This is a genomic window from Serinicoccus chungangensis, assembly GCF_001483745.1.
GTDB classification, from domain to species: domain Bacteria; phylum Actinomycetota; class Actinomycetes; order Actinomycetales; family Dermatophilaceae; genus Ornithinicoccus; species Ornithinicoccus chungangensis_A.
In genome coordinates this window covers 1-111,432 of sequence record NZ_LQBL01000003.1, presented here as the reverse complement: position 1 = coordinate 111,432, position 111,432 = coordinate 1, and the positions used below count along the sequence as shown (strand labels likewise).

The following is a 111,432-nucleotide window of genomic DNA, read 5'->3' as shown; positions in this document are numbered from 1 at the left end:
CTCGGTCCTCTTCGCCCGGCGCAACTTCAACATCGACCACCTGGTCGTCGGCCCGACCGAGGACAACAAGGTCAGCCGGATGACGATCGTCGTCAACGTCAGCGCCGAGCAGCTGCACAAGGTCACCAGCCAGCTGGACAAGCTGGTCGAGGTGATCCACATCGAGGAGCTCGAGGACGCCGACGCCATCCGCAGCAAGCTGTGGCAGATCAACGACAACGGCCCGCGCCCCGTCGGCGCCATGGCCGCCGCCGCCTTCTGACCCGCACCGGACGCGTGCTCCGGACGCACCGGACGCGTGCTCCGGACGCACCGGACGCGTGCTCCGGCCGCACCAGGCCACCGGACGACCGGTCCGACGGCATACCCACACCGAACCCACAGGAGACACCCACCCCATGGCCACGATGTACTACGACGACGACGCCGACCTCTCGCTGATCCAGTCCCGCAAGGTGGCCGTGCTCGGCTACGGCAGCCAGGGGCACGCGCACGCGCTGTCGCTGCGCGACTCGGGGGTCGACGTCCGCGTCGGGCTCGCCGAGGGCAGCTCCAGCCGGGCCAAGGCGGAGGCGGAGGGCCTGCGGGTCCTCACCCCGGCGCAGGCCTGCGCCGAGGCCGACCTCGTCATGGTGCTCGTGCCCGACCACGTGCAGCGCCTCGTCTACCGCGACGCGATCGAGCCGAACCTCAAGGACGGCGACGCCCTCTTCTTCAGCCACGGCTTCAACATCCGGTTCGGCTACATCGAGCCCCCGGCCGGCGTGGACGTGTGCATGGTCGCCCCGAAGGGCCCGGGCCACCTCGTCCGCCGCGAGTACGTCGACGGCCGTGGGGTTCCGGTGCTCGTCGCCGTCGAGCAGGACGCCTCGGGCCAGGCCAAGGCCCTCGCGCTGTCCTACGCCTCGGCCATCGGTGGCCTGCGCGCCGGCGGCATCGAGACGACCTTCACCGAGGAGACCGAGACCGACCTCTTCGGCGAGCAGGCGGTGCTCTGCGGCGGGATGAGCCAGCTGGTGCAGTACGGCTTCGAGACCCTCACCGAGGCCGGCTACCAGCCCGAGGTCGCCTACTTCGAGTGCCTCCACGAGCTCAAGCTCATCGTCGACCTCATGTACGAGGGCGGCATCGCCAAGCAGCGCTGGTCGGTCTCCGACACCGCGGAGTACGGCGACTACGTCTCCGGCCCCCGCGTCATCGACCCCCGCGTCAAGGAGAACATGCAGGCGGTCCTCGAGGACGTGCGCAACGGCGCCTTCGCCCAGCGCTTCATCGACGACCAGGACCACGGACGCCCGGAGTTCGAGCAGCTGCGCGCGAAGGGCGCCGAGCACCCGATCGAGGGCGTGGGCCGCGAGCTGCGCGGGATGATGGCCTGGGTCAAGGGCCACGAGGCGGACAGCGACTACGTCGAGGGCTCGGCCGCCCGTGGCTGAGGTCGACGTCAAGCCCCGCTCACGGGACGTCACCGACGGCCTGGAGAAGACCGCCGCGCGCGGCATGCTCCGCGCCGTCGGGATGGGCGACGAGGACTGGGTGAAGCCGCAGATCGGCGTCGCCAGCAGCTGGAACGAGATCACCCCGTGCAACCTCTCGCTCGAGCGGCTCGCCCAGGCGGTCAAGGACGGCGTCCACGCCGCCTCCGGCTACCCGCTGGAGTTCGGCACCATCTCGGTGTCGGACGGCATCTCCATGGGGCACGAGGGCATGCACTACTCCCTCGTCTCCCGCGAGGTCATCGCGGACTCGGTCGAGACGGTGATGTCGGCCGAGCGGCTGGACGGCTCGGTGCTGCTCGCGGGCTGCGACAAGTCGCTGCCCGGGATGCTCATGGCCGCCGCGCGCCTCGACCTGGCCTCCGTCTTCGTCTACGCCGGGTCGATCCTGCCCGGTCGGGCCCGCCTCTCCGACGGCTCGGAGAAGGAGGTCACGATCATCGACGCCTTCGAGGCGGTCGGGGCGTGCTCGCGCGGGCTCATGTCGCGCGAGGACGTCGACGCCATCGAGCGGGCGATCTGCCCGGGTGAGGGCGCCTGCGGCGGGATGTACACCGCCAACACCATGGCGGCCGCGGCCGAGGCGCTGGGTATGTCGTTGCCCGGGTCCGCGGCCCCGCCGGCGACCGACCGGCGCCGGGACGGCTTCGCCCGCCGCAGCGGCGAGGCCGTCGTCGGGATGCTCCGCCAGGGCATCACCGCCCGGCAGATCCTCACCCGGGAGGCCTTCGAGAACGCCATCGCGGTGACGATGGCCTTCGGGGGCTCCACGAACGCGGTGCTGCACCTGCTGGCCATCGCCAACGAGGCGGAGGTCGAGCTGAGCCTGGACGACTTCCGGCGCATCGGCGCGAAGGTCCCCCACCTGGCCGACGTCAAGCCCTTCGGGCAGCACGTCATGGTCGACGTCGACCGGATCGGTGGCATCCCCGTCGTCATGCAGGCGCTGCTCGACGCCGGGCTGCTGCACGGCGACGTGCTGACGGTGACCGGGCGGACCATGGCGGAGAACCTCGCGGACCTCGGTGCACCTCCGCTGGACGGCACGGTGCTGCGGGCCATGGACAACCCCATCCACGCCACCGGCGGGCTGACCATCCTCGACGGGACGCTGGCGCCCGGCGGCGCGGTGGTGAAGTCGGCCGGCTTCGACTCCGACGTCTTCGCGGGCACGGCGCGCGTCTTCGACGGCGAGCGGGCGGCCATGGACGCCCTCGAGGACGGCACGATCGGGGCCGGGGACGTCGTGGTCATCCGCTACGAGGGGCCGCGGGGTGGCCCGGGGATGCGCGAGATGCTCGCGATCACCGGGGCCATCAAGGGCGCCGGGCTCGGCAAGGACGTGCTGCTCGTCACCGACGGGCGCTTCTCCGGCGGCACCACCGGGCTGTGCGTCGGGCACATCGCGCCCGAGGCGACCGAGGGCGGCCCGATCGCGCTGGTGCAGGACGGCGACCCCATCACCCTCGACGTGGCGAACGGCCACCTCGACCTGGGGGTCGAGGAGGACGAGCTGGAGCGCCGGCGCGCGCAGTGGTCGGCGCCGCAGCCGCCGGAGCGCGCCCGCCGAGGCGTGCTCGCGAAGTACGTCGCGCTCGTCCGGTCGGCCTCCGAGGGGGCCGTGACGCACTGACCGGGCACCTGAGGCACCGACGGCCGGTCCCCGACGCACCGGGGCCAGCCGTAGGTGCGTCGGCCGTCGGTGCGTGGCTGCGCTCAGCCGCGCTCGGGGTCGTGCAGCTCCCCGATGACCCGGCGCAGCTCCTCCTCGACCTCCGGGTCGGCCTCGCGCTCGGCCAGGTCCTTCTCCTTCTCCAGGAGCGCGTCGACCAGCTCGGACACCCGGGCCTCGATCTCGCCGAAGGCGACGTCGAGGTCCGAGCGCCCCTCGAGCGAGGTGAGGTCGTCCCAGTCGACCTGGTGCAGCCCGTGGGTCGGCATCTGCACCTTCTCCTCGTCGCTGAGGCCCATCGTGACGACGACGTCGGAGGTGAGCACGAGCTTGCCGGTCATGGGGGTCACGGTGAACTCGTCCGGGTCGAACCCCCGGTCCCGGAGCAGCTCCTGGATCTCGGGCCGGATCTGCTCGCCGGGGACGACACCCCCGGACCGTGCCCGGATCAGGCCCTCGCCGCGGCCGTTGGCGATGACGGCGGCGACGTGGCTGCGGCCGGTGTTGGCGTCGTCGACGAAGAGCACCTGGGTGACGTGGGCGAGGTCGATGCCGCGCTCGCGGGCCTGCTCGGCGAGCAGCTCCTCGGCCCGGCGCTGGACGAAGACGGTGAGGAACTCGTCGATGCGGGCCTCCTGCTCCAGCTCCGCCCGCGCCCGGTCGATCGCGTCGCCGACGTCCTGCGAGGACAGGGTGCCGTCCTACTTGCCCACGAGGGCACGGTGGAGCATGTCGATCTCCTGCGGGTCTGCGTGCGCCATGGGGCCAGCCAAGCACTGCTGCCGGGACCGGGGCATGACGTGCGGGTGACGGGCGGGCGGACGCTGGCCGTCGAACGGGTGACGCGGCTCAGCGCAGCCCGCGGTAGTGCGCCATCTGCGTGAGCCGGTCCCGGGCGTCCTTGCGCAGCAGGGCGGTGAGGAAGTGCGGGGTGCGCGAGTGCGACTGCAGGTCCTGCCAGCTGTCCTCGACCACGAAGGCGACCTCCGCCCTGGTGAAGACCCCCTCGAAGACCGTCACGAGCTCGTCGACGACGGCCGTCACGGCGGCGGGTGCGGTCACGGACATACCGCGAGCCTGGCACCCGGAGGTGTCGCCCAGGTGTCGGCCCGGTGACGCGCCGACGGATGCTCCGGGACGACCCGAGGTCAGGGGGTGTCCGCCTGCATGGCGCGCACCCAGTCCGCCTTGACCGAGCGCCACTCCTCGTCCGTGGAGCCTCGGCGCCAGTAGGGCGAGCAGGAGAGCAGCGCCGGGTCGACGAGCGCGCGCTCGAGCAGGTGACGTCGGACCGCCCGGATCGACTCGGCCTCGCCGTGGACGAAGGCGCTGAGCCGCCCCGGGGGGAGGGGGGCCGCGGCGAGGGCGTCGGCGAGCAGGCGGCTGGGGTCCGGGTGCCCGTCGCGGTGGACGTAGACGACGCGCAGGTCGCCCGGCGAGTCCAGGGCCAGCTCCTCGTCGGGCCCGTCGACCTCGACGAGGGCCAGGGCCGGACGGCCGGCGGGGACGGACTCGAGGCAGGCCGCGACCGCCGGCAGCGCGCTCTCGTCACCGACCAAGAGGTATGCCTCGGCCGAGGGCGGCGGCGAGAAGTCCCCCGCCGGTCCGCGCAGCTGGACCCGGTCGCCCGGAGCGGTGTGCCGGGCCCAGCGGCCGGCATACCCCACCTCGCCGTGCACCGCGATGTCCACGGTGAGCTCGCGCCGGCGCGGGTCCCAGGAGCGGACGCTGATGCGGCGCGGGTAGGGGCGCCGCTCCCGCGGCAGGTCGCGGACCGCCTCGGTGTCGAACGGCGGCTGGTAGCCCGCCCCGGGGGGCAGGAAGAACATGTTGACGTAGGAGTCCGCGAAGGTGGGCTCGGCGAAGTCGTCGAGTCCCTCGCCGCCGAGGACGACGCGGACCAGGTGGGGGGTGAGCTGCTCGGTGCGCACGACCGTGCCGTACATGGGTCTCCTTCAGACGCGTATTAGGCAAGGTTACCCTCACCAAATTGCCGTGACGGCCGACGGGTGGTCGTCGGCGCCTCGACCGCGTCGGCGCCTGGACCACGTCGCCGGACGCGGTGCGCCCTGCGGTGCATGACAGACTTCGGCCCATGCCCTCACGCCTGCTGGACGAGATCCTCGCCGACCCCTCCGGGCAGGCGTGGGCGATCCTGTGGCGCGAGGGTCAGGACGAGGCCGAGATCCTGGTCGGCGAGGTGACCGACCTCGAGCTGCTGGCCCAGATCCCGCGGCCCCGGGGCGGGGCGCCGGTCCTCGCGCTGGTGCCGTTCCGGCAGATCGCCGAGCGGGGTTTCGACGCCCGTCAGGACGACACGCCGCTGCGTGTCCTGCGACCGACCCGCACCGCGCGCGTCGGGCTGCAGGAGCTGGTGGCGGCCCTGCCCGAGCGGCCGGTGCAGCTGACCGGGGAGCGCTTCAGCGTCGAGGACGCCGACTACGCCCAGACCGTCGGACGGGTCGTCGAGGAGGAGATCGGTGAGGGTGAGGGGGCCAACTTCGTCATCCGCCGCGACGTCCTGGCGCACTGCGAGGGCGACCACGCCGTGGCCGCGCTCACCTGGCTGCGGTCCCTGCTCGTCGACGAGCGCGGTGCCTACTGGACCTTCGCCGTCCACACCCCCGGGCACACCCTCGTGGGGGCGACGCCGGAGCGGCACGTCAGCGTCCGGGACGGACGGGTCTGGATGAACCCCATCTCCGGCACCTTCCGCCACCCCGTCGACGAGGCGGAGGTGGAGCCCGAGTTCCGGGCCTTCGTCAAGGACACCAAGGAGACCGAGGAGCTCTTCATGGTGGTCGACGAGGAGATGAAGATGATGGCCCAGATCTGCTCGGACGGCGGGCGGATCACCGGGCCGTACCTCAAGCAGATGGCCCACCTCACGCACACCGAGTACCTCCTCGACGGGCGCAGCGACCGTGACGTCAGGGACGTGCTCCGCACGACGATGTTCGCGCCCACCGTCACTGGCTCCCCGATGGAGAACGCCTGCACCGTCATCGCCCGGCACGAGCCGAGCGGCCGCGGCTACTACTCCGGGGTGCTCGCCCTGCTCGAGGAGGACGACGAGGGCGGGGAGACGCTGGACGCACCCATCCTCATCCGCACGGCGCACGTCCGCGGCGACGGCACCGTGTCGGTCAGCGCGGGCGCGACGCTGGTGCGGCACAGCGACCCGGTGTCCGAGTGCGCCGAGACCTCCGCCAAGGCGCGCGGGGTCCTGGCCGCGCTGGGGCTGCGGCCGCGCCGCCACCTCGGGTATGCCGTGGACCTCGGCTCGCTGCCCGGGGTCGCCGAGGACCTCACCGCCCGCAACGACACCCTCGCACCCTTCTGGCTCAGCCCCCAGGGGGCGCGCCCCGACCCCGACCTGCTGGGGCGCCGCGTCCTCGTGGTGGACGCCGAGGACACCTGGACCCAGATGCTCGCCCACATGGTGCGCCACCTGGGCATGGTGCCCGAGGTGCGGCGCTGGGAGGACGTCACCCAGGCGGACGTCACCGCCCGGCGGGATGCCGTGGATGGGGGCGAGGGCGTCGACCTGGTGCTCTACGGTCCCGGGCCGGGTGACCCGACCGACACCGCGGACCTGCGGATCGTGCGGCTGCGCCAGCTCATCGCGGCCCGGGTCGAGGCGGAGCTGCCGGTGCTGGCGGTCTGTCTGTCGCACCAGGTGCTCGCCGCGATGGCGGGTCTGGGGATCACCAAGCTGCCCTCCCCGAACCAGGGGGTCCAGCTGCCGGTCGACCTGTGGGGGGAGGTGCACCGGATCGGCTTCTACAACACCTTCGTCGCCCGGCCCGGTCCGGCGAGCCTGCTGGGGCGCCCGCTCGAGGTGGCGGTGCACGAGCCGGACGACGCGGTCGTCGGGCTGCGCGGGGACCGGGTGGCCACGATCCAGGGCCACGCCGAGTCGGTCCTGTCCCGGGACGGGCTGCGGGCGCTGCACGCCCTCGTCCGGCACGCCCTGGGCCACCCCGCCGCCCCGGACGCACGGTAGACGCCCCACCCGGACGCGCGGTCAGGTCCGGCGGACGTAGAGCTGCTTGCGCACCCGGGCCAGCACCGTGCCGTCGTCGGTCACGACGTCGGTGGAGAACCAGCGCCGGACCGGCGCCCCGTCGGCCGCAGCCGCCCGCAGCTCGTCCAGCACCTGCTCCTCGAGCGTGAAGCTCACGCTCGCGGCACCGCGGCCGGGGGCCACGAAGGTGATCTCCGCGGCCTGGTCCCACACGACATACCCCGGGCCCAGTCCCGCAGCACCATGAGCATCCAGAACGGGTCGGTCATCGCGAAGAGCGAGCCGCCGAAGAGCGTCCCCACGTAGTTGGTGGTGAGCGGGGTGTGCCGGAGGCGCACCCGGACGTGCCGGAGGTCCGCGTCCATCCGCACGACCCGGATGCCGGAGCCGAGGAACGGGGGCCAGAGGTTCATGCCGAGCCGAAGCGCGCGCGGGGAGGTGGCCAGCGCCTTGAGCCGCCCGACCCGTTGCGGGGAACGGCTGACCGGTGGGGTGCTGCTCACCGCGCGGGGCGGGGGGCGGGTGAGGGGCCGGGCAGGCCCCCGGGGACGGCACGGCACGCCCCCTGGACGCGCAGACCCACGCGCGCGCCCACGGCCGGCGGGTGGGCGCCGCTGCGCGAGCGCACGAGGGTGCCGTCGTCGAGGGCGAGGGTGACCAGGGCGTCGTGCCCGTGGAAGTCGACGGTCCGGACCTGGGCAGGTATGCCGTGCCCGTCCAGGACGACCTGCTCGGGGCGGACGAGGACGTGCGTGGCGTCGTCGGCGCCGCCGGTGACCTCGACCCGGCCCAGCGGGGTGTCGACGAGACCCTCGGCGTCCGTCCCGGGCACGGGGAAGAGGTCGGCCTCCCCGACGAAGGAGGCGACCCAGGCGTCGACCGGGGCGGCGTAGACCTCCTCGGGAGGGGCGACCTGGTGGACCCTCCCGTCACGCATCACCGCGACCTGGTCGGCCATCGACAACGCCTCGCCCTGGTCGTGGGTCACGAGGATCGCCGTCGCGCCGTCCGCGTGCAGCGCGTCGCGCACGTCGCGGCGCAGCTCCACCCGCAGCGAGGCGTCGAGGGCGCTGAACGGCTCGTCCAGCAGCACCAGCGGCGGACGCGGTGCGAGCGCCCGGGCGAGGGCGACCCGCTGCTGCTGGCCGCCGGAGAGCTCGTGCGGCATGCGCCGCCCGAGCCCGGCCAGCCCGACGAGCTCGAGGCACTCCTCCACGCGCCGGGACCGCTGCGCCCGGGGGGAGCGCCGGGGCAGGCCGAAGCCGACGTTGTCGGCGACCGAGAGGTGCGGGAAGAGCGCGCCCTCCTGCGGCACGACGGCGACCTGGCGGCGGTGCGGGGGCAGGTGGATGCCGGGCAGCGCCACCGCGCGGCCGTGCACGGCGAGACGGCCCTCGTCGATGCGCTCGAAGCCGGCCAGGCAGCGCAGCAGGGTGGTCTTGCCGCACCCCGACGGCCCGAGGACGGCGAGGAACCCCCCGTCGTCGAGGTGCAGGTCCACGTGGTCCAGCGCCCGGACCGGGCCGAAGGACTTGCCGACGCCGATCACCTCGACGGCGTGCGTGCCGACCGAGGTGCGGGTGGCCCGCGGGGCGTCCGTGGTCACGGGCATCGACGGTCCTTCCTGGTCGGCGGCGGGCACGCGAGGGGGGTCGAGATCATGGTGACACGACCGGCTCCACGGCAGCCGGGTCGGCCGGGCGGTGGGCCGCCCGCTTGGGGCGCCGACGGGTGGCGCCGGCGGGCACGATGCCGGTCCGGCGGACCACCACCCAGGTGGGGACGGCGGCCAGTGCGACGAGAAGCAAGGCGTAGGGGGCGGCCTCGGCATACCGGCCGATCCCGGTCGCGCTCCACAGGCGGGTCGCGAGCGTCTCCATCCCGGTGGGGCGCAGCAGCAGCGTGGCAGGCAGCTCCTTCATCGCGGTGAGGAAGACGAGCGCGGCGCCTGCCCCGATCCCGGGCAGGGTGAGCGGCAGGGTGACCCTGCTGAAGACGCGGGCGGGAGAGGTGCCCAGGGACTGCGCCGCCTCCTCCAGCGACACCGGCGCCTGCGCGGCGGCCGAGGCCACGGAGGCGACCGCGAGCGGCAGGAAGAGGGAGGCGTAGGCCAGCGCGAGCAGCCACGTGGTCTGGTAGAGCGGCAGCGCCACGGTCACGCCGAAGAAGACGAGGGAGAGCCCGACGACGACCCCGGGCAGGGCGTGGGCGAGGTATGCCGCCCGCTCCAGCAGGGCGCTCAGGCGCCCCGGGTGGCGGGCGGCCAGGAGTCCCACCGGCAGCGCGAGGGCGACGGTGAGCAGCGCCCCGAGCAGCGAGGCGCTGAGCGAGCCCCACGCGGCGCCGCCGATCCGGTCCCAGGCCTGGCCGGCGGAGGAGCCGGCGGCGATCCAGCGGGCCAGCGAGAGGGCCGGGACGCCGAGGGCGGTGAGGACGACCAGGGCGAGGGCTCCGGTGCCGACGAGGCGCCAGGGGCCGAGGTCCAGGGCCGGCGCGGGGCGGCTCACCGCGGCCGTGGAGAAGCGGGCGCCGGCCCGCCGGGTGCGGCCCTCGGCCCCGAGGATGGCCAGGGTCAGCAGCACCAGGACGGTGGCCAGGGTCAGCGCCAGGGAGCGGTTGAAGCCCGAGCTGAGCGCGGTGAAGATGGCGCGGGTGAAGGTGTCGAGGCGCAGGATCGAGACGGCCCCGAAGTCGGCGAGGACGTAGAGCGCGGCGAGCAGGCCGCCGCCGGCGATCGCGGGGCGGACCTGGGGGAGGGTGACGGTGGTCAGGGTGCGCCAGGGGCCGTAGCCCAACGACCGTGCCACCTCCTCCTGGCTGGGGTCGACCCGGGCCAGCGCGGCGGCGACCGGGAGGTAGACGTAGGGGTAGGTGTAGAGGGTGAGCACCAGGGCCGCGGCGCCGAAGCCCTCGAACCGGGCGCCGGGGTCGGCGGACCACAGGTCGGACACCGACACCCAGGTGAAGGCGGCCACATAGCTGGGGACGGCCAGCGGCAGCGCCAGCAGCACCGCGAGCGGGGCGCGGCCGGGGGCGTTCGACCGGGTCACGAGCCAGGCGCTGCCGACCCCGATGACCAGACAGGCCAGCGTGACGACCACGGCGAGCAGGAGCGAGGTGGTGGCGAGCCGGGCCACCCGCTCGGTGGCGACCGTCGCCCACCAGGCGGGGAGGCCCCCCTCCGCGGTGCGCAGCAGCAGGTAGCCGAGCGGGAGCAGCGCGACCGCCGTGGCCGCGAGGGCCACGGCGGTGAGCGCGGGGTGAGCCCGGCTGCCGGTCAGAGCAGGCCCGCCTCGGTGATCATCCCGATCGTCGTCTGGAGGTCCTCGAGGTCGTTGAGATCGATGTCGGGGGTCTCGAGCTCCTCGAGCGCAGGAAGACCGGCCGGACCGTCGAGGCCCTCGATCATGGGGTACTCCGAGGTCTGCTCGACGAAGTAGGTCTGCCCGGCGTCGGAGAGCAGGTAGTCGACGAGCGCCTGCGCGTCGCCGTCCGGCTGCTCCCCCACGAGGCCGAGGCCGGAGATGTTGACCAGGGCACCGGTGTCGCCGTCCGGGAAGAAGTGCAGGGCGACGTCCAGCTCCTCGGGAGGAACGCCCTGCTCGGCGGCCAGCTCGTAGACGTAGTAGTGGTTGACCAGGCCCACGTCGATCGCGCCGGAGTCGACGTCGGCGACGATCTCGCCGTTGCGCTCCCGGATCTGCGGGTCGTTGGCGGCGAGGTCCTCGAGCCAGGTGGCCGCGGTGTCCTCCCCCTCGAGCACGCGCATCGCGGTGACGAAGGACTGGAAGCTGGCGTTCGTCGGGGCCACGCCGACGCGGCCGGTCCAGTCCGGGCCGGTGAGGTCCTGGACCGACGCGGGCAGCTCGTCCTCGGGCACGGCCTCGGTGTTGTAGGCCAGGACCCGGGAGCGCCCGGTGAGCCCGACCCACGTGCCGTCCGCCGAGCGGTAGGTGTCCGCGACCAGGTCGAGGGTCTCCTGCGGCAGCTCCTCGAGCAGTCCCTCCTCGGAGACGGCACCGAGGGCGCCGGCGTCCTGGGCGAGGAAGGCGTCGGCGGGGGAGTTCTCGCCCTCCTCCAGGAGCTGGGCCGCCATCGCGGCGGTGTCAGCATACCGGACCTCCACCTCGATGCCGGTCTCGCTGGTGAAGGCGTCCAGCACCGGCTGGACGAGCTCCTCGTTGCGGCCGGAGTAGAGCGTGAGGGTGCCGTCGCTCGAGGCGGCGGGCTCCTCGCCGGTGCTGTCGGCAGCGGCGTCAGTGGTGGTGTCGTCGGAGGCGGGAGCCTGCTCGTCCGTCGGGCCACAGGCGGCGAGCGTCAACGGGAGCAGGGCGCCGACGAGGGCGAGACGGGTCACGCGGATCATGGGGGTGGTCTCCTCGAGGAGCGGTCCGACTTAGGTTGACCTAACTTCACCACAGGCATGATCGGCTGCGCAAATTCGTCGACCCCCGGGAACGCGAAAGCCGCGGGTGTCATCAGGGCAGACCCGCGGCTTGTCGCGTGGCCAGGGGCGGGGTCGAACCGCCGACCTTTCGATTTTCAGTCGAACGCTCGTACCAACTGAGCTACCTGGCCGGAAGTAGCGAGCCGGCGTGGTCCCCGGATCTCTCCGGTGACCACGCCGCTCCTACTCTGCGACCCCGACGGGACTCGAACCCGCGACCTCCGCCGTGACAGGGCGGCGCGCTAACCAACTGCGCCACGGGGCCTCGATTTCAGGTCGAGACCTGGTGCATCCCCAACGGGATTCGAACCCGTGTTACCGCCGTGAAAGGGCGGGGTCCTAGGCCACTAGACGATGGGGACCTATCCGTTGAGGACGACGATGAGCATACGTGATGGCGCAGGGATGGACCAAAACGGTCGGCGCCGTCCGCGTGGCTGGGCCTCAGAGCGCCGACGCGGGGTCCCGGGCCCACTCCAGCAGGCGCTCCAGCGGCCAGGTGTTGACCACCCGGTCGGCGGGCACGCCGTGGCGCACCGCCCGCTCGCAGCCGTAGTCGAGGAAGTCCAGCTGACCGGGGGCGTGCGCGTCGGTCGACACGGCGAAGAGGCAGCCGGTCTCCACGGCGAGATCCAGCAGCGCACCGGGCGGGTCCTGGCGCTCGGGCCGGGAGTTGACCTCCACCGCGGTGCCCGTCCGCGCGCACGCCTCGAAGACGGCGGCCGCGTCGAAGTCGCTGGGCGGGCGGGCCCGGGAGCCGCCGCGTGCGCCCCGGTCCCCGCGACGTGGCATGACCCGGCGACCGGTGCAATGGCCCAGCACGCTGGTGAGCGGGTTCTCGACCGCGGCGACCATGCGCCGGGTCATCGCCGTCCGGGCCATGGTGAGCTTGGAGTGGACCGAGGCCACCCGCACGTCGAGCTCACCGAGCAGGTCCTCGTCCTGGTCGAGGCCGCCGTCGTCGAGGATGTCCACCTCGATGGCCTTGAGGAGGGTGAACCCCGGAGCGGTCTGCCCGTTGACGGCGTCGACGACCTGCAGCTGGCGGCGCAACCGGTCGGCCGTGAGGCCGCGGGCCACGGTGAGCCGGGGGGAGTGGTCGGTGAGCGCGAGGTAGTCGTGGCCCAGCTCCATCGCGCTGGCCACCATCTCCTCGATGGGGCTGCCGCCGTCGGACCAGTCCGAGTGGCTGTGCAGGTCACCGCGGAGCAGCTCGCGCAGCGGCTCCCCGCCGGTGGCCAGCGGGGTGCCGGCCCGCGACTCGAGGTCGGTGAGCTTCTCGGGTGTCTCGCCGCGCACGACGGCCTCGACGACGGACGAGGTCGAGGGGCCGATGCCGGCCAGGTCCCGCAGCGTGCCGGCCTCGACCCGGCGGCGCACCTCGTCCTCGCCCAGCGGCAGGATGACCGCCGCGGCGTTGCGGTAGGCCTCCACCCGGCGGGTCTCGGCGCGCTCGCGCTCGAGGAGGAAGGCGATGCGCCGCAGCACGTCCACCGGCTCGGCACCGCCCGGTGCGTGGCTCATGCCCCCACTCTAGGCGCCCCCAGCCGCTGCCGGCCGGGCGCTGGACGCCCCGGCCGCAGCCCGGGCGGCCGGTGCGGTCGGCATACCCTGCTGGCATGGGCACCCTCCACGCCGCCAAGTTCGCCGACCTCGACGTCAGGACGCTGCACGACCTGCTGCGGCTGCGGGTGGACGTCTTCGTCGTCGAGCAGCAGTGCCCCTACCCGGAGATCGACGGGCGCGACGTCGAGCCCACGGCGGAGCACCTGTGGATGGACGTCGACGGGCAGGTCGCGGCGACCGTCCGCACCCTCGTCGACCCCAACGGCACGCGTCGGCTGGGCAGGGTGGCCACGCACCGCGACCACCGGGGGCGCGGGTATGCCGCACAGCTGGTCCGCGAGGGGCTGCGGCGGCTCGGCGACGGACCGGTCCAGATCGGCGCCCAGGCCCACCTGGCGGACTGGTACGCCCGGCTCGGGTTCGTCCGCAGCGGCCCCGACTACCTGGAGGACGGCATACCGCACCTGCCGATGACGCGGGGCTGAGTCAGCGCTTGGGCTGCTTGCGGAAGTCCTCGCCGAGGTACTCCAGGGCCAGCCGGGCGTACACCTGCTGCTCGGTGACCGTGCGCTCGGAGCGGTCACGGCCCACGAAGCTCACCGCCCAGTGCATCAGCGTCGCCAGCTGGCTCTTGAACCCGATGATGTAGAAGAGGTGCACCGCCAGCCAGGCGACCCAGGCGGGGTAGCCGGTGAGCTCGATCCGGCCGCGCTTCATCACCGCGCGGAAGCGGGAGATCGTGGCCATCGAGCCCTTGTCGAAGTACTGGAACTCCTGGCCGGTCTCCTCCCCGCGCACCCGCCGCAGGATCTGGTCCGCCGCGTGCCGCCCGCCCTGGATGGCTCCCTGGGCGACGCCGGGAACACCGTCCACGGCGGCGAGGTCACCCACGACGAAGACCTCGGGGTGCCCGGGCAGGGTGAGGTCGGGGAGGACCTTGACCCGGCCGGAACGGTCGAGCTCGGCGCCCGCCTGCTCGGCGACCTTGCGACCCAGCGGGTTGCCCTGGACGCCGGCGGCCCACACCTTGGTCTGCGCCTCGATGCGCTCCTGGCTGCCGTTCTCGGTGGACTCCAGGACGACCCCGCCCTCGTCGACGTCGACCACCTTGCGGCCGAGCTTCACCTCGATGCCGATCTCGGTGAGGCTGCGCTCGGTCTTCGCCGCCAGGCTGTCGCCGAAGGGGGCGAGCACCTGGTCCACGGCGTCCACGAGGATGATCCGCGCCTGCGTCGGGTCGATGTGGCGGAACTCCTTGCGCAGCGTGCGCTTGCTCAGCTCGGCCAGCTGGCCGGCCATCTCCACGCCCGTCGGCCCGGCCCCGACGACGACGAAGGTCAGCAGCCGACGCACGTCGTCCTCCCGCCCGGCGGCGGCCGCCAGCTCGGCGAGCTCGAAGGCGCCGTAGATGCGCCCGCGCAGCTCCAGGGCGTCGTCGATCGACTTCATGCCGGGGGCGTACTCGGCGAAGTGCGGGCTGCCGAACCACGACTGGTTGGCGCCGGCCGCGAGGATGAGGCTGTCGTAGTCGTAGACCATGTCCTCGCCGGCCGTGACCGCGGTCACCGAACGCTCGTCGATGTCGATGCTCTTGACGTCGCCCAGCATCACCGTCACGTTGTCCTGGCTGGCGAGCACGTCCCGCGTCGGCGGGGCGATGACGCCCTCGGAGAGGATGCCGGTCGCGACCTGGTAGAGGAGCGGCTGGAAGAGGTGGTGGCCGGTGCGGGCCACCATGAGCACCTGCACGGCCGGGTCGGAGAGCGCCTTGGTGGCGAAGAGGCCGCCGAAGCCGGAGCCGATGACGAGGACGCGGTGGGGACGGGGGGCGGACGGCTGCTGCGCCGGGGCGGACGGCTGAGGAGTGCTCATATGTCTAGTCAACAACACATCCGCGCCACGGGATTCCGCTGCAGCCCCCTGGTGCCCGCGGAGAGGACGAGACGTTGCTCACGGTGGGAGGATGGGGCGATGAGCTCGTTGGAGACGCGCCCGGACGAGGTGACGTGCGGGGACGGCCCAGCACCGGAGGGGGCGGTGACCGTCCTGACCCCCCGCGAGGTGCCGCTCGGCGGACCCCGGGCTATGCGGGTGCGCCGCACCCTCCCCTCCCGCGGACGGACCATGATCGGGGCCTGGTGCTTCGTGGACCACTACGGTCCGGACGAGGTGGGTCGGTCCGGCGGGATGGTCGTGCCCCCGCACCCGCACACCGCCCTGCAGACGGTCTCCTGGCTGTTCAGCGGGGAGATCGAGCACCGCGACTCCACGGGGGTGCACGCGGTCGTCCGTCCTGGCGAGCTCAACCTCATGACGGCCGGGCGGGGGGTCTGTCACTCCGAGGTGTCCGTCACTGGCGACGAGCCCCACCTGCAGGTGCTCCACGGCGCTCAGCTGTGGGTGGCGCTGCCGGCCGCCGACGCCGGGGTGGACCCGGCCTTCCAGCACCACGCGCCGCAGCCGCGGGACGTGCACGGCGGGCGGGTCAGCGTCTTCCTGGGCGCCCTCGGCGTCGACGGGGAGCAGACGCGCTCGCCGGTCGCGACGTATACCCCGCTGCTGGGGGCGGAGGTCGTCCTCGACCCCGGCGCGCGGGTCCGTCTCACGGTCGACCCCGAGCACGAGCACGGGGTGCTCGTCGACCACGGACGGGTGCGGATGGGGGAGACCGCCCTCGAGCGCGCCGAGCTCGGCTACCTCGCGCCGGGTCGCTCCGAGCTCGAGCTCGCCGCAGGGGAGGACGGTGCCCGGGTGCTGCTGCTCGGGGGCCCGCCCTTCGGCGAGCAGATCGTCATGTGGTGGAACTTCATCGGCCGCTCCCACGAGGAGGTCGTGCAGGCGCGCACGCAGTGGCAGGACGAGCTCGGGCACGACCCCGACGGCCGGTTCGGCGCGTTCGACTACCCCGGCGACTCCCTCCCCGCGCCCGAGCTGCCGCAGGTGCGGCTGCGCCCCCGGGGCTGAGGCGTGGCGGGCGAGGTCCTGCTGATCGACCACCTCGACAGCTTCATCTACAACCTGGCCGACCTGCTGCACCGCGTCCTGGGCCGCGCCCCCGTGCTGTGGCGGCACGACCACCCGGCCACCGCGCAGGACCTCCGGCGGTTCGCCGCGGTGGTCATCGGGCCCGGGCCGGGCCGGCCCCAGGTCGACAGCGACCTGGGTCTGTCGGCGCTGGCGCTGGGCCAGCGCGAGGTCCCGGTGCTGGGGGTGTGTCTGGGGCACCAGGGTCTCGCCCACGTGGCCGGGGAGACGGTGGCGGAGATGGACGTGCCCCGGCACGGCATCGTCAGCCCGGTGGAGCACGACGGGCGGGGGCTCTTCGCGGGCCTGCCCTCGCCGCTGCGGGTCGTGCGCTACCACTCCCTCGAGGTGGTCGAGCCGCTGCGTTCCGACCTGCAGGTCACCGCCCGGGCCGTCGACGACGGCTGCGTCATGGCGCTCGCGGACCCCGGCCGGCCGTTCTGGGGCGTGCAGTTCCACCCCGAGTCCGTCCTGTCCGAGCACGGGGAGCGGCTCGTGGCGAACTTCCTGGCGCTGGCCGACGTCCCGGTGGCGGCCGACGCGGGCGGGGCGGTGGTGGCCGTCGGCGACACGCTGCGGCCCCAGGAGCACCGTCGTGGGGGGCGGCCGGTGCGGTTGCGCGCCCGGCTGCTGCGCGAGGACGCGGCCCGAGTGCGGGTGCCCGAGCTGCACGAGCACCTCGTCGGCCGCGCGCCGAGCTCGGTCTGGCTGGACTCCTCGGACGGCAGCGGATGGTCGCTCCTCGCCGACGGGCGGGGGCCGCTCTCCCGAGAGCTGACCCACCGGGTGGGCGAGGGCGCCCCGCTGCTGGACCGGGTGGACGCCGAGCTGGACGCCTGGGCGCTGGAGGTCGCGGACGAGCGGCCCGGGGAGGTGCCGTGGCGGCCCGGGCTCGTCGGCTGGATCGGCTACGAGGTCAAGGCCGAGACCGGCGCCGACCCGGCCGGCACGCACCGCTCGCCGTGGCCGGACGCCTGGTTGCTCCTCGTCGACCGTGGGGTGGTGATCGACCACCGCACCGACCGGGTGTGGGCCGTGTGGGTCGAGGACGCGTCGACCGCCGGGGAGCAGGGGCGGTGGGCCGACGAGGTGGCCTCGGTCCTCGAGGCGGCCGGACAGCCACAGGCGGGGCCGTCCCGGTCGTCGGCGGCGCCACCCGGGCCGTCGGGGTCACCGGCGCTCGACCGGGTGGACGGGTGCCCCGCCGCCGCCCCGGACTGGACGCCGCAGGACGACGAGGCGGGGTATCTCGCCAAGGTGCGCCTCGCCCAGGCCCAGATCGCGCGGGGTGAGTCCTACGAGATCTGTCTCACCACGGCATACCGGACGAGCGCGCCGGAGCTCGACGAGGGGGTGCTCTACCGGGCGCTGCGGGAGGTGTCGCCGGTGCCGCACGGGGCCTGGCTGCGCGCGCCCGGCCTCAGCGTCCTCAGCGGTTCGCCCGAGCGCTTCGTGTCGGTGGACGCCGGCAGCGGCACCGTCGAGGCGCGGCCGATCAAGGGCACCCGCCCGCGCGGGAGCAGCGCCGAGCAGGACGCCGCGCTCGCCGCGGACCTCGCGACCGCGGTCAAGGACCGGGCCGAGAACCTCATGATCGTGGACCTGCTGCGCAACGACCTGCACCGCGTGTGCCGCTCGGGCAGCGTGCACGTGCCCCAGCTGTGCGGGGTGGAGACCTACGCGACCGTGCACCAGCTCGTCTCCACGGTGCGCGGTGCGCTGGCCCCGCGGATGGGGCCGACGGACGTGCTGCGGGCCTGCTTCCCGGGCGGGTCGATGACGGGGGCGCCCAAGGTGCGCACGATGGAGATCCTCGACGACCTCGAGGGGCGGGCACGCGGGGTCTACAGCGGCACGATCGGGTGGATCGGGCTGGACGGGTCGATGGACACCTCCATCGTCATCCGGACGCTCACCCGGGGGCCGGACGGGGACCTCGCCTTCGGCGTCGGCGGCGCGGTCACCGCGCTGTCAGACCCGCGGGAGGAGTATGCCGAGACCCGCGCCAAGGCGCAGGCGATGCTCAGGGCGGTCGACCGGGCAGCTGCTGCGGCGCGGACGGGGGAGCGGCAGGAGCTGGGCGGGGTCAGTCCGGCTGGTCGGGCCCGATGAGCCAGATGCGGACCGGCTCCCTCCCGGGCACCCCCGCCAGGGTGAGGAGGAGGCCGTCCTCACGCTGCTCCCAGCCGGCGACGGTCACGGCGTGGCGGTCGTGTAGGGCGCGCAGGACACGACCGAGGTTGCCCGGGGCCGCGCCGCCGACGAGGAAGGTGGTGGAGTCGGCCAGCCGCAGCCGACCGACGCCCTGGATGGGGCCCGGCGTGATCCCGCGGACGGGCACCCGGCGCGCGACCAGCCCCGGCAGCTGCAGCTGCAGGTGCCGGCTCAGGCGCAGCTGGGCCGCCGCCTCGTCCCGGCGGTCCCACCGCTCCCGCTCGGGGTCACCGGGCAGGTCGTCCCATGCCATGCCCCCCAGTGTGCCCGACGTTTCGTGGGATGCATGACGAGTCAGCCAACGATCACCCTCAGCCCCGATGTCACCATCCCCCAGCTCGGCTTCGGCACCTTCCAGGTGGACGAGAAGGAGACCCAGCGGGTCGTGGAGGCTGCGCTGGAGGCCGGCTACCGGCACATCGACACCGCCGCGGGCTACTACAACGAGGCGGGGGTCGGCGCGGCTCTCCGGGCCAGCGGCCTGGCCCGGGACGAGGTCTTCCTCACGACGAAGCTGCGCAACGGGGACCAGGGGCGCGAGCGGGCGAGGGCGGCCTTCGAGAACTCCCGCGAGGCGCTCGGCGTGGACGCCGTGGACCTCTACCTCATCCACTGGCCGGTGCCCGGCAAGGGCCTCGCGGGGCAGACCTGGGAGGTCTTCGAGGAGCTGCAGGGCGAGGGTGCCGTCCGGGCCATCGGTGTGTCCAACTTCCTCCCCGACCACCTCGCCGAGCTGCTGAGGAGCGCGTCGGTGACGCCTGCGGTCAACCAGATCGAGGTCCACCCCTCCTTCCAGCAGCCGCAGACCCAGCGGGCCTCCCGCGAGGCCGGGGTGGCGGTCGAGGCCTACGCGCCCATCGGCCAGGGCGCCGACCTCGAGCTCGCGCCGGTGACCGAGGCGGCGCAGGCGCACGGCGTCAGCCCGGCACAGGTCGTCATCCGGTGGCACCTGCAGGAGGGCCGCATCGTCATCCCCAAGTCCGCGACCCCGGAGCGCATCGTCTCCAACGCCGACGTCTTCGGCTTCGAGCTGGACGAGGCGCAGATGAGCGCGATCAGCGGTCTCGACACGGACGAGCGGATGTTCCCGGACCCGCAGACCGCGGAGTTCACGCAGTTCCGCAGCTGAGCGCGCGGCACACGCGGGCGGGCGCCGCCTGCGTCGTGCGCAGGGCGTCCGGTGAGTCGTCCCCGGACATGACGACGGCCCCGCCGGGTCACAGGTCCAGCGGGGCCGCGCTCACCCCGGACCGGTTGCAGGCACGGTCCGGGGGAGTGTGTGGCGAGATCAGACGGACTTGATGGCCGAGATCTCGAACTCCAGGGTAACCTTCTCCGCGACCAGGACACCACCGGTCTCCAGCGCGGCGTTCCAGGTGAGGCCGAAGTCCTTGCGGTTGACGACGGTGGAGCCCTCGAAGCCGATGCGCTGGTTGCCGAACGGGTCGGTCGCGGCTCCAGCGTACTCGAAGTCGACGGTGACGGGGCGGGTGACGTCCTTGATCGTCAGGTCGCCCGTGACGCGCAGCGTGTCGTCGTCCACCGCGGTGACCTCGGTCGAGGTGAAGGTCATCGTGGGGTAGTTCTCGACGTCGAAGAAGTCCGGCGAGCGCAGGTGCCCGTCCCGGTCCGCGGAGCGCGTGTCGACCGAGGCGACCTGCATGGTCAGCTGCACGGAGGCGTCCTGGAGGCCGGGGCCGGTGGTGGCGCTGCCCTCGATCTCGTTGAAGGCGCCGCGGACCTTGGTGACCATCGCGTGCCGGGTCGAGAAGCCGACACGGCTGTGCGAGGCGTCGATGGCGTAGGTGCCGTCCAGGTCGTGCAGGGAGGTGGAGGTGGGGGTGACGTCGGTCATGAGGGTCCTTCCCGAGTAGTTGATCGGTCAACTGTCACTGTAGATGTTGTTGACGTGTCACGCAAGTGTTAGTCTGGACCCATGCCCACCGCACCCGCCGCTCCCTGGCTCGACGAGGACGAGATGCGTCTGTGGCGCGCCTGGCTGCGCGTGCAGACCGAGCTGCCGGCAGCCATGGGGAGAGCGCTCCACGAGGACAGCGACCTGTCGTTGCAGGACTTCGAGACCCTGGTGCGGCTCTCGGAATCGGGGGAGGGGCGGCTGCGCGTGTCGGCGCTGGCCGACGAGATGCACTGGGAGCGGTCGAGGCTCTCGCACCACCTGCGCCGCATGGGCGCCCGGGGGCTGGTGGAGAAGGTGGAGTGCGCGGAGGACGGCCGCGGGTCGTTCGTGGTGCTGACCCCGGCCGGTCGGGAGGCCCTGGAGGGCGCCGCTCCCGACCACGTGCGCACGGTCCGTCAGGTCTTCCTCGACGGGATGAGCGCGCAGGAGCGCGACGCTCTCCTGCGGGTGCTCACCCGCGTGCTGGACCGGGTGGACCCGGCCTGACGCGAGCTGACGCGGCGGGCCGGGTGCCCGCTAGTCAGTGCTCGTCGTAGTGGTCGCCGTGGGGGGCGTGACGGTGCTCGCCGTGGAGGTAGTCGACGTGGTTGCCGTGCTCGACCGTCTCGTGGCCGCACCCCTCGCCGTGGGTGTGGTCGTGGTCGTGGTCCTGCGCCGCGACGTGGGCGTCGGACTCGTGCTCGTCGTAGTGGTCCTCGTGCGGATGGTGGGCGTGCCCGTCGTGCAGGTAGTCGGTGTGCCCGTCGTGCTCCACGGCGACGTGCCCGCAGCTCTCGCCGTGCTGGTGGGTGTGCGTGCCGTGGGTGTCATGGGTGACGGTCATGATGCTCCTTCGGGTCCTGTCGGCCTGCGCACCCCAGCATAGGTCCGGGTGGTCAGTCAGAGGTCGGATCGGGCGCCGGGGCCGGCTCGATCGTCAGGCGCCGGATGACGCCGTAGTCGGTGAGGAAGCGCTGGCGCAGGGTGGCGGTCCCGCCCGGGAAGGCTCCGTCGATGCGGACGAGGACGTCCACGGTCCGGTCGTCGACGACCGTGTGGCCGAGCAGGGTGGTGGTGTGCTCCACGGCGGTGGCCGACTCGATGACCCACTCGGAGACCGCGTCGATGCCCGTGTGCGTCCTGCCGTCGTCCTCCACCACCGCGTCCGGGGCGAAGAGGGCGGCGGCGTCGGCATACCGGCCGGTGTCGCGCGCGGTCAGGTAGGCGCGCACCAGTCCGGGGAGGTAGCGGGTCTGCTCGGGGTCGAGGGTGGGTGTCACGGGTCTCCTCCGTCGCTCGGGTCCCTCCCAGTATGGGTGCCCGGTCCGACAGGTGCTCGGACCCTTGCGCCCCTCGGTGCCTAGTCATACTATGTACCGGTAGTCAGCAACACTGAGTAGACGGGAGCGGCGGTGGGCAGGCAGTCGACGGAGATGCTCAAGGGCGTCCTCGAGGGCGTCGTCCTGGCCTTGCTGTCCACGCGTCCCGCCTACGGCTACGAGATCACCGCGCGGCTGCGCGACCAGGGGTTCACCGACCTCGCCGAGGGGACGGTGTACGCGTTGCTCATCCGCATCGAGCAACGCGGCCTGGTCGACGTCGAGAGGGTGCCCTCGGAGAAGGGTCCGCCGCGCAAGGTCTTCACCCTCAACGCCCGCGGTCGCGAGGACCTCACCGAGTTCTGGAGGACCTGGAGCTTCCTCACCGAACGACTGGACCAGCTCCGAGAGGATGGTGCGTGAGCATGGCGGCACGCTGGATCGAGAGGGTGACCGGCCCGTGGGAGCAGAAGCGGCGCTACTGGCGCTACAAGGTTCGGCGCCGGGCCCTCCCTGCCCACCACCGCACCGCGGTCGAAGGCCTGGACCGGTATGTCGTGGTGACGGGCGGCATCGCCCGCGGTGACGTGCTGGTGCAGATGCTGGAGGACCTCGTCGAGCTCTTCGAGCAGAGCGCGGCCGACGGTCTGTCCGTCACCGACGTCGTGGGCGCGGACCCGGTCGAGTTCGCCGAGACCTTCCTCGCCACCTACGACGACGCACGGTGGGTGACCCACCAGCGGCGGCGGCTCGACGAGACCATCGCCCGCGCCTCCTCCCTCGAGCAGCACGGAGCGCGGGGATGACGACCACCACCGCCGGGCCCACGATCGAGGTGCACGGCCTGAGGAAGTCCTTCGGCGGCGTCGACGTCCTCCGCGGCATCGACCTCGAGGTCGACCGGGGCAGCATTCACGCCCTCCTGGGCGCGAACGGCGCCGGCAAGACCACCCTGGTGCGCATCCTGTCGACGCTCCTGCCCCCGGATGCCGGCACCGCGACGGTCTGCGACCTCGACGTGGTGACCCGGGCCGCCGAGGTCCGTGGCTCGATCAGCCTCACCGGCCAGTTCGCCGCCGTCGACGAGGTCCTCACCGGCCGGGAGAACCTGGTGCTCATGGGTCAGCTCTGGCACCTGCCGGGCCCGCGCGGGCGCGCGCGGGAGCTGCTCGAGCAGTTCTCCCTCGTCGAGGCGGGCGGTCGGCGCGTGGCGACCTACTCGGGAGGTATGCGGCGGCGCCTCGACATCGCCATGAGCCTGACGGGGCGCCCACCGGTGGTCTTCCTCGACGAGCCGACCACCGGCCTCGACCCGCAGGGGCGCCTCGAGGTGTGGGACGCCGTCCACCCTGGCCGCCGCCGGCACCACCGTGCTGCTGACGACGCAGTACCTCGAGGAGGCGGAGAACCTCGCCGACCGCATCGCGATCCTGCATCGCGGCAAGGTCCTCGTCGAGGGCACCCTCACCGAGCTGCGCGCCCTGCTGCCCCCCACCACGGTGGAGTACGTCGAGAAGCAGCCGACCCTGGAGGAGATCTTCCTGGCGCTCGTCGGGGACGACCCGGCCGACGCCGGCGAGCACGTGGAGGACGGACGATGAGCACGCACGCCCTGCACGAGACGGCCGCGCTGACCCGCCGATCGCTGCGCCACGTCCTGCGCAGCCCCGACACGATCGTCACGACGGCGGTCATGCCCATCGCCTTCCTGCTGCTCTTCGTCTACGTCTTCGGTGGCGCGATCGAGGCCGGCGTGGAGGGCCCGGCGGCCGGGTCGTCGGGCGGGGAGGCCTACGTCGACTACCTGCTGCCGGGCATCCTGCTCATCACCATCGCGACCGGTGTCGCCTACACGGCATACCGCGTGTTCCTGGACCTGCGAGGGGGCCCGGTCCCTGGACGGCGCGACCGCCTTCTCCTACCCCCTGATCTTCCTGCCCTTCCTCAGCTCGGCCTTCGTGCCCACCGCCACCATGCCCGCACCGGTCCGGTGGTTCGCCGAGCACCAACCGGTGACCTCCGTCGTGGACAGCCTGCGGGCCCTGCTGGCCGGAGACCCGGTCGGTGGGGAGATCTGGGTGGCGCTCGCCTGGTGCGTCGGCGCCCTCGTGCTGGCCTACACGGTCGCCGTGGTGCTGTTCCGGCGTCGCGTGGGGTAGCCCCTCCTGCCCGCCCACGGGAAGGAGGGATGCTGTACGGGCTGCCTGCCTAGGCGCTCGCGGACAGGTCGAAGACGAGGCGCGCGGGGACGCGACCCGAGAGCACCTCCTCGAAGCAGTCGTTGACGTCCTCGAGGCGCCGTGGCTCGGCGACGACGCGGGTGCGTCCCTGGGCGTGCAGGGCGAAGCAGTCGGCGAGGTCGTTGCGGGTGCCCACGAGCGAGCCGATCACCGAGATCCCCCTGAGGACGGTCTCGAACACCGGCAGCTCCAGCCGGTTGTCCGCGGGCAGCCCGACCAGCACGAGCCGTCCGCCCGGGTTGAGCGAGGCGTGCGCCGCGTGCATGGCCGCGGGGGAGGGCACGGTGACCAGCGCCACGTCCACCCCACCCAGTGCGGCCAGCTCCTCCTCCTGCCGGCCCGACCGGGCGTCGACCGTGTGGTCGGCCCCCAGCTCGCCGGCGAGCTGCAGCTTCTCGTCCTCGACGTCCACCGCCACCGTCCTGGCCCCGAACACCGAGGCGTACTGGAGGCCGAGGTGACCCAGCCCACCGATCCCGACCACCATGACGGTCTCGTTCGGCTGCGGGTGGGCGACCTTGAGCGCCTTGAACGTCGTGACGCCCGCACAGGTGAGCGGGGCGGCGTCGAAGGAGGTGACCCCCTGGGGCACGGGGACGACGTGCGAGGCGTGCGCGAGCACGTACTCGGCATACCCGCCGTCCACGGTGTAACCGGTGTACTGGGGGCTCAGGCAGTAGGTCTCCCAGCCTGCGACGCAGTAGCGGCAGTGGCCGCAGGCGTGACCCAGCCACGGGACCGCCACCCGGTCACCCTCCTCCACGGGGAGGTCGCCGTCCCCGCGGGCGACCACCGTGCCGACGCCCTCGTGGCCCGGGATGAGCGGCATCTTCGGGCGGACCGGCCACTCTCCGCGGGCGGCATGGATGTCGGTGTGGCACAGCCCGGAGGCCTCGACCTTGACGAGGACCTGACCCGGGCCCGGTTCGGGGACGGGGACGTCACGGATCTCCAGAGGGGCTCCGAGCGAGGGGACGACGGCGGCTTTCATCTCGATCCTTCCGTTCGATGGGGACCTGCAGCGCCGCAGGAGGGCGCGGGGCCAGAATACTACGTATCGTAGTATCTCGGTGCGGGTGAGCGCTCAGGTGCGAGGGAAGAAGGCCCGTGGACGTCGGCCGCGTCAGACGGGTGAGGCCGGACCCGGCCTGGACGTGGGCCCCGTGGGGCTCGAACCCACAACCTACGGATTAAAAGTCCGCAGCTCTGCCAATTGAGCTAGAGGCCCGCAGCCGGTGCACGAGGACCGACCGCGACGTCCCAGGCTAGCTCCCGCCGCCTGCCCCTGGCACCGGCCGCCCCGTCCGGTGGCTCAGAACAGCTTGTGCCACCACTTCGGCTCCTTCTCGCCCGGGTCGAGCGAGACGATCTCCACGCTGCTGAAGGCGCCGTTGTGGGCGATGGTCAGCCGCCAGCGACCGGGGTCCGAGACGCCCTCGTAGTCACCGCTGAGGCTGCTGAAGAGCGCGCTCCCACCCTGCACGTCGACCCCCACCCCCCGGGGAACGATGACCTTGCAGCTGGAGAAGATGTCGTTGAGGCGCAGCTCCACCACGCGCGAGGTGACGACCGCCTCGCGCAGGTCCAGGACCGTCTCGGAGAAGCCGCCGGACACGGTGAGGACCTCGGGGACCTGCCAGCGCCCGATGCGGTGGGTCGAGCTGAAGAAGCTCGTGATGCGAGCCGGGGCGGGGGCCGGCGGATCAGCGGGACGCCGTGCCGGCTCGGTCTGCTCGGGAGGGACGCCCGGTCGCCAGTCGGGGGAGTCCTCGGCGGCCGGGCCGCCGACGATCGTCACGGGGCGGTCGACGTCGTCGCCGGGGCCCGTGACCGGCGGACCCGGCAGGGGCGGCACGCGATCGCTTGTGGTCTGGTGCGGGTCCCCGGACCCTCGCCCGTCTGCTCCGTCCGTCATGCCCCCACCGTAACCGGCCCGCTCAGCGGCGGTGCGGCAACCGGACGTCGGTCCAGACCAGCCTGTGGTCGCTGGTGGGGAACGGGAAGGTACCCACGAGGTCGAAGAGCGGGTCGTCGCTGGTCGGCCAGAAGACGCCGGCGTCCCGCACCGGCAGCGACCTGCTGGGCAGGACGTAGTCGACCCGCAGGTTGCCCGGCTCCGGATCGTCGTTGAAGTCGGCGGTGTCGTGGGCCGGGTCGCCGACGTGGGAGTCGTTGGCCCCGCCCTGCACCTCGGCCGCCTCGACCGCTCCGTCGCTGTCCGGCACCAGCTGCGTGCTCACCCGGGGGTGGTCGAGCAGCTGGTTGATCGCCCCGTCACGGGAGTCCCCGTCGACGGGGTCGGCGTTGTAGTCGCCCGCGATGACGAAGCGCTCGCCTGGACGCAGCCCGCCCGTGCGACCTCGGTCGTCGTAGATGTAGCGCGAGTGCTGCGGGCCGGCCACGTAGTCCGCCCAGAAGCGGATCTCGTCGTGGTTGCGGCGTCCGTTGCGGTCCTCCGGACCGTCGAAGGTCGGGGGAGTGGGGTGCGCCGCCAGCAGGTGGACGGTCCTGGTCCCGACCCGGATCGGCACGTCCCAGTGGGACTTGCTCGACAGCCGCAGGGCCCGTCGCTCCTGCGGGTCGTAGAACCCGCTCGGGATGAGGTTGCCCGGCATGTCGGTCCAGCGGAAGCGCTGGAAGGTGCGGACGGCGTCCGTGTCGATCGGGAAGCGGGAGTAGACGATCATGCCGTACTGCCCGGGGAACTCCCCGAAGCCGTAGGCGTCGTCCGGCCCGCCGACCTCTCCGTCGTTGTTGAGGTCGAAGCCGCTGGGCACCCCGGTGTTGGAGGGGGCGATGTAGGCGTAGGGGTAGTCGATCGGCTCGGCACCGCCCTGGCCGACGGCGAGGTAGTGGTCGCGGAAGAGGTCGACGTTGTCCCGGGAGTAGTCGAACTCGTTGACGAGCACCACGTCCGGGGCGGCGCGCTGGATCGTCTCGGCCACGTTGCGGGCCTGCTGGTCCTCGCCGGTGGACAGGTCGGCGGTGAGCTCCCCCTCGCCGGCTCGGTTGAGCGAGGCGTTGAAGGTCGCGAAGCGCACGTCGAGCTGGACCGGCCGGTCCGGCCCGCGGGACGGCGCGGCCACGGCGGGCGTCGTCAGTGCGGCGCCGACCAGGGCGGCCGCCACCAGGGCGGCGAGGGGGGCCGGGCGCATCGTCATACCCCTCACGGTAGGGGGTGGCACCGACACACCGCCAGCCCAGCGCTGTGGGACAGTAGGCCCATGAGCCAGACCTCCCCGGCAGCAGCGCCGCGGCTCAGCGAGACCGAGCGGCGCCTGGTCGAGACCAACGGCATCGAGATCATCGCGGAGGCGGAGCGGACGGCCAGCCCGCACGACCTCTTCTGGCCCTGGTTCGCCGCCAACATCTCGGTCTTCGGGATCAGCTACGCGAGCTACGTCTTCGGCTTCGGCATCAGCTTCGCCCAGGCGGTGCTGGTGACCGTCCTGGGGGTCGTGGCCTCCTTCCTGGCCTGCGGCATCATCGCCATCGCCGGCAAGCGTGGGTCGGCACCCACCATGGTCCTCTCGCGGGCCGCCTTCGGCGTCAACGGGCAGAAGGTGCCCGGCGTCTTCTCCTGGCTCATCTCGATGGGCTGGGAGACGTTCCTGGCCATCATGGCCGTGCTGGCGACCGCCACCGTGTTCACCCAGCTGGGGTGGGGCGGGGGCACTCTCACCTCGGTGCTCGCGTGCGCGGTGATCGCGGCGCTCATCGTCGGCGCCTCCGTCGCGGGATACCACACGATCATGCGGATGCAGTCGGTCCTGACCTGGCTCACCGGTGCCGCCACGACCGCCTACATCCTCATGACCTGGGACCGCATCGACCTCGCGGCCGTCACCTCCCGCGAGGCCGGTCCGACCGAGGCGGTCATCGGAGCCCTGGTGCTGCTCATGACGGGGTTCGGGCTGGGCTGGATCAACATCGCCGCGGACTGGTCGCGCTACCAGCGTCGGGACGCCAGCGGTGGCGCCATCGTGCTGTGGAACACCCTCGGTGGTGCCCTGGCGCCGACCCTGCTCGTCCTCTACGGCCTGCTGCTCATCGGGTCGCAGCCCGAGCTCGAGGAGGGGATCGTCAACGACCCGATCGGCACCCTCGCGACGATCCTGCCGATCTGGTTCCTCGTGCCGTTCCTGCTGGCCGCCGTCCTCGCCCTCGTCAGCGGCGCGGTCCTGGGGATCTACTCCTCCGGGCTCACCCTGCTCTCCCTCGGGATCGACATCCCCCGGCCCGCCGCCGCGCTCATCGACGGCACCATCCTCACCCTGGGGACCATCTGGGTCGTCTTCTTCGCCCAGAGCTTCCTCGCGCCGTTCCAGAGCTTCCTCATCACCCTGGGCGTGCCGATCGCCGCCTGGGCCGGGATCCTCATGGCCGACGTCGCGCTGCGCCGCCGCGACTACGACGAGCAGGCGCTCTTCGACCCGCGCGGTCGCTACGGCGACTGGAACTGGACCGCCGTCGGGATCATGGGCGTCGCGGCCGTCGTCGGCTGGGGCCTGGTCATCAACACCTTCGCCGAGGCCGCCGCGTGGAACAACTGGCAGGGCTACCTGCTCGGTCCGCTCGGGTTGGGCGGCAAGGAGGGCACCTGGGCGTGGGCCAACCTCGGCGTGCTGGTGGCGCTCGCCATCGGCTTCGTCGGCTGGCTGGTCCTCGGCCGTCGCATCGTCCGGCGCCAGGAGCTGGAGGAGCAGGTATGACGTCGCAGCCCTGGTTGGTCGTCGTCGACGCCCAGCGGATCTTCGCCGACCCGGCCTCGGAGTGGTGCGCCCCCCGGTTCGCCGAGACGCTCGGGCCCATCCGGGCGTTGGTGGACGAGCACGCGGGCCGGGTGGTCCAGACCCGCTGGGTGCCGCCGCACGTGCGGCACGGCTCCTGGGTGGCCTATCTCGAGCGCTTCCCGTTCGCCGACCGCGAGCAGCACGACCCCGTCTTCGACCTGGTCGACGAGATCGCCGAGCTGCGGCTGCCGCACACCGTCACCGAGCCAACCTTCGGCAAGTGGGGCGAGCGGCTGCACGACGTCGTCGGCGCCGACGCGCACCTCGTGCTGGCGGGCGTCGCCACCGACTGCTGCGTGCTCTCGACCGCCCTGGCCGCCGCCGACGCCGGCTGCACCGTCGAGGTCGCGGCGGCCGCCTGCGCGGGGTCCAGCGACGAGGCGCACGAGCGGGCGCTCGCGGCGATGGAGCTGTACGCCCCGCAGGTCACCATCCGCCGCTGACCGGACTTGCCGACGGCAGCTGCCGGTGCAGGGCCAGAGCCCTCAGGGCCGAGGCCACCCCGACCAGCACCACCACCACCAGCGTCGGCGTCCGCACGTCGGCGACCTCCTGGAGCGGCACCGCGCGGGAGAGTCGCACCACCTGCCACGCGGTGACCAGACCGGCGAGGGTGAGCAGCGCCCGCGCGGCTGTCGCCAGGGTGAGCCAGGCCCAGCGCAGCGGACCCAGGAGCCATCCCCGGCGCAGGTGCACCGCCACCTGTCGGCGGACGACGGCGACCGCCCACGCCAGCAGCCAGAGCGGGGTGAGCACGCCCAGGCCCAGGAGGAGGGCCGCCCACCAGCGCTCACCGGCGGCGTCCACCCAGTCCGGCGGGACGACCCCCAGGAGGCCCCCGGACCAGCTGGGGTAGGCGGCCAGCACGTCGTCGAGCGCAACCACCGACGCCACGGCGAGCAGTGCGGGCAGCAGCCAGAGCAGACCGCACCCCGAGCGTGCGGACCGCTCCCTGGCCGCCGCGTCCTCCGCGGCCTCCCGCTGCTGCCGCAGGTACTCGTAGTGCGCCCGGTCGGTGTGGAAGAACTCGGTCTCGTCCGGCGGCATGCCTCAGGCTAGTAGCCGCTGGACGACCACGTCCACGGTCTCAGTGGCGGGTGCGGAGCACCGCCAGGGTCGCGAGCCCGTAGGCCTCCTCGGCGTCCTGGTGCGCGAAGGTCGTGGGCGAGCCCTCGACCAGTGCGACCACGGCGTACTCGATCCCGCCGTGGTCCTCGTTGCTCTCGTCGTCGCTGCGGCGCAGCCCGAGACCGACGAAGTCGTGACCCAGCACCGCGCGCAGCTGGTCCTCCCGCGGCAGCCAGGTGGTGTCGTCCAGCGCGACCGAGTCCAGGGCCCACTCGGCGACCCCGTTGAAGCCGATGACCGACCCGCCGACGAACTCGTGCACCTCCACCGTCATGTCGGCCAGGTAGAACACGTCGTGCGTCATCCCGGAGCGATCCACGACGAAGCGGTCCCCGGCGAGGGGAGACCAGATGAGACCGGCCTCGTGCAGCCGGCGGGCGAGATCGACGCTGAGCATCTGCCCATCGTGCCCGACGTGACCGGGGCGACGCGCGGCGAGGCGGGCAGCCGGGCGCCCATCACCGACAATGGAGGAGATGGCCACCGACCAGACCCTGACCGACCGGCTCCCGTCCACGGGAGAGGGTGGCGGCACCCCCGACGCCGACACCGTCTTCGACACCTTCGCCGCCTGGGCGGCCGACCGCGGCACCACGCTCTACCCCCACCAGGAGGAGGCGCTGCTGCACCTGCTCGAGGGCAGCAACGTCGTCCTCGCCACACCCACCGGGAGCGGCAAGTCCCTCGTGGCGACGGCGGCCTGCTTCCTCGCGCTGGCCCGCGACGAGGTGGCCTTCCTGACCGCGCCGATCAAGGCGCTGGTCAGCGAGAAGTTCTTCGACGCCTGCCGGACCTTCGGGGCGGAGAACGTCGGCATGCTCACCGGCGACGCGGCCGTCAACGCCGACGCCCCGATCGTCGTCTGCACCGCGGAGGTGCTCGCCAACATCGCTCTGCGCGAGGGGGAGGGCGCCGACATCGGCGTCGTCGTCATGGACGAGTTCCACTACTACGGGGACGGCCAGCGCGGCTGGGCCTGGCAGGTGCCGCTGCTGACGCTGCCGCAGGCGCAGTTCGTCCTCATGTCGGCCACGCTGGGGGACACGAGCCGGTTCAGCGAGGACCTCACCCGGCGCACGGGACGGCACACCGCCCTCGTCGCGGGCGCGGAGCGGCCGGTCCCCCTGCACTTCGCGGAGTCCCTCGCCATGACCCCGCTGCCCGACACCATCACCGAGCTGCTGGAGGAGCGGCAGGCGCCGATCTACGTCGTCCACTTCACCCAGCGGGAGGCGTTGGAGCGCGCGCAGTCGCTGCTGTCGGTGCCCAAGCTCGTCGACGCCGCCGAGAAGGAGGCGATCCGGACCCGGATCGGTGCGTTCCGCTTCACCGCGGGCTTCGGCCGGACCCTGTCCCAGCTCGTCCGGCACGGCATCGGGGTGCACCACGCCGGGATGCTGCCGCGCTACCGCCGGCTCGTCGAGCAGCTGGCCCAGGACGGGCTGCTCAAGGTCATCTGCGGCACCGACACCCTCGGGGTCGGCATCAACGTGCCCATCCGCACCGTGCTGTTCACCGGGCTCGCGAAGTTCGACGGCTCCCGTCAGCGGGTCCTGCGCGCGCGCGAGTTCCACCAGATCGCCGGGCGCGCGGGGCGCGCGGGCTTCGACACCGCGGGGTATGTCGTGGTGCAGGCCCCCGAGCACACGATCGAGAACGCGCGGGCGCTGGCCAAGGCCGGGGACGACCCGAAGAAGCAGAGACGCGTGCAGCGCAAGAAGCCGCCCGAGGGCTTCGTCTCCTGGAGCGAGCAGACCTACGCCAAGCTCGTCGGCGCCGAGCCGGAGTCCCTGCAGTCCAAGATGAAGGTCGACCACGCGGTCATCCTCAACACGGTCGCCCGGCGCGGCGACCCGGTCGCGCACCTGACGCGCCTGCTGCGCGACAACCACGAGACCCCGGCGGCGCAGAACCGTCTGGCCCGGCAGGCGGTGAGCCTGGGACGGTCCCTGCTGGACACCGAGGTGCTGGTGCGCCTGGACCCTCCGGGGGACGGGGGCCGCAGCGTCGACCTGGGGCCGGGCGTGGCCGAGAACTTCGCCCTCAACCAGCCGCTGGCGCCGTTCGCGCTGGCCGCGCTGGACCTCTTCGACCCCGAGGCCCCCACCTATCCGCTCGACGTGGTCTCCGTCGTCGAGGCGGTGCTCGACGACCCCATGCCCATCCTGCTCGCCCAGCGCTACCGCGCCCGCGGCGAGGCGGTCGCGCAGATGAAGGCCGACGGCGTGGAGTACGACGAGCGCATGGCCCAGCTGGAGGAGGTCAGCTGGCCGCAGCCGCTGGCCGAGCTGCTGCAGGCCACGCTGTCGACCTACCGCCAGTCCAACCCCTGGGTGCGCGAGGACGCCCTGTCCCCCAAGGCGGTGGTCCGGGACATGTGGGAGCGGGCGATGAGCTTCACCGAGTTCGTCGGCTACTACCAGCTCGCCCGCTCCGAGGGCGTGGTGCTGCGCTACCTGACCGACGCCTACCGCACGCTGCGGCAGACGGTCCCGGAGACGGCCTACACCGAGCAGCTGCACGACCTCGTCCACTGGCTCGGGGAGACGATCCGCCAGACGGACTCCTCGCTGCTGGAGGAGTGGGAGGCGCTCACCGACCCGGACCGGGTCGAGGAGGCGGCTCGTCAGGCCGCCGCCGGGGCGCCGCCACCCCCGGCGCGGCCCATCACCGGCAACGAGCGCGCCTTCCGGGTCATGGTGCGCAACGCGATGTGGCGTCGGGTCGAGCTGGTCGCCGACGATGCCTGGGAGGCGTTGGGCGACCTCGAGGCCCAGGTGGCGGCGCTGCCCGAGCCGGCGATCGAACCCCTCATGTCGCGGCAGGACTGGGACGACGCGGTGGGCGCGTTCTACGACGACCACGACCAGGTGGTCCTCGACGCGGACGCCCGGGGCCCGCAGCACCTGCGGGTCGAGCCGGTGCCCCCGGCCCAGGCGCGGATCGGCGACGGCACCGCCCAGCGGGTCTGGCGGGTGAGCCAGACCGTCACCGACCCCGACGGCGACCTGGACTGGGTCGTCGAGGCCGAGTGCGACCTCGACGCCAGCGACGCCGTCGGCGAACCGGTCCTGCTGGCGACGAGCTTCCGCCGGCTCTGAGGAGCGCGGCGGCGGGGCGACGCGCCGCAGCGGCGGGGAGTCGGCGGCGCGACGGGTGGTTCAGCCCGCTGACCGGCCGACCGTCGCCGCGAGGGCGTGGAGCGCCCCGATCCAGCCGTCGCGCATGGAGGTGTCCGCGTCGGCCTGCGCGATCTCGTGGGTCAGCACGACCAGGGTGCCGTGCGAGTGGCCGGTGAGCGCGACGGTCACCAGGTCGTCCTCCTCCTGACCCTCCCCGCTCTCCCACCGCCACGCCAGCTGCACCAGCGACGGCGGCTCGAGCCGGGTGAAGTGGCCCGCGGCCCCGAGCGAGGCGACCTGCGAGCTCACCTCGAAGCGACCTCCCACGGTGGCGTCCACGGTGTGCCGGGTGTCCGGCAGGCCGGGCCACCACCAGGTGGCGAGGACCTGCGGGTCCGTCCACGCGGCATACACGGCCTGCGGGTCGGCGTCGACGTCCTGCGCGACGACGATCCGGGGGCCGGGGTAGCTGCGTGGCTGCGTCATCGTTCGTCTCCTCGGTCACCGGTCGGGTCGGTGCCGGGCTCCGGCTCCAGGCCCAGGACGGCCCGGATCGTCGGCACGCACTCCACGGTAGCTGCCCGTCGCTGCCCGGCACCCGGCAGCGGGTCCCAGTAGCGCAGGTGGTCGTGTAGCGGCAGCAGGCGGTGCCACCCGGGGCGGTGCCGCCCCGAGTGGTGCACCGCCACGTCGCGGATGCCGGTGCCCAGGACCCCGCGCAGCGGCCCGCCCACCGGGTCGCCGAACGCGAGCCATCGCGCCGGGAAGTAGAGGTTGGTCCACCGGGTCGGCCCGAAGGGGGCGCCGTGGTTGCCGACGAGCACCGTCCGCTCGAGGTCGCCCCTCCTCAGCACGGCGGGGTAGAAGGACCCCGAGCGCTCGTCGGCGTCCGCGGACGGTGCGAGCGAGGGCATCGGTGGGCACATCGGCAGCTCGAGGTCGTCCTGACGACGCTGCAGCGAGGAGGCCCGGGTGTCGAGCAGCAGGCGACCGTGCGCCAGCGGCGACCCCAGGGTGAGGAAGTCGGTGACGAGCCACGGCACGCCGCGCTCGCGGCACTCCCGCCAGAGCCGACGCTGCACGTGCTGGAAGACCTCGACCTCGCCGGCCTCCAGGCCCAGCGCGTCGCTGTAGTCGAGCACCAGACGCTCGGCCTCCGGCTGCGGACCGGCCTTCTCGAAGGTGGGATGGCGGGCCTCGTCCCAGAACAGCCGCAGGATGTCGTACCCGATGACCGAGCCGAGGGAGTGGCCCACCACGGCGATCTCGTCGTAGACGCCGGAGGTGTGCAGCCGCCGCATGAGCTCCAGTCCCTCGGTGCGGATGTCGGTCCGGGCGGCGACGCCGGACGGGTCGGGCGTGAGGTAGCGCTCGGCGTCGGCCAGGCGACGGGTGAGCAGCGGACGGACGGCCGTCTGCGCCCCGGCCAGGCCGGCCGCCACCCAGAAGGGCGGCTGGGTGAGCCAGGCCCGCACCCCCTCGCGGGAGACCATGACGACGGCGATGAGCGCCGCCGCGGCGACCGTGAGCAGCAGTCCGAGGGTCAGCACGTTGAGGGCGGGGGCGGCGGGACCGCCGGCCCACCCCGACCGTCGGCGCAGCAGCCGACCCAGCCAGGCCAGGACCTGCGGCGCGCTCGACGTCGGGGCGTGGTGCGCCCAGTAGAGCTCGTAGAGGTCGGTCGGGGCCCGGCGGGAGGAGCGGCCGTAGAGGGACATGCGGCGCAGCTCGAGGTTGTCGCTGACCCGGTCGGGCTTGCTCCAGGCCGCGCGGCCCACGCCCAGGCCGTCGAGGAAGCCCCGCAGGGTGCCCGTGGGCTCCTGCTCGCCGATGCCGTGGATGAGGACGACGGCGCGACGGACCCTCCCGTCGCCCTGCCCGGCGACCGGCCGGGAGGGCTCCCCGAGCCGGGCGTCGGCGGCGAGCGGGTCACCGGAGCGCGTCCCCCACCTCGTCGTCATCCGAGCACTCTCGCAGGAGGGTGCGACAGACCCGGCCGCGGCAGGTCAGGCCTCGTCGAGGACACCGCCGAGGTAGTCCAGCAGGGGGGCGCGCACCGGCATGAGGTAGGCGTGGTGGCCGCGGTCGCGGGCGAAGTCGACGACCCGCCGGGCGAAGTCGCGCTGCCAGCCGATCGAGGTGTCGAAGCCACGGGGGAAGACGACCCGGTTGCGGCGGCGCCAGTAGCCCATCGCGCCGTCCGTCGTCACCGAGGTGGCACCCCACCACACGGGCAGCTCGGGCGGGAGGACCGAGGCCCAGGCGGACATGAGGTGCAGGTCGAAGAAGGGCTGGGTGAAGATGCCGCTGGCCCCGGCCGCGAGCTTGCGGTCGAGGTAGCGCATCTCGGTGGTCATCGCCTGGCGGTACGGGTCCAGGCCGGCGTAGATGGTCACCCCCGGCAGCTCGCTGCGCAACCGCCGGATGACGTCGACGGCGTCCACCGGGTAGGTCGCGGAGTGGAAGTAGTCGGCGTCGTCGCCGGACACCACGAGCAGCTCGCCGGTGCGTCGGGCCTCCCGCGCCATGGGCAGCTCGGCGTCCGGGTCCACGTCCGCGGCCCGGATGTGCGGGATCGTCCGGTATGCCGCGCCGTCACCGCGGGTGGTCGCCTCACGGGCGACCTCGGTCGCCTGCCAGCTGCGCAGGTCGAACTTCAGCAGGTCGGGGATGTTGATGGTGTCGACCACGGGTAGCCGTGCGGCGACCTGCGCCATCTCCGAGCGCACCGACTCCGGGCTGCGGGGGACGAGCTCGACGGAGATGCGGGACGTGGTGGACATGGTGGTCCAGTCTTCCAAGCGGTCACGCGGGTCGGGAAATCGCCTGGCACGCCGACGGCCCTGCGGCGTGCTGCCGCAGGGCCGTCGGATCGTGCGGTGGGGCTCAGCCCTCCTCGGTGACGATCGTCTCGAAGGCGTCGGGGTACTCCTCCAGGAAGGCGTCGATCGCCTCGGCCTCCTGGCCCTCGCCGTACTCGTTGACGACCATGTCCTCCAGCGCGCCGTACTCCTCGTCGTCCAGCTCGATGCCAGCGATGAGCTCAGCGGCCTCCGGGAACTCCTCGGCGAAGCCCTGGGTGCCCAGGAAATGCAGCGCCTCGGCCTCGCCGAGCGCACCCTCCGGGTCCTCGAGGGTCTTGACGTCGAAGGCGCTGTTGGCCCAGAAGGGCTGCCACAGCGTGACGACGATGTCCTCCTCGTCGTTGATGGCGCTCTCCAGCTCGGTGAGCATGGCGGAGGTCGAGGAGGTCACCAGCTCGTAGTCGCCCTCGAGGTCGTAGGTCGGCATGACCGAGTCCTGGGTGGCGGCGGTCAGGCCCGCGCCCGGCTCGATCCCGATGATCTGCCCGTTGAACATGTCGGCGTTGCCGGTCAGGTCGGCGATGGACTCGATCTCGGTGTAGGACGGCACCGCGAAGGTGAGCTTCGCGTTGTCGTAGTAGGCGCCGAGGTCCTCGATCCGGTCGCCGTACTCCTCCATGTACTGGGCGTGGGTCACCTCGGGCCAGGCCGAGGGGTACATGTCGACGTCACCCTCGGCGAGCCCGGTGTAGAGGAGGGCGGCCTCGGTGAGCTCCTCCATCTCGACCTCGTAGCCGAGCTTGGTGAGCTGGTCCTCGAGGAGGTAGGCGGTGGACAGGCCGTCCGTCCAGGACGGGATGAAGCCCATGGTGATGGTGCCCTCGGCGCCGCCGGCCTCCGAGCTGCCGCCGTCACCGCCGGCCTCGGAGTCGCCGCCGGAGTCCCCGCCGCCGCAGGCGGCGAGGGTGAGGCTGGTGGCCAGAGCGGCCCCGGCCAAGGTCATCGTGCGGTTGCGTCGCAGTGTCATTACTGGTTGCTTCCCTTCTTCTGGTGCGACCGCCACGGGACGGTCCGTTCTGTGTGGTCTGGTATGTGGGTGGCTGACGATCTCGTTACATGCGGGTCTGGGGACCGACGGACGACCGCTCGTCGCCCTCGGACTTGGCGGAGTCAGAGGCGGCAGAGCCGGAGTCGGAATCTTCACCAGCCTTTCGCCGCAGCATGCTCAGGCCCGAGTGCGGGTAGTCGCCGGGTCGACCCAGCGCGGCGGTGACCCGGTCGAGGTAGATGGCGATGATGACCACGGACAGGCCGGCCTCGATGCCCTGCGGGCCGTTGAGGGTCGAGATGGAGGCCACGACCTCCTTGCCGAGGCCGTCCGCGCCGGCGATGCCGGCGATGACCGCCATGGACAGCGAGAGCATGATGACCTGGTTGACGCCGGCCATGATGGTCGGCGTCGCCAGCGGCAGCTGGATCCCGCGCAGGATCTGGCCCGGGGTCGCGCCGAAGGCCTGGCCGGCCTCGACGGTCTCCGAGTCCACCCCGCGGATGCCGAGCTCGGTGAGCCGGACCCCCGGGGGCAGGGCGAAGATGACCGTCGCGAAGATGCCGGGCACCACGCCGATGCCGAAGAACACCACGGCGGGGATGAGGTAGACGAAGGCCGGCATCGTCTGCATGAAGTCCAGCACCGGTCTGACCACGGCGCTGACCTGGTCGTTGCGGGCGGCCAGGATGCCGATCGGGACGGCGATGAGGATGGCCACCAGGGTGGCGATGAGGACCAGGGCGAGGGTCTGCATCGCTGTCACCCACTGGTCCATCGCGATGACGAGCAGGAAGGTGACGACCGTGCCGACGGCCAGCTCCCAGGAGCGGACGAGCATCCCGATGAGTGCGAAGACCACGACGAGCACCAGGGCCGGGACGGTCACCAGGGCGTCGGTGAGGGTGGTGACCAGGAAGTCCAGCACGGTCGCCAGGAAGTCCAGCAACCACTCGAAGTTGTCGTTGATCCAGTCGAGGGCGGAGTCCCCCCACTCGCCGACAGGGATGCGGGGGACGATCGAGTCGTTCTCGTTCATGCGGCACCTCCGGTCGGCTGCAGCTGGGGATCGGGTGCCTCGGACGGCTCGTCGCCGCCCCCGTCAGGCTGGGCCGGGCTGGTGCGCAGCGCGGCCAGCAGGGTGACGCGAGGGATGACGCCCGCGACCTTGTCCTGCGCGTCCAGCACGATGAGGAGGGCGTGCTCGGTGGCGTGGGAGAAGAGGTCGACCAGGTGGTCGTCGGCCCGCACCACGCCGACCTGCTCGGCGGGCACGACGCGCATCTCCCCGTTGTCCCGGACGGCGCTCGCCACGTCGCGCTCGTGGACGAGACCGGCCAGCGTGCGGTCGCGGCGGACCACCGGCAGGATCGTGGTCTGGTGCTCGCGCATGAGCTTGTGGGCGGTCTGCGGCCCCTGCTCGGTCCCGAGGACGGCGACCGGCGGCTCCATGACGTTGGCGGCGGTGAGCACCCGGGTGCGGTCGACGTCCTGGACGAACTCCGCGACGTAGTTGTTGACCGGGTTGTTGAGGATCTCCTCGGCGCTGCCGATCTGCTCGATCCGTCCGTCGCGCATCATGGCGATCCGGTCGCCGAGGCGCATGGCCTCGTTGAGGTCGTGCGTGATGAAGAGGATGGTCTTGCCCAGCTGGTGCTGGAGCTCGATGAGCTGGTCCTGCATGTCCCGACGGATGAGCGGGTCCAGGGCGCTGAACGCCTCGTCCATGAGCATGATGTCGGTGCCGGAGGCCAGCGCGCGGGCCAGGCCGACGCGCTGACGCATGCCGCCCGAGAGCTCACCGGGCATGGACCCGCCCCAGCCGCCGAGGCCGACCATCTCCAGCGCCCGGTCGGCCTGCTTCTCGCGGTCGGACCGGCCGACCCCGCTGATCTCCAGCGCGTAGGCGGCGTTCTCGCCCACGGTGCGGTGGGGGAGCAGCGCGAAGTGCTGGAACACCATGCTGACCTTGTCGCGGCGCACCCGGCGCAGCTTCTCCCCGGTGAGCCGGGTGACGTCGTCGCCGTCGATGGACACGGTTCCGCTGGTCGGCTCGAGCAGCCCGTTGACCATGCGGATGAGGGTGGACTTGCCGGACCCGGACAGGCCCATGACGACGAAGATCTCCCCCTCCTTGACGTCGAAGGAGGCGTCGATGACGGCAGGGGTCAGGCCCTGCTGGCGCAGGTCGGCGCGGGTGGCGCCGTTCTCGAGGGCGTCGACGCCGCGTTGCGGACGGCGGCCGAAGACCTTGTAGAGCTTCTCGGCAGAGATGGAGGCCACGGGACTCCTGTGATCGGGGGCACACGAATTGCCACGAACGTAGCAACGTCGCCTCCCGCAGCGCAGGTTCTGGACGGGCCCTGGGCCGCTTCGTGACAGGAACGTTACGTAGACAACGGTCAGGTCACGATGCGGTGGGAGCGGGAATGAGGTATGCCGTGCGCCGGCTCACCGCCGCTCCCGGGGGTCGTCGTCCCGGTCGGTGGGGCGGCGGTCCCCCGGTCAGTGGAGCAACGGTCCCAGCCAGCGCTCGGCGGTGACGACGTCCCAGCCCTTGCGCCGGGCGTAGTCCTCGACCTGGTCGCCGCCGATCCGCCCGACCGAGAAGTAGCGCGACTCCGGGTGCCCCAGGATCAGGCCGGAGACCGCGCTGTTCGGGCTCATCGCCCCGTGCTCGGTGAGCGTCATGCCCGCCTGCTCCTGCGCGTCCAGCAGCGACCACAGGGTGAACTTCTCGGTGTGGTCCGGCTGGGCCGGGTAGCCCGGGGCCGGGCGGATGCCGTCGTAGCGCTCCCTGATGAGGTCGTGCGGCGCGAGGTCCTCCTCCGGCGCGTAGCCCCATAGGTCGGTGCGCACCTCCCGGTGCACCCACTCGGCGAACGCCTCGGCCAGCCGGTCGGCCAGGACCTGCACCATGATCGCGCCGTAGTCGTCGTGCTCCTCGTCGCGCAGCCGCGCCGCGAGGGTGTCCGCCCCGTGGATCGACACCGCGAACGCCCCCACGTGGTCGCCCTCGGGCGCCACGAAGTCGGCGAGCGCGGCATACCCGCCCTGGCGTCGTTCCTTCTGCTGCCGGAGGGTGTGCAGGGTCACCGTCGAGCTCTCCGGCGCGTCCGGTGCCGTGTCCAGCACGATGTCGTCGCCGTCGGCGGACCGCCGCGCGGGCCACAGACCCACCACGCCACGGGGGGTGAAGAGCCCCTCGTCGACGACCCGCCCCAGCCAGCGCTGCCCGTCCTCCCACGTGGCCCGCGCCTGCGTGCCGACCTTGGGGTCCTCGAGGATGCGGGGGTAGGACCCGCGCAGCTCCCAGGCGGTGAAGAAGGGTGTCCAGTCGACGATCTCGACGAGCTCGGCGAGGGTCGGCTCGACCACCCGGGTGCCGAGCAGCCGCGGGGTCGCCGGCACCGGCTCGGCCACCGCCCGGGTGCTGGCCCGCGCCTCCTCCAGCGGCACGAGCCGCACGTCCTTGGCCCCGTGCCGCTCGCGCAGCTCGGCGTAGGACCCGGCCACCCGGTCGCGCAGCTTCTCCTCGTGGTGGATGGCGTCCGCGACGACCCCGACCGCCCGGGAGGCGTCGACGACGTGCACGACGGTGCCCTCGTAGGCGGGGTCGATCTTCACCGCGGTGTGGGCGGGGGAGGTCGTGGCCCCGCCGATGAGCAGCGGGGTGGTGAGGCCGCGGCGCTGCATCTCGGTGGCCAGGGAGACCATCTCGTCCAGGCTGGGCGTGATGAGCCCGGAGACCCCGATGACCTCGGCGCCGAGCTCGTCGGCGGTGGCCAGGATCTTCTCCGCGGGGACCATGACCCCGAGGTCGGTGACCTCGTAGCCGTTGCACCCGAGCACCACGCCCACGATGTTCTTGCCGATGTCGTGCACGTCGCCCTTGACCGTGGCCATGACGACCCGGCCCTTGCTGTGCCCACCGCTCTCGGCGGCCGCCGCCTCGAGGTAGGGCGTGAGGTGGGCCACCGCCTTCTTCATGACCCGGGCCGACTTCACCACCTGGGGGAGGAACATCTTGCCGGCGCCGAAGAGGTCCCCGACGACGTCCATGCCGGCCATGAGCGGACCCTCGATGACCGCGAGCGGGCTGCCCAGCTCCTGGTAGGCCTCCTCGGCGTCCTCCACGGCATACGTGTCGATGCCCTGGACGAGGGCGTGCCGCAGCCGTTCGGCGACCGGGGCATCGCGCCACGCCAGCTTGGCCGCGGCGGCGGCCGAGCGCTCACCCGGCGCGGCCCCCTCGCTCTCGGCCTTGATCCGCTCGGCCAGCTCGATGAGCCGCTCGGTGGCGTCCTCGCGTCGGGCGAGGACGACGTCCTCCACCGCGTCCCGCAGCTCGGGGTCGAGGTCGGCGTAGACCCCCAGCATCCCGGCGTTGACGATGCCCATGTCGAGCCCGGCCCCGATGGCGTGGAAGAGGAAGACCGAGTGCATCGCCTCACGGACGACGTTGTTGCCGCGGAAGGAGAAGGAGACGTTGGAGACGCCGCCGGAGACCAGGGCGCCGGGCAGGTTCTCCTTGATCCACCGGGTGGCCTCGATGAAGTCGAGGGCGTAGCGGTCGTGCTCGCTCATGCCGGTGGCGACGGTGAGGATGTTGGGGTCGAAGATGATGTCGTGCGCCGGGAAGGGGTCGGGCAGCCCCGCGCTCGGCGTCGTCAGCAGGTCGTAGGCGCGGCGGCAGACCTCGATGCGGCGCTGGTAGGTGTCGGCCTGGCCGGTCTCGTCGAAGGCCATGACGACGACGGCCGCGCCGTAGCGGCGCACCGCGGCAGCCCGCCGGAGGAACTCGGCCTCCCCGTCCTTGAGCGAGAGGCTGTTGACGACGCCCTTGCCCTGGATGCAGCGCAGCCCGGCCTCCAGCACCTCCCAGCGGGAGGAGTCGATCATCACCGGCACCCGGGCGACGTCCGGCTCGCCGGCCAGGAGGTTGAGGAAGTGCGTCATCGTCTCCGGGCCGTCGAGCATGCCCTCGTCGACGTTGACGTCCACGATCTGGGCGCCGGCGTCGACCTGCTGGCGGGCGATGGCCACCGCGGCGTCCCAGTCGCCCTCCCGGACGGCCCTCGCGAACTTCGGGCTGCCGGTGAGGTTGGTGCGCTCGCCGACGTTGACGAAGTTGACGTCCGGGGTGAGGGTGAACGCCTCGAGCCCGGAGGTCCGCAGGTATGCCGTGGGCCCGGGCGCGCGACGCGGCGCGACCCCGTCGACGGCCTCGGCGATGGCCCGGATGTGCTCCGGGGTGGTGCCGCAGCAGCCGCCGACGATGTTGACCAGGCCCTCCCGGGCCATGTCGCCCAGGACCTCGGCCATGTCCTCGGGGGTGTCGTCGTAGCCGCCGAAGGCGTTGGGCAGCCCGGCGTTGGGGTGCACCGAGGTGAGGGCGGTGCTGGCGCCGCCGAGCTCGCGCAGGTGCGGGCGCATCTCCTCGGCGCCGAGGGCGCAGTTGAGGCCGACGGAGGCCAGGTCGACGTGCTCGGTGGAGACCGCGAAGGCCTCCGGGGTCTGACCGGACAGGGTGCGCCCGGAGGCGTCGGTGATGGTGCCGGAGAGCATGACCGGGACCCGGGCGTGGCCCTGCGCCTCCCGGGCGTCCAGCACGTCGCCGACGGCGTGCAGGGCGGCCTTGGCGTTGAGGGTGTCGAAGACGGTCTCCACCATGAGCACGTCCGCGCCGCCCTCGAGCAGCCCGTCGACCTGCTCGGCGTAGGCCTCGCGCAGCTGGTCGTAGGTGATCGCGCGGAACTCGGGGCGCTCCACGTCGGGCGACAGGGACGCGGTCCGGTTGGTCGGCCCGAGCGTCCCGACCACCCAGCGCGGCCGGCCGGTCTCGGCCTCCACGGCGTCCGCGACCTCCCGGGCGACCCGCGCGGACGCCACGTTCATCGCGTGCGCCAGGTGGCCGGCCTCGTAGTCGGCCTGGGCGATGGTCGTCGAGGTGAAGGTGTTGGTCGTGAGCAGGTCGGCCCCGGCCTCGAGGTAGGCCCGGTGCACCTGCGCGAGGACCTCGGGGCGGGTCAGCGCGAGCAGGTCGAAGTTGCCCTTGAGGGTGACCTCGCGCAGCGGCTCCCACGCGGGGTCCTGCGCCGGCCGGTGGAAGTCCTCCTCCTCCAGCCCCTGCTGCTGCAGCAGGGTGCCGTACCCGCCGTCCAGGACGAGGATGCGCTCCTGCGCCAGGGCGCGCAGGTCAGGTCGGGAGAGGGCAGACACCCTGAAGATTCTACGGCCGGCCCCGGCGCCTCACCCATTCCCGCCGCGGGCGCCAGCACCCGCCGGAGCGGGGCGGCGGGGGCCGCAGGACGTGCGACCCGGGCCGCGGCGCACCGCATACCGTGCGGGGTGCCGACCAGGGCCCGCCCCGGGCGCGCGGGTGAGAGACTGGGCGGGTCATGACAGCATCCACGCCGCGTCCCCTGACCGCCACCTACCGCCTGCAGCTGCACGCCGGGTTCACCTGCGCCGACGCGCAGGAGGTCCTGCCCTACCTGCGGGCGCTCGGGGTCAGCCACGTGTACCTCTCGCCCGTGCTCACCGCCGTCCCGGGCTCGGAGCACGGGTACGACGTGCTCGACCACACGCAGGTCAACCCCGAGATCGGCGGGCGCGCCGGGCTCGTGGCGCTCGCCGACGCCGCGCACGACCTCGGCCTGGGGGTGGTCGTGGACGTCGTCCCCAACCACATGGCGCTCGTCGCCCCGCTGTGGCGCAACCTGCCGGTCTGGGAGGTGCTGCGCGACGGGCCGACCGCCGCGCGGGCCGCCTGGTTCGACGTCGACTGGGACCACCTCGGCGGCCGGTTCGGCCTGCCCGTCCTGGGGGAGGACCTCGACGCGGTGCTCGCGCGCGGCGAGATCACCCTGGACACCGGTCGCGACGACGAGGGCCCGGCCGCCGGCCAGCCCGTCGCCCGCTACTTCGAGCACGTGCTGCCGCTCGCCCCGGGCACCGAGCGGCTGGCCCACGAGCACCCCGAGGGTCCGGGCTCGCCGGCCGCGGTGCGCGCCGTGCTGGACGCCCAGCGCTGGCTGCTCGCGTCCTGGCTCGACGCCGCCGACGTGCTCAACTACCGCCGCTTCTTCGAGGTCGACGGGCTCATCGGCGTCCGGGTCGAGCAGCCCGACGTCTTCGCCGACACCCACGAGCTGCTCCTCGACCTGCACCGCCGCGGCGTCGTCGACGGCTTCCGCATCGACCACCCCGACGGGCTGGCCGACCCCACGGCATACCTGCAGATGCTCAGCGACGCCGTGCAGGAGGGCACCCCCGTCTGGGTGGAGAAGATCCTCGAGGGGGACGAGCGGCTGCCGGAGGTGTGGGCGTGCGCGGGCACGACCGGCTACGACGCCAACGCGGCCCTGTCCGCCGCTCTCGTCGACCCCACGACCACCGACGTCGTCAGCGCCACGTGGGCGCGGACCGGGGGCGAGCCCGACCTGCACGTGGAGGTCGAGCGCTGCAAGCGGCTCGCGGCCACCGAGCTCCTGCGCCCCGAGGTGGCCCGGCTCATGCGGCGGGCGGTGCAGGCGCTGCCCCGGCACGACGAGGACCGGCTGCGCGAGGCCCTGGTCGAGCTGCTGGTCTCGGTGCACGTCTACCGCGCCTACGTCCGGCCCGGGGCCGCCCCGACCGAGGCCGACGAGGCCATGGTCCGGCCCCTGCTGGACGGGCAGGAGCGCGCCCGCGCGGCCCGGCCCGAGCTGCGCGCGGAGATCGACGCGCTCGCCGACGTCCTCGCCGACCCGCAGGGGTGCGCCACCGACCCGGCGGCCGCGACCGACCTGTGCGTGCGCTTCCAGCAGACCACCGGCCCGGTCATGGCCAAGGGCATCGAGGACACCGCGTTCTACCGCTGGCACCGACTCGTGGCGCTCAACGAGGTGGGCGCCGACCCCGCCGTGGGGCTCGACCCCGCCCACGGGGTGGCCACGCTGCACGCCTGGGCCCGCCACCAGGCCGAGCACTGGCCCGTCGGCATGACGACCCTGTCCACCCACGACACCAAGCGCAGCGAGGACGTCCGCGCCCGCATCCTGGCCGTCTCCGGTGACGGCGAGGCGTGGGAGGCGATCTCCCGGCGGACGCTCGAGGCCGCGGGACGCCACGGGGTCGACGGCGAGACCGCGCACCTCGTGTGGCAGACCCTCGTCGGGGCCGGCCGGGTCGACACCGAGCGGCTGGACGCCTACCTCACCAAGGCGGTGCGCGAGGCCAAGGTGCGCTCGACGTGGACCGAGCCGGACGAGGACTACGAGGAGCGGGTGCTCGCGCTCGCCCGCGAGATGCTCGGCGGGGGAGACGTCTCCGAGGCCATCGCGTCCGCCGTCCGCGACAACGCCCCGACGATCCGCACCCTCACCCTGGCGCAGAAGATCCTGCAGCTCACCCTGCCCGGGGTCCCGGACACCTACCAGGGCTCCGGCGTGGTGGACCTGTCCCTCGTCGACCCGGACAACCGGCGGCCGGTCGACTACGACGAGCGCATCCAGCGGCTGGAGCGCCTGGACGCCACCGGCTGGACGGGCGACCTGTCCGACGAGGTGCTCTGGGTGACCTCGCGGGTGCTGCGCCTGCGCTCCTGGCTCCCGCACGCCTACGGCCCCGGTGCCGACTACGTCCCCGTCGACGCCGGCGAGCACGTGCTCGGCTTCCTGCGGGGCGGGGTGGCGGCGACCCTCACCATCCGGGCGCCCCGCGCGCTGGGTGCGGCCGGTGGTCTCGGGGGACAGCGCATACCACTTCCGCCGGACCTGTGGGTCGACGCGCTCACCGGTGCCGAGCACCCGGTCCGGGAGGACGCGGACGGCCCGCTCGCCGCCGACGTCTTCGACCACGGCCCGGTCGCGCTGCTGGTGCGGGCCGCCGACCTGCGGGAGGGTGGCCGATGAGCGCGCAGCAGGTGCGCCTGTGGGCGCCCGACGCCGAGCAGGTCGAGCTGGTGCTCGGTGCGACCGGGGGCGAGCGGGTGGCGATGGCGCCGTCCGGCTCCTCCGGTGGTGGTGCCGGCACCGCGTCGGGGGACGGCTGGTGGTCGGTCACCGCCGACGTCGCCGCGCACGGCGGCCGCTACGCCTTCGCCGTCGACGGCGGTGACCCGGTGCCCGACCCGCGCTCCCGGCACCAGCCGGACGGCGTCCACGCCGCCAGCGCGCTGGTCGACACCGGCGCCTTCCCCTGGACCGACCAGGGCTGGCGCGGGGTACCGCTGGAGCGGGCGGCCGTCTACGAGCTGCACGTCGGGACCTTCACCGAGGCGGGCACCTTCGACGCCGCCGCCGAGCGGCTCGGCCACCTCGTCGAGCTGGGGGTGAGCGTCGTCGAGCTCATGCCCGTGGCCGCCTTCCCCGGTCGGCACGGGTGGGGCTACGACGGCGTCGCCCTGTATGCCGTGCACGACGCCTACGGCGGGCCGCAGGGACTGGCCCGCTTCGTCGACGCCGCCCACGCCGCCGGCCTCGCGGTGTGGCTCGACGTCGTCTACAACCACCTGGGTCCGAGCGGCAACTACCTGCGGCAGACCGGGCCCTACTTCACCGACCGGCACCACACCCCCTGGGGCGAGGCGGTCAACCTCGACGGGCCGGGCAGCGACGAGGTGCGGGCCTACCTGCTCGACAACGCCCGGATGTGGCTGGAGGACTACCACCTCGACGGGCTCCGGCTGGACGCCGTGCACGCGCTGCACGACGAGCGGGCCGTGCACGTCCTGGAGGAGCTGGCCGCGCTCGCCGACGACATCACCGGGCGCACCGGCGTGCCGCGCTCGCTGGTCGCCGAGTCCGACCGCAACGACCCCGCGACCGTCGCGCGGCGCGGGCCGGGCGGTGCGGGCGGTCTCGGGCTGCACGGCCAGTGGGCCGACGACGTGCACCACGCGCTGCACGTGCTGCTCTCGGGGGAGTCCCAGGGCTACTACGGCGACTTCGCCGACCCGGGGGCCGTCCCCAAGGTGCTGGGCCGCACGCCGTTCTTCCACGACGGCACCCTGTCGACCTTCCGGGGGCGGGTGCACGGGCGCCCCGTCCACCTCGAGGTCACCGAGCCGTGGCGCTTCGTCGCCTCGCTGCAGACCCACGACCAGGTCGGCAACCGGGCGGTCGGGGACCGGCTGCACCACGGCATACCGGCCGGGCGGCACGCGGTCGGGGCGGCGCTGCTGCTCACCGCGCCCTGGACGCCGATGCTCTTCATGGGTGAGGAGTGGGGCGCCTCGACGCCGTGGCAGTACTTCACCGACCACGAGGAGGAGTGGCTGGCGCAGTCGATCCGCGAGGGGCGCCAGGCGGAGTTCGCCGAGCACGGCTGGGCCGGGGAGGTGCCCGACCCGCAGGACACCGGGACGGTGACGGCCTCTACCCTGCGTTGGGCGGAGGTGGACGAGGGTGAGCACGCCGAGATGCTGGCGTTCTACCGCGCCCTGCTGCACTGGCGCCGCGACACCCCGGCTCAGATGCGCGGGACCGTCGGAGAGGTGACCCGGAAGCCGGACGGCACCGGTGGGGAGGTCCTCACCGTCACGCGCCCCGGGGTGGCGCTGGTGGCGCGGCTGGGCGGCGAGGGCGAGGTCGCCGTGCCGCCGCCGGGCGGAGACCACGCGGCGCGGCCGGCGGGGGTGGACCTCGTCGCGGCCTTCCCGGCGACGGCGGGGGAGCCGGCAGCCGGGCAGCTGCGGCTCGGCCCGGACAGCGTGGTGGTGGTGCGGCGATGAGCGGGGAGGAGCCGCGCCGCCGCTTCCACCGGCCCACGCTGCGGCCCCCGGACCGCCTCGAGGACGCCTCCGAGCAGGTCGACCCGCTCGAGGTCGCCGAGGCGGCCCACCGCAGCGCCGAGCTGGTCGTGGGCCGGGGCCGCGCCGAGTCGGCCCAGGACAGCGAGCTGGCCTCCCGCCTGGTCGGCCTGGTCGGCGAGGTGGGGCTGGCCACGGTGGCCCAGCTGTGGTCGGACCGGCCGGCCCGCAGCCTGCCCGGGGCGCTCTGGCGCATCTACCTCCTGCACGAGTGGGTGCTGCGCCAGCCCGAGGAGGTCGGTCGCCGGTTCGTCGCCGGGTCCGGGCACACGGAGGTCTACCACGCCATCGCGGGGGTCGCCGAGCCCCCCGACCCGGACGCCCTGCGCCGCCTCACCGAGCAGGTCCTCGGGGGCGTCTTCACCGGCGACCTCGCGATCGCCCTCGAGCGCGCCAGCGCCTTCTGCCACGTCATGGCGGTCGGGCTCGCCGACCCGGGGGACGACGACATACCCTCCGAGCAGGTGACGCGGGCCGCGCGCCTGCGCGACACCGCCGACGACCTCGCGGCCTGCGCCGGCCTGTGGCGCCTCGGCGACCTGCACTGACCCACCCTGACCGGACTGACCCACCCTGACCCGCCCTGACCCGCCCCCTCTGCACCGGACGTGTGTTCAGCACGCACCGGACGCGTACTCGGAGTGCACCGGACGTGTCTTCGGAGTGCACAGGACGCGTCCTCCGAGCGCACCGGACGCGTCGTAGACGTCCGGTGAAGGCGGCCGGACCGGGGGAGCGGGTCGGCGAGCGCGCGAGGCACGGTGCCTACCTCGTCGTCCTCCCTTCGGGTCCGCAACGTGCGTCCGGTGCGTTCCGACGACGAGTTCGGTGCGTATGGAGCGCGCGTCCGGTGCAGGTTTGGGGAACCCCGGGCGGAGGCGTACCGTGGGAAGGTGCGTGCCGGGCCGCGGCAGCCCCGGGCTCCAACACACGCCGCTTCGAGCGGCCACGCGCCGAGAGGCGCTCCCGGCCCGGCACGCACACACCCCCCTCGTCGGCTGGTTGCTCGTCCACTTTGTGCTGGCGGCTCGGGCGCCCGGACCGTGACCAACGCGGGTCGCCGGCGGCTCAGCGGGGCCGGTACCTCGTCGCCGAGAGCACCCGGGCGCCCGCTCCGGAGCCCGTCATGGTGCAGGCCAGGACCTCGCCCTTGTCCATCGTCACCTGCGTGAGGCGCCGCAGCACCCGCACCTCCGACCGCTCCATGCCCGGCGCGGTCCGCTCGAGCAGCACGCCTACCAGGTCCGGCAGCAGCGGCCCGTGGGTGCACAGTGCGGTCGAGACCCCCTTCTCCAGCACCCGCCCGAGGTGTTTGCGCAGCGTGCCGGGGTCGCTCTCGAAGCCCTCCTCCGACAGCCCCTTCTTCGTCGTGACGTCCAGCTTGGCCGATCGCGCGAACGGGGCGAGGGTGTCGGTGCAGCGCACCGAGGGGCTGCTGAGCAGCCGCTCCGGCCGGTATGCCGTCAGCAGGTCCGCGAGCCGGTGCGCCGATCGGCGGCGCCCGGGTCCGGTGAGCGGACGCAGCGGGTCCGGGCCGGACCAGTCGCCCCGGGGGACGGCCAGGGCGTGGCGCACCACGAGGAAGGTCCACGTCGGGAGCCTCCCGGCCTCGTGCAGGTCCACGACGGCCGCCAGCTGCTCTCGGTCCCGGTCGTAGCTCAGGCGACGGCCGGCCAGGGTCGGCGAGAGCCAGCGCACCTCGTCGACCTCGTGCTCCAGCGACCCCCGGCCGCCGACGACCTCGCCCACCCAGTAGTGCACGACCTTGTCCGACCCACCGGCCAACCGGTAGCGCGAGACCGGCAGCGGCGCGCCCAGCCGCACCTGCAGCCCGGTCTCCTCCCAGGTCTCGCGCACGGCCGCGACCGGGTAGTCCTCCCCGCGCTCCAGCTTGCCCTTGGGCCAGGACCAGTCGTCGTAGCGCGGGCGGTGCACGAGGGCGACCTGCAGCCCTCCCTTGCGGACGCGCACCGGCAGCACCCCGCCGGCGCGCACCACCGGCGGACCGGCGCTGCTCATGCCTCCGCGTCCCCCGCGGCATACATGACGTCGACCGCGGAGCGCTCGAAGCCGAGGCGCTGGTAGGTCGCGATCGCCGGCGCGTTGTCCCCGTCGACGTAGAGCGTGGCCTCCTGCACCCCGCACGCGCGCAGGTGCTGCAGACCGAGCAGCGTCACCGCGGTGCCGAGCCCCCGGCCCTGGTAGTCGGGGTCCACCCCGACGACGTAGACCTCGCCCGTCTCCGGGTGGTCGGTCTCGACCTTGGTCCAGTGGAAGGCCGCCATCCGGGCGCGTCCGTCCGGGTCGACCTCGGTGGTGTCCTCCACGACGAGGAAGCCCGAGGGGTCGAACCACGGCTCGTGCTGGCGGTCCTGGAGGTCGGCCAGGCTCGTGCGCCCCTGCTCGGCGTGGTCGGCGAAGGCCCGCGCGTTGACCGCGAGCCAGGCCTCGTCGTCGGCGCCGACCCGGTAGGCACGCACGGCGAAGCCCTCGGGCAGCTCCACGTGGTCGGGCAGGTCGGCCCACTCGCCGGCCAGCGGCCGGGCCATCTGCCAGAGCTCGCGGACGACCCGCAGCCCGCGGGAGGCGTAGAGCGTGCGCGCGTCCTGCAGGTCCCCGTGGCTCCAGAGCCGGACCTGCGGCCACCGCCGCAGCACGTGGTCGAGGAGGGCCCCGCCCACCCCGCGGCGGCGCTGCTCGGGGTCGACGACGAGCTCGGCGGACGGGGCCTGCGGGTCGCTGGTGCCGACGTGGCCGTAGCCGATGACCGGCCCCTGCGCCCCGTCCCGCACCACGAGGTGGACCCCCGTCTCGTGGCTGGCGCTGCTCTCCGGCAGCCGGCGCGCCTGCAGCACGGTCTGCTCGGACAGCGGTCTGACGCCGTCGTGGCCCGCGGCCCGCACGGCCAGGGCCAGCACGTCGCCGGACACCCGGCCGGGCAGTGCAGGGAGCTCGTCGATGTCGGGCTGGGGGCGATCTCCAGGCATGGGGGTCAGTCTGGCACGCAGATCAGCGCTCGGTGGTGCGTGCCCCGGTGAAGCGGTAGCCGACGCCGCGGATCGTCCCGATGAGCGACTCCCGCTCCGGCCCGAGCTTGGCGCGCAGCCGGCGGATGTGGACGTCCACGGTCCGCGTGCCGCCGTAGTAGTCACCGCCCCAGACCTGCTGGAGCAGGATGTCCCGGGTGACGACCCGGCCCGGGTGCTGGACGAGGTAGCGCAGCAGCTCGAACTCCTTGAACGTCAGGTCCAGCGCCCGGCCGCCGGCCCGCACCGTCCAGCTGGCCTCGTCCACGACGACGTCGGCGACCCGGATGGCCTCCGGCTCCTCCGGACCCCCGGCCCCGTGGGCGGGGTCCGGCGCCGGTCCCGCCTCCCGCGGGCCGCGCCCCAGGGCCAGCCGCAGCCTGGCGGACAGCTCGGCCGGGCTGGCGGTGGCGGTGACCAGGTCGTCCATCGGCCACTGGTCGTCGAGGACCGCGAGCGCGCCCTCGCCGACGACGGCCACCACCGGCACCCCCAGACCGAGCGCGGACAGGGAGCGCAGCACGCCGCGGGCCTGCACCAGGTCGGCGGTCGCGTCCACGAGGACGAGGTCCGGGTCGCCGCGGCTGACGAGGGTGCCGACGTCCATGCCGAGGACCGAGACCCGGTGCGGCAGCAGGGCCAGGCCGGGCAGCACGAGGCCCGCCGAGGTGTCCTCGGCGGGGCGGGGGGTGAGCAGGACCAGGTCGGCCACGGACCCAGGATAAGGAGTCGGCCCGCCTGCGGCCTCCACCAGGACGGGTGCGGCAAGATGGAGGTATGCCGCACCCCACCTCCAGCGCGCGGGTCGCCGATGCCCCCACGCCAGGACTGGTGGGGGCGCTGGCGGTGGTGGCGTGCGCCGTGGCCGGGCTGCTGGCGGTGTCGGCGGTGGCCGCGCCCTGGCTGCTGGCGGTGACCCTGGGGGTGTGCGCCGTGGTGGTCGCCTGGGGCTGGTCGGGCACCCTGGGGCTGCCCTCGCCGCGCGGCACCGCCGCGGTGCTCCTCATCGGGGGGCTCGCGCTCGTGGTCTCGGTGGGCGTCCGTCAGGAGGAGCCGTGGCTGGAGTGGGTCCCTGCGGCGCTGGCGCTGGCGATGATCACCGCCTTCCTGCACCAGATCCTGCGCCGCGACGGCCGGCCCCGGGTGGTGCAGTCGGTCAGCGCGGTGGTGCTCGGGCTGGCCCTGGTGGGCTGCGGGATCCTCATGGTGCCCGCGAGCCACACCGCCGGGGGCATCGGCCTGCTCCTGGGCGCCCTCGCCGCGTCCGCCGCGTCCTCGGTGACGGACCTGGCGGTCCGCTGGCGGGCGGTGGGCGGGTGGCTGCTGGCGCTGGCCATGGCCGGCGGGGCCGCGGCCTCGCTGGGCGTCGCGCTCTCGCTCGGGGCGCCGTGGGAGACCTGGGTGCTGCTCGGCGTGGCGGCCGGGGCGGTGAGCCACGCGCTGCGGGCCGTGCTGGTGGGGCTGCCCACGCTGGCGCACTCACGCCCGCGCCTGGTGACGGGCATCCTGTCGGTGCTCGTCGTGGGGGTCACGCCCTACCTCGTGGGCCTGGCCTTCCTGCCCTCGTCCTTCCCCGGCTGAGCCGCCTCAGACCCGCCGGAGCTCGGCCGACATGTAGGACTGCATCTCGTGCCCGTGCGCGGCCATGTCCATGACCCACATGAGGTTGCCGTTGACGTAGCCGTAGAGCCGCTGCGCCGCGGCATACTCCGGAGAGCTGGGGCTGCGCACGATGCTGTCGGTGGCGACCTCGACCTTGGCCTGGCCGCTCTTGCCGTAGTACATCTCGACGACGCCGGTCGGGTGGGCGAGGAGCAGCTCGACGTCGCCGTCCGGTTGCGGACGCCAGTAGCCGCTCTCGACGGCGAAGACCTCCTGCTTCTCGCCCTGCTCGTCGAGGAGCCAGGTGCGTGAGGTCCAGTGCAGGAACGGACGGCCGTCGTGGGTCACCTCGACCTCCTGGCCGAAGTTGCGGGACGTCATCGTCGGGTAGCCGACGACGCCCGCACCGGCCCAGGTGCCGAGCAGCCAGGCGAGGGGGGCGTTGTCCGGGTGCATGGTCGGGTCGAGTTCGATGGGCACCCGACCATGGTAGGGACTCAGCCGCCGAAACCGGACCTCGGGGACACCGGGTCGGAGTAGTCCTCCATGGTGTCGTTCTTGAGGTGCTCGGACAGCACCTGCATCTGCTCGTCGGCCATGATGACGATGGAGCCGGCCACCGGGTGGTCGGCGATGCCGCTCCACGGCGCGGTCTCGAAGTGGATGTCGTCGCCGCGCACGCCGCGCATGGCGAAGCCCAGGTCGCGCATGTCGCCCACCTGCAGGTCCGCGTCCACCGTGAGGTTCGTCGTCGCCGCGTCGACGAACCGCGAGAGCCGTGCCGGGTTCGTCAGCGTCTCCCGGGAGAGCGCCTCGGTCATGATCCCCTGGATGAAGGCCTGCTGGCGCTGCCCGCGGGAGATGTCGCCCTGCGACAGGGCATACCGCTCCCGGACGAACTCCAGCCCGGTCGCGCCGTCCATGTGCATGACGCCCTCGGGGAAGCCGGGCGAGGCCTCGGCGACCTCGACGTCGACCCCGCCGATGGCGTCGGTCATCGCGCGGAAGCTCTCGAAGTTGACGATGACGACGTGGTCGATCGGCACGTCGATGAGCGGCTGCAGGGTCTGGACGAGCAGCGGTGCGCCGCCGTAGGAGTAGGCGGCGTTGATCTTGGACGAGCCTCCGGTCCCCGCGATCGGCACGAAGAGGTCGCGCGGGAAGTGCACGAGGTCGACCCGGTCCCGCTCGTCGTTGATGTGCATGAGCACGATGACGTCCGAGCGGCCGCGCTCCACGGACAGGTCGCGGCTGTCCGAGCCGATGATGAGGAAGTTCATCGCGTCCCCGGCCTCCGCCGGCCGCTCGGGGCTGGTGGCCACGAACTCGCTCTGGAGCACCTCGATCTGCTCACCGTCCTCACCCACGATGGGGGCGGCCGCCTCGTCCTCGAGCTGCTCCTCGCCGGGCCCGCCGTCGGTCTCGACCGCCCCGTCGAGGTCGACCGACCCGCCGTCCTCGGCGCCGGCCTCGTCGTCACCGGGCTGCGTGGAGCCGAAGCGGTCCGGGGAGATGGTCACGACCGAGTTGTCGTCGGCGTTGAGGTCCTCCCGCTCGATGTTGCCCTCGACGGTCCGCTGGAGGAAGAACGCGTAGCCGCCCAGGGCGAGCACCCCCACGAGCGCCAGCAGGCCCACCCCGACGACGAGGGCGCGCACCGGGTGGCGCGGTCCACGGTCGCGGGTGGGGGCGTCCTCGCGGTGGCGGGAGGTGTCGTGAGCCGGCATGGGCCGGATTGTATGCCCGCAGCCTGCATGTTCTCCGTGACGACAGGCGCGTACCGTGGTGCCGGTGACCGGCCCGGATCCACGACGCGAGGAGAGACGATGAGCGTGCTGCTGCAGCGGCCCGGCGCCGTGGACGGCACCGGGGTCGACGCCGGGGTGGCGGCGCACTACGGCAACCCGCACCGCGAGCAACGGCTGCTGGCGGAGGGGCTGGCGGTCGTCGACCTCTCCCACCGCGGCGTGGTCACGGTCACCGGTGCGGACCGGCTGAGCTGGCTGCACTCGCTGACCACCCAGCAGCTGGTCGACCTGCCCGCCCGGCAGTCCGCCGAGACGCTCGTCCTCTCGCCCAAGGGGCACGTCGAGCACGCCCTGCACGTCGTCGACGACGGCACGACCACGTGGATCACCACCGAGCCGGGTGCGGCTGCGGCGGTGGCCGGCTGGCTGGACTCGATGCGGTTCATGCTCCGGGTGGAGGTCGCCGACGTCAGCGAGGCGTATGCCGTGCTCGGCGAGCCGGTCGCCCGCGAGTCGGCGCCGGGCGAGCCGGTCGCCTGGGTGGACCCCTGGCCGGGGCCGGTCGGCGACACCTTCTGCTACGGCCCCGAGGGGGAGGAGCACCCGGGCCACGGTCGCGCCTGGCGCGAGCTCGTCGTTCCCTGCGCCGAGCTCGCGGCCGCGGTGGGGGACCGGCCGCTCGCCGGCACCTGGGCGGCGGAGGCGCTGCGGGTGGCCGCCTGGCGTCCCCGGGCCGGCGTGGACACCGACCACCGCACGATCCCGCACGAGCTGGACTGGCTGCGCACCGCCGTCCACCTGCACAAGGGCTGCTACCGGGGCCAGGAGACGGTCGCCCGGGTCAAGAACCTCGGACGCCCGCCCCGGCGGGTCGTGTTCCTGCACCTCGACGGCTCGGGGCACGTCATCCCCGAGCCGGGGACCGACCTGACCCCGCTGGAGGGGGGTCGCGCGGTCGGCCGGCTCACCACGGTGGCCCGGCACGCCGAGGACGGACCGATCGCCCTGGCGCTGGTCAAGCGCAACCTCGACCCCGGTATGACGTTGCTCGCCGACGGCGCGTCCGCCGCCCAGACGGTGGTCGTCGGCGGCTGAGCGAGGGCACCCCCGCGCGTCCCGGGGTGCGGGGGCCGCGGGCGCGGCTGGCAGGATCTGGCCCATGGAACCCCAGCTCCCGCAGGCGTCCGACTCACCGCTGGCGTCCGCGCCGGTCGTCGCCGAGGTGGTGCGCAACGGCTTCGTCGAGTCGGTGCACCACGGCGTCGTCGCGCTGACCGGCCCGGGCGGCTCGCCGGAGCTCGCGCTCGGGCCGGTCGGGGCTCCCGTCCTGCCGCGCTCCTCGCTCAAGCCCCTCCAGGCGGTCGCCATGCTGCGTGCCGGCGCCGCGCTGGACGGGGAGCTCCTGGCGCTCGCCTGCGCCAGCCACTCGGGGGAGGAGCGCCACCTCGACGGGGCCCGGCGGATCCTCGCCTCGGTGGGGCTGGACGAGTCGGCGCTGCGCAACACCCCCGACCTGCCGTTCGACGAGGACGAGCGGCGGCGCTGGGTGCGGGAGGGGAGCCCCGCGACCTCGCTGGCCCAGAATTGCTCGGGCAAGCACAGCGGCATGCTCGCGGCCTGCGTGGCGGCGGGGTGGGACACCGCCACCTACCTCGACCCCGAGCACCCCCTGCAGCGGCTCGTGGTCGAGGTGGTCGAGGAGCTGACCGGCGAGCCCGTCGAGGTCTCGACCGTGGACGGGTGCGGCGCGCCCGCGCTGGGGGTGTCCTCGCTCGGGCTGGCCCGGGCGTTCGGGCGCATCGCCGCGGCCGACGCGTCGACCGAGGAGGGGCGGGTCGCCGACGCGATCCGCAGCCACCCGGAGTTCCTCGGGGGGACGGGCCGGGACGTCACCGAACTCATCGGGGCGGTGCCCGGCCTCATCGCCAAGGACGGCGCGGAGTCGGTCTACGCGGTGGGCCTCGCGGACGGCCGCGGCCTGTCGGTCAAGATCACCGACGGCGGGGAGCGGGCGCGGGTGGTCGTCGCGACCGCCGCCCTGCGCCGGGCCGGGGCGCACGAGCTCGGGCCGGGCGCGTCGGACACGATGGACGCCCTGGACGCGCGCGCGGTGGTGCGCGGGCACGGCGAGCGGGTCGGCGCGGTGCGCGCCGTGCTGCCCGGGGCGGGCTGATGCTGTCGCGGGTGCTGCGGCCCGGTGCCGGCCGGCCGGGGGCGGGCTAGTGCGGGCGGTGCTGCAGCGGGCCACCCGGGCGGCGGTCCGCGTCGACGGCGAGGTGGTCGGTGAGATCACCCGGCCGGGTCTGGTCGCGCTGGTCGCCGCCACCCACGAGGACGGCCCGGACGACGCGGGGACGATGGCCCGCAAGATCGCCGAGCTGCGCATCCTGAGGGAGGAGCGCTCAGTGCTGGAGAGGGGCGCGCCGGTGCTGGTGGTCAGCCAGTTCACCCTCTACGGCAGCACCCGCAAGGGACGGCGCCCCTCCTGGGGCGATGCGGCCCCGGGCCCGGTGGCCGAGCCCCTGGTCGAGGCGGTCGTGGCCGCGCTGCGGGACCGGGGCGTCGAGGTCGCGACCGGTCGCTTCGGCGCGATGATGGAGGTGGAGCTCGTCAACGACGGCCCGTTCACGCTGATCGTCGACACCTGACCGTCTGCGATTCGCCACCTGACCGCTCGACCCAGGGCCCGTCACCGCCCCCACCGCACCGGACGCGTGCTCAGTCCGCACCGGACGCGTGCTCAGTCCGCACCGGACGTGTGCTCAGGCGACTCCGGACGCGTGCTCAGGCGACTCCGGGCATACCCCCGACACCGGGGGGGTCACCAGGGGCCGTAGGGACCCATGTGGCTGGACGACCCGCCGTGCCCCTGGACCGACTTGACGGCCGGGCGGACGTCCGCCAGGTAAACCGCGGCGGCGACCACGGCGATGACGTTGAAGATCGAGAACGGGCTGAACATGAAGATGAAGCCGATGAGCGCCGCGCCGCCGGTGAGGAGCAGCCAGAACTGCTTGGTGCGCTTGCCCGCGGCGGCGAACGCGTCGGCCCGGGTGCGGGCGCAGTCGATGAGCGCCCACAGCATCATCCCGAAGACCGCGACGCCCACGACGACCTGCAGCAGGTTCTGTGCCTCGTAGATGGCTGGCATGGACCCACCCTACGCCGCCTGGCTGGGCGCAGCCTGTCGGCGGCGGGCGACGTCCGGTGTCTGCCGAGCACGCGTCCGGTGTCTGCCGAGCACGCGTCCTGTGTATGCCTAGCGCGCGTCCGGTGTCTGCCGAGCACGCGTCCGGTGTATGCCGAGCGCGCGTCCGGTGTATGCCTGGCACGCGTCCTGTGTATGCCTAGCGCGCGTCCGGTGCGGGGGCGGAGGTCGTGGAGGTCGTGGAGGTCGTCGAGGTGGGGGCGACGGCGGGCCAGGCGACGGTGAGCTCGCCCAGGCGCCAGCGGGCGACCCCGCCGCTCACCGGCCAACCCTCCTCGCGCAGGGTGCGGGCGGTGGCCACGAACCGCTGGCGGGCGCCGTAGCTGCCCATCGGCGCCGACCGGTCCCAGGCCGCGTCCAGCGCCCCGAGGAAGGCGTGGACCGGCTCGCCGGGGACGTTGCGGTGGATGAGCACCTTGGGCAGCCGCTCGGCGACCACCGAGGGCGACCCGAGGCCGGCCAGCCGCAGCGACAGGGTCAGGGACACCGGCGTCGGACCCCCGTCCGGACCACGACGCACCTCGACCCAGCTCGCCAGCCGGCCCAGCTCGTCGCAGGTGCCCTCCACGAGCGTGCCCCCCGGGGCCAGCCGCTGCGTCACCCGGGCCCACGCCGGCGCGACCTCGTCCTCGGCATACTGGCGCAGCACGTTGAACGCCCGCACCACCGTCGGTCGCGCGTCCGCCCCCAGCGCCCGGGGCAGCGGCACCTCGAAGCCACCGAGCGCGAAGTCCACCCCCGGAGGGTCGGCCAGCGGGCGACCCCGCTCGACCCGCTCCGGGTCGATCTCCACCCCGACCAGCCGCACGTCGGAGCGGACCTGGCGCAGCCGCGCCGCCAGCTCCAGCACCGTGACGGGCGAGGCGCCGAAGCCCAGGTCGACGACGACGGGCGGCTCCGGCGCGGCGCGCAGGAGGCCGCCCAGGGCGTACCCCATCCACCGGTCGACCTTGCGCAGCCGGTTGGGGTTGGTCGTCCCACGGGTCACGGTGCCGACGGGTCGGCGGGCGGGACGGGCGGGCACCGACCCAGACTAGGTCGCCGCGGGGCGCCGCGTGCCACACTGCTGGCGTGACGACGACCGCCGCCGACCCGCCGGTCCGCCGGGTCGCGATGGTCTCGCTGCACACCTCACCGCTGCAGCGGCCGGGCACCGGGGACGCGGGCGGTCTCAACGTCTACGTCGTCGAGACCGCGACCCGGCTGGCCCGCCGCGGCGTCGAGGTCGACATCTTCACCCGCGCCGGCCCCGGCGGGGCCGGGAGCGTCGAGCTGGAGCCGGGGCTCGACGTCACGGTGCACCACGTCCCGGCCGGACCGCGCGAGGGGGTCCCCAAGGACGAGCTCCCGGGCCACCTGTGCGCCTTCGCCGACGACCTGTCCCGGCACGTCGCCGGCCTGGCCGAGGGCCACTACGACGTCATCCACGCCCACTACTGGCTCTCCGGCCAGGCCGGCGGCCTCACCGCCCGGCGCTTCGACGTGCCGCTGGTGCAGACGATGCACACCATGGCCCGGGTCAAGAACGCCGCGCTCGCGGACGGCGACACCCCCGAGCCGCCGGCGCGGGTCGCGGGCGAGCAGGAGCTCGTGGACCGGGCGGACGCCCTGGTCGCCAACACCCCGGCAGAGGCCCGCGACCTCGTGCAGCTCTACTCCGCGGACCCCGCGCGCGTGCACGTCGTCCCGCCCGGGGTCGCCCTGGAGACCTTCCGGCCCGGAGACCGCGACGCCGACCGCCGGGCCCTGGGGCTGGCGCCGCAGGACCGGGTCCTGCTCTTCGTCGGCCGGATCCAGCCGCTCAAGGCCCCCGACGTGCTGGTGCGCGCCGCGGGGGAGCTGGTCCGGCGCGACCCGGCGCTGCGCGACCGCCTCGTCGTCTCGGTGCTGGGCGGGCTCTCGGGCTCCGGCACCGCCACCCCCGGTGCCCTGCAGCAGCTGGCCGCCGCCGAGGGCGTCGAGGGGCTGGTGCACGTCGCCCCGCCGGTGACCCGCGAAGAGCTGGCCGGCCGCATGCGGGCCGCCGACCTCGTCGTCGTGCCCTCCCACAACGAGTCCTTCGGGCTGGTCGCCATCGAGGCCCTGGCCTGCGGCACGCCGGTCCTGGCGGCGCGCGTCGGCGGCCTCCCGCTCGCGGTGGGCGAGGCCGGCGTCCTGGTCGACGGCCACGACCCGACGACGTGGGCGGACGCCCTGCAGCAGGCGCTGGGGCGTCTCGAGGACCCGCAGGAGCGGGCGGCGTGGTCGGCGCAGGGGGTGGCGCACGCGCAGGGCTACTCCTGGGAGCGCACGGTCGACGCCCTCCTCGCGGCCTATGCTGCCGCGAAGGACACGCACGCACGTCGGCGAGGAGGACCGCATGGATGAGTCCGCGCAGACCCGGCTCCGCGAGCAGCTCGACGCCCTCGGCGTCGCCTGGGAGGTCGGCACCCGCCCGGGGGAGACCGCGGTCGCCCTGCCAGGGGAGCGCAAGCTGCGGACGGTCCTCTCCCTCGTCGTCGGGGAGCGCGCGCTGGAGCTGCGCGCCTTCGTCATCCGCAACCCGGACGAGAACCACGAGGCGTTCTACCGCTACCTCCTGCGGCGGGCGCTGCGGTTGCCCGGCGTGGGGTATGCCGTGGACGCCAGCGGCGACGTCTACCTCACCGGGCGCGTCCCGCTGGCCGGGCTCAAGGACGAGTCCGTGCTCGACGAGCTGCTCGGCGCCGTGCTGGCGGCCTGCGACGAACCCTTCAACGAGCTGCTGCGCCTGGGGTTTTGGACCTCGATCCGGCGCGAGTGGGCCTGGCGGGTGGACCGCGGCGAGTCCACCGCCAACCTCGAGGCCTTCCGGGCCGAGCTCGAGTCCTCGACCGAGGGCCAGGTCGGTCGGTCCTGATCGGTAGGGTGGGTGGCATGAGCGAGGCCGCATACACCCTGATCCTGCTGCGCCACGGCGAGAGCCGGTGGAACGAGAAGAACCTCTTCACCGGGTGGGTCGACGTCGACCTGACGCCGACCGGCCACGAGGAGGCGCGCCGGGCCGGCGAGCTGCTGCTCGAGGAGGACCTGCTGCCGGACGTCCTGCACACCTCCCTGCTGCGCCGTGCGATCACCACCGCCAACACCGCGCTGGACGTCGCCGACCGCCACTGGATCCCCGTGCACCGGCACTGGCGGCTCAACGAGCGCCACTACGGGGCGCTGCAGGGCCTGGACAAGGCGCAGACGCGGGAGAAGTACGGCGAGGAGCAGTTCATGGCCTGGCGCCGTGGTTTCGACACCCCGCCCCCGCCCATCGAGGACGACGCCGAGTACTCCCAGGCCGGCGACCCCCGCTACGCCGACCTCGGCGAGGACCTTCCCCGCACCGAGTGCCTCAAGGACGTCGTCGCCCGGATGCTGCCCTACTGGGACGACGCGATCGTTCCCGACCTGCGCAGCGGCCGGACGGTGCTGGTGGCCGCCCACGGCAACAGCCTGCGGGCCCTGGTCAAGCACCTCGACGGCATCAGCGACGAGGACATCGCCGGGCTCAACATCCCCACCGGCATCCCGCTGCTCTACGAGCTGGACGCCGACCTGGCGCCGACCACCCCGGGCGGGCGCTACCTCGACCCGGCGGCCGCGGCCGACGCGATCCAAGCGGTCGCCGACCAGGGCAAGAAGTGAGGCGTCGCCCGGGTCAGCTGGTCTCGAACTTGTAGCCCAGCCCCCGGACGGTGACGATGTGCTGCGGGTGCGACGGGTCGGGCTCGATCTTGGCCCGCAGCCGCTTGACGTGCACGTCCAGGGTCTTGGTGTCGCCGACGTAGTCGCTGCCCCAGACCCGGTCGATGAGCTGGCCCCGGGTGAGCACCCGCCCGGCGTTGCGCAGCAGCATCTCGAGCAGCTCGAACTCCTTGAGCGGCAGGGACACGGACGCGCCGTCCACGGACACCGTGTGCCGCTCCACGTCCATGCGGACCGGGCCGGACTCGACCGTGGAGGGCATGAGCTCCTCGGGCTCGCTCTGCCGGCGCAGCACCGCCTTGATCCGGGCCAGCAGCTCGCGGCCGGAGTAGGGCTTGGTGACGTAGTCGTCGGCGCCCAGCTCCAGGCCGACCACCTTGTCGACCTCGGAGTCCTTCGCGGTGAGCATGATGACCGGCACGCTCGAGCGCTGGCGCAGGGCCCGGATGACGTCGACGCCGGACATGCCCGGCAGCATGAGGTCCAGGAGGACGAGGTCGGCGCCGTTGCGCTCGAACTCGGACAGCCCGTCCGTCCCCGTCTCGGTGACGGTGACGTCATACCCCTCCTTCTCGAGCAGGTAGGCCAGCGGGTCGGAGAAGGACTCCTCGTCCTCCACCACCAGGATCTGGGTCATCGGGTCACCTTTCCTCGGTCGGGTCGGTCCGCCTTCGGGGCGGGTGGCGGGGCGTCGCCGTGGGCCGGGTCGAAGACCTGGACGGGGCGACCCTGCTGGTACGGCGCGGGGGTGCCGACGGCGCGCGTCTCACCGACGGCGGCGGGGAAGCGCAGGGTGAAGGTCGAGCCCTGGCCCTCCTCGCTCCAGACCGAGACGCTGCCGCCGTGGCCGGCGATGATGTGCTTGACGATCGACAGACCCAGCCCGGTGCCGCCGGTGCGGCGCGAGCGCGCCGGGTCGACGCGGTAGAAGCGCTCGAAGATGCGCTCCTGGTCCTGCGCGGAGATGCCGCGGCCCTGGTCGGACACCGAGACCTCGACCAGGTCGTCGACCCGACGGGTGACCACCCCGACGCGGGTCTTGTCGTCGGAGTAGGCGATGGCGTTGGTGACGAGGTTGCGGATGGCGGTCGTCACGAGGTCGTGGTCGCCGTAGATGCGCAGGTTCTCCGGCCGGCCCGCGGGGGCGGCCACCACCGTGCGCGCCCCGGCGACGACCCGGGCCTGGTCCACCGCCTCCTCGGCGCAGGCCCCCACGTCCACGACGACCATGTCGGCCAGCAGGTCACCGGCCTGCAGCCGGGACAGGTCGACGATCTCGGCCACCAGCCGGGTGAGCCGCTCGGTCTCGACCTTCATCCGGCCGGCGAAGCGGCTCACGGCGTCCGGGTCGTCCGCGGCCCCCGCGATCGCCTCGGCGAGCAGCGCCAGCCCCCCGACCGGCGTCTTGAGCTCGTGGCTGACGTTGACCACGAAGTCGCGGCGCACCTCCTCCACCCGTCGGGCCTGCGTGCGGTCGTCGACGAGGATGAGCGCCAGGCCGTCGCCGAAGGGGGCCACCCGGACGGCGAGCAGCACCCTGCCGGAGGAGAGCGGGCCGCGGACGTACTCGAGCTCGTCCTCGGTCACCTGACCGTGCGCGAGCACCTCGGCGACGAGCTCGCGCAGCCGGGTGTTGACGAGGTCGTTCCCCCGGACCAGCCCGAAGGCCAGCGCGGCTCCCGTGGCGACGTGCACCTGCGCCGAGCGGTCGGCGACGATGGCGCCCGAGCGCAGCACCGACAGCACCTGCGTGGCGCCCTCGGGCACGACACCGACCGGCGTGGCGCCCTCGGGGTCGTCGGCGGGGCGCCGGGCGGGTCGCACGAGCGACCACACCAGCGCGGCCAGCAGCAGCCCCACGAGGAGCCCCAGGAGCCCAGCGGTCAGGGGATTCACGATGACCAGCCTAGGGTCTGCGGGTGACCACCCCGTGCACGTCGGGTGCCCGGGGGGTGCCCTGTCCGACCAGAGTTCATCCGGGGGTCGTGCGGCGTTCACGTGGGTCTGCCACGGTTCCACGCTGGTGGCACCTGCCCAGGTGCCCGACAATGGGGCGACGGCCCCGTCCCCCGTCCCGGCCCCGAGGAGGCAGGCATGCGCAGCGCGTTCACCGAGGAGCTCGACCTCATCAGCGGACAGCTGGTGCAGATGAGCCGGTTGTCGGCGACGGCGCTCCGGCGGGCCACCACGTCCCTCATGGACACCGACCTCGCCCTGGCCCAGGAGGTCATCTCCGACGACCAGCTCATCGACGCCCTGCGCCGCGAGCTGGACAACCGCGCCATCGACGTGCTCGCCCGGCAGCAGCCGGTGGCCACCGACCTGCGGCAGATGGTCACCGCGCTGCGGATGAGCTCGGACCTCGAGCGCAGCGGTGACCTGGCGCGGCACGTCGCCAAGCTCACCCGCCTGCGCTACCCCGCGCACGCCCTCACCGACGAGCTGCGCCCGACCTTCGCGGAGATGGCCACGACCGCCGAGGCCATGATCCTGCGGGCCGGCGACATCATCGACAGCAAGGACGCCGACGGGGCCGGCGAGCTCATCCGGGCCGACGACACGATGGACCGTCTGCACCGGGAGGTCTTCCGCGTCCTGCTCGAGCCCTCGTCACCGCAGTCCGCGCAGGTGACGGTCGACGCGACGCTCCTCTCCCGCTACTACGAGCGGTATGCCGACCACGCGGTCTCGATCGCGCTCCGCGTGGTCTACCTCGTGACCGGGGTGTGGCACGACGAGCAGCTGCCCGGGGACGACGACCGCTACCCGGGGAGCGTCCCGCGCGAGAGCTGAGCCCCGCAGACGCACGCGGCCCCGGACCTCGTGGGTCCGGGGCCGCGTCGGCTGCTGGGGTATCGGCTCAGTGGTCGCCCTCGTCGTGCTCCTCAGGAGGCTCGACGGGGCCGCCGGCGTCGTCGGCGAAGACCGCGTAGGGGCCCTGCGGGAGCAGCACCGGGGCGGTGGAGGACAGCGTCTCGCCGTCGGCGCTGACGCGGACCTCGACGTGCTGCCCGGACGGGCCCTCGAGGGCCGGCACGATGATGCGCTCACCCTCGGTGCCGCTGGCGGACAGCCCACCGTCGAGCCGGGCCGAGCCGTTCGGGTCGACGGTCACCTCCGGGCTCAGGCTCTCCCCGGCCACGCTCACGGTCACCGTGACCGGCTCCGAGGTCTGGTTGATGACGGCACCGGAGACCACGGCGGGCGCTCCGTCCCCTTGGGAGACCAGGAGCAGGTCGCGCACGTCGAACACCTCGCCGTCCATCTGCACGCCGTCGGCGGGGGCGTAGACGAAGGTGGTCGCCTGGGGGGAGTTGACCGAGCATCCGGTGAGGGCCAGCGCAGCGAGCGCGCCGGTCACCAGGGCAGCCGGGCGGCGGGTGCGGGAGGTGCGTGCAGTCGTCACGAGGACAGCGTAGCGTCCGGCCCCCACGCCCCGCCCGTCGTCCCCGCCCCACGTGCTCGGGGGCGCGCCGACCTGCCCCTCCACCTGCGCCGACGTGGCTCCCGGGCCGTCCGCCGGACCCGGCCCCGGGGTCGGCGGGGAGCCCTCTGGGCGGGGGCGGGACGGCATACCCCGGGGGCTATCCGGGCCCCGCCCGGAGCACATCACCTGGTGCTTGTCAACCCTTTGACCTGCGGAAACATCGTTCTCGAGATTACGTGACCTGCGCCACGCGTGGTATCCTGGGAGTCCGCCGAAAGGGGCTTTACCACGATGACGTTCAAGGTCGGAGAGACGGTTGTCTACCCCCATCATGGGGCCGCTCTCATTGAAGAGATGAAGACGCGAACCATCAAGGGCGAGGAGAAGCTCTATCTGAAGCTCAAGGTCGCCCAGGGCGACCTCACGATCGAGGTGCCGGCAGACAACTGCGACCTGGTCGGGGTCCGCGACGTCGTCGGCAAGGACGGCCTGGACAAGGTCTTCGCCGTGCTGCGCGCCGAGCACACCGAGGAGCCGACCAACTGGTCGCGCCGCTACAAGGCCAACCTCGAGAAGCTCGCCTCCGGCGACGTCATCAAGGTCGCCGAGGTCGTGCGCGACCTGTGGCGCCGGGACAAGGACCGCGGCCTGTCCACGGGCGAGAAGCGGCTGCTCTCCAAGGCCCGCCAGATCCTGGTCAGCGAGCTCGCGCTCGCGGAGAAGACCAACGAGGACACCGCTGAGGCCACCCTCGACGAGGTCCTCGCCTCCTGACGATGGAGGCGGACGTCGCCGCGGGTGGCGTCGGCATCGTCCTCGTCGCCGCCGGGCGCGGCACCCGTCTCGGAGCGGGCCGGCCCAAGGCCCTGGTGCCTGTCGGCACCGGTAGGGACGCGCGGTCCCTGGTCCACCACGCGCTGACGCGCGCACTGGGGACCACGGGGCTGCGGCACGTCGTCGTCGTCGCTCCGCCCGACGAGGCGGGGCTGCAGGCCATGGTCGACGCCGTCTCCGATGCCGCTCCCTCCCTCCCGGGCATCCCTCGCGCCGCAGACGGTGCGGTCGGGCCGGGTCCCGAGGGTGCGCGGGGCGTCCCCGTGGCCGTCGTGCCGGGCGGGGCCGAGCGCCCCGACTCCGTCGCCGCGGGCCTGGCCGCCCTCCCGGCCGGGCTCGACGTCGTGCTGGTGCACGACGCCGCCCGCGCCTTCACGCCCACCCCGGTCTTCGACCGCGTCGTCGCTGCCGTGCACGCAGGCCACGACGCCGTGGTGCCGGCGCTGGCCGTCACCGACACCGTCAAGCAGGTGACGGCTGACGGGGACGTCGAGAGGGTCACCGCCACCCCCGACCGCGCGGGTCTGCGGGCCGTGCAGACCCCGCAGGGCTTCCGCCGGGCGACCCTGGAACGGGCGCACGGGCAGGCACGGGGCGAGGCACGGCATACCGACGACGCCGGGATGGTCGAGGCCACCGGCGGGCGCGTCGCCGTGGTGCCCGGCGACCCCCGGGCGCTCAAGGTCACGACGCCGGGCGACCTCGAGCTCGCCGCCCGCTGGGTCGACGACGAGCGCGCCGCGGGCCAGCCCCTCCTGGTCGTCCTCGCCGGCCTGCCGGGGGTCGGCAAGACGACCCTCGCGCGGACCCTGTGCCGACGCCTCGCCGCGGCCCACGTGCGGGTCGACACCGTCGAGCAGGCGCTGGTGCGGGCGGGGACGCCCGGCGCGGAGGTCGGGGCGCGGGGGTATGCCGTCGCGCTCGCCGTCGCCGCCGACCAGGTCGCCGTGCGGCGCCCCGTCGTGGCCGACCTGGTCAACGCCGTGCCCGAGGCACGGGAGGCGTGGGAGCGCCTCGCGGTGGACGTTGGTGCCCGCCTCGTCCGGGTGGAGCTCGTGTGCTCGGACGTCGACGCGCACCGCAGCAGGGTCCAGGGTCGGGTGGCCGACATCGACGGGCACCGGCTGCCCACGTGGGACGAGGTCGGCCCGCAGGACTGGACGGCCTGGACGGGCGCCGAGCTGACGATCGACACCGCCACGACCGGCGTCGAGGACGCCGCCGCCCTCGTCGAGGAGGTCTGCCGATGACGACGAACCTGCCGCGCACCGGGATCGGGGTGGACGTCCACGGGTATGCCGACGACCCCCGCCCCCTCTGGCTCGCCTGCCTGGAGTGGCCGGGGGAGCGAGGGATCGAGGGGCACTCCGACGGCGACGTGGCGGCCCACGCCGCGTGCGACGCGCTGCTGTCGGCCGCCGGGCTCGGGGATCTTGGCTCGGTCTTCGGGACCGGCCGGCCGGAGATGGCCGGGGCCAGCGGCCGGCAGATGCTCGCCCACGTGCACGAGATGCTCGCGGCGGCCGGCTGGCAGGTCGGCAATGTCGCCGTGCAGGTGGTGGGCAACCGGCCGAAGGTCGGGCCGCGCCGCGCGGAGGCGGCCGCCGCCATGTCGGCGGCCCTGGGCGGGGCCCCGGTGTCGGTGAGCGCCACCACCACGGACGGGCTCGGGCTCACCGGCCGCGGCGAGGGCGTCGCCTGCATCGCCACGGCGCTGGTCGTCCGGGCCTGACCGACCGGCGGCCTCAGGCACCACCGACCTGTCCCTCTGCCAGCCGCGTCGTCCACTGACAGCCTCGAGGTCATCTGACAGCCCCCTCGAACAGGCTGTTAGCTGACAGACCGGTTCTCAGATGACGCACCGGCTCCCAGTGGCGGCCCGGAGTGCGGCTGCGCGCTGACGTCCCCCGGCTGCGTGGGGGGAGGGGACGGCATACCGTGGGCGCAGCACGTCGACCGCCGCCAGAGAGGACCGCAGCATGCCGCAGACCGTCAAGGGTGTCATCGCCCGCAGCAAGGGGGCCGACGTCGAGGTGGTCGACGTCGTCGTCCCCGACCCGGGGCCGGGCGAAGCCGTCGTCAAGGTCGACGCCTGCGGGGTCTGCCACACCGACCTGCACTACCGCGAGGGCGGGGTCAACGACGAGTTCCCCTTCCTGCTCGGGCACGAGGCGGCCGGGACGGTCGAGGCGGTCGGCGAGGGGGTCACCGACGTCCAGCCGGGCGACTTCGTCATCCTCAACTGGCGCGCGGTCTGCGGCCAGTGCCGGGCCTGCGCGAAGGGCAAGCCGTGGTACTGCTTCGCCACCCACAACGCCAGCCAGAAGATGACGATCGCCGAGGGCGACGAGATGGCCGGCACCGAGCTCTCCCCGGCCCTGGGCATCGGCGCGTTCATCGAGAAGACGCTGGTGCACGCCGGCCAGTGCACCAAGGTCGACCGGGAGGCCTCCGCCGTGGCGGCCGGGCTCCTCGGCTGCGGTGTCATGGCCGGCTTCGGCGCGGCCGTCAACACCGGCGGCGTCACCCGGGGCGACTCGGTCGCCGTCATCGGCTGCGGCGGGGTCGGGGACGCCGCGATCGCCGGTGCCTCGCTCGCCGGCGCGACGACCGTCATCGCCGTCGACGTCGACGACCGCAAGCTGGAGACGGCGAGAAGGTTCGGCGCCACGCATACCGTGAACAGCACGGAGACCGATGCGGTCGAGGCGATCCAGGCGCTGACCGGTGGCAACGGCGCCGACGTCGTCGTCGAGGCGGTGGGCCGGCCCGAGACCTACCAGCAGGCGTTCTACGCCCGGGACCTGGCCGGCACGGTGGTGCTCGTCGGCGTCCCGACCCCCGAGATGGAGGTCACGCTGCCGCTCATCGACGTCTTCGGACGGGGCGGCGCGCTGAAGTCCAGCTGGTACGGCGACTGCCTGCCCAGCCGGGACTTCCCGATGCTCATCGACCTCTACCGCCAGGGCCGCTTCGACCTGGACGGCTTCGTCACCGAGACCATCGGCATCGGGGACGTGGAGTCCGCCTTCGCCAAGATGCACGGCGGCGACGTGCTCCGCTCGGTCGTGGTCCTCGACCAGGCGGCCGCCGGCGAGGAGGTGGGCGCATGAGCGCGCGCATCGACCACGCGACCACCAGCGGCACCTTCGAGCTGGACGGCGGCTCGTGGGACGTCGACAACAACGTCTGGGTGCTCGGTGACGACACCGAGTGCGTCGTCATCGACGCCCCGCACGACGCCGACGCGATCGCGGAGGTCGTCGGGGACCGGCAGGTCCGCGCCATCCTGCTCACCCACGCCCACAGCGACCACGTGGACGCCGCGCTCGACCTCAAGGAGCGCACCGGCGCGCCCCTGCTCCTGCACCCCGGCGAGGCCCCGGTGTGGGAGCTCACCCACCCGGAGGCGCGGTGGGACCAGGACCTCGCCGACGGGCAGCGCATCGAGGTCGCCGGCGTGACGATCGAGGTGCTGCACACCCCCGGGCACTCGCCGGGGGCCTGCTGCTTCTCGGTCGCCGACCTCGGCGTCGTCTTCTCCGGCGACACCCTCTTCCAGGGCGGTCCGGGTGCCACCGGCCGCTCGTTCAGCGACTTCGACGTCATCGTGGAGTCCATCACCGACCGGCTGCTCACCCTGCCGGAGGACACGGTGGTCCACACCGGCCACGGCGACACCACGACGATCGGCGAGGAGAAGCCGCACCGGCAGGAGTGGATCGACCGGGGGGAGTGAGCGGCACCGGAGTAGGCTGCGTGCCATGACCTCCCGCGGCGACCGGCTGCCCCTCCTCGGGGTGCTGCTGCCGCTGCTCGCGGTCGTCGTGCTGCTCTCGGCCGCCGCGACGCCCGACCACCTGCTGGTCGCGCTCGCCGCGGCCGCCGTGGTCGCGCTGGCGGCCGACCGGGGAGCACTGCCGCTGCGGGCGCAGGTCGTCTCCGTGCAGCACCACAACGAGGTATGCCGCGGCGCCGGCGTGCGCTCGAGCGACCCGGACCGCTCCGGCTGGGTCCGGCCGCGGGCACCCGGGCGGGGCTGACCCGGCTCCGCGACCCGGTCAGGACTGACCGTCGGCAGGAGCCGGGCTGACCCCCAGCCCCTGCCCACGGCATACCCCAGCGGTGTGCCCGCGCCCTCCGGAGACCCACGTGTTCGCCTTTCTCGACCCCCTGCTCATCCACGTCCACGACCTGCTCGCCGCCCTCGACGACTGGGTGCCGCCCGCCCTCGTCATCATCGCGCTCACCCTCGCGGTGCGCCTGGCCCTGCACCCCATGAACCGTGGCCTCGCCCACGGCACCGTGCGCCGCCGCGACCTGCAGCCGCGCATCGCGGCGCTGCGCGCCGAGCACGGCGAGGACCACCGCGCCCTCCAGCAGGCGATCCTCGACCTGCACCGCGAGGAGGGTGTCTCCCCCCTGCCCGGGTGCCTGCCCGTCCTCGTCCAGATCCCGGTGTTCTCGATGGTCTACCGGCTGTTCACCGCCACCGAGATCCACGGCGAGCACAACCAGCTGCTGGACCACACCTTCCTCGGCGTCGGGTTGTCCGAGCACCTGCTGACCGCGGGCGCCGGGGACCGCTGGGTCTTCCTGGTGCTCATCGGTCTCACCCTCGTCGTCGCGGTGTTCGCGGCCCGGCAGATGCGGCGGCACATGGCGCAGGACCGGGAGCGGACGGCGGCGCTCGACCCCGGCGCCCGCGAGCGGCTCACCGACGCCCAGCGGGCGATGCAGGACTCGATGGAGCAGATGACCAAGGTGCTGCCGCTCATGTCCTTCCTCACCGTGCTCGCGGTGGTGTCGCTGCCGCTCGCGGCGGGCCTCTACCTCGTCACCAGCGCGATATGGGGCCTACTCGAGCGGGCCAGCCTGCGGCGTATCAGCGCGGTGCCCCCCGCCGCGCCTGCCTAGACCGCGGCGACGGCCGGGTCAGGCCGCCGTGACGATCTCGGTGAGCGCGCCCACGAGGGCGTCGTCGAGGCGGGCCGAGCGCAGCTCGTCGGCGACCCGGGCAGGGCCCGCGCCACCGTCGCCGAGGCCGCGCTGCAGCACCACCCAGGCGCGCTCCTTCGCCGCGTGCTCGACCTGCGCCGCGTCGAGCAGCGCGAAGCACTCGCCCAGCACGTCGGGCGCGCCCGGGTCGGGCAGCTCCACCGAGACCTGCTCGCCCACGGGCACGTCGCGCAGGGTGTGCACCTCGTCCGCCCCGGCGAGGCGCACGCTCCAGGTCCGGGTGGTCGGCAGCACGCCGAGGTCGCCCTCGGCCGGGCCGACGACGAGCCGGCGACCGGCCTCGTCCCAGCGCAGCGGGGTGCGCGCGAGCCGGCGCGTGTCCTCGGGGCCGTCGTCGTCCTCGACGAGCAGGTGCTCCCCGTCCTGACCGGGGAAGACCACGAGCTCCAGGTGCTCGGGCAGCTCGACCCCGTTGACCGGCTCGCCGCCGGTCAGCGGCAGCACCGTGCCCGCCCGGGCGAAGACGGCCGTGCTGCCCAGGTCGCGGTATGCCGTGAGCTCGCGACCGTGCGCCCCGGCGTCGTAGCGGCGGCCCGTCTCGAGGTCGGACCACTGGCCCGGCGGCAGCCAGACGGGGGTCGCCGACAGGTCGACGCCGGGCAGGCGCGGGGTCACCGCCGGGGCGCAGAGTAGGTCCTCGCCGAAGAAGAAGGTGGCGCGGTGGGCATACGCCTCCGGGCGCCCGGGGTGGCGGTGGTAGACCGGCTCGACCAGCGAGATCCCCTCGACCGCGGCCCGCTCGGCCATCGTGGCGAGGTAGGGCAGCAGCCGGTGCCGCAGCCGCAGCGCCTCGCCCATGAGCCGCTCACCCTCGGGGCCGAAGCGCCACGGCTCCTTGCCCTGGAACGGGCTGGCGCTCGCGTGCAGGCGGTTGACCGGGGACCACACGCCCAGCTGCACCCAGCGCACCGCGAGCTCGACGTCCTTGGAGCCGGCCCAGTGACCGCCGATGTCGTGGCTCCACCAGCCGTAGCCGATGTTGGCCGCGCTCGCGGTGAACTCGGGCTGGAAGGCCAGCGACTCCCAGCTGATGAGCGAGTCGCCGGAGAAGCCGATGGGCGTGCGGTGCGAGCCGGGCCCGGCATACCGGGAGAAGACCAGCGGTCGCAGCCCGTCGGCCTCCTGCTGGGCGAAGTGCCGCTCGTTGAGCAGCCACAGCGGGTCCAGCCCGGGCAGCGCGGTGTGGGTGCCCTGCTGCCAGTCGATCCACCAGAAGTCGACACCCTGCTCCGCGAGCGGTCCGGCGACGTGGGTGAAGAACGCCTGCCAGAAGCGCTCGGAGGTGGGGTCGAACTCGACCGGCTCCCCGCTCGCCGGATCGATGCCCATGGCCCGCGCCATCGCCGGGTAGGCCTCCTCGTGCCGCCGGATGCCGTCGGCCGGGTGGTCGTTGAGGGTGACCTTCAGACCGCGACGGTGCAGGTCGTCGAGGAAGGCCTGCGGGTCGGGGAAGAGCTCGCGGTTCCAGGTGTAGCCCGTCCACCCGCTGCCGATCTGCGGGTCGACGTCGACGAGGTGCCAGTCCATGTCGATGACCGCGACCGAGAAGGGCAGCCGGTCGGCGGCGAACCGGTCCAGCAGCGCGGCGTACTCGTCCGCGGAGTAGGGGTGGTAGCGGCTCCACCAGTTGCCGAGGACGAAGCGCGGCACCCGCGGCACCGGCCCGGTCAGCGCGTGGAAGTCCCGCAGCGCGCCGTGGAAGTCGAGCCCGTGGGTGAAGACGTAGAGGTCGACCGCACCCGGCTCGCGCGGGGTCAGGTCGGTGAGCGCGGGGCCGGTGCGGACCAGCGAGGGGGAGTCATCGAGCACGCCGAGACCGCTGCGCGACAGGATCGAGGGCTCCAGCGGCACCGGCCCGTCGGCGTCGTCGAGGGTGCGCGTGGTGCCCGGCAGCGCCGCGTCGACCGGCTCCCCGAAGCGCCAGGTGGAGTGGTATGACGTGAGCCCGCCGCGCGCCTGCACGCTCAGCCCCGCGGCGGAGGGGTCGGCGCCGTCGTAGCGGACCTCGAAGCCGTCGCTGAGCGCCCGCACGCCGCCGCGCCACGGCTCGACGTGCAGGGGCAGCTCCCCGCGGTCCTCCCGCCACAGGTCGCGGTCGACCACCACCTGGGTGGGGTCGTCGGTGAAGGTGCCACTCGGGGACCACTCGATCCGCAGCAGGTGCGGGGTGAGGGCGGTGAGGCGGCAGCGGTCGTTCTGGTGCACGATCGGCATGCCGCAACCCTAGGGGGCAGGACCCGCGGGCCTCCGCGGAGCCCTCGCGCCGATCCTCGCCCCCTCGGCACCGGCCCGTCCCTCGGTCCCCCTCGGTCAGCTGCTGGCGGCCGCGCCCCCGGCGGCGACGGCCGCCGCAGCCGCCGCGGTCGCCGCCTGGATCGCCTCGGACACCGCGCTCGCGGCCCACCGCCCGCGGGCGACCTCCTTGGCCCGCTTCCGCAGGTCGCGCAGCGGGATGCCGCTGCGCGCCGCGGTCGGCAGCGCCTGGCCCAGGGCGTTGGTGGCGTGCAGCAGGGCCACGAGCGAGCCGGTGCGCCCGTCCGGCTCCTGCCGCCCGGTGAGGACGGCGAGCAGCTCGGCCCGCAGGGCGTCGCGCCGCGCCACGTCGACGACCTGCCAGCGCGACCACCACCGCACCCCCAGGGCCCGCGCCTGCTCCTCCTGCACCACCTCGGCGCGGCTCAGCCGCTCCAGCGCCCGGCCCGGCAGCCCGCGGCCGATCCGGGCCAGGACGTCCCGGGGCTTCTTCCCGGCCCGGTCCGCGAACCGGGTCAGGGCCTCGTCCAGCAGCTCGTCACCGGTGGGGGAGGCGTCGACGACCGCGATCCGCCCGCCGTCCAGGCTCACCCGCTCCGCCAGGGCCAGCTCGCACAGCAGCGCCCCGGCCACGGCGAGCTCGGCGCGGCCGACCCTGTCGAAGCCGTCGTCGGCGCGGGTGACGAGCAGGAACTCCTCGGCGATGAGCATGCCTCGACGCTACCCATGCCCGGTCGCGCGCGCGTCGGCTCCGGGACGGAGATCGGCCTCCGACCACGGGAGGAGAGGACGGCGCCCGTGGCGGGGAGGCACGGCATACCGGGTCCGACCCGTAACCTTGACTCCTGTGACCCTGCACCTGTTCGACACCGCCACCCGCGAGCTGCGGCCGTTCGTGCCGCTGGACCCGGACGGCCGGAGCGTCGGCATCTACATCTGCGGGCTCACCACGCAGGGCAGCCCGCACATCGGGCACGTGCGCTTCGCCGTCGCCTTCGACGTGCTGCGGCGGTGGCTGGAGCGCGGGCACGGCTACGACGTCACCCTCGTGCGCAACGTCACCGACATCGACGACAAGATCCTCACCAAGGCCGCGGACGCGGGCCGGCCGTGGTGGGCCTGGTCCTACCGGCACGAGCAGGAGACCAGCCGGGCGCTCGACCTGCTCGGGGTCCTGCCGGCGACCTACGAGCCGCGGGCGACCGGGCACGTCACCGAGCAGGTCGAGCTCGTAGAGACCCTCGTCGAGAGGGGCCACGCCTACGCCGCGCAGGACGGCAGCGGCGACGTCTACTTCGACGTGCGGTCCTGGCCGGACTACGGCTCGCTCACCCGGCAGCGGCTGGAGGACATGGAGCCGGCCGGCGACGCCGACCCGCGCGGCAAGCGCGACCCGCGCGACTTCGCGCTGTGGAAGGGGCACAAGGAGGGCGAGCCGGAGACCGCCAGCTGGCCGACGCCGTGGGGGCGCGGCCGCCCGGGCTGGCACCTGGAGTGCTCGGCGATGGCGCGCAAGTACCTCGGTGACGCCTTCGACATCCACGGCGGCGGCGTCGACCTGCGCTTCCCGCACCACGAGAACGAGCAGGCCCAGTCGCACGCCGCCGGGCTCGGCTTCACCAACTTCTGGCTGCACAACGCCTGGGTCACGGTCAAGGGCGCCAAGATGGGCAAGTCGCTCGGCAACGCGCTCGCGGTGACCGAGCTGACGAGGACGGTGCGGCCGCTGGTGCTGCGCTTCTACCTCGGCGCGGTGCACTACCGCTCGGTCATCGAGTATGCCGAGGGCTCGCTCACCGAGGCCGCCGCCTCGGTGGAGCGCGTCGAGGGCTTCCTCGCGCGGGCGCTCGAGGAGCTCGGTGTCGCGGCCGGCGACGTGGTGGCGCAGTCGCGGGCGCTGCCCGTGGAGCAGGCCTTCCCCGAGGCGTTCCGGGCTGCGCTGGACGACGACGTCAACGTCTCCGAGGGTCTGGCCGTCGTCTTCGGGGCGATCCGGGAGGGCAACCGGGCGCTCGAGGGTGGTGGCGTCCGTGGTGACGCGGACCCGAGCGACGCCGACCCGGGTGACGCGGACGGTGCCGACGGTGCGCTGCGGCATACCGTCCTGCAGGTGGTCGCCATGCTCGACGTGCTCGGCGCCAACCCCCTGGACGAGCGCTGGGGCGGCGGCCCGGGCGCGGACGACCACGCCGGCGAGGTGCTCGCCGCGCTGGTGCAGGACCGGCTGGACGCGCGGGCGCAGGCCCGGGCGGACAGGGACTTCGCGACCGCGGACGCCATCCGCGACCAGCTGACCGCGCTCGGCGTGGTCATCGAGGACACACCGGCCGGGGCCCGCTGGGCCCTGCGCTGAGGAGGAACAGACATGGCAGGCAACCAGCGACGCCGCGCGGCGCGCACGACCAACAAGAAGGGCGCCGTCGTCGGCTCCGGCGGGCAGCGGCGCAAGCAGCTCAAGGGCAAGGGCCCGACGCCGCGGGCGGCGGACCGCGTCGGCCACCCGGCGGCGCGCCGGGCCGGACGGTCCGAGGGTGCGGGCGAGAAGGGCGGAGGTCGTCCGGGGGGCGGTCGTGGTGGCCAGGGCGGCCGGCGCGGCGGGGCGAACAAGGGCTCGACCGAGCTCGTCGCCGGGCGCAACAGCGTTCTCGAGGCGCTGCGGACCGGGGTCCCGGGGACGGCCCTGCACGTCGGGTCCCGGATGGAGTCCGACGACCGCGTGCGGGAGAGCATCACGCTGGCCACCGAGGCGGGCATCCCGGTCATGGAGTCGCCGCGGGGCGAGCTGGACCGGATGACCGACGGGGCCGTGCACCAGGGCCTGGTCCTCGCGGTGCCTCCGTACGACTACGCGCACCCCGAGGACCTCCTGAGCCAGCAGCTGCCGGGCGTGCCGCTCGTCGTGGCGCTGGACGGCATCACCGACCCGCGCAACCTCGGCGCGATCGTCCGCTCGGCCGGGGCCTTCGGCGCACACGGCGTCGTCGTCCCCGCGCGGCGCTCGGCCGGCCTCACCGCCGCCGCCTGGAAGACCTCGGCGGGGGCCGCCGCCCGGGTCCCCGTCGCGCAGGCGACGAACCTCACCCGGGCGCTGGAGGCCTACCGGAAGGCGGGGTTCTTCGTCATCGGTCTCGACGCCGACGGCGACGTGCAGCTGCCCGGCCTGGAGCTCGCCGACCAGCCGCTCGTCGTGGTCGTCGGGTCGGAGGGCAAGGGGCTGTCCCGGCTCGTCCGGGAGACCTGCGACCAGATCGTGTCGATCCCCATGGCGGCGGCGACCGAGTCGCTCAACGCCGGGATCGCGACGGCGGTCACGCTCTACGAGATCGCGCGCGCCCGCACCCGCTGAGCGCCGGGGCGGTGCCGGTCCTCGTCGCGCTCGGCCGGATGGCCTCCGGAGCCGCTACCGTCCTGCTGTGACGAGTTCGCCCGTGCGGGCCACCACCTGGGCGGTCGTCCGCCTCGCCTCGGCGGCGCTCATCCTCGCCGCCGTCCTCGCCCAGGCGCGGGTGACCCTCGGGGGCGCGGCGGACGCGGGCCGCGACCTCGGGCTCACCACCGTGAACTTCTTCAGCTTCTTCACCATCCTGTCCAACGTCGGGTCGGTCGTCGTCCTGACCTGGGCGGGGGCGTGGCTGCTGCGGGCGCGCGGCGACCACGGGGCGCGCCGGGAACCGCCGGCCCTCGCGGTCGCGCTCGCGTGCGTGACGACATACATGGTCGTCACCGGGGTGGTCTACAACACCCTGCTGCGCGGGATCGAGCTGCCGCAGGGCACGACGGTCGCCTGGTCCAACGAGGTGCTGCACGTCGTCGGCCCGGTGCTGCTCGTGCTGGACCTCGTCCTCGCGCCGAGGCGGGGCGGGCTGGCGTGGCGGGCGGTCGGGACCGTCCTCGTCGTGCCGGTCGTCTGGGTCGCCTACACCCTCGTCCGGGGCCCGCTCGTGCCCAACCCGGTGACCGGCGCCGACCGCTGGTACCCCTACCCGTTCCTCGACCCGGAGAACCCCGCGCTCACGCCGCCGGGGTATGCCGGGGTGTCGCTCTACGTCGTCGGCATCGCCCTGGTCATCGGCGCGACCGCGGCCGGGGTGGTCGCGGTGGGCCGGGCGCGCGGGCTGGCGGACGGCATACCTGAGCGCGTCGCCGGTGGGTGAGGTGCGGTCAGGCGTCGGACCGGCGGGCGACCCGGGTCGCCCGCCCGCGCCTCACTCCGCGAGCTGGGCCCGGATGGGGATCTCCTCGGTGTCGACGCCGAGGATCGAGATCTCGTCGGGCTTCTGCGGCAGCACCGTCGCGACGTAGTCCTGCACGGCCTCCACGAGGTCGACGTCGTGCTGGACCCGCTCGGAGAGGTACCACCGGTGCTCGAGGATCTCGTGGAAGAGCTCGGCCGGCTCCAGCTTGCTGCGCAGCTCGCGCGGCACCGTCCGGGTGACGGGCTCGTAGACCCGGGACAGCCAGTCGTGCGCGACGAGCTCCTCGTCGTCCTCGAGCCGGTCGGTCGCCGCGCGGTAGGAGTCGAGGTCGTTGAGCAGCCGGCGCGACTGGTTCTCCTCGACGTCCAGGCCGGTCAGGCGCATGAGCCGCCGCGAGGCGTGGCCGGCGTCGACGACCTTGGGCTGGATGCGGATGTAGGCGCCGTCGATGTCGGTGGTCATCTCCAGCTCGTCGACGTCGAAGCCCAGGTTGTTGAGGCGGCGCATGCGCTCGTCCACCCGCCAGCGGTCGCCGCGCTCGAAGCGCTCCTCGCCGGTCAGCTCGTTCCACAGCAGGTCGTAGCGGTGCATGATGCGGTTGGCGATCTCGATGGGGTCCTCCCCCTCGTCCAGGGCGCCGGCCGCCTCGAGGTCCATGAGCTCGCCGGCGATGTTGCCGTGCGCGACGAAGAGGTCGTGCTCGCGCTGCCCGGGGGAGAGCTGGGGGTGCAGCTCGGCGGTCTCGGCATCGACGAGGTAGGCCGCGAAGTCGCCCGCGTCGCGGCGGAAGAGCGTGTTGGACAGGGAGACGTCGCCCCAGAAGCAGCCCGCCAGGTGCAGCCGCACGAGCAGGACGGCGAGCGCGTCGAGGGTGCGCCTGGCCGTGTCGGGGCGCATCCGCTGGCTGAAGACCGCGCGGTAGGGGAGGGAGAACTTCAGGTGCCGGGTGACGAGGCAGGCGTCCAGCGGCTCGCCGTCGGCGTCGGTGCGCCCGGACACGACGGCCAGCGGCTCGACGGTCGGCAGGTCGAGCCGGCGCAGGTTGCGCAGGGTCTGGAACTCGCGCCGGGCCAGCGGCTCGGAGATCTCCTTGATGGCGATGACCGCCCCCTGGAACCGCACGAAGCGCACCACGTGGCGGGAGATGCCCCGGGGGAGCGCGGCCAGGTGCTTCTCCGGCCACTCCTCGAGCGGCACCTCCCACGGGAGGTCGAGCATCGCCGGGTCCAGCTTGATGGCGCTGATGTCGAGCGGCATACCGCCCAGCGTAGGCCCGTCCTGGCTCCCCCGCACCGGGCGCCGTGAGTGGTTGCTCTGCTCCCCACCGGGCGTCGTGAGTGGTTGCTCTCCTCCTCACCGGGCGTCGTGAGTGGTTGCTCTGGTTCCCACCGGGCGTCGTGAGTGGTTGCTCTGGTTCCCACCGGGCGTCGTGAGTGGTTGCTGACGTCGCTCCAGGCCGTGCACACCGTCACTCTGCGCGTGGCAGGAGCGGGAGCCTGCGGAACTCTCCCTCCCACCTGACCCAGCCGGTGAAGGGACGCGACAGCGCTCGGGACCGGGCGGCGTTGATGCGCTGGGCGACGACCTCCGGGGTGTGCATGGCCTCCTCGGTCATCCAGCGCGCGACCTCCAGACCCAGCCGCTCGATGCGTCCTTGGCGAACCGCCTCGGCCGCGAGGACCGACCGGGCCACCTGCTCACCGGTCTCCGCCGTCGCTCCCAGTCGGTACTTGCCCTGACCGTCGCACTCCGTGGCCACCTGCTCGTGGTCCAGGAGGCCGTCGAGCCGGGCGACGAAACGGAACTCTTCGTCATACAGCTCGACCTGGGGGATGGGCTGCGGAAGCTCGGCCAGGTGGATGACGCCGGCGGAGTATGCCTCGCCCCAGCTCTCGCGACGCCCGTCCAGCAGGTCGATGACCTGGAGCGCCCTGGGTCGGCCGACCCAGCGCCGCTGGGTGTCGAGGACGGCCCGGACCTCCCGGGGCGTGACCGTCGACGCGCGCACCGCCTCGTCGAGCATGGCCAGAGCGTGCGGGAGGCGTCGTGTGCGCAGGATGTCGGCGCAGGTCTGGGCGATCGTGGTCGTGCGCATCCCGTCCACGGTCGTGACGGGGACGTCGATCGTGTCCGTGTGGTGGATCGTCACGCCAGGGAGCCGCCGCGAGCTCGGTGCGTCCTCGACGCGCACGAGCTCCACGTCGGCGTGCGGGGAGATGACCAGCGGCAGGTCGTGCACCACCCCTCCGCTCGCATGGCTGGCGACGCACCCGGGGTGATCGAGCAGGGCCTCCCCCAGCCGTTGCAGGTGGTGGCGCCGCGTGAGCTCCCAGCGCTCCCCGTCGGGAAGGGCGACTCCGGCCGCGGCATACCAGCCGCGGCGCAGGCGCACGACCCGACCGCTGCCGACGAGGTGACGCAGCTGCTGACGCGACAGGCCGAGACCCAGCGCATCGGCATACCGGAACGGGGTCAGGGGGAGGTCGGTGAGCGTCGCCATCCGGTCACGTTGAGGGCGTCCGCACTCCGTTCGCCAGGGACGCGCGACGATCTGTGGACGGGTGCGGGCAGCCACGGACGATGTGGACAGCGTCGCCAACCATTCGCGGCGCTCGGTGGGGTGGTGGGCAACCACTGGCGGCGCTCGGTGGGGTCCTGGGCAACCATTCGCGGCGCTCGGTGGGAGATAGGGGGCGCGCGCGGACGCGGCGAGGCCGCCTGCCCCGGGTGGGACAGGCGGCCTCGGTATGCCGCGCGGCTGGTCGCGACGATGCCTGCGGCTCTACGCAACGATCCCGCGCGGCTCGTCGCGGGCGGGGTCAGCCGCTGATGCGCTCGCCGGACTCGGCGTTGAAGAGGTGCACGTGGTCGCCCTTGGGGGTGAAGTGCACGATCTCGCCCTTCTTCGGCGGGGTGCGGCCGTCCACGCGGGCGATGAACGGCTTGTCGGCGGCGCCGGCTCCCGGCAGCTCGCCGTAGATGTAGGCGTCCGCGCCGAGCTCCTCGACGACGTCGATCTCGATCGGCAGGCCGCGACCGGAGTCGGACAGGTCGACGTCCTCGGGGCGGACCCCGAGCACCAGCTCGTTGCCGGCCTTGGCGAGCACGTCGCGCTCCACCGGGTGCACGTAGTCACCCAGCTTGATGCCGCCGTCGGCGACCGGCACGGTCATGAGGTTCATGGCCGGGGAGCCGATGAAGCCGGCGACGAAGACGTTGTTCGGGTGGTCGTACATGTGCCGCGGGCTGTCGCACTGCTGCAGGATGCCGTCCTTGAGGACCGCCACGCGGTCGCCCATCGTCATGGCCTCGACCTGGTCGTGGGTGACGTAGACGGTGGTGACGCCGAGGCGGCGCTGCAGCGAGGCGATCTGCGTGCGCGTCTGCACGCGCAGCTTGGCGTCGAGGTTCGACAGCGGCTCGTCCATGAGGAACACCTGCGGCTGGCGCACGATGGCGCGGCCCATGGCGACGCGCTGACGCTGGCCACCGGAGAGCGCCTTGGGCTTGCGCTCGAGGTACTGCGTCAGGTCGAGGATCTTGGCGGCCTCCTCGACCCGCTCGCGGATCTCGCTCTTGGACTTGCCGGCGATCTTGAGCGCGAAGCCCATGTTGTCGGCCACGGTCATGTGCGGGTAGAGCGCGTAGTTCTGGAAGACCATCGCGACGTCGCGGTCCTTGGGCGGCATGTGGGTGACGTCCCGGTCGCCGATGAGGATGCGACCGCCGTTCACCTCCTCCAGCCCGGCGAGCATGCGCAGGGAGGTGGACTTGCCGCAGCCGGACGGGCCGACGAGGACGAGGAACTCGCCGTCGGCGATCTCGATCTCGAGCTCGTCGACCGAGGGGGTGTCCGCCCCGGGGTAGATGCGCGTGGCCTTGTCGTAGGTCACCGTTGCCATGATCAGCTCCTTCACCGGCAGGTACGTGCCGGACGATCCGTTGTAAAGGACGGACCCGGCGCCGGTCGGCACCGGATCATCTCCGGGCGGCGGGGTGGCGGTGGTATGCCGTCAGGGCGCCGTTGCCGGTGACGGGCGTCACGTTAGCAGATCGTGACCTCACGACTTCTTGCAAGTTCTTGCAAAGTCGCGGGACGTGCTTGCATACTTGCCGCAACGGTCGTCGACCCCCCACCTGCACGACGACGACCGCGGCATCGTCGCCGCTCCTCGAGCAGCGCCGGGCCGGTGACCTCACCACTGTTCGAAGGAGAACCATGAAGCGCACCACCGGTGCTGTAGCCATCACCAGCGCGGCGGCTCTGCTGCTGTCCGCCTGCGGCGGCGAGTCGGGCGAGGAGAACGCCGACTCCGGCTCGACCGCCGAGGAGTCCGCCGCGGAGGACGACGCTGCCGCGGAGGACGACGCTGCCGCCGAGGACGACGCTGCCGCCGAGGACGAGGAGGCCGCGGGTGACGAGGCCGCCTCCACCGAGGCCCCCGTCCGCGACGAGAACGCCGAGCTGGTCATCTGGGCCGACGACGTGCGCGCCCCCATCCTCACCGAGTGGGCCGAGCAGTTCGGCGAGGAGTACGGCATCACCACGCAGGTGCAGGTCGCGACCGACGTGCGCCAGCAGTTCAAGGACGCCGCCAACGTCGACCAGGGCCCGGACATCGTCGTCGGCGCCCACGACTGGCTGGGCGAGTTCGTCCAGAACGGCATCGTGGAGCCCGTCCAGATGTCGTCCGACACCCAGGCCCTCTTCACCGAGGACTCCCTCGCGGCCACCCAGTTCGACGGCCAGATCTACGGCGTCCCCTACGCCACCGAGTCCCTCGGCCTCATCCGCAACACCGCCCTCGCCCCGGACGCCCCGGCCTCGATGGAGGAGCTGGCCTCCTTCGGCAACGAGCTCGTCGACGCCGGCGACGCCGACCAGGCCTTCGTCACCCCGGTGAGCAACGTCGGTGACGCCTACCACGCCTACCCCTACCTGTCGGCCTACGGCGGCGGCATCTTCGGCACCAACTCCGACGGCGGCTGGGACCCGGACAACGTCATCGTGGGCTCCGAGGAGTCGATCCAGGGCGGCGAGAAGATCGCCTGGATGGCCGAGGAGGGCCTGCTCAACGTCAACGTCGACTCCCCGACCATGGAGTCGCTGTTCGCCGAGGGCCGCACCCCCTACATGGTGGCCGGGCCGTGGGCCATCCCCAACGTCGAGGGCGCCGAGATCGAGTACGCCATCGACCCGATCCCGGATTTCGAGGACGGCGGCGAGACCGTGCCGTTCCTGGGCGTCCAGATGTTCTACGTCGCCTCCGGCGCGCAGAACCCGACCCTGGCGCAGGAGTTCGTCAACACCTACGTGACGACCGAGGAGATGCAGCTGGCGCTCTTCGAGGTCGGCCAGCGTCCCCCGGCCCTGCAGTCGGCGCTGGACACCGTCTCGGCCGAGGACGAGGACATCGAGGCCTGGTCGGCCGCCGGCGAGGGTGCCTCACCGATGCCGAACATCCCCGCGATGAACGCCGTCTGGGGTCCGCTGGGCCAGGCCACCTCCGACATCGTCGGTGGTGCCGACCCCGCCGAGCGGCTCCCCGCCGCCGAGGAGGAGATCGTCTCCAACATCGGCCGCTGAGCCGTCCCTCATCCCTCGGTCCGGCGGTGCGGACACCGTCCCGCCGCCGGGCCGAGGCCCCACAGCACGCTCCGCGGCACCACCCCTGTGGCGCCACCCCCTGAAGCACCAGCCCCAGCAGCACCACCCCGCAGGCCGACGGCCGCAGCAAGAGAGGGACGACGACGATGTCGCAGACACGGAGCAGCGAGGTCGACGCTGCGCTGGAGAACCTCGAGCCGACCGGGGAGCACCTCGAGTTCAGCTCGCGCACCCCGCTGTGGGTGCAGGTCGTCAAGTGGGGTCTGATCCTGCTGACCCTCGCGGTGCTGGGCTGGATGGCCCAGCAGGTGATCGAGGCCGGCTACTGGATCATGGTCTCGCTCATCGGCTTCATCGCCCTGTGCGTGCTCGCGGTCTACGCGACGAAGCGGGCGATCCCGGCGAAGTACCTCTTCCCCGGCGTCCTGCTCATGCTGCTGCTGCAGATCTGGCCGCTGATCTACACGGTGCAGATCTCCTTCACCAACTTCGGTGACGGCCACATCAGCTCCAAGGAGGAGGCGGTCGCCTCCATCGTGGCCAACTCGGTGCGCGAGGTCGAGGGCAGCAGCCGGTATGCCTTGAACATCGCCGTCCCCGAGGGCGGGGACGTGGCCACCGGTGACCTCGCCTACCTGCTCACCGATGCGGAGGGGACCTACTACGTCGGCACCCTCGACGGGCTGGAGGAGCTGCCCGCCGACGGCGTTGAGGCGGGCCCGACGGGGCGCATCATCTCCGCCCCCGGCTGGACCACGCTGACCCCTCAGGAGGTCAACGAACGGTCCGACGACCTCGCCGACTTCGGCGTCCCGGTGTTCAACGACGCGGGGGAGCAGACCGCCGGCATCCGGCAGGTGGGGCTGTCCGAAGCCTTCATCGGCACCCCGACGAGGGTCTACGACGAGGAGGCCGACACCATCACCGACACGGTGACGGGCACGGTCTACGTCGCCGAGGACGCCAACTTCGTGCCCGAGAACGGGGAGGGCGCCGCGCTGCCCCAGGGGTGGCGCGAGTTCGTCGGATTCGAGAACTACACCAACGCCTTCACCAACGCGACCCTGCGGGAGGGCCTGACCAAGGTCTTCGTCTGGAACGTCTTCTTCGCCGCCTTCACGGTGGTCGCGACGTTCCTGCTCGGCATGGCGATCGCGCTGCTCATGAATGACGAGCGGCTCAAGGGCAAGGGGATCTACCGCTCGATCCTCATCCTCCCCTACGCCCTCCCGATCTACGTGACGGCGCTCGTCTGGGCGTCGATGTTCAACCAGGACTTCGGCCTCATCAACAACCTCTTCGGGCTGGACATCAACTGGCTCGGCAGCGCCTGGTGGGCGCGGGTCGCCGTGCTCATCACCAACCTGTGGCTGGGGTTCCCCTACTGGTTCATCGTCTGCACCGGGGCCCTGCAGGCCATCCCCAGCGACGTCAAGGAGGCGGCGGCCATCGACGGGGCCGGCGCCTTCGCCACGGTCCGGCGGGTCATCATGCCGCTGCTCCTCGTGGCCGTCGGCCCGCTGATGATCGCCTCCTTCGCCTTCAACTTCAACAACTTCGGGCTCATCTGGCTGCTCACCGAGGGCGGGCCGTTCGTAGGCGGGCAGAGCTCGATCGGCTCCACCGACCTGCTCATCACCCTGGCCTACCGGCTGGCCCTGGGCGGCGCGTCGCCGAACTTCGGCTTCGCCTCGGCCATCTCGGTCATCATCTTCTTCCTGGTGGCCGTCATCAGCTACTTCGGCTTCACCCGTACCGCGGCGCTCGAGGACGTGAACTGACATGACTTCTCCCCAGGACCCCACCAGCAGCACCCTCGGGTCGGTCGACGCGCACGGCAGCGACCGGGGTCGCGGCGGCCGGCTCGGCACCGCCGCCGCCGACGTCTACACCGTCACGCGGAAGTCACGACGCACCTCCTTCCGCGCCGTCTGGTGGCGGCACGCGCTGGCCCTGCTGGCGCTGGCCTTCGCCCTCTTCCCGATCGTCTTCATCGTGTCCTCGGCGTTCAACAACGCCGGCACGCTGTCCACCTCAGGGCTGCTGCCGACCCGATTGGGGCTGCGCAACTTCGACGCGCTGTTCAGCGACGGCGCCCGGCCCTACTGGACGTGGTACAAGAACTCGCTCATCATCTGCGGGGTCGCCACCGCGGCGACCCTCATGCTGGGGGCGGCGGCGGCCTACGCCTTCTCCCGGCTGCGCTGGACCGGCCGCCGGTTCGGGCTCCTCTTCATCCTGCTGGTGCAGATGTTCCCCGCCCTGCTGGCCTTCGTGGCGCTCTACATCACCTTCGCGACCGTCGGCGAGGTCATCCCGCAGATCGGCCTGAACACCCTCTGGGGCCTGCTGCTCGTCTACCTCGGCGGCGCGATGGGCGCCAACATCTGGCTGTTCAAGGGCTACTTCGACACCATCCCCAAGGAGCTGGACGAGGCGGCCAAGATCGACGGCGCGAGCCACGCCCGGGTGTTCTTCACCATCATCATCCCGCTGGTGACGCCGATTCTCGCGACGGTGGGCATCCTGGCCTTCGTCGGCCTCTGGGGCGAGTTCCTGCTCGCCAGCATCTTCCTCACCGACGCGGACGACCAGACCCTGGCCGTCGGGCTCTACGCGACCCGCAACGCCAACCAGAACGAGTACTTCGGCCAGTTCGTCGCCGGCGCCCTGCTCGCCTCGCTGCCGGTGGTGCTCGTCTACCTCAGCCTCCAGCGCCTGCTCATCGGCGGCATGACCGCGGGCTCGGTCAAGTGAGCCGGGCGGTCGATCCTCACCACGACGGGTCACCGCTCTACGTCAGCGACCAGCACCCCGCGCCCGGCGCGGTGGTGTCGGTGCGGGTGCGGGTGCCACGGGCCGCGGCGGTGGGCGCCGTGCACGTGCGCACCACGCCCGACGGCGAGCAGTTCTTCACCGACGCCCGCGTCGTGCGGCGGACCGAGGACGAGGACTGGTGGCAGGGGGAGGTGCTCTGCCACAACCCGGTGACCACCTACCGCTTCCTGCTGCAGAGCGACGCGGAGGACGTGCCGGCATACCGCTGGCTCAACGGCACCGGCGTGCACCTGCGCGACGTGCCCGACACCAGCGACTTCCGGCTCGTCACCCACGCGCCGCCGCCGGACTGGGCGCAGCGCGCGGTCGTCTACCAGGTCTTCCCCGACCGGTTCGCGCGCGACGAGACGGTGGAGCCGGTCGGCGACCCCGGCGGGCCGCGCACCGACCTGCCCGACTGGGCCGTGCCCGCCCGGTGGGACGACCCCGTGGCCCTGGGCCGGGGGGACAACCCGGCCCAGGTCTTCGGCGGCACCCTCGACGGCGCCCGGGAGCGGCTGGACCACCTCGTCGACCTCGGCGCCGACGTGCTCTACCTCACCCCGGTCTTCCCGGCCCGCTCCAACCACCGCTACGACGCCTCCACCTTCGAGGCGGTCGACCCGGTGCTCGGCGGCGACGCGGCGCTGCTGCGGCTGCAGGAGGCGGCGCACGAGCACGGCATACGCGTCATGGGCGACATCACCACCAACCACACCGGCGACCGGCACGAGTGGTATGCCGCCGCCCGGCAGGACCCGGACGGCGAGCAGGGCGGGTGGTACGTCCGCGACGACGAGCGGTGGGTCACCTGGCTGGGCGTGGCGAGCCTGCCCAAGCTGGACCACTCCGCCGACGGGCTGCGGGCGAGGCTCACCGAGGGGCCGGGGTCGGTCATTGAGCGCTGGCTGGGGGAGGGCGGCGGCTTCGACTCCTGGCGGGTCGACGTCGCCAACATGACCGGGCGCTACAAGGGGGTCGACCTCACCCACCAGGTGGCCCGCGAGACCCGGGCCGCGGTGGACCGGGCGACCGGCGGGCAGGGCCTGCTCATCGCCGAGCACACCCACGACCACAGCCGGGACGTCGACGGCGACGGCTGGCACGGGGTGATGAACTACTCCGGCTTCACCCGGCCCGTCTGGACCTGGCTGCGCGCGGCGGACTTCGCGCCGAAGTTCCTGGGCAGCCCCCTGCAGGTGCCCCGGCTCGGGGCCGAGCTGGTCGCCGAGACCATGCGCGACTTCTGCTCGATCGTGTCCTGGCGGGCGTGGACCCACTCGATGACCCTCGTCGGGTCGCACGACACCACCCGGGTGCACACCCTCGTCGGCGACGACGTGGACCAGGTGAGGGTGGCCGCCGGGCTGCTGCTGACGATGCCGGGGATCCCGATGATCACCTACGGTGATGAGATCGGTATGCCGGGCGACTTCGGGGAGGACGGGCGACGCCCGATGCCCTGGGCGTCGCGGGACACCGAGGACGGGTTGTGGGACGCCGGGCTCGTCAAGCACTACCGGCAGCTCATCGCGCTGCGGCACGACTCCCCGGCGCTCTGGGGCGGCGGGATGCGGTGGCTCTATGCTGAGGGGGACGTCATGGTCTTCCTGCGGGAGCACCCGGAGCAGACGGCCCTCGTGCACGTCGCGCGGGCGGCCCACGACGGCGTCGAGATCCCGACCACCCAGGTGGCCGGAGCAGGGGCCGCGCAGGGCCGGACACCGCAGACCGCGGGGCTCGACGTGACCGGGAGCGGGGTGCGGCTGGCCGCGCCCGGCCCGACCGTGCAGGTGTGGACCTGGGCGACCGACGCACCGGCCTGGGAGCCGGTGCCCGAGACCTACCGAGGTGGTTGGTGAGCAGCACATCCGTCCCCGTCCGCCCCGGCGCGGGTGAGGGCTCGGGCGCCTCGCGCGGTCGGCTCGCCGACCTCGCGGCGTATGCCGGGGTGAGCGAGGCGACCGTCAGCCGGGTGCTCAACGACAAGCCGGGCGTGGCGGTGGCGACCCGCCAGGCCGTGCTCACCGCGGTCGACGTCCTGGGCTACGAGCGGCCCGGCAAGCTGTCCCGCAACAGCGCCGGCCTCGTCGGGCTCATCACCCCCGAGCTCACCAACCCGGTCTTCCCGATGTTCGCCCAGTCGATCGAGACGCAGATGGCGGCGGCCGGCTTCACCCCGGTGCTCTGCACGCAGACTCCGGGCGGGGTGCACGAGGACGAGTACGTCCAGATGCTGCTGGACCGCGGCGTCTCGGCCATCGTCTTCGTCAGCGGCTACCACGCCGACTCCCGGGCCGCCATCGACCGCTACACCGCGCTGCGCGAGCGCGGGCTGCCCATCGCCCTGGTCAACGGCTACCGCGAGGGCATCGACGCGACCTTCATCAGCCACGACGACCACGCCTCCATGCGGCTGGCGGTGCGGCACCTGCGCGACCTGGGGCATACCCGCATCGGCTTCGCGACGGGCCCGGCGCGCTACGTCCCCGTGGAGCGGCGGATCGAGGGCTTCCGCGCGGCGATGGCCGACCTCGACGGCAGCGACGGGGTGGACCTCGACGAGCTCATCTGCACGACCCTCTTCTCCGTCGAGGGCGGTGCGGCCGCCGGGCGCCAGCTCATCGAGGCCGGGGCGACCGGGATCGTCTGCGGCTCGGACGTCATGGCGCTGGGCGTCATGCGGGCGGCGACGCAGCTGGGGCTCAGCGTGCCGGGCGACCTGTCCGTCGTCGGCGGCGACGACGTGCCTTTCATGACCTTCGTCGACCCGCCGCTCACGACGGTGCGCATGGACGTCATGGGGATGGCCGAGGCGGCGGTCACGGCGGTGCTCGAGGAGATCGCGGGCGAGCCGGTGGACCGGCGGGAGTACCTCTTCGACCCCGAGCTCATCCTGCGGGAGTCGACAGGGCCTGTCCGGCGCTGAGAGCGCTCCAACCGCTCCGTGGGCAACCATTCGCGGCGCCCGGTGGGGTGGGGGCAACCATGGGCGGCGCTCGGTGGGGGTGAGGGCCAACCATTCGCGGCGCTCGGTCGTGATGGGGGCGGGTGAGGGCACGGGCCTCAGCGCGCGGTGGCCGCGCGGCGGGCGTCGAGCAGCGCCTGCAGCAGCGCGACCATCGCCTGCTCGTCCGCGACCCGGAAGCGCGCCTGCGTCTCGCCGTCGCCGACGTGCACCGTGAGCCGCCGTGCCGCGCGGTCGGCGTCCGCGTCGTCGGCCAGGGCCTCGAAGCCGTGCTCGTCGGTGAGGTCGTCGCCGGCGTAGAACACCGCCTCGGCGCCCACCTCGTCGGCCAGCGCCACGAGCGCGACGCCCTTGCCGACGTGCGCGGCGGCGAGCTCGACGACGCCCTTGCCGGGCGTCACCTCCAGCGAGGTATGCCGTGCCCCCAGCTCCCGGGCGGCGTCCAGGGCGGCCTGGGCCTCGTCCTCGGGCAGGCCCCGGGTGTGCACGACCCGGCCGGCCGGCTTGTCCTCGACCCGCAGGCCCGGGTGCTCCTCGCGCAGGGTCCCCAGCTCGTCGTCGAGGGTCGAGAGCAGCGCCTGCTGGTCGTCGTCCAGGGCCAGGCCGCCCTCCGCGCGGGAGTCCTCGGCGCCGTGGCTGCCGATGAGCACGAGCGGCCCGTCGAGGGCTGCGCCGGAGAGCTCGCGCAGCGGGTCGAGGGCCCGCCCGCTGACCAGGGCGACCGTCGTGCCGGGGAGGTCGGCGAGGGAGGCGAGGGCCGGCATACCTCCCTCGACGGGGCGGGAGTCCATGGGGTCGACCACGAGCGGGGCGAGGACCCCGTCGAAGTCGGTGGCGACGAGGACGCGGTCGTGGGCGGCGAAGTCGGCGAGCGCCGCGACGAGGGCGGTGTCCAGCTGGGGCGGGCCGCTCACGCCTCGCCCCTGGCGCCGCTGCGGGGCCGCTCCGGCGCCGACTCCAGGCCGTTGAGGAAGTCCTGCGCCCACGTCTGCACGTCGTGCTTGCGCACGCGACGACGCAGCGCCTTCATCCGGCGCTCCTTCTCGGCGGGCTCGTCGCTGATCGCGCGCAGGATGGTCTCCTTGAGCCCGGTGATGTCGTGCGGGTTGCACAGGTAGGCCTGCGGCATCTCCTGCGCGGCCCCGGTGAACTCGGACAGGACGAGGGCGCCCTTGCCGTCGTGGCGGGCGGTGACGTACTCCTTGGCCACGAGGTTCATCCCGTCGCGCAGCGGGGTGATGAGCATGACATCGGCGACCTGGTAGAGCGCGGCCATCTCCTCGCGGGGGTAGGACTGGTGCAGGTAGTGGATGGCGGTCGCGCCGAGGTGCGAGACGTCGCCGTTGATCCGGCCCACCGTCCCCTCGATCTGCTCGCGCAGGGTGCGGTAGGCCTCCACCCGCTCCCGGCTCGGGGTCGCCACCTGGATGAAGGTCACCTCGTCGGGGGAGATGGAGCCGTCGTCGTAGAGCTCGCCGATCGCGCGCAGGCGATGGCGGATGCCCTTGGTGTAGTCGAGCCGGTCGACGCCGAGCACGACGACGTCGGGGTTGCCGAGCGAGGCGCGGATCTCCTCGGCCCGCTCCTGGACGGCCTCGGAGTCCGCCAGCTCGCGCAGGCCGACGGCATCGATGGAGATGGGGACGGCGGCCGCCCGCACCGTGCGGGGGGCGCCGCCGAGGCGGTCGTCGTCAGCCCCGGACCACTCGATCTTCTCGCCCTTGGTCGTGGCCCCGAGGACGGCCCGGCAGGAACGGCCGAAGTTGCGGGCGTCGTCGGGGCGCTGGAAGCCGAGGAAGTCGGCGCCGAGCAGGCCGCGCAGGATGCTGGAGCGCCACGGTAGCTGGGCGAAGAGCTCGACCGGGGGGAAGGGGATGTGGTTGAACCAGCCGATGCGCACGTCGGGGCGACGGTCGCGGACCAGGGCCGGGACCAGCTGCAGCTGGTAGTCGTGGATCCACACGGTCGCGCCCTCGGCGGCGACCTCGCACACCGCCTCGGCGAAGCGCTGGTTGATCTCGCGGTAGCAGGTCCACCAGGAGCGGTGGAACGTCGGCGGGACGATGACGTCGTGGTAGAGCGGCCACAGGGTGTCGTTGGAGAAGCCCTCGTAGTAGTCGGAGAGCTCCTTGGTCGACAGCGGCACCGGGTGCAGGCGCAGCTTCCCCTCGTCGAACGGCTCGGGGGCCTCACCCGGGAAGCCGGCCCACCCCACCCACGCGGCATTGCCCTCCCAGCTGCGCATCACCGAGTCCATGGCGGTCACCAACCCGCCGGGGGCGGTGCGCCACTCGGTGCTGCCGTCGGGGTTGGTGTGCTGGTCCACCGGCAACCGGTTGGCCGCGATGACGAAGTCGTACCTGGCGCTCGAGCCCATCGACATACCTCCAGGTCAGTGGTCCGTGTGGTCGTGGTCAGCCTACGAGGTGCGCGGGCCGCACGCCGGGGGAACCGGGTCCCACCCTTGCACGTTCTCCACCGGAACCGGTCCTGGCGCCGGTGCCCTCTCGCGCACGCGCCACACCGGGGCCGCCCGCCAGACATCTGAGATCCAGGAAGACCCCCTACCGTGGAGTACGTGACCACCGAGATGCCGCGCTCGAGCCACCCGGACGTGACCCGCCCGGTGCCCTCCGGCGGCGGCTCCGCGGACACCCAGCAGATCGTCGTCCCCCGGCGGCTCGGTCCGTGGACGCTGCAGGAGCGCATCGGCGAGGGGGGTATGGGGGTCGTCTGGCGGGCGAGCGACGAGCGGGGTCGCGAGGTCGCCATCAAGGTGCTGCGCAGCCACATTGCGCACGACGACGGCGCCCGCGAGCGGCTGCGGCGCGAGGTGCACACCCTGGCGCGGGTCCACCACCCGCGGGTGGCGGCGGTGATCGACGCCGACGTCGACGGGCCGGCGCCCTACATCGTCACCGAGTTCGTCCCCGGGCGACCTCTCGACGTCGTCATCGAGGAGCGCGGCGGCCTGGGGCGGGAGCCGCTGCTGCGCCTGGCCCGGGGGCTGGCCGACGCTCTGCAGGCGATCCACGGGGTCGGCATCGTGCACCGGGACCTCAAGCCGGGCAACGTCCTGCTGGTGGGGGAGGGTGAGCAGCTGGACCCGGTCGTCATCGACTTCGGCATCGCCCAGGTGGCCGACGACGTGCGGCTCACCTCGACCGGGCTCGTCATGGGGACGCCGGGCTACCTCTCGCCCGAGCTCGTCGACGGCGGCGACATCACCGAGGCGACGGACTGGTGGGGCTGGGCGGCGTGCCTGGCCTTCGCCGCGTCCGGGCACCCGCCGTTCGGGCGCGGGCCGATGACGGTGGTCCTCGACCGGGTCGTGCGGGGGAGGGTGCAGCTGGACGGGGTGGACCCCGAGCTGGCGCCGCTGCTCGCGCTCGCCCTGTCGCCGAAGCCGTCCTGGCGGCCGGACGCCCGGGAGGTGCTCGAGGCGGTCGAGCTGTATGCCCGGGGCCAGGACGTCACCGGCGCGCTGCCCCGGGTGCCGCAGGACGCGGCGGACGGTGGGTCGGACCGGGGCGCGGACGCGACGCAGGTGCATCGTGCCGCCGGGGCTGCCGCCTGGGCGGCGCCCCCCGCGGACGCACCCTCGGCGGACGCCACCCGGGCGACGCCGCAGGGTCCGCAGACCCGGCAGGCGCCGGTACGCCGCCCCGACCCGACCCGGGCCGCGCCGAGCGGCCCGCAGACGCGGGAGTGGGACGGCCGGGCCGCCGGGACGTATGCCGGGTTCGCCGGTGCGGGCCAGGCGCGCGAGCCGCAGCAGTGGCCGGCAGACCCGCGCGAGGCGCAGCGGTGGGCGCAGGGTGGTCAGCGCGGCGAGAGTCCGCGGTCGTCCTTCCCCGACCCCTCGCCGAACCCGCCGGTCGCCTACGCCGACCGCGGCGCCGGGGGTGCGGCCACGGCATACCCCGAGGGAGCGGAGCGACCCAGCCCCCTGGACCCCCAGCAGCGGCAGCCGGACCCGCGGATCGGGCGCAGCGCGCGCCGCGGGACCCTCGCGGCGATGCTCGTCGGCTTCACCGCGGTCGCGGCCGCGGCGCCGCTGCTGGCGTGGGGGCTGTATGCCGTGTGGGGCGTCGTCGCGCGCACCGTCGACCGGTCGCTGACCGGCCTGGTCCTGCGGCGGCACCAGAACGGCCCGCGCCCCAGCGACGTGCCGATGGCGGTCGTGGCCTCGCCGTGGCACCTGCTGACCGCCACCTTGGCGACGGTGCTCTCGCTGCTGCTGCCGCTCGCGATCGCGGGCGTGGTGGCCATGGTGATGTCGGGGCTGCTGACGACGACCGAGCTGGCTCCGGGGGTGGGGTTCGCCCACCCGGTGGCCGTGGGCACCGGCTCCCTCGTCGGTGGGTGGCTGGGCTGGTGGGGCCTCGGGAGCACCTCGCTGCGGCGCGGGTCCCGCACCGTGGTCCGCGGCGTCGTGCCGCCGGGGGTGGCGACGATGGTCCTCGTGACCCTGTGCCTCGCCGGCGGGGCGGGCCTGGCGTACTGGTCGCTCATGGACGGCGACGTGGTCTCGTGGTGGCCGCTGCCGGGTGGGGCGAGCCCGTGGGACTACCTGCCGCTCGGGGTGCGCTGAGCCGCTGAGGCGGGCCAGGTATACCGCCACATCCGTCACACGCGATGCATTGCGTCACGTGAGACTCGTCACATTGGGCTTCCCAGGCGTGTCGCCTTGACCTAACGTGGGCCGGGCGCCTCGTCCCAGGCGTCACCTGTGTCCCAGACGGAAGGACCTTCCATGGCCCGCCACGCCCGCCACCGCGCCGCCCGCACGGGTGCCGCCCTGCGTCGAGCCGGGCAGGCCACGCTCGCCGGCACCGCCTCCCTCGCCTCGGTCGGGCTCACCGCCCAGGGCGCCGCGGCCGACGACAACGTGTGGGACCGCGTCGCGGCCTGCGAGTCGACCGGCAACTGGAGCATCAACACCGGCAACGGGTTCTACGGCGGGCTGCAGTTCTGGCACCCGACGTGGAAGGGCTTCGGCGGGCAGGAGTTCGCCGGTTACGCGCACCAGGCGAGCAAGGTCGAGCAGATCACCGTGGCCCAGCGCGTGCTGCGGGTGCAGGGCCCGGGCGCCTGGCCGGTGTGCTCGGTGCGCGCGGGGCTGACCATGCAGAACGGGCTCGAGCCCTACCCGGGTGGCGGCGGCTCGCCGGCACCGGACCCCGAGCCCGAGCCGCAGCCCGACCCCACCCCGCCCCCGGGCGAGGCCACCACGTGGACGGTCACCGCCGGTGCCGGTGCGAACATCCGCTCCGGGCCGGGCACGAGCTACGGTGTCATCGGCGGCGCGTCGAAGGGCACCCGCTTCCAGGGCGTGGCCAGCAACGGCTGGGTCAAGCTCGACGGGCGCTCCGGGTGGATCAGCGCCAGCATCATGAGCTCCGGCGGCAACCAGGGCGGCGGTGGCGGGGGTGGCAGCGCCTCCGACATGGCGCCGCTCGTGGCCGACGGCATCCGCGGCCCGCTGACGACCAAGGCGGTCCAGCGCTGGGTCGGCGTCGCCGAGACCGGCGCGTGGGACACCCGGACCATCAAGGCCGTCCAGGCCAAGGTCGGCACCGGTGTCGACGGCGTGTGGGGCCCGAAGTCGCAGGCCGCGCTGCAGAGCTACATCGGCGTCTCCCGGGACGGCTCGACCTACATGAACCACCGCACGGTCGTCGGCCTGCAGAAGTGGCTCAACTCCAACGTCATCGGCTGAGACGGGTAGCATCGACGCGCCGTCCGGCCTGCGGGCCGGACGCGCTGGCGTGGCGCAATTGGTAGCGCACCTGTCTTGTAAACAGGTGGTTGAGGGTTCGAGTCCCTTCGCCAGCTCGGAGATCGCCTGTGGCGCAGGCGAATCGGGCTCAACAGCAGCAAACGTGCCTATCTGCGCGAAAGCAGGTAGACCAGGCCGCGTGGCACGTCTGACCTGCGGTTTCTGTTGGCACGCATCGCCGAGGCGCTCAGACGCTTCAGGTCACTGATGCACGTGTGCTGCACGTCCGTCAGGACGCCCTGTCCTCCAGGCCCCGGTACTTGAGCTGTCCTCAGCCACCGACGGACACTGGGGTGGGCTCGGCCTGCGGAGCGATTTGCGCTGCGAGGTTGGGTGTTCAATCGTCGGTCCGCGCAGTGACCTGTATGACCCCGTGGGCGCCGCGCTCGGCGTCGGCCATGACGTGGGAGACGAACGGGTATGACCCCGGTTCGGAGAAGGTCAGCTCGACGAATCCACCCTGGGCGGCCATCAGGCCCAGAGTCTGGGCCCCTGCGCCCTCGGCCGGGCCCTCGGGGCTCCCGAGACGCCAAGCCCCTTCGGCGTAGACGGTGTCGAACTGGCCGCCGACGACGTGGAAGGACGTCGAACGGTTCGGGCCGGCGTCCAGCACCCAGAGCCGCACGCGGTCTCCCGCCACGGCGTCCAGGACGTGCTCGTCGTACTGGTTGGCAATGCCGTTGAAGGTGAGGAAGGTCGGCCGGTCCGAGGCGGCCGCGACGGCGTCGACCTCGGCCGCGGGCACACCCCCGCGACCCGTGGCGGGGGAGAGGTGTACCTCGGACTGGACGAGCAGGTACTCCCGGTCGACCGGGGGCAGGCCCTCGGGTGGCTCAATGATGACGGCACCGTGCATGCCGGCCGCGATGTGGCTGGTCATGGGCATGGTCGAGCAGTGGTACATCCAGATCCCGGCCCGCTGTGCCGTGAAGGTATAGACGAGCGACTCCCCGGGTGGGATGGTGCGCATCGGCTCGTCAGGGGCCAGTGCCCCGGCGTGGAAGTCGATCGAGTGACCCATCGTCCCGTCGTTGACCAGGGTGATCTCGAAGACGTCCCCCACCTTGCCGCGCAACGTCGGACCCGGGACCCGACCGTTGAAGGTCCAGCGGAGCTGGGTGATGCCGGGGGCGACCTCGAGCTCCTCCTCGGTCGCCCTGAGGGTGAGCCGGTGCGTGGTGCCCGCGGTCGTCGTCACCGGCGGCAGAGCTGGGTCGACCGGGTCCGTCACCGAGGCCTGCGGGTCGGGGTGCACCAAGGTTGGGCCGTCGGTGTCGTTGCCCCCGGCGTCGTGGTCGGTGTGGTCCTCAGCGGCGACAGACACCTGGTCGTCCCCGGTCATCACGACGTCCAACACCATGCCCATCTGCCGGTGGCCCACGATCGTGCACCAACCCTGCGCCGGCTCCCCGACGACACCCAGGTCGAGCGTGGCTGACTCGCCTGGGGCCAGGCGGGGCGTGCGCTGGCCGAGGACCTGCAGGTCGTGCACGGTGGTCGGGTCGGTGTTGGTCAGCTCGACGACGAGGCGATCACCGCGGGCCACCTCGATACGGGCGGGCTGGAAGCGCATGTCGACGGCGGCCACCTGCACGGTGGTGGTGGCGCCGGTGGGGGCGACCGTGACCGCCCGACCGGTCGACGTTCCCCCCGCCAAACCGGCTGCGGAAGGGTCGAGCGCGACGCCGACCGACACGGCCAGCACGAGCGCGGACACCGCGGCCACCAGCTGTCCGCCGGACCAGACTGACGGCATGCGGTCGGGCTCGCCGCCGGGAGTTCTCGGCGTGGGGGCCGCCCCGGCCGGGCGTTCTCCCCGGGCGCGGGCCGTCTCCACCTCCTTCTTCGCGCGCACCGCGGCGCGGATTCCCCTGAGCATCAGCGGGACGAACGCCGCGAGGGCCAGGACGACGAGCACGGACAGGATGACGCGGACGATGCTCGGGACGGGCAGCAGGCACAGGAGCAGGCCGGCGTTGACGACGACCAGCCGCGCGGTGCCCCACCGGTCGAACCACGCCTGGCCGGCACGCACGACGGTCTTCCCGCCGCCGAGCACCGACGGGACCAGGTAGGACAGCGCCCCCGTCAGCAGCTGCGCGGCGAACCCGACGACGAGGATCGCGCTGGTGGTGCCGAAGCCGTCGGTGAACTCGGCCCACGTCTGCGTGGTCGAGAGCCGCACGAGGACGACCACGATGCCGGTCAGCCACCAGACCAGCGACAGACCGACCGAGGCCGGGGCGAACTCGCGCGGGCGGGTGGTCCGGGCCGGCGCGAGGACCGCGGAGGCCCACCACACCAGGGCCACGGCATACAGGCCGAGCGCGACCACGGTGACCCACCGCAGGTCAGCCAGGGCACCGGCCACGAGCAGCACGATCGCGCCGGCAAGTCCGGGCAGGGCCTGGCGCGCGCGCCGTTCCGCCGCGGACCCGATGGGGGTGCGCAGCATCGTGGGCCACAGGGTGAGCAGGGTGCCGGTGACGGTGAGCCCGACCCAGCCCAGGACGTTGACGCTGATGTGCGCCAGCAGGATGCGCCCGTGCGTCGCGTCGTCGAGACCCAGCGCGAGGGTGGCGCCCAGAGCGACACCGACCGGCAGACAGGCGGCGGCGGCCAGGTAGTACCGCACCGTCACCCGGAACCGGCCCGGCAGCGCCGTGCGCAGCCTGCGGAAGAGCTGGGCGCCGTGCCAGACGACGGCGACGGTGACCAGCGCCGCGCCCGACGCGGTGACCCACCACTGGACCGTGGGCACGCCGACCAGGGTGGTCGTGGTGCCGACCAGCAGGAGGACCAGGCGGCGGTTCTGTTGGCGACGGTCGTCCAGGCCGGGCGCCGTCTTCAGCAGCGCCTGGCTGAAGTGGGTGCTCCACACCATGATCGAGTGCGTCAGGGCGCCGAGCAGCACCAGGTGCACCATGAGCCACCGGGAGCCGGGCACGAAGGGGTGCACCAGGGTCGTGATCACCGCGAGCACCATCCAGAGCACGCCGGGGTAGTCGCGCAGCGGCCACCTGCCCCGTGCGCCGCCCGGACGGGCGGGACCGGTCGGTCGCGGGGCGTCGGGGACGGCAGGGCTGGTCAGGGCAGGCATGCGGGCTCGTGTCCCTCGGTCGTTGGGGTGGAGGAGCGGTGGCGGGAATGCCGCGCGCGCCCGTTCGGGCGGCGCCGCGCGCCGACCGCGGTGAGCGCCGCGACGGCGACGAAGAGCAGGACCGCAGCGATGTTGCCGACGAGCGCGGCGTACCAGCCGGTCGTCGTGCCGGCGGCCACCGTGAGGACCCGTCCGAGCAGCGTGAGATGCAGCAGGACCAAGGGGCCCCACATGAGCGTCGTGTAGGGCAGGTGCACCCTCAGCACGGCGGGCAGGATCACCGGGGCGTGAGCCAGGATCATCGACATCGCGAAGCCGAGGAAGGTGGCGTGGACCACGATGTCGTACCCGGCGACCGAGACCGCGGGCGACCCCAGCAGGGCCAGGCCCAGCCCAGCGACGGCCAGCCACGCGTAGCCGGCGAGGAGCGCGGCGGCGGCGAAGCGCGGCAGGCCGGTCGAGCGGACCAACCGGCGCGCCACGTCGTGCCGGACGAGCCAGGCCGTCAGAAGCAACAAGGACACCCCCAGCAGGCGCCCTCCCGTCGAGGGCCACAGCACGGCCGCGACGGCGGTGCCGGTCAGGGCCGTGGCGTGGGCGGTGAGGGTGGCCCGGGCGATGGGCGGCATCGCCAGGCGGGCCAGCTCCACGCGCTCAGCGGCGATGGTCAGCACGACGAAGCCGATCAGCAGAGGCATGACGGCCGCCACATCAACGCGGGTGAGCAGCAGCGCGGCCGCGGCGGCGAGCACGGCGCCAAGAGCCTGCACGGCCACGAGCAGGTCGCCGTTGCGCCGCCACAGCGCGAAGTAGACCACCACGAGCAGCAACATGCCCTGCACGAGCAGCAACCGTCCGAGCAGCGGCCGGGGCAGCAGGACCAGGGCGAGGGCCCCGGCGCCCAGCAGTGCAGGCGCAAGGAGAGACCAGCCCGCACGCAGGGCGACGGCACGTTCGAGGGCGATGACGGTGCCGAGGAACCCGAGCACCATGAGCGGCCCGTGCAGGACCCCCAGCCGCGCGCTGCCGACGGGAGCGGGCAGACCGGCCAGGGTGAGTGCGGCGTCGAGCCCGGATAGCAGGGCGAGTCCACCGCCGGCGATGAGCAGCGGGGCCCAGCGCGGACTGCGGCCGGCGGGGCCCGCGCTGCTGCTCATCCTCGGCCCGGTGCCTTTCCTGGGGCCCCGGACGCGGGTGCCAGGGCCGGTGTCACCTCGTCCACCTCAGCCCAGTCGGGAGAGTCCAGCGCGATCGCCGCAGCGGGGAACAGGCCGTTGTCCTCCCTGTCGATGTGGTGACGCAGGTCGCGCAGGAAGGCGTCGACGAGCACGGGGTCGACGTCCGCACCGGCCCGCCGGATCGCCTCGAGCTGGGCATCGAGCGTCGTGTGCTCCGAGCAGAGGCTGTCGATGTGGTCGGTGAACTCCTCCTGGCGGCGCAACACGGCGAACAGCCCGGTCTCCTCGTCGCGAGTGTGCGGGTGCAGCAGCGCCTCGACCCGGTCGACGGCCGCCGCGACCTGCGGGGCGCCGCCGCCCTCGCAGGCCCGGCGCAGCTCGCCGGCGGCGTTGATGATCTCGGTGTGCTCGGCCATGAACCGGCCGATCACCCCGATCGACTCGCAGCCGCAGTAGGTGCACATCCTCAGGCGGAGCGGGTGAAGCGCAGGGTCCAGGCCTCGGGGCCGCGGACTCGGTAGTCCCAGGTGATGGCCTCGCCCTCGCGGTCGGTGATCTGGGCGAGCAGCGGCAGCGGGTCGTGCGGGGCGACCAGGTCCATCTGCTGGCCCGGGCGCAGGCCGGAGAGCGCGCCGAAGATCGTCGCGTGCCGGATCGCGTGGGGGATCTCGCGGGCGTCGAGCGCGGGCACGCCCTCGTCGGTGCAGCCGCAGGCGCAGCCGCTGCGGTCGGAGAGGGGCAGCGCGGTGGTGCCGGCGGGGGCGGTGGAGTCGCTCATGAGGAGTCCTTCGCGGGTCGGGAGGAGTTTGACGGACAGATCCAATATAAACTAAACAACGGAGTCCGTCGTCCACTATGCTCCGTAGTGTCCGCTCTCGACGGACCCGGCACCATCCCTGCCCCAGTCCTGCACCGACCGACGCCGAAAGAGAACTGTTGATGACCGACTCCCCGAGCCGCGACGTCGGCACGCCCGCTCCCGACCTCGGGGCTCCTGCGGCCGCCCCCGCCGGGGCCGGCGCGACCGCCGCGACGGGTGAGCCCGACCCCCGCACCGCGCGCACGATGCTGCTGATGGCCACGCTCGGCTTCGCCCTCTGCTTCTGGGCCTGGGCCCTGCTCTCCCCGCTGGCGGTCACCCTGCGCGAGGAGCTGGGCCTGACCTCGCTGCAGCAGTCGCTGGTCGTCGCCACGCCGGTGATCGTCGGCTCCCTGGGCCGGATCCCGGCCGGCGCGCTCACCGACCGCCTCGGCGCCAAGGTGATGTTCCCGGCCGTCGCGGTCCTGACCATCCTGCCGGTGCTCTTCCTCGGCTTCTTCGGCGACAACCTCGCCGCCCTCCTGATCGGTGGCTTCTTCCTGGGCATCGGCGGCACCTCCTTCGCGGTCGGTGTGCCCTTCGTCAACGCCTGGCACCCCCCGGCCCGGCGCGGCGCGGCGCTCGGCATCTTCGGCATGGGCACCGGTGGCACCGCGGTCGCGGCGTTCACCACCCTCCAGCTGGCCAACGCCTTCGGCCGCCCCGCCCCCTTCGTGCTGGTCGCGGTGCTCCTCGCCGGGTATGCCGTGCTGGCCTGGTTCGTCCTGCGCGTGCCCCCGGGCCGCGCCGGGGGTGCCCGCGGCGGCAACTGGCTGTCCGCGGCCCTGCACACGCTGGCCCAGCCGGTGGCCCTGAAGCTGGCGATGCTCTACGCCATCGCCTTCGGCGGTTTCGTGGCGTTCAGCGTCTACCTGCCGACCTACCTGGTCAACAACTTCGGCATGGACAAGGGCGACGGGGCCCTGCGGATGGCCGGCTTCGTCGTCGTCTCCGTCGTCGCCCGGCCCGTCGGTGGCTGGCTGTGCGACCGCTACTCCAAGACCCTCGTGCTGGCCTCCCTGCTCATCGTCACCGGGCTCTTCGCGCTGCTCGCCGCCCTCGTCGGTGCGGGCACCACGGTCATCGTCGGGGACAACACCTACCCGGTGGCCCTCGAGCCGGTCGGCACCGTGGCCTTCCTCGGGATGGCTGCCGGGCTCGGTGCGGGAGCCGGTGCCGTCTTCGCGCTGGTCGCCGCGCTCGTCGAGCCGGCCCGGGTCGGCGCGGTGACCGGTGTCGTCGGCGCGGCCGGCGGGCTGGGCGGGTTCGTCCCCCCGCTGCTGATGGGCGCGATCTACGGTGCCTTCGGCAGCTACACCCCCGGTCTGCTGCTCCTGGCCGTCGTGGCCGTGGGGGGTGGCCTGTTCACCCTGGTGGGCTTCCGCAAGGAGCTCGCCGCCACCACCCAGTAACGTGACCGGCTCATCGATGCGACGAGCCGGACGGCCCTTGTGAGGAGGTGAAGGTGCCCGTTCCAGCCATCCAGCCCACGCGGCCGGAGCCGCCCGCCGGGGCGGCCCTGCTCGTCTCGCCGGTGCGCAGGGCCGTCGTGGACGAGCTCGCCGCCCTCGACGAGGCCACGCGTCCGGTCGGGCTGACGGCCGCCGAGCTGGGCTTGCGCCTCGGGCTGCACACCACCACGATCCGCTTCCACGTCGACCAGCTGGTGGCCGGCGGTGTGCTGGAGTCCCACTTCGTGCGCAGCGGCGGCGTGGGCCGGCCGAGCAAGAAGTACGTGCTGCGCGAGCAGGTGCTCGGCGAGACCGACACCGCCCAGCACGGTGCCGGGCCCTACCAGGTGCTGGCCGGGTTGCTGGCCTCCGCGATGTCGGCCGGGGAGGCCGAGCAGATGACGCCCGAGGAGGCTGGGGTGCGCTGGGCCCGCCACCGGGCCGAGGAGGCCGAGGCGGCGCACGCCCCCGAGCCCGGGGCGCCCGCCCCGGCGACGGCTTCCCGGTCTGCGGTGGAGGGGGTCATCGAGCTGCTGGCCGAGTGGGGCTACACCCCCGAGACCGAGCCCGCCGAGGAGGGGAGGGCCGTCGACATCACCCTGCGCGACTGCCCCTTCCTCGACCTGGCGCACACCCACCCCGACGTCGTCTGCGGCGTGCACCGCGGCCTGCTGCGCGGCGCGCTCGACGCCGTCGGCGAGCCCGACGCCCGGGTCAGCCTGCAGCCGTTCGTCGGGCCGACCACCTGTCGCGCGCGTCTGTACGTGCCGGGCGAGGCCTCCCCCGTCCAGGCCCCTGACCTGGGTACCATCACCGATCCCGACCCGCCCACCACTCAAGGAGTGCTTCCTTCATGACGGACATCCACGAGCGTCCCGCCGCCGGTCTTGACGGCCCCCTGAGCGAGGCGCTGGTCGGGACCAGGCGGTTCTTCACCCGGGGCCAGGTCTCGCAGGACCGGCGGACCCTGAGCCTGGAGGGCGGCCGCAGCGGCGACTCCTTCTACCGCGACCGCTGGAGCCACGACAAGGTCGTCCGCTCCACGCACGGTGTCAACTGCACCGGGTCCTGCTCCTGGAAGGTCTACGTCAAGGACGGGATCATCACCTGGGAGGCGCAGCAGACCGACTACCCCTCGGCCGGCGCGGACCGGCCGGAGTACGAGCCGCGCGGCTGCCCCCGGGGTGCCGCCTTCTCCTGGTACACCTACAGCCCGACCCGGGTGCGCTACCCCTACGTGCGCGGCACCCTGCTGGAGATGTTCCGAGCCGCCCGCCAGCAGTACGGCGACCCCGTGCTGGCCTGGGCCTCGATCGTCCAGGACGAGGAGAAGGCACGGGCCTACAAGACGGCACGCGGCAAGGGGGGGCTGGTGCGGGCCAGCTGGGAGGAGGTCGTCGACCTCGTGGCCGCCGCCCACGTCTACACGATCAAGCGCTTCGGCCCCGACCGGGTCGCCGGCTTCTCCCCGATCCCGGCGATGTCACCGGTCTCCTACGCCTCCGGCGCCCGTTTCCACGAGCTCATCGGCGCGCCGATGCTGTCCTTCTACGACTGGTACGCCGACCTGCCCAACGCCTCGCCGCAGATGTTCGGCGACCAGACCGACGTCCCGGAGTCCGGTGACTGGTGGGACGCCGGCTACCTGATCATGTGGGGCTCCAACGTCCCGCTGACCCGCACCCCCGACGCACACTGGATGGTCGAGGCGCGCTACCGCGGCCAGAAGGTCATCGCGGTCGCGCCCGACTACGCCGACAACGTCAAGTTCGCCGACGAGTGGGTCGCCTCCGCCCCCGGCACCGACGGCGCGCTCGCGATGGGTATGGGGCACGTCGTCCTCCGCGAGTTCTTCGTCGACCGCCAGGTTGACTTCTTCACCGACTACAACCAGCGCTTCACCGACCTGCCCTACCTCGTGACGCTCGACGACGCCGGTGACGGGAGCTACCGTCCGGGCAAGTTCCTCGTCGCGGGCGACCTGGAGGGCCACCCCGAGGCGGGCAGCGAGAACGCCATGTGGAAGCCGGCGGTCCTCGACGGGGCCACCGGTGAGGTCGCGATCCCGAACGGGTCGATCGGCCACCGCTTCGGCGACGAGGGCGAAGGCCGCTGGAACCTCGACCTCGGCGACATCCGCCCGGTGCTCTCGCTCTACGGCGGCACCGCCGAGGCGGTCGAGGTCGCGCTGCCACGTTTCGACAACCTCGAGGGCCATCAGGTGCTGGAGCGCCGCGGCGTCCCGGTCCGCCGGGTCGGGGACCGGCTGGTCACCACGGTCATGGACCTCCTGCTCGCCCAGTACGGCGTGGGCCGCGACGGGCTGCCCGGCACCTGGCCGTCCGGTTACGACGACCCCTCGGCCCCCGCCACCCCCGCCTGGGCGGCCGAGATCACCGGCGTCCCGGCCGAGCAGATCATCCGCATCGGCCGGGAGTGGGCCCAGAACGCCATCGACACGCAGGGTCGCGGCATGATCCTCATGGGCGCCGGCATCAACCACTGGTACCACTCCGACCAGATCTACCGGGCCCTGCTGGTGCTGACCTCGATCACCGGCTGCCAGGGCCGCAACGGCGGTGGCTGGGCGCACTACGTCGGCCAGGAGAAGGTCCGCCCGATCATGGGGTTCCAGCACCTCGCCTTCGCGTTGGACTGGGTGCGCCCACCGCGACACATGAACCAGACCGCGTACTGGTACGTCCACACCAGCCAGTACCGCTACGACACCTTCGACGCCGACGCGGTCAACGGCGCGACCGGCGCCTTCACCGGCCGGTCCACGATGGACCTGCTCGCCCAGGCGGTCCGGCTGGGCTGGGTCCCGTCCTACCCGCAGTTCGACCGGAGCTCCCTGCAGGTCGCCGACGAGGCCGCCGAGGCCGGCATGGCCGCCGCAGACTACGTGGCCAGCCGCCTCAAGGACGGCACGCTGCGGTTCGCCGTGGAGGACCCGGAGCACCCGGACAACTACCCCCGGGTCCTGTCGCTGTGGCGCTCCAACCTGCTCGGCTCCTCGGCCAAGGGCAACGAGTACTTCCTCAAGCACCTGCTGGGCACCGACCATGCGGTGAAGGCGACGCAGGCCTCACCAGAGCACCGGCCGCAGGACGTGGCCTGGCCCGAGCAGGCCGGCGAGGGCAAGCTCGACCTGCTGCTGACGCTCGACTTCCGGATGACCAGCTCCACGCTCTTCTCCGACGTCGTGCTCCCGGCCGCGACGTGGTACGAGAAGCACGACATCAACACCACGGACATGCACCCGTTCATCCACTCCTTCAACCCTGCGATCGCCCCGCCGTGGCAGGCCAAGAGCGACTGGGAGGCGTGGAAGGCCATCGCCCGGCGCTTCTCCGAGCTGGCGGTCGAGCACCTGGGCACCCGCAAGGACGTCGTGACCAAACCGCTGTGGCACGACACCCCGGAGGCGATGGCGACCGTGCACGGCCGGGTCCAGGACTGGCGCACCGGCGAGGTCGAGCCGGTCCCGGGACGCACCATGCCGGTGGTCGCCGAGGTCGAGCGCGACTACACCGCCGTCTACGAGAAGATGACCTCGATCGGCCCGCTGCTGGAGAGGGTCGGCATGCTGACCAAGGGCGTGAAGTACGAGGTCGGCCGCGAGATCGACATCCTGCGCCGACGCAACGGCACCGTCCGCGGTGGCGTCGCGGACGGGCAACCGAAGATCGAGACCGACATCCAGGTCGCCGATGCGATCATGCACCTGTCCGGGGTCAGCAACGGCCACCTGGCGACGCAGGGGTTCCGTTTCCTGGAGAAGCGGACTGGCACCCAGCTGCACGACCTGTCGGCCGAGCACGAGGGCAAGCAGATCACCTTCGCCGACACCCAGGCCGCGCCGGTACCGGTCATCACCTCCCCGGAGTGGTCCGGTTCGGAGAGCGGAGGGCGGCGCTACGCACCGTTCACGATCAACATCGAACGCTCCAAACCGTTCCACACCCTGACCGGCCGGCAGCACTTCTACCTCGACCACGACTGGGTGCAGGGGATGGGCGAGTCGCTGCCGACCTACCGGCCGCCGCTGAACATGACCACGCTCTTCGGCGAGGACCCGGTCGGTCAGCAGAGCGACCACGACGGTGCGGTCGCGGTCGCGGTCCGCTACCTGACCCCGCACAGCAAGTGGTCCATCCACAGCGAGTACCAGGACAACCTGTTCATGCTCTCGCTCTCGCGCGGCGGTCAGACCATCTGGATGTCCGACGTGGACGCGGCCAAGATCGGCGTGCGGGACAACGACTGGATCGAGGCGGTCAACCGCAACGGCGTGGTCGCCTGCCGGGCCATCGTCAGCCACCGCATGCCCGAGGGCACGGTCTTCATGCACCACGCCCAGGACCGGCTCATCGACGTGCCGCTGACCGAGACCGACAACAAGCGCGGCGGCATCCACAACAGCCTCACGCGGATCCTGCTCAAGCCGAGCCACATCGTCGGCGGCTACGCCCAGTTCTCCTACTTCTTCAACTACATCGGGCCCATCGGCAGCAACCGTGACGAGGTCACGGTCATCCGCCGGCGCACCGCCCCGGTGAAGTACTGAACCACCCGACGCACGACATACCGACCTGAGGAAAAGAGACAACATGCGCGTCATGGCACAGATGGCCATGGTCATGAACCTGGACAAGTGCATCGGGTGCCACACCTGTTCGGTCACCTGCAAGCAGGCGTGGACCAACCGTCAGGGCACCGAGTACGTCTGGTTCAACAACGTCGAGACCCGACCGGGCCTGGGCTACCCCCGGGGATACGAGGACCAGGAGGAGTGGAAGGGCGGCTGGATCCGGGCCGACAACGGCCGGCTCAAGCTGCGCGCCGGCGGACGCATCAACAAGATGCTCAACATCTTCTCCAACCCCAAGATGCCCTCGATCCAGGACTACTACGAGCCCTGGACCTACGACTACGAGACGCTGCTCAACGCCCCGGCGCAGGACACCTTCCCCGTCGCGCGGCCCAAGTCGCTCATCTCGGGCAAGCACATCAACATCGAGTGGTCGGCCAACTGGGACGACGACCTCGGGGGTTCCACCGAGCACGCCGCCACGGACCCGATGCTCAAAGGCATCGAGGACAAGGTGAAGTTCGAGTTCGAGCAGACCTTCATGTTCTACCTCCCGCGGATCTGTGAGCACTGCCTCAACCCCAGCTGCGCTGCCTCCTGCCCCTCCGGTGCCATCTACAAGCGCGAGGAGGACGGCATCGTGCTGGTCGACCAGGACAGGTGCCGTGGCTGGCGCATGTGCGTCACCGGCTGCCCCTACAAGAAGGTCTACTTCAACCACAAGACCGGCAAGGCAGAGAAGTGCACTTTCTGCTACCCACGCGTGGAGGTCGGCATCCCGACCGTGTGCGCCGAGACCTGCGTGGGCCGGCTGCGCTACATCGGCCTCATGCTCTACGACGCCGACAGGGTCCTCGAGGCCGCCGCGGTCGAGGACGAGCACGACCTCTACGAGGCCCAGCGCAGCGTCTTCCTCGACCCCCGTGACCCGGCGGTCCAGCGCGAGGCCGAGCGTGCGGGCATCCCCGGCGACTGGATCGAGGCGGCCAAGAAGAGCCCCGTCCTCAAGCTCATCACCGACTACAAGGTCGCGCTGCCCCTGCACCCGGAGTACCGCACGATGCCGATGGTCTGGTACATCCCGCCGCTGTCGCCGGTCGTCGATGTCATCAAGGACACCGGTTACGACGCCGAGGACAAGGACAACCTCTTCGCCGCCATCGACGCGCTGCGCATCCCGGTCGAGTACCTCGCCAACCTCTTCACCGCCGGCGACACCCGTCCGGTCCAGGAGGTGCTGCGCCGCCTGGCTGCGATGCGGTCCTACATGCGCGACATCAACCTGGGCCGCGACCCCCAGGCGCACATCGCCGAGGCCGTCGGTATGGAGGAGGAGGAGATGTACGAGATGTTCCGCCTCCTGGCGATTGCCAAGTACGGCGACCGCTACGTCATCCCGACCGCCCACGGGGAGCAGGCGCACGCCCTGGAGGAGCTGGCCACCGACTGCCCCGTGAGCTCCTTCGACGACGAGCTGCTCGACTCCTCCGGCCCGTTCGGCGAAGGCTCGGGCCGCGGCGCCGTCACCCCGGTCGCGGTGGAGAACCTCAAGATGCTCCAGGAGCGGGCCCAGTCGGAAACCCTGGTCTCCGGCGGCGCCAAGCGCGGTCGCGTCAACCTGCTCAACTGGGACGGGCGCGGCATACCCGAGGGTCTCTTCCCCCAGCGCCAGGAGGGCGTCGAGTCCCCCTCGGGTGGCGGCAGCCCGCACCAGCCCACCGCCGACCGGTCCGTGCTCGGGGACGGCCAGGCACGGCCGGACAACGTCGCCGGCGCCGACGAAGGGCAGCAGCGATGATGCCCTGGCGGCGCCACCGGCGCAGCAGCCCCCGGTTCGACGCGCGGACGCAGGCCGACACCTGGCAGCTGTGCTCGATGCTGCTGGACTACCCCCGCGAGGACCTGCCCGAGCGCCTAGCGGCGCTCCGGGACGTGGCCGCGTCTCTGCCGCGGTCGGCGGGCGAGCCGCTGGCCCGGTTCCTCGACCATGCGGAGACCGTAGGCTTGCCCGAGCTGCAACGCGACTACGTGGACACCTTCGACGTCACCCGCAAGTGCGCCCTGCACCTGACCTACTTCCTGCACGGGGACACCCGCAACCGGGGCGTGGCACTGGTGCAGTTCAAGCAGCTCTACCGCCAGCACGGGGTCGAGCTGGACGACGCCGATGCAGAGCTCCCTGACTACCTGCCCGTCGTGCTGGAGTTCGGCGCGACCGTCGCCCCCGACACGGCCTGGAAGGTCCTCAACGACCATCGGGTCGGCATCGAGCTCCTCCGGCGGGCCCTGGACCGGCGCGGCTCACCCTGGTTGGACGTGGTCGCGGCCCTTCGGGCCACCCTGCCCGACCTCGACGGCGACGACGAGCAGGCCCTCGCGCGGCTCATCGCCCAAGGACCGCCGCAGGAGACGGTCGGGATCGACGACGCGCCCTACGCCATGGACCCCGCTCTCGACGGCCTACGCACACCCCCGGCCGACGGGTGCGCGCCCCCCGGCAGCGCACCGCACACCCCCCAGTCTCTCGGCCCGACCATCCCCGTAGGAGCCCCCCGATGAGCACCTTTCTCTGGGTGATCTTCCCTTACATCTGCCTGGCGACCTTCGTCGTGGGCCACGTCTGGCGCTACCGCTACGACAAGTTCGGGTGGACCACCCGAAGCTCCCAGCTCTACGAGGACAAGCTGCTGCGAATCGGTAGCCCGCTGTTCCACTTCGGCATCCTCTTCGTGGCGGTCGGCCACTTCATGGGGCTGATCGTGCCGCAGAGCTGGACCGAGCGGGCCGGGATGAGCCAGGAGCTGTATCACATCGTCGCGCTCGCCGGCGGCCTGCCGGCGGGGATCGCCTGCCTGGTCGGGCTGGCCATCCTCGTCTACCGGCGGCGCACGGTCGGGCCGGTCTTCCGCGCGACGACGGTCAACGACAAGGTCATGTATGCCGTGCTCGCCGTGGTCATCGTGCTCGGCATGTGGAACACCATCGCGGGCACCCTGCTGAACCTGGGTATCGCCGGCGACCATTACAACTACCGCGACGGCGTCTCGCCGTGGTTCCGGCAGATCTTCTGGTTCCAGCCGGACGCCTCGCTCATGGAGGGCGCACCGATCGGCTTCCAGCTGCACGCCCTGCTCGCCTTCCTGCTCTTCGCGATGTGGCCCTTCACCCGTCTGGTGCACGTCTTCTCCGCACCGATCGGCTACTTCACCCGGCCCTACATCGTCTACCGCAGCCGTGACGAGCGGCCTGGGACGGCGACCGGCACCCGGGCGCAGAAGCGTGGCTGGGAGCGGGTCCAATGAACGAGCACCCCGTGCTCGAGGAGCCCGGTCGGTCCCGCGCTCAGGGCACCTCGGCGGTCGTCGACCTGCGCGCGGAGGGTGAGGCGCTCCTGGACCAGGCTCGCTCCACCGGCAGCGGCCGGGCGGTGCGGGCGGTCGTGCGCCAGCCCGGGCAGAGCCTGATCCTGCTCGGTCTGCCCGCCGGCGGCGGCCTGCCCGAGCACGACGCGCCCGGCCCGGCCTCCCTGCTCTGCCTCTCCGGCCGGGTGACCTTGGCCAGCGAAGGGGCGTCGCACACCCTGCCCGCGGGTACGGCGTGCGTCATACCGTCGGAGCGGCACGAGGTCACCGCCGCCGTGGACAGCGTCTGCCTGCTCGCGCTCTCGCTCCCGGACTCCTGACCGTGCCCGGACAGGTCGTGGACCTCCTGGTCCTGGCCGGCGGCCGCGGAAAGCGGCTCGGGGGCCGGGACAAGGCGGCGCTGGAGGTGGGCGGCCGGTCGTTGCTGGCACGGGTGCTCGACGCCAAGCCGCTGCTCGGGGGCCGGGTGGTGGTCGTGGGCGACACTCCTGTGCCACCGGGCGTGCTCCGGGCGGTGGAGGAGCCCCCCGACGGGGGCCCGGTCGCCGGCATCGCCGCGGGACTGGCAGCGCTGCGCGGCGGCGCCGAGGGCGACGGGGGCGTCCACGGCCCGAGCGGAGGACAGGCTGGTGCTCCGTCACCCGACTGGGTAGCAGTCGTGGCGGTCGACCAGCCCGGTGCCGCGGTCGCGCTGGCCGCGCTGCGCGCTTCGTTGGACGTCGCGGCGGATCACGTCGACGCCGTCGGTCACCAGGACGCTCAGGGTCACCGGCAGTGGCTGCTGGCCGTCTACCGCCGGGTCTCGCTGGAGAGGGCGCTGGGCCAGCTGGGGCAGGCTCGCGACGTCTCGGTCCGCCGTCTCGTCGCCGACCTGCGCTGGCAGGACGAGGAGTCCGGGCGGGAGCACCTCGGGGACGTGGACACCTGGGCCGACGCCCGGGACTGGGAACATCGCCTGCGGGGTGGGTCGATGACGACGGATGAACCGCAAAGGAAGGGATAGACGATGGCGACCGTGAGGTACTTCGCCGCTGCGGCAGAAGCGGCCGGCACCCAGAGCGAGCAGGTGCCCGCCGACAACCTGGGCAGCCTGCTCGACCAGCTCGCCGAGCTGCATGGCGCCGAGCTCGCCCGCGTGCTCTCCTGCAGCTCGGTGCTGCACGAGGGTCGCTACGTCAGCGACCGGTCCCTACACCTGGCCCAGGACGCCGTCCTGGACGTGCTGCCGCCCTTCGCCGGCGGCTGACCGGTCTCAGCCGCCGATGGCGCTCATGGGCCGCGGCGGCTGCAGGAAGTCGGGCTGGTTGATGCCGTGCCCGGGCAGCTTGGCGGTGATCGAGGCCCGCAGCAGCGCGGCCAGCTCGTCGTCCGAGGCGCCCTCGCGCAGGGGGGTCCGCAGATCGGTCTCCCCGGCGGCGAACAGGCAGTTGCGGATCATGCCGTCGGCGGTGAGCCGGACGCGGTCGCAGCTGCCGCAGAACGGCATCGTCACCGACGCGATGGCGCCGACGGTGCCGAGCGGTTCGCTGCCGGGTGCGGCACCCAGGGGCCGGACGTCGAAGAGCTCGGCCGGTGCGCTGCCGCGGGACTCGTCCGGTTGCGGGGTGAGGTCGTAGCCGGTGCGCAGCTTGTCCAGGATCTCGGCGCCGCTGATCATCTGCGAGCGGTCCCAGNNGGCTCTTCGACTTTGAGCGTGGTGGGGCCCTGACGTAGGGCTCGCGGCCCTGCGCCAGCATGGGTGTTGTCTAGACATCTCATGAGCGAGGACCGCGAGCGTGCACCAGCCTACGTTCGACGTCGATGCGGCGTCGATTCTGTTCAACCTGTCCGGCTACCGGGTCGTGACGGCCAGCCCTGCCCTCGGGGGTGAGCGGCTGCGGCAGGTGGTGATCGAGACGACCACGGGCGAGGGTGCCTGCCCCTCCTGCGGGGTGCTCTCCTCCCGGGTGCACGCCAGGCCGGTCCAGCATGTGAAGGACGTGGCCTGCGGTGGTGAGCGGCTCGACGTGCTCGTGCGCAAGCGGCGCTACGCCTGCCGTGAGGCGCTGTGCCCGCGGCGCTCGTTCACCGAGGAGACCGAGCAGCTGCCGGCCCGGGCCCGGGTGACGACGAGGCTGGCCGAGCAGGTCATCAGCGCCTGCCGGAGCGAGCCGCGCGCGGTGTCCCGGGTCGCGGACGAGGCGGACCTGTCGTGGCCGACGGTGATGCGGATGCTCACCACCACGCTGGACCTGGACACCGGCGTCGACCGTCGGCACGTCAAACGCCTGGGAGTCGATGAGCACCGGTTCCGCACCGTGCGCTACCTGCGCGACCCCGACACGCACGCGGTGAGGCGGGTCGAGCCGTGGTCGATCGTGTTCACCGACCTCGACGACGGCGCGATCCTGGACGTCGTCGACGGGCGCCGCGGCAAGGTCGTCACCTCCTGGCTCGCAGCGCGGCCGCGGTGGTGGCGCCGCCGTGTGCAGACCGTCGCGCTCGACATGTCCAGTGAGTTCCGCGCCGCCGTCCGCAAGGCACTACCGAAGGCGCGGGTCAGTGTCGATCACTGGCACGTGGTCCGGCTGGCCAACGAGATGATCACCAAGGTGAGGCGCCGTCGGGTGTGGGAGCTGCACGAGCGCCGCGGACGGGCGACCGACACCCCGTGGAAGTACCGCAAGCTGCTCACCTGTGCCGGCGACCGTCTCACGGTCCGCCAGCGCACGAAGCTGCAGGAGATCCTGGCCGAGGACGTCGAGCTGGCTGTGGCGTGGGGCATCAAGGAGCACGTCCGCCAAGTCCTCACCGCCCGCGACACGTCCTCGTTCCAGCGGCACTGGGCCGCCCTCCAGCGTGCCGTGCGGGCCACCCGCCTGCCTGAGCCCGCCGCGCTGTTCCGCACCCTGCGCGCCTGGCGGCGTGAGCTGCTCACGTTCTGCAGGACGAGGATCACGAACGCGCGCACAGAGGCGGCGAACCTGACCGCCAAGACGATCAAGAGGGTCGGGCGCGGTTACCGCAACCACCGAAACTACCGATGCCGCATCATTGGCTACGCGCCCCGACCGATCGCGGCGTGAACACCCGGGACCACGCTCAAACTCGAAGAGCC

General features: G+C 73.1%; 101 protein-coding genes, 5 tRNA genes and 2 pseudogenes (1 of these 108 only partly in view). 56 read left to right on the top strand and 52 right to left on the bottom strand.

Annotated features, from left to right (window positions below):
- The 3 genes from ilvN to ilvD form a co-directional block, all read left to right on the top strand.
- On the top strand, positions 1-262 hold the 3' portion of the coding sequence (gene ilvN / locus AVL62_RS02175) for an acetolactate synthase small subunit (RefSeq protein ID WP_083518616.1). It extends 74 nt beyond the left edge of the window; 262 of the gene's 336 nt are visible here — the last part of the coding sequence; its start codon lies beyond the left edge, outside the window; its stop codon occupies positions 260-262.
- A 136-nt stretch (positions 263-398) separates the two neighbouring features.
- Positions 399-1,436 (top strand): ketol-acid reductoisomerase, encoded by a 1,038-nt coding sequence (ilvC, locus tag AVL62_RS02170; RefSeq protein ID WP_058890046.1) that lies wholly within the window; start codon positions 399-401, stop codon positions 1,434-1,436.
- A complete protein-coding gene (ilvD, locus tag AVL62_RS02165; RefSeq protein WP_058890045.1) occupies positions 1,429-3,129 on the top strand; it encodes a dihydroxy-acid dehydratase in 1,701 nt (566 codons plus the stop codon). Before ilvC ends, ilvD begins: the two co-directional genes overlap by 8 nt.
- Before the next feature lie 83 nt (positions 3,130-3,212).
- Here ilvD and AVL62_RS02160 read toward each other — a convergent pair whose 3' ends face one another.
- Entirely contained in the window at positions 3,213-3,812 is a 600-nt protein-coding gene (locus AVL62_RS02160) for a low molecular weight phosphatase family protein (protein ID WP_419177479.1), read from the bottom strand.
- Between AVL62_RS02160 and AVL62_RS16820 the strand changes: the two genes are divergently transcribed.
- The gene (locus AVL62_RS16820; RefSeq protein WP_153011606.1) at positions 3,705-4,052 is read left to right on the top strand and encodes a hypothetical protein; all 348 of its coding nucleotides are present in this window, start codon (positions 3,705-3,707) and stop codon (positions 4,050-4,052) included. The genes AVL62_RS02160 and AVL62_RS16820 overlap by 108 nt on opposite strands.
- Here the strand turns inward: AVL62_RS16820 and AVL62_RS02155 are convergent.
- Both AVL62_RS02155 and AVL62_RS02150 read right to left on the bottom strand, forming a co-directional pair.
- Complete coding sequence (locus tag AVL62_RS02155; protein ID WP_058890043.1) at positions 4,018-4,236, bottom strand: three-helix bundle dimerization domain-containing protein; 219 nt, start codon at positions 4,234-4,236, stop codon at positions 4,018-4,020. The two genes, AVL62_RS16820 and AVL62_RS02155, sit on opposite strands and share 35 nt — an antisense overlap.
- Positions 4,237-4,316: 80 nt before the next feature.
- On the bottom strand, positions 4,317-5,114 hold the full coding sequence (locus AVL62_RS02150; RefSeq protein ID WP_058890042.1) for a siderophore-interacting protein: 798 nt from the start codon (positions 5,112-5,114) through the stop codon (positions 4,317-4,319).
- Between the two features lie 149 nt (positions 5,115-5,263).
- On the opposite strand from AVL62_RS02150, the gene AVL62_RS02145 reads away from it, so the two are divergent.
- Positions 5,264-7,174 (top strand): chorismate-binding protein, encoded by a 1,911-nt coding sequence (locus AVL62_RS02145; protein ID WP_058890041.1) that lies wholly within the window; start codon positions 5,264-5,266, stop codon positions 7,172-7,174.
- Between the two features lie 21 nt (positions 7,175-7,195).
- Here the strand turns inward: AVL62_RS02145 and AVL62_RS17705 are convergent, their stop codons facing one another.
- The 9 genes from AVL62_RS17705 to AVL62_RS02105 form a co-directional block, all read right to left on the bottom strand.
- Positions 7,196-7,351: a hypothetical protein gene (locus AVL62_RS17705; protein ID WP_235585465.1), complete on the bottom strand. Its 156-nt coding sequence runs from the start codon at positions 7,349-7,351 to the stop codon at positions 7,196-7,198.
- Positions 7,348-7,698, bottom strand: a complete 351-nt coding sequence (locus tag AVL62_RS17700; protein WP_235585464.1) for a DUF4442 domain-containing protein — start codon at positions 7,696-7,698, stop codon at positions 7,348-7,350. The genes AVL62_RS17705 and AVL62_RS17700 overlap by 4 nt, the downstream gene beginning before the upstream one ends.
- On the bottom strand, positions 7,695-8,807 hold the full coding sequence (locus AVL62_RS02135) for an ABC transporter ATP-binding protein (protein WP_058890040.1): 1,113 nt from the start codon (positions 8,805-8,807) through the stop codon (positions 7,695-7,697). The genes AVL62_RS17700 and AVL62_RS02135 overlap by 4 nt, the downstream gene beginning before the upstream one ends.
- 46 nt (positions 8,808-8,853) lie before the next feature.
- Positions 8,854-10,440, bottom strand: coding sequence for an ABC transporter permease (locus AVL62_RS02130; RefSeq protein ID WP_058890039.1), 1,587 nt, complete (start codon positions 10,438-10,440; stop codon positions 8,854-8,856).
- Positions 10,441-10,472: 32 nt separating this feature from the next.
- Positions 10,473-11,561, bottom strand: a complete 1,089-nt coding sequence (locus AVL62_RS02125; protein WP_058890038.1) for an iron ABC transporter substrate-binding protein — start codon at positions 11,559-11,561, stop codon at positions 10,473-10,475.
- Between the two features lie 138 nt (positions 11,562-11,699).
- Positions 11,700-11,773: transfer RNA gene (locus tag AVL62_RS02120), tRNA-Phe, on the bottom strand.
- Between the two features lie 60 nt (positions 11,774-11,833).
- Positions 11,834-11,907 (bottom strand) — tRNA-Asp (locus tag AVL62_RS02115).
- 24 nt (positions 11,908-11,931) lie between these two features.
- Positions 11,932-12,004: transfer RNA gene (locus AVL62_RS02110), tRNA-Glu, on the bottom strand.
- Positions 12,005-12,086: 82 nt separating this feature from the next.
- Positions 12,087-13,166, bottom strand: coding sequence for a PHP domain-containing protein (locus AVL62_RS02105; RefSeq protein WP_058890037.1), 1,080 nt, complete (start codon positions 13,164-13,166; stop codon positions 12,087-12,089).
- Between the two features lie 95 nt (positions 13,167-13,261).
- Between AVL62_RS02105 and AVL62_RS02100 the strand changes: the two genes are divergently transcribed.
- A complete protein-coding gene (locus tag AVL62_RS02100; RefSeq protein WP_058890036.1) occupies positions 13,262-13,693 on the top strand; it encodes a GNAT family N-acetyltransferase in 432 nt (143 codons plus the stop codon).
- A 1-nt stretch (position 13,694) separates the two neighbouring features.
- On the opposite strand, the gene AVL62_RS02095 is transcribed toward AVL62_RS02100, so the two are convergent.
- A complete protein-coding gene (locus tag AVL62_RS02095; RefSeq protein WP_058890035.1) occupies positions 13,695-15,080 on the bottom strand; it encodes an NAD(P)/FAD-dependent oxidoreductase in 1,386 nt (461 codons plus the stop codon).
- Between the two features lie 99 nt (positions 15,081-15,179).
- Between AVL62_RS02095 and AVL62_RS02090 the strand changes: the two genes are divergently transcribed.
- Both AVL62_RS02090 and AVL62_RS02085 read left to right on the top strand, forming a co-directional pair.
- Complete coding sequence (locus AVL62_RS02090) at positions 15,180-16,172, top strand: pirin family protein (protein ID WP_058890034.1); 993 nt, start codon at positions 15,180-15,182, stop codon at positions 16,170-16,172.
- A 3-nt stretch (positions 16,173-16,175) separates the two neighbouring features.
- Positions 16,176-18,344, top strand: a complete 2,169-nt coding sequence (locus tag AVL62_RS02085) for a chorismate-binding protein (protein ID WP_058890033.1) — start codon at positions 16,176-16,178, stop codon at positions 18,342-18,344.
- Here AVL62_RS02085 and AVL62_RS02080 read toward each other — a convergent pair.
- Positions 18,319-18,699 carry a hypothetical protein gene (locus AVL62_RS02080; RefSeq protein WP_058890032.1) on the bottom strand — a complete coding sequence of 127 codons (381 nt, stop codon included), beginning with the start codon at positions 18,697-18,699 and terminating at the stop codon, positions 18,319-18,321. The genes AVL62_RS02085 and AVL62_RS02080 overlap by 26 nt on opposite strands.
- 33 nt (positions 18,700-18,732) lie before the next feature.
- Between AVL62_RS02080 and AVL62_RS02075 the strand changes: the two genes are divergently transcribed.
- Positions 18,733-19,575, top strand: a complete 843-nt coding sequence (locus AVL62_RS02075; protein ID WP_058890031.1) for an aldo/keto reductase — start codon at positions 18,733-18,735, stop codon at positions 19,573-19,575.
- A 159-nt stretch (positions 19,576-19,734) separates the two neighbouring features.
- On the opposite strand, the gene AVL62_RS02070 is transcribed toward AVL62_RS02075, so the two are convergent.
- Positions 19,735-20,301, bottom strand: a complete 567-nt coding sequence (locus tag AVL62_RS02070; RefSeq protein ID WP_058890030.1) for a YceI family protein — start codon at positions 20,299-20,301, stop codon at positions 19,735-19,737.
- An 81-nt stretch (positions 20,302-20,382) separates the two neighbouring features.
- On the opposite strand from AVL62_RS02070, the gene AVL62_RS02065 reads away from it, so the two are divergent.
- Positions 20,383-20,850, top strand: a complete 468-nt coding sequence (locus AVL62_RS02065; RefSeq protein WP_058890029.1) for a MarR family winged helix-turn-helix transcriptional regulator — start codon at positions 20,383-20,385, stop codon at positions 20,848-20,850.
- Positions 20,851-20,884: 34 nt separating this feature from the next.
- Here the strand turns inward: AVL62_RS02065 and AVL62_RS02060 are convergent, their stop codons facing one another.
- Entirely contained in the window at positions 20,885-21,187 is a 303-nt protein-coding gene (locus tag AVL62_RS02060) for a hypothetical protein (protein ID WP_058890028.1), read from the bottom strand.
- Between the two features lie 52 nt (positions 21,188-21,239).
- Entirely contained in the window at positions 21,240-21,623 is a 384-nt protein-coding gene (locus AVL62_RS02055) for a nuclear transport factor 2 family protein (protein WP_058890027.1), read from the bottom strand.
- 132 nt (positions 21,624-21,755) lie between these two features.
- Here AVL62_RS02055 and AVL62_RS02050 point away from each other — a divergent pair, with 132 nt between their 5' ends.
- The 4 genes and pseudogenes from AVL62_RS02050 (at position 21,756) to AVL62_RS16370 (ending at position 23,821) form a co-directional block, all read left to right on the top strand.
- Positions 21,756-22,085: a PadR family transcriptional regulator gene (locus AVL62_RS02050; protein ID WP_058890026.1), complete on the top strand. Its 330-nt coding sequence runs from the start codon at positions 21,756-21,758 to the stop codon at positions 22,083-22,085.
- Between the two features lie 2 nt (positions 22,086-22,087).
- Entirely contained in the window at positions 22,088-22,468 is a 381-nt protein-coding gene (locus AVL62_RS02045; protein ID WP_058890025.1) for a DUF1048 domain-containing protein, read from the top strand.
- Positions 22,465-23,263: pseudogene (locus tag AVL62_RS02040) on the top strand (ABC transporter ATP-binding protein). Before AVL62_RS02045 ends, AVL62_RS02040 begins: the two are co-directional and overlap by 4 nt.
- Positions 23,260-23,821 (top strand): annotated as a pseudogene (locus tag AVL62_RS16370) (ABC transporter permease). The pseudogenes AVL62_RS02040 and AVL62_RS16370 overlap by 4 nt, the downstream one beginning before the upstream one ends.
- A 49-nt stretch (positions 23,822-23,870) precedes the next feature.
- Here AVL62_RS16370 and AVL62_RS02030 read toward each other — a convergent pair.
- From AVL62_RS02030 to AVL62_RS02015, 4 genes are all read right to left on the bottom strand, one after another.
- The gene (locus AVL62_RS02030; RefSeq protein WP_058890023.1) at positions 23,871-24,893 is read right to left on the bottom strand and encodes a zinc-dependent alcohol dehydrogenase; all 1,023 of its coding nucleotides are present in this window, start codon (positions 24,891-24,893) and stop codon (positions 23,871-23,873) included.
- Between the two features lie 164 nt (positions 24,894-25,057).
- Positions 25,058-25,130, bottom strand: a tRNA-Lys gene (locus AVL62_RS02025).
- An 84-nt stretch (positions 25,131-25,214) separates the two neighbouring features.
- Positions 25,215-25,757, bottom strand: coding sequence for a hypothetical protein (locus AVL62_RS02020; protein ID WP_058890022.1), 543 nt, complete (start codon positions 25,755-25,757; stop codon positions 25,215-25,217).
- An 82-nt stretch (positions 25,758-25,839) separates the two neighbouring features.
- Positions 25,840-27,063, bottom strand: a complete 1,224-nt coding sequence (locus tag AVL62_RS02015) for an endonuclease/exonuclease/phosphatase family protein (RefSeq protein ID WP_058890021.1) — start codon at positions 27,061-27,063, stop codon at positions 25,840-25,842.
- Positions 27,064-27,126: 63 nt separating this feature from the next.
- Between AVL62_RS02015 and AVL62_RS02010 the strand changes: the two genes are divergently transcribed.
- The gene (locus AVL62_RS02010) at positions 27,127-28,614 is read left to right on the top strand and encodes a purine-cytosine permease family protein (RefSeq protein WP_058890020.1); all 1,488 of its coding nucleotides are present in this window, start codon (positions 27,127-27,129) and stop codon (positions 28,612-28,614) included.
- The gene (locus tag AVL62_RS02005; RefSeq protein ID WP_058890019.1) at positions 28,611-29,138 is read left to right on the top strand and encodes a cysteine hydrolase family protein; all 528 of its coding nucleotides are present in this window, start codon (positions 28,611-28,613) and stop codon (positions 29,136-29,138) included. The genes AVL62_RS02010 and AVL62_RS02005 overlap by 4 nt, the downstream gene beginning before the upstream one ends.
- Here the strand turns inward: AVL62_RS02005 and AVL62_RS16815 are convergent.
- Together AVL62_RS16815 and AVL62_RS01995 are read right to left on the bottom strand one after the other, a co-directional pair.
- A complete protein-coding gene (locus tag AVL62_RS16815; protein WP_058890018.1) occupies positions 29,122-29,742 on the bottom strand; it encodes a hypothetical protein in 621 nt (206 codons plus the stop codon). The genes AVL62_RS02005 and AVL62_RS16815 overlap by 17 nt on opposite strands.
- A gap of 40 nt (positions 29,743-29,782) precedes the next feature.
- Positions 29,783-30,220, bottom strand: coding sequence for a hypothetical protein (locus AVL62_RS01995; RefSeq protein ID WP_058890017.1), 438 nt, complete (start codon positions 30,218-30,220; stop codon positions 29,783-29,785).
- A 79-nt stretch (positions 30,221-30,299) separates the two neighbouring features.
- On the opposite strand from AVL62_RS01995, the gene AVL62_RS01990 reads away from it, so the two are divergent.
- The gene (locus tag AVL62_RS01990; RefSeq protein WP_058890173.1) at positions 30,300-32,924 is read left to right on the top strand and encodes a DEAD/DEAH box helicase; all 2,625 of its coding nucleotides are present in this window, start codon (positions 30,300-30,302) and stop codon (positions 32,922-32,924) included.
- Between the two features lie 60 nt (positions 32,925-32,984).
- Here the strand turns inward: AVL62_RS01990 and AVL62_RS01985 are convergent, their stop codons facing one another.
- The 7 genes from AVL62_RS01985 to metH all read right to left on the bottom strand — a co-directional run bounded on the left by AVL62_RS01985 (position 32,985) and on the right by metH (position 43,019).
- On the bottom strand, positions 32,985-33,431 hold the full coding sequence (locus AVL62_RS01985; RefSeq protein WP_058890016.1) for an SRPBCC family protein: 447 nt from the start codon (positions 33,429-33,431) through the stop codon (positions 32,985-32,987).
- Positions 33,428-34,906, bottom strand: coding sequence for a hypothetical protein (locus AVL62_RS01980; protein ID WP_058890015.1), 1,479 nt, complete (start codon positions 34,904-34,906; stop codon positions 33,428-33,430). Before AVL62_RS01980 ends, AVL62_RS01985 begins: the two co-directional genes overlap by 4 nt.
- A 45-nt stretch (positions 34,907-34,951) precedes the next feature.
- Entirely contained in the window at positions 34,952-35,728 is a 777-nt protein-coding gene (locus tag AVL62_RS01975) for a methylenetetrahydrofolate reductase (RefSeq protein WP_058890014.1), read from the bottom strand.
- Positions 35,729-35,831: 103 nt separating this feature from the next.
- Entirely contained in the window at positions 35,832-36,776 is a 945-nt protein-coding gene (locus tag AVL62_RS01970; RefSeq protein WP_058890013.1) for a glycine betaine ABC transporter substrate-binding protein, read from the bottom strand.
- A gap of 85 nt (positions 36,777-36,861) precedes the next feature.
- Positions 36,862-37,836 carry an ABC transporter permease gene (locus AVL62_RS01965; protein WP_058890012.1) on the bottom strand — a complete coding sequence of 325 codons (975 nt, stop codon included), beginning with the start codon at positions 37,834-37,836 and terminating at the stop codon, positions 36,862-36,864.
- Entirely contained in the window at positions 37,833-39,080 is a 1,248-nt protein-coding gene (locus tag AVL62_RS01960) for a quaternary amine ABC transporter ATP-binding protein (RefSeq protein WP_058890011.1), read from the bottom strand. Before AVL62_RS01960 ends, AVL62_RS01965 begins: the two co-directional genes overlap by 4 nt.
- 222 nt (positions 39,081-39,302) lie before the next feature.
- Entirely contained in the window at positions 39,303-43,019 is a 3,717-nt protein-coding gene (gene metH / locus AVL62_RS01955) for a methionine synthase (protein ID WP_058890010.1), read from the bottom strand.
- 179 nt (positions 43,020-43,198) lie between these two features.
- Here metH and treY point away from each other — a divergent pair, with 179 nt between their 5' ends.
- From treY to AVL62_RS01940, 3 genes are read left to right on the top strand one after another with little or no spacing between them, the layout of a single operon-like run.
- Positions 43,199-45,694, top strand: a complete 2,496-nt coding sequence (treY, locus tag AVL62_RS01950) for a malto-oligosyltrehalose synthase (RefSeq protein ID WP_058890009.1) — start codon at positions 43,199-43,201, stop codon at positions 45,692-45,694.
- Positions 45,691-47,514 carry a malto-oligosyltrehalose trehalohydrolase gene (gene treZ, locus AVL62_RS01945; protein WP_058890008.1) on the top strand — a complete coding sequence of 608 codons (1,824 nt, stop codon included), beginning with the start codon at positions 45,691-45,693 and terminating at the stop codon, positions 47,512-47,514. The genes treY and treZ overlap by 4 nt, the downstream gene beginning before the upstream one ends.
- On the top strand, positions 47,511-48,140 hold the full coding sequence (locus tag AVL62_RS01940; RefSeq protein ID WP_058890007.1) for a hypothetical protein: 630 nt from the start codon (positions 47,511-47,513) through the stop codon (positions 48,138-48,140). Before treZ ends, AVL62_RS01940 begins: the two co-directional genes overlap by 4 nt.
- Before the next feature lie 520 nt (positions 48,141-48,660).
- On the opposite strand, the gene AVL62_RS01935 is transcribed toward AVL62_RS01940, so the two are convergent.
- From AVL62_RS01935 to AVL62_RS01925, 3 genes are read right to left on the bottom strand one after another with little or no spacing between them, the layout of a single operon-like run.
- Entirely contained in the window at positions 48,661-49,611 is a 951-nt protein-coding gene (locus AVL62_RS01935) for an NUDIX hydrolase (RefSeq protein WP_058890006.1), read from the bottom strand.
- A complete protein-coding gene (gene mshD, locus AVL62_RS01930; protein WP_083518596.1) occupies positions 49,608-50,579 on the bottom strand; it encodes a mycothiol synthase in 972 nt (323 codons plus the stop codon). Before mshD ends, AVL62_RS01935 begins: the two co-directional genes overlap by 4 nt.
- Positions 50,580-50,601: 22 nt before the next feature.
- The gene (locus tag AVL62_RS01925) at positions 50,602-51,330 is read right to left on the bottom strand and encodes a winged helix-turn-helix transcriptional regulator (RefSeq protein WP_058890004.1); all 729 of its coding nucleotides are present in this window, start codon (positions 51,328-51,330) and stop codon (positions 50,602-50,604) included.
- A 65-nt stretch (positions 51,331-51,395) separates the two neighbouring features.
- Here AVL62_RS01925 and AVL62_RS01920 point away from each other — a divergent pair, with 65 nt between their 5' ends.
- Entirely contained in the window at positions 51,396-52,199 is an 804-nt protein-coding gene (locus AVL62_RS01920) for a hypothetical protein (protein ID WP_058890003.1), read from the top strand.
- 6 nt (positions 52,200-52,205) lie between these two features.
- Here AVL62_RS01920 and AVL62_RS01915 read toward each other — a convergent pair whose 3' ends face one another.
- Both AVL62_RS01915 and AVL62_RS17695 read right to left on the bottom strand, forming a co-directional pair.
- Positions 52,206-52,700, bottom strand: a complete 495-nt coding sequence (locus tag AVL62_RS01915; RefSeq protein ID WP_083518595.1) for an FABP family protein — start codon at positions 52,698-52,700, stop codon at positions 52,206-52,208.
- 17 nt (positions 52,701-52,717) lie between these two features.
- A complete protein-coding gene (locus AVL62_RS17695; RefSeq protein WP_058890002.1) occupies positions 52,718-53,947 on the bottom strand; it encodes an LCP family protein in 1,230 nt (409 codons plus the stop codon).
- A 99-nt stretch (positions 53,948-54,046) separates the two neighbouring features.
- On the opposite strand from AVL62_RS17695, the gene AVL62_RS01905 reads away from it, so the two are divergent.
- The 3 genes from AVL62_RS01905 (at position 54,047) to dtd (ending at position 56,616) form a co-directional block, all read left to right on the top strand.
- Complete coding sequence (locus AVL62_RS01905; protein ID WP_058890001.1) at positions 54,047-55,063, top strand: YgfZ/GcvT domain-containing protein; 1,017 nt, start codon at positions 54,047-54,049, stop codon at positions 55,061-55,063.
- Between the two features lie 64 nt (positions 55,064-55,127).
- Positions 55,128-56,141 (top strand): asparaginase, encoded by a 1,014-nt coding sequence (locus tag AVL62_RS01900; protein ID WP_058890000.1) that lies wholly within the window; start codon positions 55,128-55,130, stop codon positions 56,139-56,141.
- Positions 56,142-56,190: 49 nt separating this feature from the next.
- Positions 56,191-56,616 carry a D-aminoacyl-tRNA deacylase gene (gene dtd / locus AVL62_RS01895; protein WP_058889999.1) on the top strand — a complete coding sequence of 142 codons (426 nt, stop codon included), beginning with the start codon at positions 56,191-56,193 and terminating at the stop codon, positions 56,614-56,616.
- A gap of 173 nt (positions 56,617-56,789) precedes the next feature.
- On the opposite strand, the gene AVL62_RS01890 is transcribed toward dtd, so the two are convergent.
- Complete coding sequence (locus AVL62_RS01890; protein WP_058889998.1) at positions 56,790-57,119, bottom strand: DUF2516 family protein; 330 nt, start codon at positions 57,117-57,119, stop codon at positions 56,790-56,792.
- 196 nt (positions 57,120-57,315) lie between these two features.
- Positions 57,316-58,200 (bottom strand): class I SAM-dependent methyltransferase, encoded by an 885-nt coding sequence (locus AVL62_RS01885; protein ID WP_058889997.1) that lies wholly within the window; start codon positions 58,198-58,200, stop codon positions 57,316-57,318.
- A gap of 47 nt (positions 58,201-58,247) precedes the next feature.
- Here AVL62_RS01885 and mshA point away from each other — a divergent pair, with 47 nt between their 5' ends.
- From mshA to AVL62_RS01870, 3 genes are read left to right on the top strand one after another with little or no spacing between them, the layout of a single operon-like run.
- Complete coding sequence (mshA, locus tag AVL62_RS01880) at positions 58,248-59,543, top strand: D-inositol-3-phosphate glycosyltransferase (protein ID WP_235585463.1); 1,296 nt, start codon at positions 58,248-58,250, stop codon at positions 59,541-59,543.
- A complete protein-coding gene (locus AVL62_RS01875) occupies positions 59,536-60,054 on the top strand; it encodes a YbjN domain-containing protein (protein WP_058889996.1) in 519 nt (172 codons plus the stop codon). Before mshA ends, AVL62_RS01875 begins: the two co-directional genes overlap by 8 nt.
- Before the next feature lie 17 nt (positions 60,055-60,071).
- Positions 60,072-60,827, top strand: coding sequence for a phosphoglyceromutase (locus tag AVL62_RS01870; RefSeq protein ID WP_058889995.1), 756 nt, complete (start codon positions 60,072-60,074; stop codon positions 60,825-60,827).
- Between the two features lie 13 nt (positions 60,828-60,840).
- Here the strand turns inward: AVL62_RS01870 and AVL62_RS01865 are convergent, their stop codons facing one another.
- Both AVL62_RS01865 and AVL62_RS01860 read right to left on the bottom strand, forming a co-directional pair.
- Positions 60,841-61,524: a response regulator transcription factor gene (locus tag AVL62_RS01865; RefSeq protein ID WP_058889994.1), complete on the bottom strand. Its 684-nt coding sequence runs from the start codon at positions 61,522-61,524 to the stop codon at positions 60,841-60,843.
- Complete coding sequence (locus tag AVL62_RS01860) at positions 61,521-62,783, bottom strand: sensor histidine kinase (RefSeq protein WP_058889993.1); 1,263 nt, start codon at positions 62,781-62,783, stop codon at positions 61,521-61,523. Before AVL62_RS01860 ends, AVL62_RS01865 begins: the two co-directional genes overlap by 4 nt.
- A 198-nt stretch (positions 62,784-62,981) precedes the next feature.
- Here AVL62_RS01860 and phoU point away from each other — a divergent pair, with 198 nt between their 5' ends.
- Positions 62,982-63,680 carry a phosphate signaling complex protein PhoU gene (phoU, locus tag AVL62_RS01855; RefSeq protein WP_058889992.1) on the top strand — a complete coding sequence of 233 codons (699 nt, stop codon included), beginning with the start codon at positions 62,982-62,984 and terminating at the stop codon, positions 63,678-63,680.
- Between the two features lie 67 nt (positions 63,681-63,747).
- On the opposite strand, the gene AVL62_RS01850 is transcribed toward phoU, so the two are convergent.
- Positions 63,748-64,293 carry a hypothetical protein gene (locus AVL62_RS01850; RefSeq protein WP_153011605.1) on the bottom strand — a complete coding sequence of 182 codons (546 nt, stop codon included), beginning with the start codon at positions 64,291-64,293 and terminating at the stop codon, positions 63,748-63,750.
- A 312-nt stretch (positions 64,294-64,605) separates the two neighbouring features.
- On the opposite strand from AVL62_RS01850, the gene AVL62_RS01845 reads away from it, so the two are divergent.
- The 7 genes from AVL62_RS01845 (at position 64,606) to AVL62_RS01815 (ending at position 70,065) form a co-directional block, all read left to right on the top strand.
- Positions 64,606-65,088 carry a CarD family transcriptional regulator gene (locus tag AVL62_RS01845; RefSeq protein WP_058889990.1) on the top strand — a complete coding sequence of 161 codons (483 nt, stop codon included), beginning with the start codon at positions 64,606-64,608 and terminating at the stop codon, positions 65,086-65,088.
- A gap of 2 nt (positions 65,089-65,090) precedes the next feature.
- Positions 65,091-66,398 carry a 2-C-methyl-D-erythritol 4-phosphate cytidylyltransferase gene (gene ispD / locus AVL62_RS16360; protein WP_083518594.1) on the top strand — a complete coding sequence of 436 codons (1,308 nt, stop codon included), beginning with the start codon at positions 65,091-65,093 and terminating at the stop codon, positions 66,396-66,398.
- Positions 66,395-66,880 (top strand): 2-C-methyl-D-erythritol 2,4-cyclodiphosphate synthase, encoded by a 486-nt coding sequence (gene ispF, locus AVL62_RS01835; RefSeq protein ID WP_058889989.1) that lies wholly within the window; start codon positions 66,395-66,397, stop codon positions 66,878-66,880. Before ispD ends, ispF begins: the two co-directional genes overlap by 4 nt.
- Positions 66,881-67,127: 247 nt before the next feature.
- Positions 67,128-68,261 (top strand): S-(hydroxymethyl)mycothiol dehydrogenase, encoded by a 1,134-nt coding sequence (locus tag AVL62_RS01830; protein ID WP_058889988.1) that lies wholly within the window; start codon positions 67,128-67,130, stop codon positions 68,259-68,261.
- Positions 68,258-68,887: an MBL fold metallo-hydrolase gene (locus tag AVL62_RS01825; protein ID WP_058889987.1), complete on the top strand. Its 630-nt coding sequence runs from the start codon at positions 68,258-68,260 to the stop codon at positions 68,885-68,887. The genes AVL62_RS01830 and AVL62_RS01825 overlap by 4 nt, the downstream gene beginning before the upstream one ends.
- A 25-nt stretch (positions 68,888-68,912) precedes the next feature.
- A complete protein-coding gene (locus AVL62_RS01820; RefSeq protein WP_058889986.1) occupies positions 68,913-69,191 on the top strand; it encodes a hypothetical protein in 279 nt (92 codons plus the stop codon).
- A 109-nt stretch (positions 69,192-69,300) separates the two neighbouring features.
- A complete protein-coding gene (locus AVL62_RS01815; RefSeq protein WP_058889985.1) occupies positions 69,301-70,065 on the top strand; it encodes a YidC/Oxa1 family membrane protein insertase in 765 nt (254 codons plus the stop codon).
- 18 nt (positions 70,066-70,083) lie between these two features.
- On the opposite strand, the gene AVL62_RS01810 is transcribed toward AVL62_RS01815, so the two are convergent.
- Together AVL62_RS01810 and AVL62_RS01805 are read right to left on the bottom strand one after the other, a co-directional pair.
- Positions 70,084-72,381, bottom strand: a complete 2,298-nt coding sequence (locus AVL62_RS01810; RefSeq protein ID WP_058889984.1) for a TIM-barrel domain-containing protein — start codon at positions 72,379-72,381, stop codon at positions 70,084-70,086.
- Positions 72,382-72,477: 96 nt separating this feature from the next.
- Positions 72,478-73,131, bottom strand: coding sequence for a GOLPH3/VPS74 family protein (locus AVL62_RS01805; RefSeq protein ID WP_058889983.1), 654 nt, complete (start codon positions 73,129-73,131; stop codon positions 72,478-72,480).
- A gap of 136 nt (positions 73,132-73,267) precedes the next feature.
- Between AVL62_RS01805 and cysS the strand changes: the two genes are divergently transcribed.
- The 3 genes from cysS (at position 73,268) to AVL62_RS01790 (ending at position 76,574) form a co-directional block, all read left to right on the top strand.
- Positions 73,268-74,773, top strand: coding sequence for a cysteine--tRNA ligase (gene cysS, locus AVL62_RS01800; protein ID WP_058889982.1), 1,506 nt, complete (start codon positions 73,268-73,270; stop codon positions 74,771-74,773).
- A 12-nt stretch (positions 74,774-74,785) separates the two neighbouring features.
- Positions 74,786-75,766, top strand: coding sequence for a 23S rRNA (guanosine(2251)-2'-O)-methyltransferase RlmB (gene rlmB, locus AVL62_RS01795; protein WP_058889981.1), 981 nt, complete (start codon positions 74,786-74,788; stop codon positions 75,764-75,766).
- 67 nt (positions 75,767-75,833) lie between these two features.
- Positions 75,834-76,574 carry a Pr6Pr family membrane protein gene (locus tag AVL62_RS01790; RefSeq protein ID WP_235585462.1) on the top strand — a complete coding sequence of 247 codons (741 nt, stop codon included), beginning with the start codon at positions 75,834-75,836 and terminating at the stop codon, positions 76,572-76,574.
- 51 nt (positions 76,575-76,625) lie between these two features.
- Here the strand turns inward: AVL62_RS01790 and AVL62_RS01785 are convergent, their stop codons facing one another.
- The 3 genes from AVL62_RS01785 to AVL62_RS01775 form a co-directional block, all read right to left on the bottom strand.
- A complete protein-coding gene (locus tag AVL62_RS01785) occupies positions 76,626-77,873 on the bottom strand; it encodes a DUF4032 domain-containing protein (protein ID WP_058889979.1) in 1,248 nt (415 codons plus the stop codon).
- A gap of 211 nt (positions 77,874-78,084) precedes the next feature.
- A complete protein-coding gene (locus AVL62_RS01780) occupies positions 78,085-79,116 on the bottom strand; it encodes a type IV toxin-antitoxin system AbiEi family antitoxin domain-containing protein (RefSeq protein ID WP_058889978.1) in 1,032 nt (343 codons plus the stop codon).
- A 319-nt stretch (positions 79,117-79,435) separates the two neighbouring features.
- Positions 79,436-80,518, bottom strand: a complete 1,083-nt coding sequence (locus AVL62_RS01775; protein WP_058890170.1) for an ABC transporter ATP-binding protein — start codon at positions 80,516-80,518, stop codon at positions 79,436-79,438.
- A 317-nt stretch (positions 80,519-80,835) separates the two neighbouring features.
- On the opposite strand from AVL62_RS01775, the gene AVL62_RS01770 reads away from it, so the two are divergent.
- From AVL62_RS01770 to AVL62_RS01750, 5 genes are all read left to right on the top strand, one after another.
- Positions 80,836-82,203: a sugar ABC transporter substrate-binding protein gene (locus tag AVL62_RS01770; protein ID WP_058889977.1), complete on the top strand. Its 1,368-nt coding sequence runs from the start codon at positions 80,836-80,838 to the stop codon at positions 82,201-82,203.
- Between the two features lie 167 nt (positions 82,204-82,370).
- Complete coding sequence (locus AVL62_RS01765) at positions 82,371-84,005, top strand: ABC transporter permease subunit (RefSeq protein WP_083518592.1); 1,635 nt, start codon at positions 82,371-82,373, stop codon at positions 84,003-84,005.
- Position 84,006: 1 nt separating this feature from the next.
- Positions 84,007-84,981 (top strand): sugar ABC transporter permease, encoded by a 975-nt coding sequence (locus AVL62_RS01760; RefSeq protein ID WP_058889976.1) that lies wholly within the window; start codon positions 84,007-84,009, stop codon positions 84,979-84,981.
- Positions 84,978-86,903 (top strand): glycoside hydrolase family 13 protein, encoded by a 1,926-nt coding sequence (locus AVL62_RS01755; RefSeq protein WP_083518591.1) that lies wholly within the window; start codon positions 84,978-84,980, stop codon positions 86,901-86,903. The genes AVL62_RS01760 and AVL62_RS01755 overlap by 4 nt, the downstream gene beginning before the upstream one ends.
- Complete coding sequence (locus AVL62_RS01750) at positions 86,900-87,970, top strand: LacI family DNA-binding transcriptional regulator (RefSeq protein ID WP_153011604.1); 1,071 nt, start codon at positions 86,900-86,902, stop codon at positions 87,968-87,970. Before AVL62_RS01755 ends, AVL62_RS01750 begins: the two co-directional genes overlap by 4 nt.
- A 137-nt stretch (positions 87,971-88,107) precedes the next feature.
- Here the strand turns inward: AVL62_RS01750 and otsB are convergent, their stop codons facing one another.
- Both otsB and AVL62_RS01740 read right to left on the bottom strand, forming a co-directional pair.
- Complete coding sequence (gene otsB, locus AVL62_RS01745) at positions 88,108-88,923, bottom strand: trehalose-phosphatase (RefSeq protein ID WP_058889975.1); 816 nt, start codon at positions 88,921-88,923, stop codon at positions 88,108-88,110.
- Positions 88,920-90,386: an alpha,alpha-trehalose-phosphate synthase (UDP-forming) gene (locus AVL62_RS01740; RefSeq protein WP_058890166.1), complete on the bottom strand. Its 1,467-nt coding sequence runs from the start codon at positions 90,384-90,386 to the stop codon at positions 88,920-88,922. Before AVL62_RS01740 ends, otsB begins: the two co-directional genes overlap by 4 nt.
- A 201-nt stretch (positions 90,387-90,587) precedes the next feature.
- Here AVL62_RS01740 and AVL62_RS01735 point away from each other — a divergent pair, with 201 nt between their 5' ends.
- From AVL62_RS01735 to AVL62_RS01725, 3 genes are all read left to right on the top strand, one after another.
- On the top strand, positions 90,588-92,603 hold the full coding sequence (locus tag AVL62_RS01735) for a protein kinase domain-containing protein (RefSeq protein WP_153011603.1): 2,016 nt from the start codon (positions 90,588-90,590) through the stop codon (positions 92,601-92,603).
- A gap of 162 nt (positions 92,604-92,765) precedes the next feature.
- Positions 92,766-93,731 (top strand): transglycosylase family protein, encoded by a 966-nt coding sequence (locus tag AVL62_RS18105; RefSeq protein ID WP_058889973.1) that lies wholly within the window; start codon positions 92,766-92,768, stop codon positions 93,729-93,731.
- A 43-nt stretch (positions 93,732-93,774) separates the two neighbouring features.
- A tRNA-Thr gene (locus AVL62_RS01725) sits at positions 93,775-93,847 on the top strand.
- A gap of 281 nt (positions 93,848-94,128) precedes the next feature.
- Here the strand turns inward: AVL62_RS01725 and AVL62_RS01720 are convergent.
- The 4 genes from AVL62_RS01720 to AVL62_RS01705 are packed head-to-tail and all read right to left on the bottom strand — an operon-like array spanning position 94,129 to position 98,847.
- Positions 94,129-96,891, bottom strand: a complete 2,763-nt coding sequence (locus tag AVL62_RS01720; protein ID WP_058889972.1) for a multicopper oxidase domain-containing protein — start codon at positions 96,889-96,891, stop codon at positions 94,129-94,131.
- Entirely contained in the window at positions 96,879-98,048 is a 1,170-nt protein-coding gene (locus AVL62_RS01715) for a hypothetical protein (RefSeq protein ID WP_201023171.1), read from the bottom strand. The genes AVL62_RS01720 and AVL62_RS01715 overlap by 13 nt, the downstream gene beginning before the upstream one ends.
- Positions 98,045-98,485, bottom strand: a complete 441-nt coding sequence (locus AVL62_RS01710) for a hemerythrin domain-containing protein (RefSeq protein ID WP_235585461.1) — start codon at positions 98,483-98,485, stop codon at positions 98,045-98,047. Before AVL62_RS01710 ends, AVL62_RS01715 begins: the two co-directional genes overlap by 4 nt.
- 50 nt (positions 98,486-98,535) lie before the next feature.
- Positions 98,536-98,847 (bottom strand): DUF2249 domain-containing protein, encoded by a 312-nt coding sequence (locus AVL62_RS01705; protein ID WP_058889970.1) that lies wholly within the window; start codon positions 98,845-98,847, stop codon positions 98,536-98,538.
- 161 nt (positions 98,848-99,008) lie between these two features.
- Here AVL62_RS01705 and AVL62_RS01700 point away from each other — a divergent pair, with 161 nt between their 5' ends.
- From AVL62_RS01700 to AVL62_RS01660, 9 genes are read left to right on the top strand one after another with little or no spacing between them, the layout of a single operon-like run.
- Positions 99,009-100,340 (top strand): MFS transporter, encoded by a 1,332-nt coding sequence (locus AVL62_RS01700; RefSeq protein WP_235585460.1) that lies wholly within the window; start codon positions 99,009-99,011, stop codon positions 100,338-100,340.
- A 53-nt stretch (positions 100,341-100,393) separates the two neighbouring features.
- Positions 100,394-101,236: a helix-turn-helix transcriptional regulator gene (locus AVL62_RS01695; protein WP_058889969.1), complete on the top strand. Its 843-nt coding sequence runs from the start codon at positions 100,394-100,396 to the stop codon at positions 101,234-101,236.
- Positions 101,233-104,949, top strand: a complete 3,717-nt coding sequence (locus AVL62_RS01690) for a nitrate reductase subunit alpha (protein WP_058889968.1) — start codon at positions 101,233-101,235, stop codon at positions 104,947-104,949. Before AVL62_RS01695 ends, AVL62_RS01690 begins: the two co-directional genes overlap by 4 nt.
- Before the next feature lie 43 nt (positions 104,950-104,992).
- Positions 104,993-106,771, top strand: a complete 1,779-nt coding sequence (narH, locus tag AVL62_RS01685; protein WP_058889967.1) for a nitrate reductase subunit beta — start codon at positions 104,993-104,995, stop codon at positions 106,769-106,771.
- Positions 106,768-107,532: a nitrate reductase molybdenum cofactor assembly chaperone gene (gene narJ, locus AVL62_RS01680; protein ID WP_058889966.1), complete on the top strand. Its 765-nt coding sequence runs from the start codon at positions 106,768-106,770 to the stop codon at positions 107,530-107,532. Before narH ends, narJ begins: the two co-directional genes overlap by 4 nt.
- Positions 107,529-108,275: a respiratory nitrate reductase subunit gamma gene (narI, locus tag AVL62_RS01675; RefSeq protein ID WP_058889965.1), complete on the top strand. Its 747-nt coding sequence runs from the start codon at positions 107,529-107,531 to the stop codon at positions 108,273-108,275. The genes narJ and narI overlap by 4 nt, the downstream gene beginning before the upstream one ends.
- Complete coding sequence (locus AVL62_RS17200) at positions 108,272-108,655, top strand: hypothetical protein (RefSeq protein ID WP_058889964.1); 384 nt, start codon at positions 108,272-108,274, stop codon at positions 108,653-108,655. Before narI ends, AVL62_RS17200 begins: the two co-directional genes overlap by 4 nt.
- A gap of 2 nt (positions 108,656-108,657) precedes the next feature.
- Entirely contained in the window at positions 108,658-109,338 is a 681-nt protein-coding gene (mobA, locus tag AVL62_RS01665) for a molybdenum cofactor guanylyltransferase (RefSeq protein WP_161937817.1), read from the top strand.
- Positions 109,339-109,341: 3 nt separating this feature from the next.
- Complete coding sequence (locus AVL62_RS01660) at positions 109,342-109,581, top strand: MoaD/ThiS family protein (RefSeq protein ID WP_058889962.1); 240 nt, start codon at positions 109,342-109,344, stop codon at positions 109,579-109,581.
- Positions 109,582-109,587: 6 nt separating this feature from the next.
- Here the strand turns inward: AVL62_RS01660 and AVL62_RS01655 are convergent, their stop codons facing one another.
- The gene (locus tag AVL62_RS01655; RefSeq protein WP_327281209.1) at positions 109,588-110,088 is read right to left on the bottom strand and encodes a hypothetical protein; all 501 of its coding nucleotides are present in this window, start codon (positions 110,086-110,088) and stop codon (positions 109,588-109,590) included.
- 22 nt (positions 110,089-110,110) lie between these two features.
- On the opposite strand from AVL62_RS01655, the gene AVL62_RS01650 reads away from it, so the two are divergent.
- Positions 110,111-111,400: an ISL3 family transposase gene (locus tag AVL62_RS01650; RefSeq protein WP_058889961.1), complete on the top strand. Its 1,290-nt coding sequence runs from the start codon at positions 110,111-110,113 to the stop codon at positions 111,398-111,400.
- Positions 111,401-111,432 lie beyond the last annotated feature (32 nt).

What these genes read in the sequence shown, in the direction of transcription:
- AVL62_RS02010 (WP_058890020.1), top strand. Translation starts at nt 27,127, where the DNA reads ATGAGCCAGACCTCCCCGGCAGCAGCGCCGCGGCTCAGCGAGACCGAG.
- ilvC (WP_058890046.1), top strand. Translation starts at nt 399, where the DNA reads ATGGCCACGATGTACTACGACGACGACGCCGACCTCTCGCTGATCCAG.
- AVL62_RS02125 (WP_058890038.1), bottom strand. Translation starts at nt 11,561, where the DNA reads ATGATCCGCGTGACCCGTCTCGCCCTCGTCGGCGCCCTGCTCCCGTTG.
- AVL62_RS01720 (WP_058889972.1), bottom strand. Translation starts at nt 96,891, where the DNA reads ATGCCTGCCCTGACCAGCCCTGCCGTCCCCGACGCCCCGCGACCGACC.
- AVL62_RS02015 (WP_058890021.1), bottom strand. Translation starts at nt 27,063, where the DNA reads ATGACGATGCGCCCGGCCCCCCTCGCCGCCCTGGTGGCGGCCGCCCTG.
- AVL62_RS01700 (WP_235585460.1), top strand. Translation starts at nt 99,009, where the DNA reads ATGACCGACTCCCCGAGCCGCGACGTCGGCACGCCCGCTCCCGACCTC.
- AVL62_RS02065 (WP_058890029.1), top strand. Translation starts at nt 20,383, where the DNA reads ATGCCCACCGCACCCGCCGCTCCCTGGCTCGACGAGGACGAGATGCGT.
- AVL62_RS01845 (WP_058889990.1), top strand. Translation starts at nt 64,606, where the DNA reads ATGACGTTCAAGGTCGGAGAGACGGTTGTCTACCCCCATCATGGGGCC.
- AVL62_RS01715 (WP_201023171.1), bottom strand. Translation starts at nt 98,048, where the DNA reads ATGAGCAGCAGCGCGGGCCCCGCCGGCCGCAGTCCGCGCTGGGCCCCG.
- AVL62_RS01875 (WP_058889996.1), top strand. Translation starts at nt 59,536, where the DNA reads ATGGATGAGTCCGCGCAGACCCGGCTCCGCGAGCAGCTCGACGCCCTC.
- AVL62_RS01985 (WP_058890016.1), bottom strand. Translation starts at nt 33,431, where the DNA reads ATGACGCAGCCACGCAGCTACCCCGGCCCCCGGATCGTCGTCGCGCAG.
- AVL62_RS01995 (WP_058890017.1), bottom strand. Translation starts at nt 30,220, where the DNA reads ATGCTCAGCGTCGATCTCGCCCGCCGGCTGCACGAGGCCGGTCTCATC.
- AVL62_RS01760 (WP_058889976.1), top strand. Translation starts at nt 84,007, where the DNA reads ATGACTTCTCCCCAGGACCCCACCAGCAGCACCCTCGGGTCGGTCGAC.
- AVL62_RS01905 (WP_058890001.1), top strand. Translation starts at nt 54,047, where the DNA reads ATGAGCGTGCTGCTGCAGCGGCCCGGCGCCGTGGACGGCACCGGGGTC.
- AVL62_RS02080 (WP_058890032.1), bottom strand. Translation starts at nt 18,699, where the DNA reads ATGGCATGGGACGACCTGCCCGGTGACCCCGAGCGGGAGCGGTGGGAC.
- AVL62_RS02135 (WP_058890040.1), bottom strand. Translation starts at nt 8,807, where the DNA reads ATGCCCGTGACCACGGACGCCCCGCGGGCCACCCGCACCTCGGTCGGC.
- AVL62_RS01830 (WP_058889988.1), top strand. Translation starts at nt 67,128, where the DNA reads ATGCCGCAGACCGTCAAGGGTGTCATCGCCCGCAGCAAGGGGGCCGAC.
- AVL62_RS01775 (WP_058890170.1), bottom strand. Translation starts at nt 80,518, where the DNA reads ATGGCAACGGTGACCTACGACAAGGCCACGCGCATCTACCCCGGGGCG.
- AVL62_RS01870 (WP_058889995.1), top strand. Translation starts at nt 60,072, where the DNA reads ATGAGCGAGGCCGCATACACCCTGATCCTGCTGCGCCACGGCGAGAGC.
- AVL62_RS02070 (WP_058890030.1), bottom strand. Translation starts at nt 20,301, where the DNA reads ATGACCGACGTCACCCCCACCTCCACCTCCCTGCACGACCTGGACGGC.
- ispF (WP_058889989.1), top strand. Translation starts at nt 66,395, where the DNA reads ATGACGACGAACCTGCCGCGCACCGGGATCGGGGTGGACGTCCACGGG.
- AVL62_RS01805 (WP_058889983.1), bottom strand. Translation starts at nt 73,131, where the DNA reads ATGCTCATCGCCGAGGAGTTCCTGCTCGTCACCCGCGCCGACGACGGC.
- AVL62_RS01965 (WP_058890012.1), bottom strand. Translation starts at nt 37,836, where the DNA reads ATGAACGAGAACGACTCGATCGTCCCCCGCATCCCTGTCGGCGAGTGG.
- AVL62_RS02090 (WP_058890034.1), top strand. Translation starts at nt 15,180, where the DNA reads ATGAGCTCGTTGGAGACGCGCCCGGACGAGGTGACGTGCGGGGACGGC.
- AVL62_RS01975 (WP_058890014.1), bottom strand. Translation starts at nt 35,728, where the DNA reads ATGTCCACCACGTCCCGCATCTCCGTCGAGCTCGTCCCCCGCAGCCCG.
- AVL62_RS01865 (WP_058889994.1), bottom strand. Translation starts at nt 61,524, where the DNA reads ATGACCCAGATCCTGGTGGTGGAGGACGAGGAGTCCTTCTCCGACCCG.
- AVL62_RS17695 (WP_058890002.1), bottom strand. Translation starts at nt 53,947, where the DNA reads ATGCCGGCTCACGACACCTCCCGCCACCGCGAGGACGCCCCCACCCGC.
- AVL62_RS02060 (WP_058890028.1), bottom strand. Translation starts at nt 21,187, where the DNA reads ATGACCGTCACCCATGACACCCACGGCACGCACACCCACCAGCACGGC.
- AVL62_RS02030 (WP_058890023.1), bottom strand. Translation starts at nt 24,893, where the DNA reads ATGAAAGCCGCCGTCGTCCCCTCGCTCGGAGCCCCTCTGGAGATCCGT.
- AVL62_RS02005 (WP_058890019.1), top strand. Translation starts at nt 28,611, where the DNA reads ATGACGTCGCAGCCCTGGTTGGTCGTCGTCGACGCCCAGCGGATCTTC.
- AVL62_RS01810 (WP_058889984.1), bottom strand. Translation starts at nt 72,381, where the DNA reads ATGCCGATCGTGCACCAGAACGACCGCTGCCGCCTCACCGCCCTCACC.
- AVL62_RS01900 (WP_058890000.1), top strand. Translation starts at nt 55,128, where the DNA reads ATGGAACCCCAGCTCCCGCAGGCGTCCGACTCACCGCTGGCGTCCGCG.
- narJ (WP_058889966.1), top strand. Translation starts at nt 106,768, where the DNA reads ATGATGCCCTGGCGGCGCCACCGGCGCAGCAGCCCCCGGTTCGACGCG.
- AVL62_RS01825 (WP_058889987.1), top strand. Translation starts at nt 68,258, where the DNA reads ATGAGCGCGCGCATCGACCACGCGACCACCAGCGGCACCTTCGAGCTG.
- narH (WP_058889967.1), top strand. Translation starts at nt 104,993, where the DNA reads ATGCGCGTCATGGCACAGATGGCCATGGTCATGAACCTGGACAAGTGC.
- AVL62_RS01920 (WP_058890003.1), top strand. Translation starts at nt 51,396, where the DNA reads ATGCCGCACCCCACCTCCAGCGCGCGGGTCGCCGATGCCCCCACGCCA.
- rlmB (WP_058889981.1), top strand. Translation starts at nt 74,786, where the DNA reads ATGGCAGGCAACCAGCGACGCCGCGCGGCGCGCACGACCAACAAGAAG.
- phoU (WP_058889992.1), top strand. Translation starts at nt 62,982, where the DNA reads ATGCGCAGCGCGTTCACCGAGGAGCTCGACCTCATCAGCGGACAGCTG.
- AVL62_RS02145 (WP_058890041.1), top strand. Translation starts at nt 5,264, where the DNA reads ATGCCCTCACGCCTGCTGGACGAGATCCTCGCCGACCCCTCCGGGCAG.
- AVL62_RS01785 (WP_058889979.1), bottom strand. Translation starts at nt 77,873, where the DNA reads ATGCCGCTCGACATCAGCGCCATCAAGCTGGACCCGGCGATGCTCGAC.
- AVL62_RS01820 (WP_058889986.1), top strand. Translation starts at nt 68,913, where the DNA reads ATGACCTCCCGCGGCGACCGGCTGCCCCTCCTCGGGGTGCTGCTGCCG.
- AVL62_RS01660 (WP_058889962.1), top strand. Translation starts at nt 109,342, where the DNA reads ATGGCGACCGTGAGGTACTTCGCCGCTGCGGCAGAAGCGGCCGGCACC.
- AVL62_RS02075 (WP_058890031.1), top strand. Translation starts at nt 18,733, where the DNA reads ATGACGAGTCAGCCAACGATCACCCTCAGCCCCGATGTCACCATCCCC.
- AVL62_RS01690 (WP_058889968.1), top strand. Translation starts at nt 101,233, where the DNA reads ATGACGGACATCCACGAGCGTCCCGCCGCCGGTCTTGACGGCCCCCTG.
- AVL62_RS02095 (WP_058890035.1), bottom strand. Translation starts at nt 15,080, where the DNA reads ATGAGCACTCCTCAGCCGTCCGCCCCGGCGCAGCAGCCGTCCGCCCCC.
- AVL62_RS01780 (WP_058889978.1), bottom strand. Translation starts at nt 79,116, where the DNA reads ATGGCGACGCTCACCGACCTCCCCCTGACCCCGTTCCGGTATGCCGAT.
- AVL62_RS01940 (WP_058890007.1), top strand. Translation starts at nt 47,511, where the DNA reads ATGAGCGGGGAGGAGCCGCGCCGCCGCTTCCACCGGCCCACGCTGCGG.
- narI (WP_058889965.1), top strand. Translation starts at nt 107,529, where the DNA reads ATGAGCACCTTTCTCTGGGTGATCTTCCCTTACATCTGCCTGGCGACC.
- AVL62_RS01935 (WP_058890006.1), bottom strand. Translation starts at nt 49,611, where the DNA reads ATGAGCAGCGCCGGTCCGCCGGTGGTGCGCGCCGGCGGGGTGCTGCCG.
- AVL62_RS01990 (WP_058890173.1), top strand. Translation starts at nt 30,300, where the DNA reads ATGGCCACCGACCAGACCCTGACCGACCGGCTCCCGTCCACGGGAGAG.
- ispD (WP_083518594.1), top strand. Translation starts at nt 65,091, where the DNA reads ATGGAGGCGGACGTCGCCGCGGGTGGCGTCGGCATCGTCCTCGTCGCC.
- AVL62_RS01740 (WP_058890166.1), bottom strand. Translation starts at nt 90,386, where the DNA reads ATGGGCTCGAGCGCCAGGTACGACTTCGTCATCGCGGCCAACCGGTTG.
- AVL62_RS01705 (WP_058889970.1), bottom strand. Translation starts at nt 98,847, where the DNA reads ATGAGCGACTCCACCGCCCCCGCCGGCACCACCGCGCTGCCCCTCTCC.
- AVL62_RS18105 (WP_058889973.1), top strand. Translation starts at nt 92,766, where the DNA reads ATGGCCCGCCACGCCCGCCACCGCGCCGCCCGCACGGGTGCCGCCCTG.
- AVL62_RS02155 (WP_058890043.1), bottom strand. Translation starts at nt 4,236, where the DNA reads ATGTCCGTGACCGCACCCGCCGCCGTGACGGCCGTCGTCGACGAGCTC.
- AVL62_RS02105 (WP_058890037.1), bottom strand. Translation starts at nt 13,166, where the DNA reads ATGAGCCACGCACCGGGCGGTGCCGAGCCGGTGGACGTGCTGCGGCGC.
- AVL62_RS02100 (WP_058890036.1), top strand. Translation starts at nt 13,262, where the DNA reads ATGGGCACCCTCCACGCCGCCAAGTTCGCCGACCTCGACGTCAGGACG.
- AVL62_RS01710 (WP_235585461.1), bottom strand. Translation starts at nt 98,485, where the DNA reads ATGGCCGAGCACACCGAGATCATCAACGCCGCCGGCGAGCTGCGCCGG.
- AVL62_RS17200 (WP_058889964.1), top strand. Translation starts at nt 108,272, where the DNA reads ATGAACGAGCACCCCGTGCTCGAGGAGCCCGGTCGGTCCCGCGCTCAG.
- AVL62_RS01890 (WP_058889998.1), bottom strand. Translation starts at nt 57,119, where the DNA reads ATGCCAGCCATCTACGAGGCACAGAACCTGCTGCAGGTCGTCGTGGGC.
- AVL62_RS01765 (WP_083518592.1), top strand. Translation starts at nt 82,371, where the DNA reads ATGTCGCAGACACGGAGCAGCGAGGTCGACGCTGCGCTGGAGAACCTC.
- AVL62_RS01980 (WP_058890015.1), bottom strand. Translation starts at nt 34,906, where the DNA reads ATGACGACGAGGTGGGGGACGCGCTCCGGTGACCCGCTCGCCGCCGAC.
- AVL62_RS02150 (WP_058890042.1), bottom strand. Translation starts at nt 5,114, where the DNA reads ATGTACGGCACGGTCGTGCGCACCGAGCAGCTCACCCCCCACCTGGTC.
- treZ (WP_058890008.1), top strand. Translation starts at nt 45,691, where the DNA reads ATGAGCGCGCAGCAGGTGCGCCTGTGGGCGCCCGACGCCGAGCAGGTC.
- AVL62_RS02045 (WP_058890025.1), top strand. Translation starts at nt 22,088, where the DNA reads ATGGCGGCACGCTGGATCGAGAGGGTGACCGGCCCGTGGGAGCAGAAG.
- treY (WP_058890009.1), top strand. Translation starts at nt 43,199, where the DNA reads ATGACAGCATCCACGCCGCGTCCCCTGACCGCCACCTACCGCCTGCAG.
- AVL62_RS01970 (WP_058890013.1), bottom strand. Translation starts at nt 36,776, where the DNA reads ATGACACTGCGACGCAACCGCACGATGACCTTGGCCGGGGCCGCTCTG.
- mshD (WP_083518596.1), bottom strand. Translation starts at nt 50,579, where the DNA reads ATGCCTGGAGATCGCCCCCAGCCCGACATCGACGAGCTCCCTGCACTG.
- AVL62_RS01770 (WP_058889977.1), top strand. Translation starts at nt 80,836, where the DNA reads ATGAAGCGCACCACCGGTGCTGTAGCCATCACCAGCGCGGCGGCTCTG.
- AVL62_RS16815 (WP_058890018.1), bottom strand. Translation starts at nt 29,742, where the DNA reads ATGCCGCCGGACGAGACCGAGTTCTTCCACACCGACCGGGCGCACTAC.